This window comes from Hymenobacter edaphi (assembly GCF_003258365.1).
Lineage (GTDB): Bacteria > Bacteroidota > Bacteroidia > Cytophagales > Hymenobacteraceae > Solirubrum > Solirubrum edaphi.
Map to the genome: position 1 here is coordinate 912,735 of NZ_QHKM01000001.1, position 115,343 is coordinate 1,028,077.

A 115,343-nucleotide genomic window follows, 5' to 3' on the forward strand; every position below is an offset into this window, starting at 1 on the left:
AGCCCGCTGAGCACGGCCACGGCCACGTTGACGGCATTGCCGGCCAGAAACACCCAGCTCGGCACGTACCAGAAGCCCGATTGCGTAATCGTATCGGCCACCATGGCCCCGAAAAAAAGGTTGAGGCAGTGCAGCACCAGCCACACGAGGTACTGCTTCAGCAAGCCGCGCCGCAGCCGGGCCCGCTGCCAGAACCACAGCGCCGCCACAATGCCCAGCACCAGGCACACCGCCGGCCCCACGCTGTAAACGGCCACCACCGCCTGCCGCCACCAGCTCGTGTCGGCAATCAGGAACCGCACCCGGCTCAGGCCCCACACGCCCGGAATGTGCAGCTGCCGGGCCATGAGCACGGTGGCCAGCCGGTACACGGTATCGGCCGTGAGGTAGGCCAGCACAAAAAGCAGGGTGGCGTTGAAGCCGGCAATCAGCGTCTTCTGGCCGATATCGGTGGAAGAAGACTGCAGGGACGTATCGGTGACGGACATAGCGGGGGGGGAACTAGCGCTAATGTAAGCGGGTTGCCCTCGTACCACCAAGGCAGCGGCGGGGCCGCCGGTAGTTTTTGCGGCCCGAAAACGCTACCTTCGCGGTTGCAACACGCCTTTATTACCGCTGAGTGAAGAACATCCGCAACTTCTGCATCATCGCCCACATCGACCACGGCAAAAGCACGCTGGCCGACCGCCTGCTGGAATTTACCAGCACCGTAGCCAAGCGCGATATGCAGGCCCAATTGCTCGATAACATGGATCTGGAGCGCGAGCGGGGCATCACCATCAAGAGCCACGCCATCCAGATGCAGTTCCCCTACAAAGGGGAAATGTACACGCTCAACCTCATCGATACCCCCGGCCACGTCGACTTCAGCTACGAAGTGTCGCGCTCCATTGCCGCCTGCGAAGGCGCTTTGCTGATCGTCGACTCCTCGCAGGGCATCGAAGCCCAGACGATTTCCAACCTGTACCTGGCCATCGGGGCCGACCTGGAAATCATCCCGGTGCTCAACAAAATCGATCTGCCCCACGCCATGCCCGAGGAAGTCTCGGACGAAATCGTGGATTTGATCGGCTGCAAGCACGAGGACATCATCCACGCGTCGGGCAAGGCCGGCATCGGTATTGAGGAAATCCTGAACGCCATCGTGGAGCGCGTACCCGCGCCCTCGGGCGACCCGGAAGCCCCCCTGCAGGCCCTGATTTTCGACTCGGTCTTCAACTCCTACCGTGGCATCGAAGTGCTGTTCCGCATCAAGAACGGCACCATGCGCAAGGGCGACAAGCTGCGCTTCCTGGCCACTGGCAAGGAATACGGCGCCGACGAAATCGGCGTGCTCAAGCTCAACCAGGAGCCGCGCGGCGAAATGTCGGCCGGCAACGTGGGCTACCTGATTTCGGGCATCAAAGAGGCCCGCGAAGTGAAGGTGGGCGACACCATCACCCACGTGGCGCGTCCCACCACCGAGGCCATCGTGGGCTTCGAGGACGTGAAGCCGATGGTATTCGCGGGCATTTACCCCGTTGATACCACCGAGTACGAAGAGCTGCGCTCCTGCATGGAGAAACTGCAGCTCAACGACGCCTCGCTGGTGTGGGAGCCCGAAACCTCAGCCGCGCTCGGCTTCGGCTTCCGCTGCGGCTTCCTGGGCATGCTGCACATGGAAATCGTGCAGGAGCGCCTGGAGCGCGAGTTCAACATGACCGTGATTACCACCGTGCCCTCGGTGCAGTTCAAGGTCATCAGCAACCGCGACGAGCTGAAAATGGTATCGGCCCCGAGCGAAATGCCCGAGCCGAACCTGATCAAGCACATCGAGGAGCCCTTCATCAAGGCGCAGATCATCACGGCCGCCGAATTCGTAGGCCCGATCATCACGCTCTGCATGGAGAAGCGCGGCCTCATCAAGGGGCAGTCGTACCTGACCTCGGAGCGGGTGGAGCTGTCGTTTGAGCTGCCCTTGTCGGAAATCGTGTTTGACTTCTTCGACAAGCTCAAGACCATTTCGCGCGGCTATGCTTCGCTCGACTACGAGCTGATCGGCTTCCGGCAGTCCGACATGGTGAAGCTGGACGTGATGCTCAACGGCGAGAAGGTGGACGCGCTGTCGGCCATCGTGCACCGCTCCAAGAGCTACGACTGGGGCAAGCGCCTCTGCGAGAAGCTCAAGGAGCTGCTGCCGCGCCAGATGTTCGAAATTGCCATTCAGGCCGCCATCGGGCAGAAAATCGTGGCCCGCGAAACGGTGAAGGCCCTGCGCAAAAACGTAATTGCCAAGTGCTACGGCGGCGACATTTCGCGGAAGCGCAAGCTGCTCGAAAAGCAGAAAGAAGGCAAAAAGCGGATGCGCCAGGTCGGGTCCGTTGAGATTCCGCAAGAGGCCTTTCTGGCCGTCCTCAAGATTGACTGATTGCGAAAAACGCGGCTCCGGACGGGCCGCGTTTTTTGTTTGACCATTTCCCTTTTCACTTCATGCAATTCTTGCAAAAGCGCTGTGTGACTAATCCCAACCCCATGAACGACGCGCTGACCAAGAACTGCACGAGCGAAGCCCAACTCGAAAAAATCCGCCGCGGCCAGGAACTGCGCTTCCGCTGGCGCGACGACTGGCCCGTGATGGAACAGGCCATTCTGAAAGCCGGCCGCGAAGCCATTGCCCGCAACACCGAAACGGCTGCCAGCGAGAAGTAACCCCGGCTGCCGCCGCCCGCCACTCTGCTCGACTGATGTCCCAGGAATCCGTGACTACTGATGCTTTACAACGGCTCATTAGCCAGCTGATTGGAACGCAGCCTTGGCGGAGCCGTGCCGGTAGCGGGACCGGCTCCATCTTTACCCTGCAGTTCGGCGAGCCGCTGCCGGCCAATCCCCGGGAAGGAGCGTTTTCGCTGATGGTATTCTGTGCGTGGCACATCGTGCGGGAAGAGCAGATACGGCTCAGCTGGCACGACGACCCCGACCAAGTACTCGCGCCCGGCCTAGCTGCCCTGGAAGGCCACACGGTAACCGGTGCCGAACTGTCTAGCTGGTATGATTTGGTCATGCGGCTCAGCAACGGTCAGGAGCTACACATCCTGAACGACTTTTCGCCCCGCCGTGCCTTCGACGAATGTTGGTCTATCATTCACAACGGGCAGCAGTGCCACTGCGTGCAGCCCAATGGCTCCATTGCCCTGACGTCAGTTGGTTCCCGGACCAGCTAGTTACTACCTGCCTTCGAACACCAACCTTTCTCTCACATATGACCACTGCTCCCGACGCCACGACCTACCGCCTCATCGACGGCAAGCAGACCGCCGAGAACATCAAGCAGGAAATTGCCGCCGAAGTAGCCGCCCGCAAAGCGGCCGGCCAGAAGCAGCCCCACCTGGCCGCCATCCTCGTGGGCCACGACGGCGGTTCCGAAACCTACGTGCGCAACAAGGTGCTGGCCTGCGAGGCCGTGGGCTTCGGCTCCACGCTACTGCGCTTCGAGGACGACATCACCGAGGCCGAGTTGCTGCGCCAGGTCGATGCGCTGAACAACGACCCGGAAATCGACGGCTTCATCGTGCAGCTGCCGCTGCCCAAGCACATCGACCCGAACAAGGTCATCGAGGCCATCCGGCCGGAAAAGGACGTGGACGGCTTCCACCCCATGAACATCGGCCGCATGGTGGCCGGACTGCCCGCCCTGCTGCCCGCCACGCCCTCGGGCATCGTGGAGCTGCTGCGCCGCTACGAGCTGCCCACCGACGGCAAGCACTGCGTGGTAATCGGGCGTTCCAATATCGTAGGTACGCCGGTTAGCATCTTGCTGGCTAAGAACTTGGAGCCCGGTAACTGCACCGTTACTTTATGCCACTCCCGCACCCAGGATTTGGGCAGCATCACCCGCACCGCCGATATTCTGGTGGCCGCCCTGGGCCGCCCCGGCTTCGTGACGGCCGACATGGTGAAGCCCGGCGCGGTGGTTATCGACGTGGGCACCACGCGGGTGGAGGATGCCTCGAAGAAGTCCGGCTGGGCCTTGCGCGGCGACGTGGACTTTGCCGGCGTGGCTCCGCTGTGCTCCTACATCACCCCGGTACCGGGCGGCGTTGGGCCGATGACCATTGCCATGCTCTTGCTGAACACGCTGCGGGCCGCCAAAGGCGAGGTGTACCCGCGCTAGTACGGCGGGTAGCAACCAAGCATGAGGGCCTTTGTCCACACGGCCTGCGCGGCATAAGCGCGCTAGCGGCGGGCAAATATCCCCGCAGAATTGCCAAATTCACCGGGGAATTGTATTTTTAAGGTCGGGCCGCCGGGTGGCCGGAGGAACCCCAACCGGGGGGAGCTTCGTTTACCAAGCGGCCCGACCTTGTTTTCTGCCCTACCGTTTCGCTTTGCTTTACCCTCTGCCTACCCTTGCCCCGTCTGATGCGTTGACCACTCCCGCGGCTTTGCCCGTGATGGAGCAGTTTTATACCATTCAGGGCGAAGGAGCCAACGCCGGCCGGGCCGCCTACTTCATCCGCCTCGGCGGTTGCGACGTGGGCTGCCACTGGTGCGACGTAAAAGAATCCTGGGATGCCGATGTACACCCGCGCCTGAGCCTCGAAAGCCTGGTGGCCGAAGCTTCGGCCCATCCGGGCCGCAACGTGGTCGTTACCGGCGGCGAGCCGCTGATGCACGACCTGGGCCCGCTCACCCGCGCCCTGCACGCAGCCGGTATGCAGACCTGGATGGAAACCTCCGGCGCCCATCCGCTGACGGGCGAGTGGGACTGGATTTGCCTCTCGCCCAAGAAATTCAAGGCCCCGCTGCCCGAAGTGCTTCGCGCTGCCCACGAGCTGAAAGTCGTGGTGTTCAACAAAAGCGACTTTGCCTGGGCCGAAGAGCACGCCGCGCAGGTCGGGCCCGACTGCCGGCTGTTTTTGCAGCCCGAGTGGGGCAAGGCCGCCCAGGTCACGCCGCTCATCATCGATTACGTCAAGCAGCACCCGCAGTGGCAGGTGTCCTTGCAGACGCACAAATACCTCGACATTCCCTAGCGCCCCGTTTATGCGTCGCGTGTTGCTGCCCCTGCTGGTTGTGGCTGCCGGCGGTCTGCTGCCTTTGCAGCCGGCCCTTGCGCAAGTCAAAGTGCCCATCACCAATTCCAAAGCCAAAAGCCTGTGGGAAAAAGCGCAGCAGCAGGTCAAGGACCGCGAATTCAACAAGGCCATTGAGACGCTGGGCACGCTCAACCAGAAATTTCCCTCGATGGGGGAGCCGTTTCTGCTGAAAGGCCAGCTCTACAAGGCCATGGGCGACACCCGCTCGGCCTTCGAGTCGTACCGGGAAGGCGTTGAGAAGACGGCCTTTGACCCCGGCCGCATGAACGACTACTTCACCCTGGGCGAGCTGGCCATGGGCTTCGGCGAGTACCAGCCCGCGCTGGATGCCTACCAGAAATTCCTGAAGGTGGCGCCCAAGGGCCAGCGCTACATTCCGAAGGCCCAGCAGCAGGTGGCCAACTGCGAGTTTGCCCTGAAAGCCCTGCAGAGCCCGGTGGGCAAGGCCCCCGAGCGACTGGGCGCCCCGCTCAATACCTTCCGCTTCCAGTACTTCCCCGCCGTCACGGCCGACAACCGCTTCCTCGTCTACACCGCCCGCAAAACCGGCGAGTCGGACGAGGACATCCTGATCAGCCGCATCGAAAAGGACGGCTCGTTTGGCGACCCGCAGCTGATTTCCGCGGCCATTAACTCGCAGTTCAACGAAGGCGCGGGCTCGATTTCCGGTGACGGCAAAACCCTGGTGTTTGCCTCCTGCGACCGGCCCGGCGCCGTGGGCAACTGCGACTTGTACATTTCGCGGCGCACCGGCAACAGCTGGAGCAAGCCGCGCAACCTGGGCCGCAACGTCAACTCCGTGGCCTGGGACTCGCAGCCCACGCTCTCGGCCGACGGGCGCACGCTCTATTTCACCTCCGACCGCCGCGGCGGCGTGGGACTGGAAGACATCTACGTGACGACCCTGCAGGAAGACGGCACGTGGGCGGTGGCGCGCAACGTGGGCGCGCCGGTGAATACCGTGGGCAAGGACATGGCCCCGTTCATCCACGCCAGCGGCAGCACGCTCTACTACGTCTCCGACGGCATGGTGGGCATGGGCGGGCTGGACGTATACAAGGCTAACATCACTGCGGGCAAGTTCGGTAACCCCGAAAACCTGGGCTACCCGCTCAACACCTTCGAAAACGAAGCCTCGCTGTTCATCAGCTCCGACAACCGCCGCGGCTTCTGTGCCCGCACCCGGCCCGCCGAGGCCGCCGTGGCCGAGCGCGACCGGCCGGTGGAGCTGTTCGGCTTCGAGGTGCCCGCCGCGGTGCGCTCCAGCGAGCAAAGCACCTACACCCAGGGCCGCGTGTTCGACGCCGTGACCAAGAAGCCGCTGCAGGCCGATGTGCAGCTTTACGACCTGAAAACCGACGAAATGGTGCAGGCCGTGATGAGCGACCCGGAAAGCGGCGACTACACCGTGGTGCTCAACGAAGGCCACCAGTACGGCATGTACGCCGTGGCCGATAAGTACCTGATGCGCAGCCTGAACTTCGACTACTCCGACAAGCGCAGCTTCGACCCGCTCACCCTCGACATTTACCTGGAGCCCGTGCGCGCCGGCCGCGCCATCGTGCTCAACAACCTCTTCTTCGACTCCAAGGAGTACGCCCTCAAGCCCAACTCCCGCACCGAGCTGAACCGCCTCATCAAATTTATGAGCCAGTACCCCGAGGTGCAGGTGGAAATTTCGGGCCATACCGACGACGTGGGTACCGACGACGACAACATGGTTTTGTCGAAGAACCGCGCCAAATCGGTGTACAGCTACCTGGTGGAGCACAAAGTGAAAGCCGAGCGGCTGCGCTTCCGCGGCTACGGCGAATCGAAGCCGCTGGCCCCGAACGACTCGGACGAGCACCGCCAGCAGAACCGCCGCATCGAGCTGCGCATCCTGTAATGTAGCGCGGGCTTGGCTACGCCCTCCGGCGGTTTAGCCCGTATTCGGCAGAACGGCATCGTTCGAGCGGCCGCGGGCTAAAGTCCGCGCTACACTACCAGTCCAATAGTCAGCCTTTTTGGTCCGTCAAACGGCCGGTTTTGCCCCGCAAAACCGGCCGTTTGACTTTTTTTTGTGCTATATCGGGGCTTTTTCAATGGTAGATTAATGGGTTGATAATGAGCTTTTATTGACGTTTTGATAAAAGCTGGCGGATAGAATAGTTACAAAATTTCTTTTTGCTATTTCATTTTTATCCCCACACATTTGGTCGAACCCAATGCCGTTCCCGGGCTGCCGTTTTGGCCCGGATACCGGGTTTCGCTCTTAGTCACTTCACTTAAACCCGTTTTCACCATTGTCCAATCTCCACACTCCCGTCCCATGAAAAAGCTCCTCCTGCTGGCTGGCCTAGCCTTTGGGTTCCTGACCGCCGCTTCGGCTGCTACCAAGGATTCCGAAAGCGAAAACCCGCTCCACCAACGCGCCACCGTGCTGACGCGGGCCATGGCCAGCAAAATGCAGCTCGACGAAGGCCAGTACCTGAAGCTAAAGCAGCTGAACCTGCGCATGCTCAGCACCATGGAAGACCTGAAGGACCGTTTCGCCGCCGACCCCGAAATCCGGGACATCCGCATGGCCGAAGCCCAAACCAGCTACCACATGGAATTGGCCCTGATGCTGCGTCCGACCCAACTCACGGCCTACAAGCAAAGCCAGGCCAGCATGACCGCCCTGGGCCTTCCCAGCGGCCGCTAGTGCTCCTGACAACGTCCCTGCCGAGCTCACACGGCGGGGACGTAGCTTGGGCCGGGTTGTCTGCCGCATTCATTGCCACGCCACAACACAATCCACCGCTCATGAACAAACTGTTTTTTCTTCCCTCGCTGGGGCTCTGCCTGGTGCTGGCCCAAGGGGCCACGGCTGGCCAGGAACCCACGCTCAACGACCGGGCTACCACGCTTACCCAGCAGATAGCCCAGAAAGTACCCCTCAACGAAGCCCAGTTCGTGAAGGTACGCCGCCTCAACCTGCAGTTCCTCAGCACCACGCAGGACCTGAAAACGCGCCTGGCTGATAACCCCGGCGCCCTCGACCAGCAGCTGGCCGAGCTGCAGGACCGCTTCGACTGGGAAATGGCCGCTATTCTCTGGCCCCGCCAGATGACGGCCTACCGCCAGTCGCGCACCAACATGACGGCCCTGGGCTCCTCATCGGAGCGCTAAGCCCCTGGCCGGCAACCATTCACTCGCTTTCACTCACCACGTTTCACTCACACTCACTCCGTTTTTTGCTTAGCCGGGTAGGCTGTTGCAGCAGCCCGCCCACACGCAAAAACGCCAGCCTTTCTGGGGCTGGCGTTTTTTTATGCGGTTCGGAAAGCTGCTGACTAGCCGCGCTCGTTGATCGGCACGTAGTTGCGCTCTTTCTCGCCCACGTAGATCTGGCGCGGGCGGCCGATGGGCTCCTTGTTCTCGCGCATCTCTTTCCACTGGGCAATCCAGCCGGGGAGGCGGCCCAGGGCGAACATCACCGTGAACATCTCCGTGGGAATGCCCAGGGCTTTGTAGATGATGCCCGAGTAGAAGTCCACGTTCGGGTAGAGCTTGCGCTGGACGAAGTACTCGTCGGTGAGGGCGGCTTGCTCCAGCTCCTTCGCAATTTTCAGCAGCGGGCTGTCCTGCAGGCCCAGGGCCGACAGCACCTCGTCGGCGGCCTTCTTGATGATGGTGGCGCGCGGGTCGAAGTTCTTGTACACGCGGTGGCCGAAGCCCATCAGGCGGAAGGAGTCGTTTTTGTCCTTGGCCTTGGCGATGAACTTGCTGGTGTCGCCGCCGTCGCGCTCAATGGCTTCGAGCATTTCCACCACTTCCTGGTTGGCGCCGCCGTGCAGCGGGCCCCACAGGGCATTGATGCCGGCCGAAACCGAGCCGTAGAGCGAGGCGTTGGCCGAGCCCACCAGGCGCACCGTCGAGGTGGAGCAGTTCTGCTCGTGGTCGGCGTGCAGGATGAGCAGCTTGTTGAGGGCGCTGACGACCACCGGGTTCAGCTCGTACTTCTCGGTGGGGAAGCTGAACATCATGTGCAGGAAGTTGGACGCGTAGTCCATGTCGTTGCGCGGGTAGTTCAGCGGGTGGCCCATCTGGTTTTTGTAGGTCCAGGCCGCAATGGTGGGCAGCTTGGCCATCAGACGGATGACGTTCAGGTCGATTTCCTCCTTGCTCAGGTCCGGCGACACGCTTTCCGGGTAGAAAGCCGTCAGGGCGCAGATCAGCGAGGAGAGAATGGCCATCGGGTGGGCCGCCGACGGGAAGCCGTCGAAAATCTTGCGCACGTCCTCGTGCACGAGGGTGTGCTTGGTAATCTGGCCCGAGAAGTCCTTCAGCTCGGCTTCGGTCGGCAGCGTGCCGTAGATCAGCAGGTAAGCGACTTCCAGGAAGCTGGACTTTTCGGCCAGCTGCTCGATGGGGTAGCCGCGGTAGCGCAGGATGCCCTCTTCGCCGTCGAGGAAGGTGATGGCGCTTTTGGTGGCGCCGGTGTTTTTGTAGCCCGAATCCAGCGTCACGTAACCGGTCTGGTCACGGAGCTTGTTGATATCGATAGCCTTTTCGTTCTCAGTACCCTCGAACACCGGCATCGGGTACGATTTGCCGTCGAGGATAATTTCAGCGGTTTCTGCCATTACAAACTTATTAGTGGACAGGGAGAGTGGGTGGCGTGCGGGGGCGAAGTACGGCATTAGCACTTTGCCCTGCAACCCGGCGGCGAGTTTGCCACGGGCCAGGTGTAGTACAAATGAAGCTGAGCGGTTGTTTGGCCTTGACAGCCAATTAATACCACTAGCGGCCTCTGACTGAGGTTAAAGAAAATTAAGGTGATGGATTTGCTGGCCCGTGCACTTTTCGACGGGGCCGCCAGGCGGTTTCGCAACCGAGTTGGTCGCCTGCCGAAACGGGCCAACGGCAACTTTTCACGGCGTAGCGGCTTATTCAGCGGTACTCTCCCTGCTCCGCATGAAGCTCCATCCCCTCGGCACCTCCGATTTGCGCGTCAGCGCCGTCAGCTTCGGCTGCATGTCACTCGGCGACGACCACGCGGCCAACGCCCGCCTGCTGCACCAAGCCCTCGACGCGGGCATCAACCTGTTCGACACCGCCGATTTGTACCAAAAAGGCGAAAACGAAGTCAGCGTCGGCAAAGCTTTCCGGGGCCGGCGCGCCGAAGTGGTGCTGGCCACCAAAGTCGGCAACCAGTGGCGGCCCGACGGCAGCGGCTGGAACTGGAACCCCACCAAAGCCTACATCCTGCAAGCCGTGGAAGGCTCCCTTGAACGCCTGCAGACGGATTACATCGACCTCTACCAGCTGCACGGCGGCACCATCGACGACCCGATGGACGAGACTATCGAAGCTTTTGAGCTGCTGCGGCAGCAGGGCAAAATCCGCGCGTACGGCATTTCCTCCATCCGCCCGAACGTTATCCGCGAGTACGTGCGCCGTTCCCGCATTGCCAGCGTGATGCTGCAGTACAGCCTGTTGGACCGCCGCCCCGAGGAAGCCGTCCTGGAGTTGCTGCAGGAGCACCACATCGGCGTGCTAACGCGCGGCAGCTACGCCCAGGGACTATTGCTCGGCAAACCGGCCACGCCTTACCTGAACTACGCCGCCGAAGAAGTGACCCGCGCGGCCCAAGCCGGGCAGCAGGCCGCGCAGCCGCCGCGCCCTGCTGCAGAAACGGCCGTGCAGTTCGCCCTGGCGCACCCGGCCGTTGCGTCGGCGGTACTTGGTATTCGAACCGCGGAACAATTACGGGAGGCCGTGGCCGCCGGACAGGCGCCGCTGCTGACGGATGCGGAACTGGCGCACCTGCGCAGTGCGGTGCCGGCCAATCGGTACGAGCAGCACCGGTAACGACCGTGGTCGGCTGCAACTGGCGCGAGTCCGCAACTGGCTGCAACTGGCGCGAGTCGCAACTGGCGCAACTGGCGCGAGTCTTAAGCGCAGCGCGACTCGTGCCCACGGATGAACGCGAGTCTCCGACTCGCGGCCGCCACCGGCGGCCAGGCGGAACCGTGCCGCCTGGCTTTGCAGATGGTTGTTCTGCTACGGGAGTCTGGAGACTCCCACCCATTCGTGGGCACGAGTCACGCTGCGCTTAAGACTCGCGCCAGGGTAGGCCAGGGTAGCAGCACCGGTAGCCGCCGCTACTTGCCGATGCAGAAGCGGGTGAAGATGCTGCCCAACAGGTCATCGGAGCTGATGTCGCCGGTGATTTCACCGAGGGCGCGCAGGGCGCGGCGCAGGTCGGAGGCTACCAGCTCAGTGCCCAGGCCGTGCTGCAGGCCGTGCTGCACGGCCGTCAGGGCTTCGGCGGCTACTTCCAGGCTGCGGGCGTGGCGCAGATTGGTGACGATAGTGGCCGCGCCGGCGTCGAGGCCTTCCCGGCGCACGGTGGCCAGCAGGCGCTGACGCAGCTCCTCCAGGCCGGCGTGGCTGGCGGCGGAGAGTAGCTGCATTTCCGGGTAAGCGGCCTGCAGTTCGGCCACCGCGGCGGCGGACGCTTCGTCCAGCTTGTTGCCCACGAGCAGCAGCACGGTGCCGGCGGGTAGGGGCAGCGCAGCCACGTCGGCGGCCACCTCGGCGGGCGTGGCGGTGACCAGGTCCAGCAGGTAGAGCACCACGGCGGCCTGCTGCACGCGCTGCCGGGTGCGCTCCACCCCGATGGCCTCAACCACGTCGGTGGTGTCGCGCAGGCCAGCCGTGTCGACGAAGCGAAACTTGATGCCCTCCAGGCTGACTTCGTCCTCGATAAAGTCGCGGGTGGTGCCCGGAATGGCTGAGACGATGGCGCGCTCCTCGTTGAGCAGGGCGTTGAGCAGGGTGCTCTTGCCCGCGTTGGGCCGGCCAGCAATGACGGTGGTGACGCCGTTTTTGATGACGTTGCCCAGCTCGAAGGAGCGCAGCAGCCGCTGCACCAGGGTTTTGACCTCCGTCAGCAGCCGCAGCAGGCCGGTGCGGTCGGCAAACTCCACGTCTTCCTCGCCGAAGTCCAGCTCCAGCTCCAGCAGGGCGGCGAAGTCGATGAGGCGCTGGCGCAGATCGGCTAGCTCGCGCGAGAAGCCGCCGCGCATCTGGTTCAGGGCCACGCGGTGCTGCAGGGCCGAGTCGGCGGCAATCAAATCGGCCACGGCCTCGGCCTGGGCCAGGTCGAAGGCGCCGTGCAGGAAGGCCCGCTTGGTAAACTCGCCCGGCTCGGCCAGTCGCGCCCCGCGCCGCACCAGCAAGGCCAGCAGTTCCCGCACGATGTAGTCGGAGCCGTGGGTACTGATTTCGACCACGTCCTCGCGGGTGTAGGAATGCGGCCCGCGGAACAGGCTGACGACCACCTCATCCAGGATACTTTCCCCGTCGCGGAGGGTGCCGTAGTGCAGGCTGTGGCCGGGCTGCGTGGTCAGGTCCTTGCCGCGGAATACCTCGTTGGTCAGCCCAATGGCCGCCGGCCCCGACAGGCGCACGACGGCAATGGCCCCGGCGCCGGGCGGAGTGGAAAGGGCAACGATGGTATCGGAAAGGGCGAGGGGCAGCATGTGGTGAGGTGGTGAGATGGTGAACTGGTGAGTTGCTGTTCAGGAGGCGCGGTGCTGCGCAGAGGGCGCAGCCAGACCTACACTCACCCGTTCACCCATCAGGAGGTGACAAACAGATTGCGGCTGACTTCCGCGGATACCTGGGTTTTTGGCGCGTTATTGATGCTTATTTCTAGTGAGTTGTCGAATAAGATCTTGTCCAGGACTTTAATGTCGCAACCCAGCACGATGCCCACCTTGTTGAGATACTGCAGGAAGGGCTGGGAAGTGTTCTTGACGGCCACCAGCAGCCCCTGCTGCCCCGGCTTCAGCTCCGACAGCAGCCGGTGCTGGGGGCGCAGCATGGCCCCGTCCTCGCGCGGAATCGGGTCCCCGTGCGGGTCGACCTCGGGGAAGCCCAGAAACTCGTCGAGGCGGCGCACCAGCAGCGGGGAGCTGATGTGCTCCATTTCCTCGGCCACCTCGTGCACTTCGTCCCAGGCGAAGCCCAGCTTCTGCACCAGAAACACCTCCCACAGGCGGTGCTTACGAATGGTGAGCAGGGCCACTCGCCGGCCTTCCGCGGTGAGCAGCACGCCGCGGTAGCGCTGGTAGCTCAGCAAACCTTTTTCGCCGAGGCGGCGCAGCATATCCGTCACCGAGGCGGGCCGGGTCTGCAGTGCCTCGGCAATGCTGTTGGTGCTGACTTCGGCGCCGGGCTCCGCTTCGGAAAGCTTGTAGATGGCCTTCAGGTAGTTTTCCTCGGTGTGACTGGGCAAGGGAATTCTGAATTAGGAATTATGAATTCTGAACTGGCTCAGAAGTCACGGGGCAAAGGTCCCAAAAAAAAGTGAGGCCAACGCACCGCGCCGGCCTCACCTTCTGAAGTCGCTGAACAAGCAGAAGGACTAACTCATAATTCAGAATTGACCAAGTCTACCACTTGATCAGCGCCGAGGCCCAGGTGAAGCCCGAACCGAAGGCGGCCAGGCAGATCAGGTCGCCGGGCTTCACGCGGCCTTCCTGCACGGCCTCGCTCAGGGCCAGGGGCACCGAGGCGGCGGTGGTGTTGCCGTACTTCTGGATGTTGCTGAACACCTTGTCGGCGCCCAGGCCCATCTTCTGGCCCACGTACTGGGTGATGCGCAGGTTGGCCTGGTGCGGAATAAGCAGGTCGATGTCGCTGGCCTGGTAGCCGTTGGCCTGCAGGGCCTCGTTGATGACCTCCGGGAAGCGCGTGACGGCGTGCTTGAACACCTGCTGCCCGTTCATGTACGGGTACATGGCTTCTGGATCATCGAGCACCACTTGCACCCGGTTTTCGCGGTTGGAGCCCGGCTCTTTGGTAATCAGCTCCTCGGCATGCTCGCCCTGGGCGTGCAGGTGGGTGCTCAGGATGCCGTGGCCCTCGCGGGTGCTGCGGCGCAGCACGGCCGCCCCGGCGCCATCCCCAAAAATAACCGACACGGCCCGGCCGCGGGTGGTTTTGTCGAGGCCGGAGGAGTGGATTTCGGAGCCCACGACCAGCGCCGTTTCGTACATGCCGGTCTTGATGAACTGGTCGGCCAGCGAGAGGGCGTAGATGAAGCCCGAGCACTGGTTGCGCACGTCGAAGGCCGGGATGGGGGCCTTGATGCCCAGCTCGCGCTGCAGCAGCACGCCCGAGCCGGGGAAGAGGTAGTCGGGTGAGAGCGTGGCGAAGACGATGAGCTGCACGTCGTCGGGCTGCAGGCCGGCCTGCTCCAGGGCCATGCGGGCGGCGCGGGCGCCCATGTTGGCGGTGGTGTCTTCGCCTTCGTTGAACCAGCGGCGCTGCTGGATGCCGGTGCGCTCCTGAATCCACGCGTCGGTAGTTTCCATGATGCCTTCGAGGTCGGCGTTGGTGACCACGCGGGAAGGGACGTAGTGGCCCATGCCGGCTATTTCGGCGTTATACAACTGGGACATGATGATGGGGTGAGGGGGAAGAAGCGGAGCGGTGAAAAGCGGGGAAAAAGGCGCCAAAGATAACAATAGCACCGGGCTTAGAACGACGGCTAGGGCGGGGCAGTTGCCGCGCCGGTGGAGGCCGCTAGGGCTTGCCGCACCGCCGTCAGCAGCCGGGGCGCCTCGGAGTCCCAGCGGGCGGCGGCCACCGGGCCCTGGGGGTAGAAGTGGGCGCTCCGGAGCTGAGCCATCAGCGCAGCTGGTTGGGGCAGCGGCTGGCGAAAGTCAACTACCAGACCCGCCGCGTAGTGCTGCACCTCGGCAGCCCAGAGCGGGTTCGGCGGAATGAGCACCGGCAGGCCCGCGGCCAGGTACTCGTAGAGCTTGGTGGGCAGGCAGCGCCAGGAGCTGGGATGCTCCCGGTAGGGCAGCAGGCCGAGGTGGTGCCGCCCGATTTCGGCTACGATGGCGGCGTGCGGCACCGGCTCGGCCCCGCCGCGCAGGTGCAGCCAGTCGGCGTGCGCGGCGGCCAGCTGCTGCAGCCGCGCCAGCTCGGCCGGCTGCTGGCAGTAGCCGATGATGGTCAGCGTAAGCTGCGGCCAGGCCGTGCGCAGTTGCTCGGCAAACGCTATGGCGTCGAACACCCCGGTCAGGGCGGAAATGGTGCCGGAGAACAGCAGGCGCAGGGGCTGGCCCGCCTGGGGCATGGCCGGTGGAGCCGGCGAGGTAGCGGCGCCCGGCGGCGGAGCGTATTTGTTTTCGAGCACAACGGTACGGCGCGGGGGCAGCCAGGGCAGCTCGTCGGCGTAGCTGCGCTCGGCCAGCAGCACGGCCGCGGCGCGCCGGGCCGCCTGCCGCTCCATCCACGTCACGCCGGCCGCCAGCACCCGGCGCAGCAGGCCCCGGTATACCTGCTGGGTGCGAATATTCAGCGCGTAGTTCTCGCGCACGTCGTAGAGGAAGGGCTTGCCGGTGAAGCGGTGCCAGAGCAACGTCAGCGGCAGCAGCTCGGGGGCGTGAGCTACGACTAGTGCCGGTTTCTCTCGATAAAGCAGCTGCCAGAAGCGCCACTGGGCCCGCAACCGCGCTAGGCTCAGGCGGGTGCCGCCGAACAGCGGGAACTGTTCGATGCCGATGGAGGCTGGAGGCCGCTGACTGGCGCGCCCCGCTACGATGACGCCGTAGCCCCCCCCGGCCAGGGTGCGCCCAAACTTCTCGTACATGCGCGTATCGTCCGTGGGCTTCAGCACGGAAGCCAGCAGGATGAGCGGCGCAACGGGGCGGGAGGGTGGTAGCACAAGGCCAAACCTACTACTTTCGCGCCTCCGCCGGCCCCCGGCCCCCGTACAACCGTTTCCGACATCTGACTTTATGACCGACATTCAGCCCCTCATCGAAGCCGCCTGGGCCGACCGCAGCAAGCTGCAGGACGCCGCCACCCAGGACGCCATCCGCCACGTCATCGACCAGCTTGACCGCGGCCAGCTGCGCGTGGCCGAGCCCAGCGCCGGCGAAGACGGCAGCTGGCAGGTCAACGACTGGGTGAAAAAAGCCGTCATCCTTTACTTCCCGCTGCAGCAAATGAAAACCGAGGAAGTGGGCATTTTCGAGTTTCACGACAAGATGCAGCTCAAGACCGACTACGCGCGGCAGCAGGTGCGCGTGGTGCCGCCGGCCGTGGCCCGCTACGGTGCCTACCTGGCGCCCGGTGTCATCATGATGCCCTCGTACGTGAACATCGGCGCCTACGTGGGCGAGGGCACGATGGTGGACACCTGGGCCACGGTGGGCTCCTGCGCGCAAGTAGGCAAGCACGTGCACCTCTCGGGCGGCGTGGGCCTGGGCGGCGTGCTGGAGCCGGTGCAGGCCTCGCCGGTGATTGTGGAAGACGGCGCCTTCATCGGTTCGCGCTGCATCCTGGTCGAAGGCTGCCACATCGGCAAGGAGGCCGTAATCGGGGCGGGCGTTACCATCACCGGCAGCACTCGCATCATCGACGTGAGCACGCCCGAAGGCCAGGAGTACCGCGGCTACGTGCCGCCCCGCTCCGTGGTCATTCCCGGCTCCTTGCCCAAGCAGTTTCCGGCCGGCGAGTTCCAGGTGCCCTGCGCCCTCATCATTGGGCAGCGCAAGCCCAGCACGGATTTGAAAACCTCGCTCAACGACGCGCTGCGCGAGCATAACGTGGCCGTGTAGCCCTGGCGCTTGCCCCCACAAAAAAGCCCGGCTGCTGCAGCCGGGCTTTTTTCATGCTTACAGCTTGAGGTGCCGGTCCAGCTCGGCCTTCCACACCGTCACGAAAGGCGCGTCCTCGTCCACGCGGTAGGCGCAGCGCATCACGTTGGTGTTCGAGTCGATGGCCAGGTTGCCGGCCGGGTCCAGGGCGATGATGCCCCGGTCGCCCTGCAGCTTGTCGGCGTACATCTCGATGGCGGCGCGGGTGGCCTTGGTGATGGAGAGCTTGCGGTACTTGCGCAGGGCGTATACCTCGTGCGCCAGCGAGGCCAGCATGATGATTTCCCCGTCGCCGGTGCAGGAGGCGGCGCACACCTCGTTGTTGGCCAGTGCGCCGCCCCCGAAGATGCAGCTGTCGCCCACGCGGCCGCGCAGCTTGCCTTCGATGCCGCCGGTGCTGGTGGCCGCGGCTACGTTGCCGTGCTGGTCGAGGGCCACCGCGCCCACGGTGTCGTGCTTGTTGGCGTGTTCGGCCCGGGCTTCCTGAATGATATCCAGCCACTCCTGGCGCTGCTCCTCGGTTTTGAAGTAGCTCGGGTCCTGCAGGGTGAGGCCCTGAGCCAGGGCAAACTCCTGGGCGCCCTCGGCCGTGAGGAAGGTGTGTTTGCATTTCTCCATCACCAGCCGGGCCAGCCGAACGGGGTTTTTCACCAGCTTGAGCCCGCTCACGGCGCCGCCGCGCAGCGTAAGGCCATCGATGATGGAAGCTTCGGTTTCCACTTCGCCATTGAGGTTGAACATGGCCCCCCGGCCGGCGTTGAACAACTCGTTGTCTTCCAGGCTCATCACCGCAGCTTCCACCGCATCGAGGGCTGTGCCGCCGCGTTGCAGGATTTCCCAGCCGGCCGTCAGGGCATTGTGCAGACCCTTTTTGAGCTGTTCTTCCTTCTCGGGCGGAATGGTGCCCGGGTCGGTGTTGACGGCCCCGCCGTGGATGATGATGACGTACTTGCCCATAACTCGGTGCTGATTGGGAAGGAGGAAGGTGCGGCTAACGAGCAATGCGGCGTGCCGTTGGTACGGCCGGCCCGGCGGATGGTTGGCGCCCGGGCAGGGCGGATGACTGACCGCCGCCACCTGGGCAACAAAAAAGCCCGGCTTCGGCCGGGCTTTTTGCAGTTGCGGGCAGTGCAGTGGGCTACTGCACGGACGTTTTGAGCTTCTCCCCGAACAAGGCCTTCACCTTGTCCACCTTGGGCTTGGCCACAAACTGGCAGTAGGGCTGCGAGCTGTTCAGGTTGTAGTAGTTCTGGTGGTAGGCCTCAGCTTTGTAGAACGGGCCGGCGGGCAGAATTTCCGTCACCACCGGCTGCTCAAAGGCGTGGGCTTCGTTGAGCTTCTGCTTGTAGCCTTCGGCCAGGCGCTTCTGCTCGTCGTTGTGGTAGTAGATGCCCGAGCGGTACTGGGTGCCCACGTCGTTGCCCTGGCGGTTCAGGGTCGTCGGGTCGTGGGTTTTCCAGAAGATTTCGAGCAGCTCCTCGAAACTGATGATCTGCGGATCGAAGGTGAGCTGAATCACCTCGTTGTGGCCCGTGAGGCCCGAGCAGACTTCCTTGTAGGTGGGGTTGGCAATGCGGCCACCGGTGTAGCCCGATTCAACTTTCTCGACGCCATTCAGATTCTGAAATACGGCTTCGACGCACCAGAAGCAGCCGGCCCCGAAGGTTGCTAATTCCATGAAGGGAGGGAAATAAGGTGTGGAATGATGGTTAAGCGTAATTCCGCCGGGAAGGTTGCAGCAGCGGCTGCGAAGCCCCCCGCCGGCGTGCTCACCGCTGCCCCCGACCATACAAATACCAGGCCCCGACACCACAGGGGCGTCGGGGCCTGACAGACCCGCCAGAATGGCGGTAAGCAGCAGCGGATCAGCTTACTTGCGGAAGCGCGGGGCCACCACCAGCTCCTTGGAGCCGGGCGTCCAGCTGTAGAACCCCTCGCCCGACTTGGCGCCCAGGCGGCCGGCCGTCACCATGTTTACCAGCAGCGGGCAGGCGGCGTATTTCTGATTGCCCAGTCCGTCGTAGAGTACGTTCAGAATGGCCAGGCACACGTCGAGACCAATGAAGTCGGCCAGCTGCAGCGGGCCCATCGGGTGGGCCATGCCCAGCTTCATCACCGTGTCGATTTCCTCCACGCCGGCCACGCCCTCGTGCAGGGTGATGATGGCCTCGTTGATCATCGGCATCAGGATGCGGTTGGCCACGAAGCCGGGGTAGTCGTTGACCTCCGTAGGCACCTTCTCCAGCTGCCGCGACAGGTCCATGACCTGCTTCGTTACCTCATCCGAGGTGGCGTAGCCGCGGATAACTTCCACCAGCTTCATCACCGGCACCGGGTTCATGAAGTGCATGCCAATGATTTTGTCGGGGCGCTGGGTGGCGGCGGCAATGCGCGTGATGCTGATGGAACTGGTGTTGGTGGCCAGGATGCAGCTGGCCTTGGTCAGTTCGTCGAGCTGGCGGAAGAGGTCGAGCTTGATGCTCACGTTTTCGGTAGCGGCTTCCACCACCAGGTCGGCGTCGCGCACGCCGTCGGCCAGGGAGGTGCTGCGCTGCAGGCGGCCCAGGGTGGCGTTTTTGGCGTCTTCGCTCAGGCCGCCCTTGGCCACCTGCCGGTCCAGGTTCTTGCCGATGGTGGTCCAGGCCTTGTCGAGGGCCGTCTGGTTGAGGTCGATAAGGGTAACGGGGAAACCGTGCTGGGCAAACACGTGGGCAATGCCATTGCCCATGGTGCCCGAGCCAATGACGGCGACGTTCAGCATGTGTGGGAGGGGGAGGGGGATTGGGCAAATAAACAGCGCTCGGCGGCTCCGGGCGGCGGCAAAGCTAAGCCAAAGCCGCCGATGCCCAAGCCAGGGCGCCCCGCCCCGCATAAGCGCCGCGCCGCCTAACCGAAAAAAAATGGAATTGTTTGAGCGCAGATAACCAAGTCGCTGGCATAGCCGCACAACTATGTATCGAAATATTTTTTGCCCGCGGATATCCTTTTGTACAACCCCGCGTACAAACCCGCAGAACGCCCCGCCAATGGCCTTCCTAACTAGGATGCAACCGGGGCGCCGAACACCCGTTCACAACCAACTCTCTCAACCAACCTCTCACCTTAAAACCTTCCCCGAGTCATGGGCAACCTACTGTACATCATCGCCGTCATCCTGGTCATCATCTGGCTTCTCGGCTTCCTGGGCTTCAACAGCTTCGGCATGGGCAACCTGATTCACGTCCTGCTGGTCATTGCCATTATCGCCGTCGTGCTGCGCCTGATACGCGGCAGCGCGGTGTAGCTACCGCCACTGTAGTCTGAAAAACACGCAACGGGCGGCTTCCCACCAGGGAGGCCGCCCGTTGCGTGTGTTAGGCAGTGGCCCTGCTTACTTGCCGCCCAGGTTATACACCAGGCTCAGGCGCTGAATCAGGATGCCGTAGTAGTTGGAATTGACGTTCGTGTTGTAGAGCAGCGTGCCTTCCACGGCAAACCGGTCGCCGAGGCGCTGGCGGTAGCCCGCGCCCACCAGGAAGGCCTGGGTGTTGAATTTCACCTCGTAGGCTTCGTACTGCTGCCCGCGCACCAGCTCATTGACGCCGTAGTCCTGCGAGCGGGTCGACTCGTACTCGGCGTGCAGGAAGATGTTCTTGTACACCGTAAACTGCGCCAGGCCCCGCATGCCCAGGTCCTTGAACTTGTACCCCCCGGACGGCAGGCCCAGGCTGGTCGCGTCGGGCCCGAAATCGGCGCTGTGGTACACGAACACCGGGCCCGCCGCCACCGACAGCCGCTCGGTGAGGCGGTAGCCCAGCGCGGGCGCAAAGCCGGCCGAGAAGTCCACCCCGTTGAAGATGTTGCTGCTCAGCCCGAAGCGCAGCAGGCTGCCGTACAGGAACAGCTTGCCCGGCTGGTATTCCGACTGCAGCGTGGCGCCGGGCACGGTGCCGTTTTGCGGCAGCGTCTGGGCCGGGCGCCCGTCGTCGTCGATGCCCCCACCGGGGCGCTGGGGCGTGGCCGGGGCCGCGGGCGTCGCCGGGCGGCTGCCGGGCAGCGGCTGGGCCGAGCGCCCGTCGTCATCGATGCCCCCGCTGGGGCGCACCGGCTGGGTGGGCTGCGTCGGTTGCTGGGGCGGCGTGTACACCGGGCGCGTGGGCTGCGCGGGCGCCGGCGGCGGCACCGCCGGCGGGCCGGTGGGCAGCTGGGGCTTCACGTAGGTGGTGTCGGTGCGCTGGGCCAGCGCATCGGTGGCAGCGAACAGTCCGGCGACGCCAAGGGCAGTGGCCAGTAACAAACGCTTCATAGGAGTGAGCAGGAAAGGTCGTACGAATAGTAAGTAACGAAAAGGCCGCGGATGGTTGTATCCGCGGCCTTCCCGATTGCAAGCGTTAGGCGCCTACCGTCTGGTACATGCGCTGGCGCTGGGCCTTAATGGTCTCGTCGGCAAGGTATTCCTCATACGACATCCGCTTGTCAATAATTCCCTCCGGCGTCAGTTCGATGATGCGGTTGGCAATGGTGTCGATGAACTGCAAGTCGTGCGAGGCGAAGAGCATGGAGCCCGGAAAGTCGCGCAGCGAGTTGTTCAGGGCCGTGATGCTTTCCAGGTCGAGGTGGTTGGTCGGGTCGTCGAGCACGAGCACGTTGCCGGCCTCCATCATCATCTTGGAGAGCATGCAGCGCACTTTCTCGCCCCCGCTGAGCACGTTCGACTTCTTCTGCGACTCCTCGCCCGAGAAGAGCATGCGGCCCAGGAAGCCGCGGATAAACGACTCATCCTTCTCCGTCGAGTACTGACGCAGCCAGTCCACCAGATTCAGGTCGGTGTCGAAGAACTCGGTGTTTTCCTTCGGGAAGTAGCTGGGCGTGATGGTGGTGCCCCAGCTGAAGGTGCCCTTGTCGGCCTTGCGCTGCTCAAACAGGATGTCGAACAGCAGCGAGGCGGCGCGGTCGTCGCGGCTCACGATGGCCACTTTGTCCTTCTTGTCGAGGGTGAAGTGCACGTCGCGGAAAATCACCTCGCCGTCCACCGTCGCCGACAGATTGTCCACCGTCAGCAGCTGGTTGCCGGCCTCGCGCTCCGCTTTGAAGGCGATGTACGGGTACTTGCGCGACGACGGCTTAATCTCCTCCAGCGTGAGTTTCTGCAGCAGCTTCTGGCGCGAAGTCGCCTGCTTGGACTTGGAGGCGTTGGCCGAGAAGCGGCGCACAAACTCCTCCAGCTCCTTGCGCTTGTCCTCGGTCTTCTTGTTCACCTCCTGGCGCTGGCGCAGGGCCAGTTGGCTCGACTCGTACCAGAACGAGTAGTTGCCGGGGTACATGGTGATTTTGGAGAAGTCCAGGTCGGCCATGTAGTTACACACCGCGTCGAGGAAGTGACGGTCGTGGCTCACCACAATTACCGTGTTCTGGAACGAGTCGAGGAAGTTCTCCAGCCAGAGCACCGTTTCGGCGTCGAGGCCGTTGGTCGGTTCGTCGAGCAGCAGCACGTCGGGGTTGCCGAACAGGGCCTGGGCCAGCAGCACGCGCACCTTGTCGGAGGTGCCCAGGTCGCCCATCAGGGTGTAGTGCTTGTCTTCGCCGATGCCGAGGCCCGAGAGCAGCTCGGCCGCTTCGTAGTCGGCGTTCCAGCCTTCCAGGTCGGCAAACTCGCCTTCCAGCACGGCCGCCCGCTCGCCGTCGGCGTCGGAGAAATCCGGCTTGGCGTAGATGGCGTCCTTTTCTTCCATCACCTTCCAGAGGCGCTGGTGGCCCATAATCACGGTCTGGAGCACCGGGTACTGGTCGTGGGCAAACTGGTCCTGCTTCAGCACCGACAGGCGGGCGCCCTTGGGCATGTCCACCGAGCCGGTGTTGGCCTCGATTTCGCCCGAGAGAATCTTCAGGAACGTCGATTTGCCTGCGCCGTTGGCCCCGATAAGGCCGTACACGTTGCCGGGCATGAATTTGATGGTGACGTCTTCAAACAACACGCGCTTGCCGTAGCGCAGGCTGACATTGGTAGTGCTGATCATGCAGAAAGAAAAAGCGGAATAAGGGCGGACCGCCACGCAAAAAAACCGCGCAAAGGTAGGCAAAAAAGCCCGCTTCGGGTGCCCGGCCAGGAGCTTTAACAGCACCAGTGCCCGAAAAAATCCCGGCGGCTGAAAGTTCATTGTCAGCGGGTTGGCCCAAAGAAACCGGCGAAAAAGCGGCCAAGCCGGCAACCGGCGGCTGAGAATAGCAGTATTATGGGAGAAACCGCTGAGTACCAGGGCCGCCCCGGCGCCCGGAACCGGTGGTGCCCGGTCCCTCTCTCTAACAACTACCCAAAACTCCTCTCGCCTCATGGCTGATCAACACATTTCCCCCGAGCGCAACGGCGTGCGCTACGGCCTGTTTACGGCCGTCGGCATGGCCCTCTACTTTATCGTCGCCAGCCTGCTGGGCCTGGCCGATAATATCATGTACAGCTACGGCAACATCGTGATTCTGGGCATCGGTGCCTGCGCCGCCATCTCGCACTACAAGCGCGTGCGGCACGACCGGATGCCTTACCTGCAGGGCTTCGGCACCGGCATTATTACCACGGCCGTGGCCAGCGTCGCTTTCGCCCTGTTCTTCGTGCTCTACACGGTGATTAGCCCCAGCCTGATGGAGCAGCTGCGCGCCTCCGACCTGTTCGGCTTTGAACTGTCGGTAACCATTGCCTTCCTGGCCATCCTGCTGCAGGGCGTCATGTCCGGCGTGATTATCTCGCTCATTGCCATGCAATACTTCAAAAGCCCCGACCACAACCCGCTGCAGCAGCACGTGGAATAGGCTTCCTCTGAACAGCTAAAAAAGGCCCTGCAGCTTGCTGCAGGGCCTTTTTGCTTGTAACCCCGCGCCCTAATCCCATTATGAACAATGTTCCCGAAATGGGAACATTTTGTGGTCAAGCAAATGTTTATCTAATTGACTTGCATTGAAACTTTAATAATATATATTTGGATTAAAAGCAGCTAAAAGGAAATATAATGCTGCTTAAGTCCAATATAAACCACCAACCTTTTCCACCATGACGAAGGCCCTTACCCTCGCCCTGATTCTGAGCGGCATCACCGTAGCCGCTTCGGCTCAAATGAAAGACCGGATTGCGGCGGTGCCCGGCGGGCAGCCCCAGCCCGTTACGTCGGCGGCCGAGCTGACCCGGCAAATGAGCAACCGATTGAAGCTCAACGAAGCGCAGTACATCCGCCTGCGCGCCATCAACCAGGTCAAACTGGCCCGGATGGACGAAATCCAGTGGCAGCACCAGCAGGACCCAGCCGAACGACAACGGCTGTTGACGGAGCTGGAAGCCCAGTACGAGCAGGAGTGCCAGCGCATCCTCACGCCGTCGCAGATCAGCCTGATGCGCGACGAGCTGAAGCGCGACGCCGTGCCCACGCCGACCACGCCGGCCGGCAACGGCCTTGGCTAAACCGGGTTCGTTAGCTTCGACTGCCTGCGGGTGGCCTTCTTCGGAAGGCCACCCGTTTTTTATGGCCGGCCGGCCGGGGTGGTGTACAGTACTTCCGTCACGGTGCCGAGGGAGCCAAAGCGCACCGACAGGCGCCGGGTGGCTGCGGCCGGCCGGCCGGGGGCGCACTGCGGGCCGGGCGCCACGTAATAGTAGTACACGCGCTGGGTCTGTTCCTGCAGTTCCTCTTCGTCGGGGCGGCCGAGCAGCCTGGCCACGGCATCGACGTGGACGTTGTAAAGGGCTTCGCGGTGCTGGTCGAGAGCCGGAAGCTGGGCCTGCCGCAGGCCGGCGCAGCCGCGCACGTCGCGGCGCCAGGCGGCCCCGTCGAAGCCCGGCAAGGATGGCTGGGAGTGGCCGCAGCTGCCGAGCAGGAGCAGCGCACACGAAAAAACAAAGGCCGGGCGTTGAAACATCGGGGGAACCAGCAAAGCCAACGGGCGGTTAGGAGGCCTGCGGTTGGACAAAACTACTATTTTTGTCTTTGCGCCGGCTTGCGGTCCGCTAGTACCTTCTGCTCCACCACTCTATGAAGCTTTTTCGCTCTTGCCTGGCCTGGCTGCTCCTGCTCAGCGCGGGGCTACGGCCGGCCCTGGCCGCCGCCCCGCCCGCCCAGGTGCCGACCGCGTCGCAGACCGTCGCCGTGGCCGCGTTTGAGCAGTTTCTGGTGCGCACCTACGCCGGGGCCCGGCTGGCGCAGACGGGCATGAGCGTGCAGGTGCTGCGCAACGCGCTGATCGGCTACTTCAATCTGCGCGGCCGCGGGCTGGCCAAGCGGCCGGTGCTGACGGTTATCGACTTCAGCCGCCCGAGCCGGCAGAACCGCCTGTGGGTTATCGATTTGAGCCGCACCCGCCTGCTGTACCACACGCTGGTGGCCCACGGCAAAAACTCGGGCGGCGACCTGGCGCAGACGTTTTCCAACCGCGAAGGCTCGGAAATGAGCAGCCTGGGCTTTTACGTCACCGGCGACACGTACCAGGGCAAGCACGGCCTGTCGCTGAAGCTGCAGGGGCTGGATGCGCGCTACAACTCGCACGCGGCCGAGCGCGCGGTGGTGGTTCACGGGGCCGACTACGTGGGCGAGGAGTTCATCCGGCAAAACGGCCGCCTGGGCCGCAGCCAGGGCTGCCCGGCGCTGCCGCCCGCCCAGTCGGCCGGCATCATCAAAACGATTAAAAGCGGCTCGGTGCTCTACGTGCAGGGCCCCAGCACCGCGGCCTACGCCTCCGACTGGCTGAACCTGAACGCGGCGCTGCCGGCCTTTATGCGCACAATGGACGTAGCCAGCAGCACCGGCCAGTAGCCTCCGCTCGAAACGCCCGCTACCAAAACGAACGGCCCGCCTCCGATGCTTCGGAGGCGGGCCGCTTTGCTTAGGAGCTGATAGGAGGGCGCAAAGGGCCTCAGGCCCGGTCGCCGGTGGCGCGCACCAGGCTGATGCCGGCGAAAAAGAAAATCAGGCCGACGCCGAGCGGAACAAAGGAGTTGATTTTGCTCAGGGCCACCATGCCGAGCAGGCCCATGGCGCCGTAGATGATGCCCGCAATGCCGAGCAGGGTAAGCAGGGAGCCGAACGTGCGTTTCTGATTCATGAGTCGGGAAGAGTAGTGGAGAAACAGCCGGGCCGGCCCGCGGGCCGGCGGCTTTTGTGCCTGATACGCAAGCCTGGCGGATTTGGGTGTTTCGGGGGGTACAACCCTGCTGCGCAGGGCGCGTTAGACTCCTTGCCGCCGGCCTACGGCGGTTTTCCTTCTCCCACACCCCCGACCTTTTCCATCCCATGAGAGGCAGCCTGCGTTACATCATAGCCCTGCTGGTAGCAGGGTTTTCCTTCATCACCTACTACTGCAACCGGCAGACCAACCCCGTGACGGGCGAGGTGCAGCACGTGAGCATGACCGCCGAGCAGGAAATAGCGCTGGGGCTGCAGGCCGCGCCCCAAATGGCCCAGCAGTACGGCGGATTGCACCCGGATCAGCGGGCCCAGGTCGAGGTGGACCGCATCGGGCAGCAGCTGGTGCAGTCGTCGGGCGCCACCAAGTCGCCCTACAAGTTCGACTTTCACCTGCTGGCGGATGAAAACACCATCAACGCCTTTGCCCTGCCGGGCGGGCAGGTGTTCATCACTGCCGGGCTGCTGAAAAACCTGAAGACCGAAGGCCAGGTGGCCGGGGTGCTGGGCCACGAAATCGGCCACGTCATCGGGCGACACTCGGCCGAGCAGCTGGCCAAGTCGCGGCTGACGCAGGGCCTGGCCGGCGCGGCCGGCATTGCCGCCTACGACCCCGACCGCCCGGGCGGCTCGATAGCCAATGCGGCGGTGGCCGCGGCCATTGCCAAAGTCGTCAGCCTGCGCTTCGGCCGCGAAGACGAGCTGGAGGCCGACCGCGACGCGGTGCAGTACACCGCCGAGGCCGGCTACGACCCGCGCGCCATGATTCAGGTGATGCAGATTCTGCAGCAGGCCGGCGGCCGCAGCGGTGGCCCCGAGTTCCTGAGCACCCACCCCGACCCGGGCAACCGCATCGGGGTGCTGGAGCGCCAGATCCAGGAGGAATTCCCCAACGGCGTGCCCAGCAACCTCAAGCCGTAAGCCCCGGCCGGCGCTGGCCGCCGCCCGCTCCGTATTTCCGGCAACCGACAGCGGCCGAAGCTCCTGCTTCGGCCGTTTTGGCGTCCGGTGCGTTATTGTCCTTACTTTCCTCCCCGGGCGGGATTGCCGCCGCCCCCTGCTCTCCATGCCTACTGCCCCTTCCATATTGCGCCGGCTGCTGTTTGTGATGAACCCGATTTCGGGCGACATCGACAAAGCCAGCGTGCAAGAGCTGATCGAAACCATCTGCGCCGAGCGCGGCCGCACGGCGCATTTCTACGAAACCAGCGGCGAGGACGACCTCAACCGCCTGCGCGCCTACCTGCAGCAGCACCCGCAGGACGCCGTGTTTGCCGCCGGCGGCGACGGCACCGTGAACCTGGTGGCGCAGGCCCTCAGCGACACCGAGCTGCCGCTGGGCATCGTGCCGCTGGGCTCGGGCAACGGCCTGTCGAAGGATTTGGGCATTCCGCAGGACGTGGAAGAGGCGCTGCAGCTGATCTGGCAGCACGAGGTGCTGCGCGTCGATACCTTGATGGTGAGCGGCCACTTCACGGCTCACCTGGCCGATCTGGGCTTCAATGCGCTGATTGTGGAACGGTTTGCCGAAGGCGACACCCGCGGGCCCGGCGCCTACGTGCGCATTGCCCTGCAGGAATACATGCGCTACCAGCCCGCCCGCTACCGCGTGGTGACGGATAGCGAAACCTGGGAAGGCGAGGCGTTTATGCTCACCGTGGCCAACGCCCGCACTTTCGGCAGCAACGTGGTCATCAACCCCGCCAGCCGCATGGACGACGGCCGCTTCGAGGTGTGCGTCATCGAGCCGTTTCCGGCCACGGCGGCCCCCGGCATCCTCTACCAGCTCTACACCGACGGCTTCGACGAATCGGCGTACACGCGGCGGCTGCAGTGCCGCTGGGTGCGCATCGAGGTGGTGGGCGAAACGGCGGTGCGCGTGCAGGTCGACGGGGAGCCGCTGCACCTGCCCACGCCGGTGGAAGCCACGATTAACCCGCAGAACCTGCGGGTGCTGGTGCCGGCGGCGGGGTAGCGGCCGGGGCGGGCACCGGCACCAGGGGCCAGCGAAACGAGGTGGGAGCGGGCGTGCCCTGCTGATCGGCCGGCTCCCAGGTGTGCAGCCACAGCTGGCCGTCGGCGTAGTAATCGAGGCTGAAAAAGCCTTTCCGCTCGTGCACGAAGGTGGCTTTGCCGCCCGCCGCCACGTAGGCCGTCTTGCTGCCCGAGCCGCTGACGAGGTAATGCACGCCGCGGCGCAGGAAGTACTGCAGGTTGTGGTCGTGGCCGGCGGCGTACACGGTGCCCGGAAACTCGCGCAGCACCTGCAGCAGGCGGCGGCGCAGGCGGCGGTAGCGCGGGTGGGCCATGTCTTCGGCGGCCCCCAGCAGGCGGCGGTAGGCCGGAAACAGGGAGCCTAGCAGGGGCAGCGGGAGGTAAGCGCGCTTGTGGGCGGCCGTCAGCGGAAACACGTGCTGCTTGACGGTGAACTTGCCGCCGTGCATGGCATTGGAGTAGAGCGGGTGGTGGCCGGCCACCAGCAGCTGCTGCCCCGGGTACTGCCGCAGCAGCTGCCGCAGCTGCGCGAAGGGCTGGCGGGCATCGTCGGCGCTGCAGCCGTGGGCGCGGCCCAGGGGGCGCGGGCCGCGCTGCACCCACCACTGGGTGTTGAGCACCAGCAGCATCAGCCCTTCGGCCAAGGGCAGCGCTACCGGGCCGGGGCAGCCGTTTTCGGGCAGGTACAGGGCGCTAGGCAGGTGCTGGCGCACGTAGGCTTCCTGGGCCTGCAGGTAGGCGTAGCCGTCGGGGCGGCCCTTGTTCCAGTCGTGGTTGCCGCTCAGAAAGACGACCTGCCCCGCAAACTCGCGCAGCAGGTTCAGCTGCACGTCGAGGCGGCGCTCGGCGGCGGGGCGCAGCGGGTGCCCGACGGGCGGCAGGCCCACGGGATACACGTTGTCGCCGAGCATGACCACGGAGCCCTCGGCGCCGGCTTCCTGCATCCAGCGGCGCAGCAGGTTCAGCACCGGGTCGTGGCCGTCGGTGGCCACCGCGCCCAGGTCGCCGATAAAGCAGACGCGGTGCCGCGGCGCCGCGGCGGGCGGCGCGAGGGCGGGCCAGTGCCGCGCCGCCGCCGCCACGAACGGCCGGCGGCGGTGGCGGCGCTCCAGCGCAAAGCGGTACGCCAGCCAGCCAATGAGCAGGAGGGAAGCCGCAAGCAGCGGCCCGATGAGGTAGGACGTCACGCCCTACTGTACGGGCGCCGGGCCGCGGAGGTAGCCCCGCGCGGGCGGCCCGGCCGGCTTTTTTCCGGGTTGCCCTAGAAATTGGGGGGCGTCAGGTGCTTGAAATGGCCGTTTTGGCGCACGCGCTCCTTGAGCCGCTCGGTTTCGAGCACCACCGGCAGAATGTGCTCTAGGTGCGTCAGCACGTACTGCTGCCGCTCGGGCTCGGTGGGCAGCTGCAGCAACTCAAACTCCTGCTCGGTGGACAGGCCCAGGTGGTGCGCCACGTCGAAGGTGCGGTAGTCGGGGGGCAGCTCGATGAACAGTTTCTGCAGGCTCAGCGCCCCGTAGAGCTGCTCGACCTGCCGGCTGATGCGCAGCTTGAGCGCCGGGTCTTCGGGCGTATCGTCGGGCAGGTCCTCCACCTGCCCGGCCGCGTAGAGCTTGCCCGGCGCCTCGCGCAGCATGTCCACGATGCGGAAGCGGCCCACGGCCTGGGTACGGATGTCCGACTCGCCGCCGGGGTAGCTGCGCTCTACTTTCAGCAGGCGCATTTCGGTGCCGATGAGCTGCACCTGGTCGTTGAGAAACGGCGGAATGCCGAAGGTCTGGCCTGTCTCGAGGCAATCAGTGACCAGCTGGCGGTAGCGCGGCTCGAAGATGTGCAGGTTGAGCTTTTCGCCGGGGAATACGACCAGGTTGAGCGGAAACAGCGGAAGAAGGTGCATAGGGCGGCAAACATAGTGGGCAGCGGAACAGCCCGGGCCCAGCGGCGGCCCGGCGGCAAAGAAACCGCTGAAATTGCACTTTAAAATAGGACTTCCGCAGCCGCCTGCCCCAAAGCCCGGTCCCGGACTGCGCCCAGGGGGCCACTCACGGGCCTCTGCGGCCAGCCGGGGCCGCCGGCCGCCGCCGGGCATGACATAAATCATTGCCGCCGGTGCCTTTCGTCATGCCGCCTGCGCGGTCAAACTGCCATTTTCATAACGGTAGATCCGGCCGGTGCAGCCCGGTCGGGCTGGTTTACCCGCTGACGCATCAACCGTTATGGAAACGCTCGAAACCACGCTCCAACCGGCGCCAGCCCTAGCCGATGGCGACATCACCGCCGCCGTGGAGCGCCTGCTGGCCCGCAAAAAGGGAGTGGCCCCGCACCTGGTGGACGTGGCCACTCAGCAGGGCATCGTCACGCTCAGCGGCTACGTGGATAGCCTGCTGGCCCGGGAGCGGGCCGAGGAAATTGCCAAGGCCGTGCGCGGGGTGCGCGGGGTCATCAACGAAGTCGGGGTGCGGGCCGTCGACCTGCCCGACGCCACGCTGCGCCGCGACGTGGAAGAAGCCTTGCTGCAGGACGCCGTGGCGAGCGAGTACGACATCTGCTGCACCGCCCGCGCGGGCGTGGTGATGCTGCTGGGCGAAGTGCCTTCCTGGCCGGAAAAGGAGCTGGTGCTGCGCGTGGCCAAGGGCGTGCGGGGCGTATGCAGCCTCGAAGACCACCTGCACTACCGCTACGGCCACCCGCCCAAAGCCGCGGCGGCAATCGGGGCCGAAATGGACGAGCTGCTGGCCTGGGACGTGCGCATCAACCACGCCCTCATCGAGGTGCGCACGCAGGAGCCCGGGCGCGTGGTGCTACGCGGGGCGGTGGCCAGCGCGGCCGAGCGCAGCCTCGCCATTGCGGCGGCCTGGCGGGCGGGCGCCGCCGGCGTGGAGGCGGCCGAGCTGCGGGTGGCGCCCGAAACGCCCGGCCAGGAGCTGCGCGGCGACAAGTACCGCCCCCGCCCCGACGCGGCAATCCGTCAGGCCATCCAGGACAGCTTGCGGGCCGACCCGCGGGTGCGCACCCACGCGGCCGAAATCGACGTGCGGCGGGGCCTGGTCACGCTGCGCGGCACCGTGGGCAACCTGCGGGCCTGCCGCGCCGCCGAGCAGGACGCGCTGGGCATCGTGGGCGTGACGATGGTCAGCAACTACCTGCGCGTGCGGCCCGCCCGGCCCACGCCCGACGCCGAGATGCAGCGCCGCACGCGGGCCGCCCTGCAGCGCGACGCCTACCTGCACCGCGTGGCGGTGGAGGTGGTCGTCGACAACGGCAAGGTGAGCCTCTACGGCACGGTGGATTCGCAGTTTGACAAGCAGCACGCCGAACAGGTGGCCGCCGGCATCAGCGGCGTCATTGCCGTCGACAACCGGCTGGTGGTGCCGGCCTGGAACACCACGCCCGACGGCGAGTACTTTGCCTGCCACGTGGCCTTCAGCCAGCCACTGCCCGGCCGGCTGCCCACCGATGCGGCCATCCGACAGGCCATCCGGGACCACCTGGCCTGGACGCCGGGCCTGAGCGAGCAGGCCATCCGGGTGAGTGTGGCCAACGGCCGGGCCACCCTGACGGGCACCGTGGCCACGCGCCAGGAGCAGCAGCTGGCCACGCTCTGCGCCTACGACGGCGGCGCCCGGGCCGTCGGCAACCGGCTGCAGGTGCGCCCCGAGGCCTCGCCGTGAGCGGCGCCCGTCCCGCGGCTACTTCCCCGAACCTCTTCCGTTTTGTGCGATGAAACCGACGTTTGTGGTCCTGACTGATCTGTCGCCCGGCGCGGCGCGGGCGGCGCATGTGGCGGCGCTGCTGGCCGCCGCCGCCGGGGCGGAGCTGGTGCTGCTGCACCTGGAAGCCGAGCCCGTGGTGGAGCCCGAATTCGGCCTGCTGCCGCTGCCGGCCCACTACCTCGACCAGCAACAGCGCGACACGGTGGCGGCCCTGGCCGCGCTGGCCCGCAGCCTCGCGGCCCCGGTGCGCGTGCAGCCCAACCGCGGCGGCCTGCACGACACGCTGCAACTGGTAATTCGGCGCCAGATGCCGCTGCTGCTGGTGCTGGGCCTCGCGCCCGAGCACGCCCTTATCGACCAGCTGCTCTACAGCTACGCCCTGCCGGTGCTGCGCGCCACCCACCTGCCGCTGCTGCTGGTGCCCGCCGCCGGACTCCCGGAAGAGGCCCAACTGCCCCGTCAGGTTGCCCTGGCCATCGACGGGGAGCGGTTTCAGCTCAGCGCGGCTTCGTGCCGGGTGGCGGCGCTGGTGGAAAGCTGGCAGGCCGAGTACACCGTGGTGCACGTGGCCCCGCCCGACGGCCCCACCCTGAACATGCACGACGTGGTGACCACCGCCCACGACGGGGGCCTGCTCTCGGCGCGGGTCATTAGCAGCTCCACCTACCAGCTGCGCCACGCCGTGTGCGGAGCGGGGCTGGTGCAGGCCGTCGTCGACACGCAGGCCGACCTGCTGGTGCTGGTGGCCCGGCCGCGCAGCTTCCTCGACGAGCTGTTTCACCGCAGCGCCACGGCCGAGGTGCTGCCGCGCAGCCCGGTGCCGGTGCTGCTGCTGCCCGCGGCGGCCGTGGCGGCACCCACGGCCGCGCGCCAGGCCGCCGACGGGCTGCTGTACTGATCCGGCCCTTGCGCCTCCGGGCGCGGCCGCTCGTTTCCGCCGCCGCGGTCCGCGGCGCTTCACCCTTCATTCCCGCGTATCATGCTCGAACAGCCCTTATTGACCGAAGCCGGCGGCATGGCCCATTTCGCCGGGCGTTTCTTCCGCGAGGGGTTTCGCCCGCGCTACGAAGTGGGCGAGTGGCTGTACCAGTGCTACGTCATTGGCTACCAGTCCCTGCCGCTGGTGGGCGTGACGGGCTTTATCATGGGCATGGTGCTGACGCTGCAGAGCCGCCCCACCATGGCCCAGTTCGGGGCCGAGTCGTGGATTCCGGCCATGGTGGGGCTGACCATCATTCGCGAGATGGGGCCAATTATCACCGCGCTGATTTTCGCCGGCAAAATTGGCTCCAGCATCGGGGCCGAGCTGGGCTCGATGCGCGTCACGGAGCAGATTGACGCCATGGAAGTGTCGGGCACCAACCCGTTTAAGTACCTGGTGGTGACGCGGGTGCTGGCCACCACGCTCATGCTGCCGGTGCTCACCCTGCTGGCCGATGCCATTGCCCTGTTTGCCTCCTTCGTGGGCCTGAACATGCGCGGCGTGACCACCCTGGCGCTGTACGCCAACAACGTCCTCTCGCGCCTGGCTTTCGGCGACGTGCTGCCGGCCTTCATCAAGACCTTCTTCTTCGGCTTTGCCGTGGGCCTGATCGGCTGCTACAAGGGCTACCACGCCGACAAGGGCACCGAGGGCGTGGGGCAGGCCGCCAACTCGGCCGTGGTGGTGTCGTCGCTGGTCATTTTCGTGCTCGACCTGCTGGCCGTGCAAATTACCGGCCTGCTGGGCCTCAACTAGCACTGCCCCATGCTGCCCGAACCCGAAACGCTGCCTGCCGCGCCGCCCGCCCCGGCCGAAATGGCCACTCCGGAAACGGTGCTGGCGGTGGAGCACGTGGTAAAGTCCTTCGGCGACAACCACGTGCTGCAGGACTTTTCGCTGGCCCTGCACCGGGGCGAAAACGTGGTGGTGCTCGGCAAGTCGGGCTCGGGCAAGTCGGTGCTCATCAAGTGCGTCATCGGCCTGCTGGTGCCCGATGCGGGCCGCATTACGGTGCTGGGCCAGGACGTGACCCGGCTCGACCACGCGGCCATGGACCAGCTGCGCGCCCGCGTGGGCTTCCTGTTCCAGAGCAATGCGCTCTACGACTCGATGACCGTGCGCGACAACCTGCTGTTTCCGCTGCGCCGCCACTGGCTGGCCCACCGCCGCGCCGAGGAGGCTGCGCTGGTGCGCCAGGCCCTGGAAGACGTAGGCCTGGGCCACACCGCCGACATGATGCCCGCCGAGCTGTCGGGGGGCATGCGCAAGCGCGTGGCCCTGGCCCGCACGCTCATTCTGCGGCCCGACATCCTGCTCTACGACGAGCCCACCACCGGCCTCGACCCGGTCACCTCGCGCGAAATCAGCCACCTCATTCGCGAGGTGCAGCAGAAGTACGGCACCGCCGCCCTCATCATCTCGCACGACATGAGCTGCGTGCGCCTCACCGCCGACCGGGTGGCCCTGCTCGTCGACGGCCGCTGCTACGCCGAGGGCACCTACGCGCAGCTGCAGGCCCTGCCGGACCCGCGCATTCACGAATTCTTCGCCTAACCCCCGCCCACCATGGCCCAACGCTCTGCCAGCAACCATGCGCGCCTCGGCCTGTTCGTGCTGGCGGGCCTGAGTTGCCTGATTGTGACCTTGTTTATGCTCGGCCGCCAGCAGAACCTGTTCAGCCGCAGCCTGCTCGTCGAGGCCGACTTCCGCAACGTGTCGGGCCTGCTCACCGGCAACAACGTGCGCCTGGGCGGCATCCCGGTGGGCACCGTGCGCCGGATTCAGATCATCAACGACACCACCATCCGGGTGACGCTGAGCTTGAGCCGCGACGCGCAGCCCTTCGTGCGCCGCAACGCCGTGGCCACCATCGGCACCGACGGGCTGGTGGGCAATACCATCATCAACCTGACCGCCCAGCCCGCGCCCGCCCCGCCGGTGCGGGCCGGCGACCGGCTGCCCACCCGCACCCTGCCCGGCATCGACGACCTGCTCAGCACCCTGAGCGTGTCGAACCGCAACCTGGTCGGCATCACCCAGGACATGCACGAAATCACCCGCAAGCTCAACCGCAGCGACGCGTTCTGGCAGCTGCTCAACGACCAGCAGCTGGCCCAGCACGTGCGCGGCACGCTGCGCAACGCCGCCACCGCCACCGGGCAGCTGCAGGTGGCCGCCCACGACGTGCAGCTGATGACCCGCGGCATCCGGCGCGGCGAAGGCCTGGCCGGCTACCTGCTCACCGATACCGTTATGGCCGGCCGCCTGGGCCATGCCACCCGGCAGCTGGCCGGCACTTCCGATACCTTGGCCGCCACCCTGGCCGGGCTGAAGCGGCAGGTGCAGACGGGCGCCGGCCCACTCAATACCCTGCTCGCCGACACCGCCTTCAGCCGGCAGCTGCGCCAGAGCATGCAGCACGTGGAGCAGGGTACGGCTGGCTTCAGCCGCAGCATGGAGGCCCTGCAGCACAACTTCCTACTGCGCGGCTACCTCAAGCGCCAGCAGAAAAAGCAGGCCCGGGCCGCCTACCAGTCCGGCCAGAGCGCCCGGCCGTGACCGGGAGGGCGAAGCAGCGTACAGGCCTCAAGCCGCGGCGGGCAGTACCAGCACGGGCACGGGGCTGCGCGCCAGCAGGGCGCTGATGACGCTGTGGTGAAACAGCGCGCCCAGGAGGCCATGCTCACGCGCCAGGAGCAGCAACCAGTTGGCGCCGGTGGCGGGCAGGGCCTGCAGCAGCCCCGCGGCGGGGTGCTGGGCATAAAACCCCGCTACCTGGGGGCTAGGCCCGGTCGCCGGCAGCACCCCGCTCCGGCGCACGTGCTCCAGGGCTTCGGCGCAGCGCTCATCGGCCTGCGCGGGCGTCACCGTCACCACGGTAACGCGGGCCGGCGGCAGCTGCTGCAGCAACTGCCGGCCCGCGGCGCCGCCGGCCGCCACGGCAAACGGCTCGGCGTCGGCGGCAACGGCCAGGTGCTGGGGCGCCGCGGGGCCCGGGTAGGTTTCGGGCACCAGCAGCAGCGGCACCCGGGCGGCGCGCAGCACGTCCAGCAACACCGCGCCGGCATCGAAATCGGCGCGGTCATCGGCCGGGCGGCCGAGCACGAACAGCGCCGGGTGGTACTCGTTCACCAGGGCGTCCAGCGCATCCGGGAGCTGGTCGTTGATCAGGGCCAGGTCGGTGGGCACGGGTTGCTGATCGGCCAGGGCCTGCAGGGCCTCGTGCAGTTGCCCGGCGGCCTCGGGCGAGGCGGGCCCGGGCACTTCCACGTTGAGCACGGTCAGCTGATCGAGGTGGACCAGCACCAGGCGGGCGCCCAGCGGCCGGGCCAGCTCGGCGGCCAGCCGCAGGGCCCGCCGGCTTTCGGGAAAGAAGCTGGTGAAAACCAGCAGCGACAAACTCCGGGCCGGGGCGGCAGCCGGGGCCGCCGGCAGGGTGGGCGCGGTAGACATAGGGCATCGGGGGAGAGGCAGTAAGCGGATGCATCCGGAGCTAGCACGGCCCGCCCCGGCCCCAGGCGGCCAGCCGCAGGTGGTTGTTGACGTCGCGGGCGCCGCAGGCCCGGGCTTGCTGGGCGGCAATGCGCCGCTGCCAGTGCGTATCGACGGTGCCGATGAGCGTCACGCGGCCCTCGCGCACCCGGATGTCGAGGTCCTGGTCGTGGAGCAGGGCCGACCAGTAATAGTGGTTGCGCAGGCGCTGCTCCAGGGCGTGGTCGGGCTCGGGGTGGCCGGCAGCGCCGCTGCGGCGGGCGGCCGGGGTGGCCGCGGGGCCGTGCTGCACGTGGTTGTCGAGGGTGACCACGCCCGCGACGCTGGCGGCCACATCGGCGGCGCGCTCCTGCTCGAAGTGGGTGTTGACGGTGCCGTAGAGCTGGACCTTGCCGTTGCTCACGTTCACCGTGAAGGCATACGGGCTCACGTAGGCGTCGCAGGCCAGCGCGGCCTTGATGTGCTGCTGGGTGGCGGCATCGGGAGCGGGGTAGTGGGTTGCCACCTGCAGCAAGTTGTGCACCTCGCGCACGCCCACGATGTTTTCGGCGTCGCGCTCGGCTGCCTGCTGCGCCAGCAGGTTGCTCACGGCCCCGGCCAGCGTGGCCACGCCGTCGCGCACGCGCACGGTGGGCCCGAAGGCGCGCACCCGCGGGTCGAGGCGCAGGGCGTCGCGCACGGCCTGGGCAACATCCTCGTCGGCACGGCGCACGAATTTCTCCCGGCGCAGCGACTTGTCGAGGGCCCAGCGGGCCACGAACAGGTCGCGGGCGTTGACGTGGGTGGCGCCGGCCTGGTAGGCCGTGGCCACCGCGAAGTCGCGCTCGGCGGGCGTGCCCACGGTGCCCGCCAGGTGCACCACGCCGTGCGCCGTGCGGATGCTCACCAGCTCGCTCTGCACCCGAATGTCCCAGTTCAGCAACTCGCGGATCTGAACGGTAATTTCCGAGTCGGAATTGGTGATTTCGCCCCGGTGCACGTCGAGCTTGTTGTGAATGGCCGTCACGCCGCGCACGCCCCGCAGCGCCTGCAGCACCAGCTGCTGCTCGGCCCAGGACTGCACGGCGCCCTCCACCGTCACCTCGCCGCAGCTGGCGTGGCAGCGCACGTTGTAGCCGGTGGTGGCCGGGTCGCGGGCCAGGGCCGCGTCCACGGCGCTGCGCAGGGCCGGGTCGGGTACGTCGGGGGCTCGGATGATGACCTCGTTGATGACCCCGCGCACCCCGCGCACGGCCTGGGCCAGGGCCGTGGCTCGCTCGCGCTCCAGCAAGGTGCCGGCAAAGCCCGTCAGCTCCACGATGCCGTCGTGGGTGACGACTTCAATCAGCGGCGCCGCCATGCCTTTCTTGGTAAAAATGAATCGTTCGACGGCCGTCGTGATGTCGTCATCGGCCAGGCGCTCAACTGGCGCCGGGGGGGAAGCGGGGAGAGGCATGACAGGGGAGCAGGAAAAAGTGGGTGGAGGGCGAGCCGGGAAAAAAGCAGCAGCTCGGGCGGCCTGGCTGGCCGCGGGCAACGGGGCAAAGCGGGCCGCGGCAGACCGGGCACGCGGCGCCGGCCGGGGCAAAGCGGGCCGGCCGTCAGGCCCGGGGGCGGGCTCAGGACGGCCGGCGGTGGGGAAACGAACAAACGCGGGCCGGAGCGCCGGCCGGGTAGGCAAATATGTTGGTTGCCCACGGCCAATGCGTTGACCGTCGTCGTCGTATCGGGTGACAGACGTCATCTTTTTGCCGGGCCACGTCCGCCAACCCGGGGCAGGGCCGGCACGCCGTTTCCGAGTGCCGGCGCCGTCTGCTCTGGGCCGAGCATCAGCCGCTGCGCAGGTCAGGAGGCTGGGAAGATGGTCGGGTTAACAGAGCCTGGTGTAGGGCGCCTGCTTGCGTCTCGTCGTTAGCCGATTTCGCCCCATGAACAGACGCGAAAAGGCGTTTCAGCACCTTGCTGAACCATTTTGCCAACGACAGCCGCTGCTTACAGGTCCGCCATCGAGGTAATGACCAGCGCCGGGCTCAGCTCGTAGGCGCGGATGCCGCCGGTGGGAATTTCCAGCGCTTCCACCTGGGCCACCGTCAGGCCTTCCAGTTGCATGCGCAGGGCCCGCAGGGTATTGCCGTGCGACACCACCAGCAGGCGCTGGCCCGCCCGCAGCGCGGGCACCAGCACCTCGTTGTAGTAGGCCACCACGCGGTCGAGGGTGTGGTGCAGGGTTTCGCCTTCGGGCGGGGCGTCTTCGTAGCTGCGGCGCCAGCGCGTGACCTGCTCCAAGCCGTAGCGGGCAATGGTTTCGGCTTTGTTGAGGCCCTGCAGCGCGCCGTACATCCGCTCACGCAGGGCGTCGGCGGCGTGGATTGCCAGGCTGGCCTGGTTCAGCTCGGCCAGAATCAGCTCCAGGGTGCGGCGCGAGCGAACCAGCGTGGAGCAGTAAGCCGCGTCGAAGTGAAAATCGTGGAGGCGGCGGCCGGCCCCGCGGGCTTCGGCCTCGCCCCGGGGCGTCAGCGGCACGTCGAGCCAGCCGGTGAAGACGCCCGCCCGGTTGGCTTCCGATTGGCCGTGGCGGACCAGCACGAGTTGGGACATGGGAAGAAGCGTAGCGTCGGCGGTAAATCGAAAACGAAGCTCGGCCCGGCAGGTGGATTTTGGGTGAAGACGCGGCGGAAGCCCGCAGGTCAGCCGGGCGGCAAACGGGGGCCGTTGGAAGAACGTCTTCCCGGCCTGACCGCATTGGGAACAACCGGGTTGGCCGGCGGGCGGTATGCTGCACGAAAGCTGTACTCGTTTCCTGAACGGGGCATCAGGCGTGTAGAGACCCGTACTTGCGTCTCGTCGTCTGCGCGTGTCGATGATAAGACGCGAGGCGTAGGAAGGCCCGGTCAATACGCGGCTCAGCACCGTTCATAAACCGCTACGCCGGGGCAGCACGACAGCCGTTGGAACGCCCGCAAGTGGCGAAAAAATCAACCGGCAGCTGCATTCCACCGCGCGGGTGCACTATTGGGTGGTGGCCGTTTGTAATTTCGCCGCGGGTGGGCCGCCTTCGGACCACCTAATTTCTTGAACTGATCCTGCGCATGGCAGAATTTGCGACCCAGCTGCGGCTGGCGCGGCGCGTGGCGCTGCAAGTGCTGGCTTCTTTGTTTCTGGTGTCGCTGGCCTGGGTGCTGGTGTACCGCTGGGTGTCGCCGCCGGCCACCTGGCTGATGCTGGAGCGCCGCAGCCACCGCCCCGAGGCCAACTACGGCGGCCTGCTGCCCGAAGACGCCTCGCGCAAGATTCACTACCGCTTCGTCACGCTCCGCGAAGTATCGCCGCAGCTGCCGCTGGCCCTGGTGGCGGCCGAAGACCAGCGCTTCCTGATGCACCACGGCTTCGATACCGACGCCATCATCAAGGCCGCCAAGCACAACTTCGGGGAGAAGGGCGGGGGCATCCGCGGGGGCAGCACCATCTCGCAGCAGGTGGCTAAAAACGTATTTCTCTGGCAGGGCCGCAGCTACGTGCGTAAGGCCGCCGAAGCCTACTTCACGGTGCTCATCGAGCTGCTCTGGGGCAAGGAGCGCATTCTGGAAGTCTACCTGAATATCGCCGAAATGGGCGACTGTGTGTTCGGGGCCGAAGCCGCCGCCCAGAAGCACTTCGGCCGCTCGGCCAAGAGCCTCACGCCCAGCCAGGCTGCGCTGCTGGCCGCCGTGCTGCCCAACCCGCTGAAGTTTCAGGCCGGGCACCCGGGCCCGCAGGCCCGCACCAAGCAGCAGCGCGTGCTGCGCAACATGCGCCGCCTCGGCGGCACCAAATTCATCGGCGCCATCCTCGACTAAGCCATGCGCACTGCCTTCTACCTGCCCGGCCTGGCGCTGGCCGTCCTGCTGCTGCTGCTGCCGGCCTGCGGCCCCGGCTCACCCACCAAGCCCGAGGGCCCCGCCACGACGGCCGTAGCTGCCCCGGCCTTTACCGCCGCCGACGTGCAGCAAATCCGCACCGTGCTCGGCACCCAGGCCGCCGCCTGGAACCGCGGCGACCTGCCCGCCTACATGCAGGGCTACTGGCAGAGCGACTCGTTGCTGTTCATCGGCAAAAACGGCCCCCAGCACGGCTGGCAGCGCACCCTGGCCAACTACCAGCGCAGCTACCCCGATGCCGCCGCCATGGGGCAGCTGGACTTCTCGCAGCTGCGCATCAACCCCATCGGGGCCGAAGCCGCGCACGTAGTCGGCCGCTGGCACCTGGCCCGCCCGCAAAAGGGCAACCTGCAGGGCTGGTTCACGCTTATCTTCCGCAAGCTCGACGGAAAGTGGGTTATCGTGGCGGATCATTCGAGTTAAATGGCCAGATGGCGGGTCGTTCAATCAGCGGCCAATGCAAAAGGTCCTTCCCGCGCGGGAAGGACCTTTTTTATAACCCGTTGTGGCGCAGGTAATACGCTTTAGCCATTATTTCTTCCCTTCTTCCTCGGCCACGTCGCCGGGGTCTTCGGGGGTGGCTTCATCCTTCTGCTTTTCGGCTTCCACGGCGGGCACGGCCTCCACGTACACCAGACCGGTGGCGGCGGCGTGCTCGGCGGCGTGCACGGTGTCTTTCACCAGCAGCATTTCCACCTTGTCGTTGCGCAATTCCTCGGCCACGCGCTGCACCATCACGGTGCGCTCGGGCAGGTTCACGTCGCGGATGTAGATGGCCAGCACCCGGCCGGGGTGGCGGCGCACCACCTCGCGGTAGATGTTGGCGTCTTCCTGGCCCGAGTCGCCGATGAGCACGAAGGGCAGCTGCGGGTAGGTCAGTAGCAGGTTGTCGATTTCCTTGAGCTTGTGGCCGTGGTGCTCGGAGGTGTCAGTGGCGGATTTGCGCTTCAGGGCCATGTCGCGCAGCAGCAGCGGGCCGGGCGGAATCTCGTTCAGGGCCAGGAAGTCCTCGAGCAGGTCGTAGAGGTTCCAGGGCGACGACGAGACGTAGAAGAAGGGGTTGTTGCGCTTGCCGTTGCGGCCCAGCTGCAGCTGCCGGTAAAACTCGGCCACGCCCTTGAAGGGCATGCGCGAGCGGGCGTTGCGCAGCAGCACGGTGCGGGCCATGCGCAGCAGGTCGGTGGCCGAGGTCTGAATGACCGTGTCGTCGAGGTCGGAGATGATGCCGTACTCCGCGTCGGGCGGCGGCACCAGCACGGGCGCGTGCACGGCGCGCTGCTGGGGCAGCGGCCCGGGCGCGTGCAGCAGCTCCACTTCCACCGGGTGCCAGAGGAAATCCACCGCCGGGCTGAGCTGGCGCGGCTCGATGTTGAGGGTGAAGTAGCCTTCCTCGTCGGTCACCACGGGGTGCTCGGTACCGTCGCCGGGGCGGATGACGAGCTGGGCGCCGGGCATTTCCTGCGAATCGAAGCGGCGGTACATGTTCAGCAGGTTGTGCCAGCGCGAGTCCGAGGGGTCGGGCTCGCTGATGCCTTTGTCGGTGAGCACGCGGCCTTTCACGTAAAGGCGGTCGGGGGTGCCGTAGCTGCGGTAGGGCAGTACGTGCACCTGGTGCAGCAGGCCCAGGCGGGTGCGGGCGCGGCGCAGCAGGTCGTCGGCGTCTTCGGCCAGGTTGCTGAGGCGGTCGAGGAAGGACATAAGCGGAAGCGGAATAAGGAGGTGCGAAACTAGGTAACGGGCCGCATAGCGCCGTAGTTGGGTTCGGTGCGCTTTACGTAAGTTCGACTGATGATCAAACCGGTATTCTCCTGCGCTATTCTGGCAACGATTCTGACGGGCTGCGGCGGGACCAACCGGCTCACTGTTTCCGGGCCGCCAGCCGAAGTGCAGCTTAGGCCCGCCGCCGACTCTGCTTTCAACCTCGTCTGGCTGCGCATCACAATCCGCAACACCAGTCGCCGCCCGCTGTGGCTGCTCAACGCGGCCGATAGTATCACCGTGCCTTGCGGTGCCTACAGCAGCTTTCAACTAATCGGCCGCACGCCCGCCGGGCGGGAGCTGTTTCTGTGCCCTTGCGTGCAGCCTTCGCGTGCCCGCTTCAAGCCCGTCTTGCGTTCCTGCAGGCTTGCGCCGGGCCAGCAGCTACGTACCGCCGTGCGCCTCGACTTCAACCAAGTATTCCCGCGCACCGGCTCGCCCGCCGATACCACGTGCGCCCGCTTTGTGAACCGCACCACTGGCGCCTATACCTTTCGTCTCGTGACGCGGCTGCTGACTAAGCCCAACGGATACTACTTACAAGCTGACACCAGCCAAACGGTCACCGTGTACCGCAAAAATTAAGGCCAGCCGCCCGAAAGCAGCTGGCCTTATCAAATTTAGAAACGAAGCTGATTACAGCAGGCGCTGCAGCTCTCGCAGGTCGCTGCTGTTTACCGTGCGGTTGCGGCAGTTCAGCTCGGTAGCCTTGGTCTGGATGGCCTGGATGCGGTTGTCCGGGTTGGGGTGGGTGCTCAGAAACTCGGGCGGGCTGGCCTGGCCCTGGCTCTGGGCCTTGATGAAGAAGCCGGCCGCGCCGTCGCAGGCGTAGTAGCCGGGGCCGTTCAGGTAGATGACCGAGTACTGGTCGGCCTCGTTTTCGAAGTCGCGGCTGAACTTGAGGCTGCCCAGGCCGGCCAGGCCCGAGGCAATCTGCGCGGCGGTGCTCTCGCTGTTGCCCAGGGCCACGCTCAGCAGCAGCTGAATGCCGTACTGGTTTTGCAGCTGGCGCGAAGTGTGGCGGCGGTCGGCGTGGGCAATTTCGTGGCCCAGCACCCCGGCCAGCTGGCTTTCGTCGTCGAGGTACTTGATCAGGCCGGTAAACACATAAATGTGCCCGCCGGGGGTGGCAAACGCGTTCTGCGTCGAGTCCTCCTTGATGATCTTCACGTCCCAGGCGAAGTCGTTGCGGTGCTGGATGTCGGAGGAGTTGAGCACGCGGTTCACCACGGCGTCGAGCAGCTGGTAGGCGCGGGCGTTGCTGGCGCGCTCCACCAGCTTGCCCTGGGCGCGGTACGTGGAGTCGGTTTCGGCCGCTACCTGGTCGCCTAGGGCAATGTCGTCTTCGAGGCTGAAGAGGAGGGGGTTGCCGTCTTTATCGGTGCAGGAAGAGGCGGCGAAGCCCAGCGGCAGGGCCAGGGCGGCCAGCAGGCCAAAGCGGGAAAAAAAGCGTCGGAACATGCGAGGGGAGTGGAAAAAGTCGGTGGTGAAAAGCGCGGCTGCGCGGCCCAAAGAAAAAACGGTGCCAAACCCGCCTGGGCCCCGATACGCACGCCGGTAACGTCCGGTTGAGGCCTGCAGGCATATTTCAGGCGTAGCTCGGCCGTTTCGCGGGTCGTTTTCAGGCCGATAGTTTTTACCGGCCGCGGGCACCAGGGCGCGGTGCCGGTGCCGCAGGCAGCCGCCGCGCCCGCGCCTGCGTACAGGACACGCCAGGGCCCGGCTTCTTCGGGCACCTTCTCGCTTTTCCGCCCATGCCCACCACTGCCGCCACCCCGCGCCTCAAAGTCCGCAAAAAGAAACTCGTGCCCGTGGAGGCCGATGTGCACGAACTCTACAAAGACCCCGCCCGGCAGGCCGAGCTGGCGGGCCTGCGCTATTTCCCCGACACCAAGCCCGGCCTGACCCGCAAGCTGGGCCGCAACGCCCACTTTCAGTACCTCGACGCCCGGGGCGGGAAAATCACCGACGAGAAGGTACTGGCCCGCATCCAGGGCTTCGTCATTCCCCCGGCCTGGACCGACGTCTGGATTGCGCCCTCGCCCAACGCCCACCTGCAGGTGACCGGCCGCGACGCCAAGGGCCGCAAACAGTACATCTACCACCCGCTCTGGGACCAGGCCCGCTCGCTGACCAAGTTCAGCCGCCTGCGCGCCTTCGGCGAAAAGCTGGCCGAGCTGCGCCAGCAGCTGCAAAAGGACCTGAAACGCCCCGAACTGGACAAGCCGAAAGTGGTGGCCCTGGTGCTGACGCTGATGGACCAGTCGTTTATCCGGGTGGGCAACCGCGAGTACGCCAAAAAGAACAAGAGCTACGGCCTGACGACGCTGCGCGACCGGCACGTGCAGGTCGACGGCGCCGACGTGCGCTTCGTGTTCGTCGGCAAGAAGGGCGTGGCCCACGACGTGACCCTGCACGACCGGAAGCTGGCGCGGCTGGTGCAGAAGTGCAAGGAAATTCCCGGGCAGCACCTCTTTCAGTACTACAACGCCGCGGGCCAGCGCCAGGAGCTGGAGTCGGGCGACGTGAACGACTACCTGCGCGAGGCCACCGGCCTGCCGCTTTCGGCCAAGGACTTCCGCACCTGGGGCGGTACCGTGCGCATGGTGCAGTGCCTGGAGCAGGTACTGCAGGCCGAGCCCGAGCTGCCCAAGGAAAAAGCCCTGAAAACGGCCGTGAAGGACGTAGCCAAGGACCTCGGCAACACGCCCACCGTGTGCTCCAAGTACTACATTCACCCGCAGGTGGTGGAGCTGTTTCAGTCCGACAAGCTCATCGAGTACCTGCGCCGCCACGACGCCGACCCCGGCGACCAGGACCAGCTCAGCCCGACCGAGCACCTGGTGCTGGATATGTTGTCTGCGACGGTGAAATAGTGAGATGGTGAACTGGTGAGTTTGACGTTCTGGCGGCGCAAACTGCGCGGTTCTGGCCTCCCCAACATCAAACTCACCAGTTCACCATCTCACCACTTGCTACCGTCCCGACCCGTCTCGGTCGAAGGCGTGGGTGGTTACGCCGCTTTCAGTGTTGATTTTCAGTTCCGGCGCGGGCTCCACCTGGTTGTTGCGCTTGGTGTCGTAGAAGCGCGTCATCCGGCGCGGGCCGGCCACGCGTGAGCTGTCGGCCACGGTGTCCTCGCCGGGGCCGCCGTAGATGTCGATGCGGGGGGAGCGGCGCACCTGCCCGCGGAGCACGAATTCATCCTTGCCGCCGAGGCCGTGCAGCAGCACCAGCTTGGTTTCGGCGGGATGGAAGCCGCGGCGGTAAAGCAGGGTGGCGGCTTTGTCGCGGCTGAAGACGGACACCACCGTGAGCGAGTCGCTCAGCCGCTCCACCACGAACCGCTCGGCCTCGTCGGTACCCGGCACCACCACTTCTTCGGCGTGGCGGCGGTAAAACTCGGCCGTGGCCTGGGGCAGCGCGGCCCGGCGGGCCCGCAGCGCGGCCACCAGGCGCGCCCCTTCCAGGCGGTACACTTCCGGCGGCAGCCGCCGCGCCGCCCGCTCGATTACCTCGTCGGTGAGGGCCTGCTGCAGGGCCGCGGCGGTGGCCGCGTACTGCTGGCGCGTCAGTTCGTTCAGGGCCCGCGCGTCGATAAAGCGGGCGTTGCGGGTGTAGCCGCCGATGCTCTGGTACTCGGGCCCGAAGGTGCGGAACTTGCGCACGGCTTTGCTCACCAGCCAGGAAATCAGCCCGTCGTCGAAGCGGAAAAATACCTGGTCCCGGTCGATGGGAATGGGGCGGTAGAGCGTGCGCGCCTCTTGCTGCACGGCCACCCAGTCCCACTGACCCTCGTGCCGGTCCCAGTCGCCCAGCCAGAGGTCGAGCAGGCGGGCGCGCAGAAAGGCGGGCTGGTCGAAGCGGTGGCGGCCGTCGCGGTAAATCTGCTCCAGCGCGTCGTCGCTTTCCATCAAGTCCTGGGCGCCGGGGCCGAACGCGGGCACGAGGTTTTCCTTGCTCTCGTACTTCTCCTCCAGCAGCACCACCTTGCCCTGAAACCGCTCCGAGGCCTTGCCCAGGCCGGTTTCATCGGCCCGGATGTAGTAGGGGCGGGGCGTGGTGTGTAGCACGCCCGCGGCCTGGGCCAGCGGCGGCACCACGAAGGCCCCGTAGGGCGTGCCGGCCGAAGTGGCGTCGCGCACTACGTTCAGGGCGAAGGTGTGGCGCAGAAACTTCGACAGCGTTTTGTAGGGGTCTTTGTCGAGGCTGCGCAGGGCGTAGGTGCGGCCGTTGGCGCCGTTCAGCGTCATGCTGGTGGTCTGGAAGCCGCCGCCCATCTTGCCGGGCTGCAGGCCACCGGGCGCGGCCTGCGGCAGGCTGAGCACGGGCAGGGTGACGGGCTGGGCCCAGGCCGCGCGGTAGTGCTGGCCAAACAACAGCCGGCCCGACCAGCCGCGGCGGTAGTGGCGGCCGGCCGTTACGCGGGCGCTGTCGGGGCCCACGGCGGCCTGGGCGGCGGTATCAGGAATGCGGGCATCGGGCTGGAAGAAGTGCTGCCGGGCGCAGCCTGTCGTGAGCAGGCCGAGCAGCAGCACAGCGCCGGAAGAGCAGCGCGTCATGCGGTCGGAGTAGGGCAGAGGTAAGGCATACGGTTCAGGTGTCCTTACGCAAGCGTGCCGGAAACGGACGAACCGGGCCGCCGCGGGCAACCGCTCCGCCGCCGCCGCGGTATAAGAGGCAGCCTTTCGGGTCGGGGCCGCCGCTGGCCCCACTACCGTTGCCGCCTTGCTGACCTTGCTACCCACGTACCGTTTGCTGCTGTTGGCGCTGAGCCTGCCGGCCGCTTCTTCCCGCGCGCAGGCGCAGGCTCCGCCGCCGTCCGTTATTCCCGCCGATTCGCTGGTGCACGTGGCGGCCGGCCCGCAGTACCGCCGCGGCTGGCTGCACCAGCTGATGTGGGGCTTTCACTACCGCCAGGAGTGGGCCGAGCCCGTTACGGCGCCGGTGTTCAACCTGCGCACGGCCGTGCCCGGCGGGCTGAAGCCGGTGAAGGAAGGCGGCAGCTTCCAGACGCGCAACCTGCGCCTGGTGGCCGCCGACGGCCGCCAGTACGTGCTGCGCTCGGTCGACAAGGACGCCACGGCCGCGCTGCCCGAAGACCTGCGCAACGGCTGGATCGGGCGGCTGATGAAGGATCAGACCAGCGTCATTCACCCCTACGGCGCCTACATCGTGCCGCGACTGGCCCAGGCCGCCGGCGTGTACCACACCAACCCGCGCCTCTATTTCCTGCCCGACGACCCCGCCCTGGGCGAGTTCCGCTCGGCCTTCGCCAACGCGCTCTACCTCTTCGAGGAGCGGCCCGAGGGCGACCAGCGCATGGTCAGCAGCTTCGGCGCCTCCGACCGGGTTATCAGCTCCAAGCACGCGTTTACCCAGCTGGTGGCCACGCCCCGGGTCCACGTCGATGCCCGCCACTACCTGCGCAGCCGCCTCTTCGATATGTGGCTGGGCGACTGGAGCCGGCGCGAGGACCAGTGGCGCTGGGCCGCCTTTCCCGGCCCCGACAGCACCACCGTGCTCCGCGCCATTCCGCGCGACCGGGACCACGCCTTTTTCAAGTTCGACGACGGCGTGCTCACGCGCATCGTGAGCTTTGTGAAGACCAACTACCAGACCTTCACGCGCGACATCAAGCTGCACGACGTGGAGGGCCTCAACCGCGCCGCGCGGCCCATGGACAAGTCCCTGCTGGTGTACCTCAGCGAGCAGGACTTCCACCAGGTGGCCGACTCCATGCGCCTGGCCCTCACCGATAAAGTTATTGCCGAGGCCCTGCAGGTGTGGCCCAAGGAGGTGTACGCGCTGTCGGGCGAGGAATTTCAGCAGAAGCTGCAGAGCCGCCGCGAGCAGCTGCCCCGCGTGGCCGAGGAGTTTTACCGCCAGCTGGCCCGCGACGTGGAAATTCCGGGCACCGACCAGCCCGAGCGGTTTGTGGTGGAGGCCGCCGGCCCCTGGCAGGCCTGGGTGCGCGTGTACGCCCTGCGCCCCGACGGCACCAACGGCCGCCTGATCGGCCAGCGCCTCTTCGACGCCCGCCAGACCGGCAGCGTGAGCCTCTTCGGCCTCGGCGGCAACGACGAGTTTCAGCTCGTGGGCCAGCCCGACCGCCGCCTGCGCATCCACCTCTACGACGGCCAGGGCCAGGACCTGGTGCAGCAGCTGCAGGTGCTGCCCCGCGCCCTCAAAACGCGCGTAACCATCCACGATTCCGGCGACGGCAACCTGCTGAAAATCGACAAAAAGCAGGTCGACCTCGAAGCCTACCAGCCCAAAGCCAACGAATACGACGGCTACGGCTGGCTGCTGCGCCACCGGCTGTATTAAATCTCGAGCACGTAAATCAGAACGCCATTCGTCGCTGCGACGAATCCCGCGTGCTGACGTCTGGAATGACGTGCCACAGCTTCGTCGGACTCAGTTGCCGTGAATGTGGTCGATGCGGAACATGCCGGCGGCCAGGTTGTCGGCCAGCCGCTGCGACTCAGCCCCGCCGGCGGCCGTGCTCAGCTGGGCAAAGCGCACCGGCTGCGGGCCATCAAACAGCTTGAGCACGTTGGCTTTCAGGTGCATTTCCGGCGCGCCGCCTTCCCTGATGTGCAGGGCCGCAGTGCCCGCGGGCAGCGGCAGGGTCAGCGTGCGGATGTTGTTGTACGGGTCGCGGAAGCCGGCCACGTCGAAGAACAGGCCGCCGTTGCCGGGCGCCTTCGACGAGCTGCCGTTCAGCCGCAGGAAGATGTAGCCCGTCGTCCAGTCCCAGATCATCTGGTGGGCCGGGTCCAGCGCGCCGGTCTGCGCCCCGGCGGTGTTGCGCGCCACATCCACCCCGATGGTGATGCGCAGGGCCGTGTAGTCGCCCACCGGCACATCCTCGATGGCCAGGTGCTGCGAGGCAGTCTTGGCCTGATCGATGAGGTAGTAGCTTTCCGGCTCGGCCCACACCGAGCCGTCGGCGCGCACCAGCTGCACGTTGGAAACGTAATAGCGCAGCTCCGTGACCTTAAAATCGTCGCCGGCCGCCGTGGTGTAGGCAGTGTTGTAGGCCAGCGGGCTGCTGCCTACCACGTTTTCCACGTGCATTTCCAGCTCGCCCACCTCCTCCTTGGGCGACACGTGCTTGTTTTCGCAGGCCAGCAAGGCTAGCAGGCCGACCAGGGCCGGGTACAGAATGCGTTTCATAGGCAGCTGGGCGGCGGGCTGAGAGAAACCACCGCGCCAGCTCCTGACTCGGAGGAACAGCCCCGCAGGGTTGCCTGGGTGGTGCGGTGGTGAAATGGGGGAGTGTTGTGCTTATTGCGCAGGCGGCGCCGCTTTGGCCTTCCGAACCTCAAACTCACTACTTCACCACCGCACCAGTTCCCCACTCAGGCAAACACCTTCACCTTGTCCTTGTGCTTGGTGCGCATGTACTGGCGGATGATCTGCTGCACGTCCTTGTTGTCGACCTGCGCCTTGATGACGTCCTTGAACGCCTCCAGGCGCCGCGCCGTGAACGTCTCGTCGATGTAGCCGAAGCCCAGGTAGCGGCCGTGCTCCACCACCACTACCGACCGCTCACCCGCCCGGCGCCCCTCGCCCACGATGACAAAGCTCTGGTGCTCGTAGGTGATGCTCTCGATGGCCTCGTCCACGCGCTGGTTGTACGCCTCGGCCGGCTCCAGCCCGATGCAGGCGCCCTTGCAGCGGTGCACCTGGTAGTCGAAGCAGGAGCTGCTGCTCTTGTACAGGTCGCAGAGCTTCTGGCAGAGGTTGTACTTGGCTACTTTGTGGTACAGGAAGCCCTTGGCCTTGAACTGGTTGCCCAGCGCGATGATGGGAATTTCCTGGTTGTTGGCGTCGGCGCGGCCGTAGTAGAGGCGCTTGTAGCCGTTCTCGTCCACGCGCATGTAGATGCCGGCCGGAAACACCGAGCGGCGCTGCGCCCGGTTGTAGTGGGGCTTCAGCCGCTTGATTTCTGACGACTCGTGCAGCAGCGCCACCAGCTCCGAGCCGGTCAGCTCCCAGGTGATGTCGGCAATGGAGTTCTTGAAATCCATTGATTTACGCGACTTATAATCCACCGCGAAGTGCTGCTGAATGCGCTTGTAGATGTTGATGCTCTTGCCCACGTAGATAACCTCGCCGTGCTCGTCGTGGAAGTAGTACACCCCCGCCTCCTGGGGCAGCGCGGCCACTTTCTCGGGCGTAATCAGCGGCGGCAGCAGGGCCGTCTTGATGGCCTGCTGCACGGCCGCCACCTTGCGGGCCGAGGGCTTCTTCAGGGCCGGGCGCTGGCCCATGGGCGCGGCCGCGTCCACGGCCATCAGCTTGTCGGCCGCGGCGGCCTGCTCGTAGCCGGGCGCCTCGGCCTCCTGGCTGATTTTGAGCAGGCGGTCGAACAGAATGGCCGTGGCCTCGGCGTCGCCGGCGGCGCGGTGGCGGTTGTTGAGCGGAATGCCGATGTTCTGGCACAGCTTGCCCAGCGAGTAGCTCGGCTGGCCCGGAATCAAAGAGCGGCTCAGGCGCACGGTGCACAGGGTCTTGCGCGAGTAGGTGTAGCCCAGGTCGGCAAACTCCTTTTTCAGAAACGAGTAGTCGAAGCGCACGTTGTGGGCCACGAACACGCAGCCCTCGGTCATCTGCACCACCTTCTTGGCCACCTCGTGGAAGCGCGGCGCCTCTTTCACCATCTCATCGGTAATGCCGGTGAGCTGCTGAATGTAGAAGGGGATGGGCCGGCCGGGGTTGAGCAGCGTCGCGTAAGAATCGACCACCTGGTCGCCGTCGTGGATGTAGATGGCAATTTCGGTGATGCGGTCCTGCGTGGGCTGGCCCCCAGTGGTTTCAAGGTCGATGATGGCGTACAAACGGGCAGCAGCTAAAGGATATCCGACGTGGTGACGGTGGATAACAAAGTTAGCCGCCGAAAAGGTGCCGGCTGCTAAAAGGGCGTGCTGCTAAAACGGCTAGCATTGCCGGCTCATAAAATTGTTTCCTGCGGCTTGCCCTGACTTCCTGCGTTCTATTCGCACGGTAGTCACCCCGCCAACGCGTCGTCTGCAAAGACGAAGCCCCGGCTGGGCTACCAACCGGGGCTTCAAGAAGTGGGTGAGTCAAGCCCCCTTACTTCTGAGCAATGAAAAAGGGCGTGCGAAAAAGAAGTCGTTGCTACGCGGCTTCTTCCAAAAACCTGTGGCTTCAGTTCTTCGGAGCAGCAGTGCGAGTCGGGTTGGAATAGTCCTCAAGCCAGCAGCTTGACTGCTACAGATGATGCGCCAGTGTGTGCAGATGGAATTGAGCTGTAATACAAAAAAGAACGGCCCGCCTTTCGACGGACCGTCCCTTCTCTCAACAGCCAGGTTAACCCTAGCGGTTGGATGCTTTCCACTGCGTGACCTGGTTTTTAGCAGCCAGGATTTCGCTGTGTTGCTTTTGGATAACCGAAGACGCTTCCGCGGGTACGCTTTGCGACTTCAGGGCCGATTCATAGGCCTCCAGGGCTACTTTGTCCCCGGTTTCACACTCGCCCAAAATGGCCGAGTCGTCTTGGCCGGTAATGGCCGATTTTACGTTGATCCAGCCGCGGTGAACGGCGGCGGCGGCGTCGGTCAGGGCACCTTCGATGGTACCTTCATTGCTGGGAGCTTCTACACCCAGCCGACGGGCTTGTTGTTCAAGTTCGGCCGCAAACTGGGCGCGTTGCTGGCTTAGGCGGCTCAGCTCGGCTTTCAGTTGCGGGTCCGAAACGCCTTCGGCTGCTTCTTGGTAGCCTTTGGCACCGGTCTTGTTCACTTCTACCAGGTCATTGAAGACCCGGGCGGATTCAGGTGTTATGGCTGGCATGGTCGTGTCTTGGTTGGTGGTGGTACCGAAGCGCGGCAAGTGGAGGAAACGGTGCGCTTGCGGTTTCTGTAGGGCTTATACTTCGGGCCGCGCTGCGGGGTTACGCCGCGGCGCGGAATTTCTTGCGCGGGGCTACTTGCCGATCATGTGCCAGAAGCGCCGGTACCACGGTCGGATTTCTTCCTCCGCCTGCTTTTTGCTGGTCAGGTTGTCTTCGCCGTCGGCCACGTCGCCGAGCAGGAAGCCGAACGGCTCCAAGGGTTTGTAGGCGTCGAAGATGACTTTCAGAATGGCCGTGAGCGGAATGCTCAGAATCATGCCCGGCGTGCCCCACAGCGCCCCGCCCAGAATCAGCGCCAGAATGGCCGCCAGCGGATTAATGCTCACCTGCGAGCCGGTAATCATGGGCGTGATAAAATTGCCCTCCAGAAACTGCACCACCACGAACACCCCAATCACGGCCAGCGCCTGCAGCGGGGAGCCGGTTTCGACCAGCGTGATGATGGCCGGCACGGTGGCCCCGATCATGATGCCGATGTAGGGAATGACGGCCAGCACCGAGGCGAAAATGGCGAAGAACACCGCGAACTTCACGCCCAGCGCCAGCAGCCCGATGGCGTTCAGGATGCTGACGATGACAATGACCTTCAGCAGCCCCGAAATGTAGGCCTGCACCACCGTCTGAATACTATCGACGGTGTTGAGCATCATCGTGCGCTTGTCGGGGGCCACGAAGCGGAACATGAACTGGCGCAGATGGTCGCGGTAATACAGAAAGCAGAAGATGTAGATGAGCACCTGGGCCAGGTTGCTGAGCACGTCGGTGGTGGTGTTCAGGGTGGTGCCCAGGTAGGTGGTGCCCGATTTTTTGAGGGCTTTCACCGTCGACTCCTTCACCTCCTCGATGCTCATGGGCACGTAGCCGAACCGGTCGTGGGCCCAGGCCTGGGCCTGGTTGAAGATTTCCATCATCTTGACCTGCAGCTTGGGAATCTCGTCGCGAAACTGGGTGAGCTGCGAGCCAAACCCTAGGATGACGCCGGCAAACAAAAGCAGCACCAGCAGTAGGCAGATGATGATGGCCAGCACCCGGGGCACCCGGTGCGCTTCCAGCCAGCGGCTGACCGGGAGCAGCAGCAGCGTGAACACCGCCGAAAAGGCAATGGGCAGCAGAATGTCGTCGAGCTTGTGGAGCACAAACACCAGCAGCGTGAGCCCGATGAGCACAAACGTGTAGTGAATCACCGGGGCCTGCTTCACTTCGGGCATCTGGTTCGGGTGCTGCGGCCGGTTAAAATTGTTGGGAGGAGGAAGCATTTGCTAAAATTATTGGGAGAAAGGTGTGGTCGGTATGCGCGGGTCTGGTGGTTTTTTCGCAAATTTGGGTGAACCTACGCCGGCCAATGCCGGTTAGGGAATGGCTCGTTTTGCCAATGTCAATAGCAGGCGGGCCAAACGCGGCCGAGGTGGAAACCCTGCCTTTTCTGCGTTATTTTACCGCTTAAACGTACTGAAGGATATTACCCAATGGCTGAGCAGCAACTGCCTCTCGAAAGCGCGCAAACCGCCCCCGTCGACCACGGCTACAACGAGGATTCCATCCGTTCGTTGGACTGGCGGGAGCATATCCGCCTGCGCCCGGGCATGTACATCGGCAAGCTGGGCGACGGCAGCTCGCCCGACGACGGCATTTACATCCTGGTCAAGGAGGTCATCGACAACTCCATCGACGAGCACATGATGGGCTACGGCCGCACCATCGAGGTCAAAATCACCGAGCAGCGCGTGACCGTGCGCGACTACGGCCGCGGCATTCCGCTGGGCAAGGTGGTCGACGTGGTCAGCAAAATCAACACCGGCGGCAAGTACGACTCGAAGGTGTTTCAGAAGTCGGTGGGGCTGAACGGGGTGGGTACCAAGGCGGTGAATGCCCTGAGCACCAACTTCGTGGTGCAGAGCGTGCGCGAGGGCATGATGAAGTCGGCCGAGTTTCAGGGCGGCAAGCTCATCAGCGACCCGAAACCCGTCAAGACCTCCCAGCGCAACGGGACGATGATGGCCTTCGAGCCCGACCCGACCATCTTCCGCAACTACCGCTTCATCCCGGATTTCCTGGAAAGCCAGTTCTGGAACTACGCCTACCTGAACGCGGGCCTCACCATCAACTTCAACGGCCAGAAGTTTCACTCCGAAAACGGCCTGCGCGACCTGCTGGAGCGCAAAACCGACCCCGAGGCCATCCGCTACCCGGTCATTCACCTCAAGGGCACGGACATCGAAATGGCCCTGACCCACGGCAACGACTACGGCGAGGAGTACTACTCCTTCGTCAACGGGCAGTACACCACCCAGGGCGGCACCCACCTGGCGGCCTTCCGCGAGGGCATCGTGAAAACCCTGCGCGAGTTCTACAAGAAGGACTACGACGCCACCGACATCCGCGCCAGCATCGTGGGCGCCATTGCCATCCGGGTGCAGGAGCCCGTGTTCGAGTCGCAGACCAAGACCAAGCTGGGCTCGATTACGATGGAGCCCGAGGGCGCCGTGACGGTGCGCAACTTCGTGGTCGACTTCGTGAAGGAGCACCTCGACAACTACCTGCACAAAAACCCCGAGGCGGCCGAGGGCCTCAAGCGCCGCATCGAGCAGAGCGAGCGGGAGCGGAAGGACATGGCCGGCGTGAAAAAGCTGGCCAACCAGCGCGCCAAAAAAGCCAGCCTGCACAACCGCAAGCTGCGCGACTGCCGCTTCCACTTCGGCGAGGGCAAGACCCTGGACAAGGAAGGCCTGACCACCCTGTTCATCACCGAGGGCGACTCCGCCTCGGGCTCCATCACCAAGAGCCGCAACGTGGAGCTGGAGGCCGTGTTCAGCCTGCGCGGCAAGCCGCTGAACTGCTTCGGGATGAAAAAGAAAATCGTCTACGAAAACGAGGAGCTGAACCTGCTGCAGCACGCGCTGAACATCGAGGAAGGCCTGGAAGGGCTGCGCTACAACCGCGTGGTCATTGCCACCGACGCCGACGTGGACGGCATGCACATTCGCCTGCTTCTGCTCACCTTCTTCCTGCAGTTCTTCCCCGACCTGGTGCGCAACGGCCACGTCTACATCCTGGAAACCCCGCTGTTCCGGGTGCGCAACAAGAAGCAGACGATTTACTGCTACGACGAGCGCGAAAAGCAGGCCGCCATCCGCAAGCTGGGCCGCAACCCGGAAATCACCCGCTTCAAGGGCCTGGGCGAAATCAGCCCCGACGAGTTCGGCAAGTTCATCGGCGACAACATCCGCCTGGAGCCGGTGATTCTGCAGTCGGACCGCTCCATCCAGAAGCTGCTGACTTACTACATGGGCAAAAACACGCCCGCCCGCCAGGAATTCATCATCGACCACCTGCGCATCGAGAAGGACTTGGTGACTTCCGATACGCTGCCCGCCAGCGAAACCATCGTGCCCGCCGCCGAGGCGGAACTGGTGTAAGGCCCGTCATCCTCAGCGCAGTGCAGGACCTTCCTGGCACCCTGCCGGGGCCGCTGGCTAGACGTATCACCGCCCAAAGAGAAGCAGCAACAAGAAGAGCCGCTCCTGCCATTCAAGCGGTGGGGGGCGGCTCTTCTTAATGACCGCGTATTCCGGCAGCTCAACCCGCCCAATGAAGGGGAGCCGCTATACTGGCAGTGGCCCGCGGCAGGCTGGTACGTTGGCACCCGCATCACCTGGCATCAACCACTTTGGTCTGGCCCCTAACCAGCAGGCGCTGGATGCCGCCTTTGGAATGGTGCTGCAGGGCACCCGACGCGGGAATGCGGGCCAGCTACGCATGGCTCGATGAGGCCGAGCCCTGCCTGTACCGGTGGGTACGGGCGCAGCTCTAAACAGCCCCCGTGCCGATAAAACCGTACCTTGCCCGTCTGACTGCTTCCGAAACCGGTCCTTTAGCCGTTCGTAAAGCCGTCGAGCCGCCACCTTACCTTGCCGTTACCGCACACCGCCGTATGACCGCTGCCCCCGCGCTGCCCCAGTTACCCAAAGCCCCCACGGGCATCGATGGGCTCGATGAAATTACCAACGGCGGCCTGCCCCTGGGCCGGCCCACCCTGCTCTGCGGCTCGGCCGGCTGCGGCAAGACGCTGATGAGCGTGGAGTTCCTGGTGCGCGGCATCCAGGAGTTCGACGAGCCAGGCGTGCTGATGGCCTTCGAGGAAACCGCCGACGAGCTGGCCGCCAACGTCACCTCCCTGGGCTTCGACCTCAAGCAGCTGGTGGCCGACAAGAAGCTGCGCCTCGACCACGTCCACGTCGACCGCTCCGAAATCGAGGAAACCGGCGAGTACGACCTGGAAGGCCTGTTTATCCGCCTGGGCTACGCCATCGACTCCATCGGGGCCAAGCGCGTGGTGCTCGATACCATTGAGTCGTTGTTTTCGGGCTTCTCCAACCAGGCCGTGCTCCGCTCCGAAATCCGCCGGCTGTTTCGCTGGCTGAAGGACAAGGGCGTCACCACCATCATCACCGCCGAGCGGGGCGAGGGCAGCCTGACGCGGCAGGGGCTGGAAGAGTACGTGTCGGACTGCGTGATTCTGCTCGACAACCGGGTTATCAACCAGATTACCACCCGCCGCCTGCGCATCGTGAAGTACCGCGGCAGCATCCACGGCACCAACGAGTACCCCTACCTGATTACCGAGGACGGCATTTCGGTGCTGCCCGTGACGAGCCTGAAGCTGGAGCACGAGGTATCCAACGAGGTGGTGTCGACGGGCGTGCCGGGGCTGGACGAGATGTTCAAGAGCCGCGGGCTGTACCGCGGCAGCAGCACGCTCATCACCGGCACGGCGGGCACGGCCAAGACCACGCTGGCCGCGGCCTTCAGCGCCGAGTCCTGCCGCCGCGGCGAGCGGTGCCTCTATTTCGCCTTCGAGGAGTCGCCGCAGCAGCTGATTCGCAACATGCAGTCGGTGGGCATGGATCTGCAGCCCTTCGTGGAGCAGGGGCTGCTGCACATCGAAGCCTCGCGGCCCACGCTCAACGGGCTGGAGCAGCACCTGGTCACCATTCACAAGCTCATCGGCCAGTACCAGCCCCGCACCGTCGTCATCGACCCGATCAGCAACCTGGTGTCGGTGGGCAGCATCACGGAGGTGCGCGGCATGCTCACGCGCCTGATCGATTACCTGAAGGTGCAGGGCGTGACGGCCCTGTTTACGGCCCTGGTGAGCGGGCGCAACGCCAACCAGGAAATGACCGAAGAGGGCGTCTCGTCGCTGGTGGATACCTGGATTCACGTGCGCGACCTGGAGGGCATCGGCGAGCGGAACCGCGGCGTGAGCATCCTCAAGGCCCGCGGTATGGCCCACTCCAACCAAGTGCGCGAGTTTCTGGTCACCGAGGAGGGCATCCGCCTGCTCGACGTGGTCATCGGCCCGGGCGGCATCGTGACGGGCGCCAGCCGCCACACCCAGTACCTGCAGGAGCAGGCCGCCTCGCTGGCCGCCGAGCAGGAAATCGAGCGGCGCGAGCGGGAGCTGGAGCGCAAGCGCCGGGTGCTGGAGGCCACCATTGCCAACCTGCGCACCGAGTTCGAATCGGTGGAGGAGGAGCTGCGCCGCAGCAATCAGGAGGAAGAGCAGCGCCACCAGGAACTTGCCCAGGCCCGCCAGCAGATTGCGGCCGGGCACAACGCCCGCCCGGGTGCTCATTCGGCCGCCGCGCCCGCAAATTCGTAACAGGCCGGTATGCAGATGACACTGGCCCCAACTCAATCAAGCATGGACGAGGAAACCTGGGAACTGCGCCTGTACGTGGCTGGCCAGACCGTGAAATCCGTTACCGCGCTGGCCAACCTCAAAAAGTATTGCGAGGAGCACCTGTCCGGGCGTTACCGGCTGGAAGTCATCGACCTGCTGCAACACCCCCAGCTGGCCGAAGGGGACCAGATTCTGGCCATTCCCACGCTGGTGCGTAAGGTGCCGTCGCCCATCCGCAAAATCATCGGCGACCTGTCGAACCAGGAGCGGGTGCTGGTGGGCCTCGACATCCGCTCGGGGCTGCATAAGTAAGCCCAGGCCCTATGGAACCAGAGCAAGCCCCGGCTACCACGGGCCCGGAGTACGTGCTGCATCTCTTCATCACCGGCGCCACCCCCAACTCCACCCAGGCGGTGCGCAACCTGCAGGACATCTGCGAGCGGTACCTGCCGGGGCGCGTTGAGCTGCAGATTGTGGATATCTACCAACAACCCGAGCTGGCCCGGTCCGAGCGCATCGTGGCCGCCCCCACGCTCATCAAGAAGCAGCCCGGCCTGGTGCGCTTCCTGGTCGGCGACCTGTCGGACCGCCGCCGGGTGCTGTCCCTGCTCGGCCTCACGCCCGACCCCCTCGACCCCTACCTCCATGACTGACCGCGGGCCGCGTAGCGCCGCGGCGCTGGCGCAGGAAAACGAGGCGCTGCGCCACCGGCTGCAGGAAGCCGAAGACCTCATCACGGCCATTCGCACCGGCACCATCGATGCGCTGGCCGTGCAGGCGCCCGAAGGCCCGCGCATCTTCACCCTCGAAGGCGCCGACCAGAGCTACCGCAACCTCATCGAGCAGATGAGCGAGGGCGCGCTGCTGCTCAGCCAGAACGGCACCGTGCTCTACTGCAACGCCTGCCTGGCCGGCATGGTGAAGGCCCCGCTGCAGAGCATGATGGGCGTTTCGTTCCACGACTTTGTGCCCCTCGATTACCAGGAATACTGGCTGGAGCTGCTGAGCACGGCCTGGACGGGCAAAAGCAAGGGCGAAATGCCGTTGCAAGCCACCGACGGGCACCAGCACCCCGTGGCCCTGGCCCTGAACGTGCTGGTGTTCAACCAGACGCAGGTGCTGGCCGTCATCGTGACGGATGTATCGGAGCAGCGCGAAATCAGCGCCATTCGGGCGCGGGTATCCGAGCAGAACACCCTGCTGGAACGCCAGCAGGAGACGCTGCGCACCCAGGCCCAGGCCCAGCGCGCCGCCGAGCAGACCGCCGCCGAAACCAGCCGCATCCTGGAGGGCATGCCGCACATTGCCTGGACGGCCAGCCCCGCCGGCCTCAACACCTACCTCAACCGCCGCTGGTTTGAGTACACCGGCCACCACGCGCAGGCCGACCCCGCGCACAGCTTCAGCGCCCTCATCCACCCCGACGACCTGCCGGGTGCGGCGCAGCGCTGGCGCGAAGCCATTGCAAGCGGCGAAGCGCTGGAAATCGAGTGCCGCATCCGCAGCGCCACCGGCGAGTTTCGCTGGATGCTGGGCCGGGCCCTGCCCTCGCGCAACGAGCAGGGCGAGATTATCCAGTGGATCGGGGCCTATACCGACATCCACGAGCACAAAGTCACCCAGGCCCGCGTGGCCGAAGCCCAGGAGCAGCTCCGCGCCAGCAACCAGCAGCTGCTGCGCATCAACCGCGACCTGGACAACTTCATCTACACCGCCTCCCACGACCTCAAAGCCCCCATCAACAACATCGAGGGCCTGCTCTCGGCGCTGCTCTCCGAACTGCCCGCCGAGCTGGTGAAGGGGGCCGCCATTCAGCCGCTGGTGGGCATGATGCAGGGGTCGGTGGACCGCTTCAAGCGCACCATCGAGCACCTGACCGAGGTGACGCGCCTGCAGAAGGAGCACGAGCAGCCCCAGGGCCTGATCGAGCTGGAGCCGGTGGTGCGCGCCGTGATGCTGGACCTGGCGCCGTTGCTGGAGTCTTCGGGGGCGCAGCTGGACGTGGAGGTGCAGCACTGCGCGCCGGTGTCGTTTTCGGAGAAAAACCTGCGCTCCGTCGTGTACAACCTGCTCAGCAACGCCCTCAAGTACCGCCACCCCGCCCGCCCGCTCCGGGTGCGCGTGCGCTGCCACGCCACCGCCGAGTACCAGGTGCTGACCGTGCAGGACAACGGCCTGGGCTTGCAGGTGGCCGGCAACGCCAAGCTGTTTGCCATGTTTCAGCGCTTTCACGACCACGTCGAGGGCTCGGGCATCGGCCTCTACATGGTCAAGCGCATCATGGAAAACGCCGGCGGCCGGGTCGAGGTCGAAAGCACGGTCGGTACTGGGGCAACGTTTTCCGTGTACTTCCGCCGCTGAATTCCGTAAGCGTCCCTGCGCGGGTGCCCGACACCCGCGGCCCACGCCCATTTTGCCGCTGCAATGCCTCTTCCCCCCTGTATTCTGCTTGTCGACGACGACCAAACCACAAATTACCTTAACCGGCTGCTGCTGAAGCGCCTGGCCGTGGCCGATGAGTTGTTGACGGCCCAAAACGGGTTGGAGGCTCTGCAGATGCTGCAGGCGCACCACCAGCGCCCGGAGCTGAACGAGCCGGTGTTGGTGTTTCTGGACGTGAAAATGCCCGTGATGGACGGGTTTGAGTTTTTGCAGGCCTACGAGCAGCTGCCCGCGGCGCACAAAGCCGAAACCGTCATTGTGATGCTGACTACCTCCCTGCACCCGCAGGACGTGGAGCGCATGCAGCAGCTCAAGATTGCCGGGTTCCTGAACAAGCCCCTGACCAAGGAAAAAGTCGACGGCGTGCTGCTGCAGCATTTTCAGCACGAGATGCCGGTCGAATAGCCCCGCCTGCTTTGCTGGCCGCCCGCCGGCGCACTACCCCGAGGAGTGCGCCGGCGGGCGGCCGCGTTTAAGAGCAGTCGGTAGGGCCGGGCCGCTGGCCGGGCGAGGCAGCGCGTCGCGTCGTCCACCGGGCTGCGGGCGGCAAATAAAGCTTGCTAATAGTATTAGTTTTTCCGGGAAGCTGTTTTTGCGCTTTTGCAGCGTGATTTGGTTGTGAGGTTCGGTAATGACTAATTTTTTTAGGAACTTTATGTGCGCCACCGGGCTTTCGGGGTGTTGTGCTCTGCCCGGCAAACGGTACTTTTGAAGGCCATTGGCGCGGCCTGATCAGTACCGAGGCTGAGCGGGCGTTGCTGCATTTTCCTGGCTTTTACGTTTCTCTGATGAGTTAACCCCTACGTTTGCGGCCTGCGCACTAATCCCGCGGCAGGCGTGTTTAAAGGAGCCTTTGGCGGTTCGGCGCCGCCAAGGAGAGGTACAAGAACAATAACCGTGGCCCAAGCCACCCCGCGCGTGTCAAACGACAACCACACCCCCTACGAGCAGAACCTGAACGGCCAAGACCCCGAGTTGTTCGGCGTCGGGGATACCATCGATTTTGGGGCCGCACCCGCCGCGGCCGATAATGACGAAGCCGCCGCCCCGGAAGCTGCCCTCGGCCCCGATGGCGAGTTGCTGGCCGAAGCCGACGAGCTGAGCCCCGACGAGGCCGACGCCTCCGACGAGTCGGCCGATGAGCTGGCCCTGGTCGTGCCGGCCGAGGAAGGCGACTTCCGGCCCGGCGAAACCATCCACGACATCAGCAGCATCGGCGGCATGTACCAGAACTGGTTTCTGGAATACGCCTCCTACGTGATTCTGGAGCGCGCCGTGCCTGCTATCGAGGATGGCCTCAAGCCCGTGCAGCGCCGCATCCTGCACGCGATGAAGGAAATGGACGACGGCCGCTTCAACAAGGTGGCCAACGTCATCGGGCAGACCATGCAGTACCACCCGCACGGTGACGCCAGCATCGGCGACGCCATCGTGAACCTGGGTCAGAAGGACCTGCTGATCGAAACCCAGGGCAACTGGGGCGACGTGCGCACCGGCGACGGCGCTGCCGCGCCCCGCTACATCGAAGCCCGCCTCTCAAAGTTTGCCCTCGACGTGGTGTTCAACCCCGACACCACCGAGTGGCAGGCCAGCTACGACGGCCGCAAGCGGGAGCCGGTGACCTTGCCGGTGAAGTTTCCGCTGCTGCTCGCGCAGGGCATCGAAGGCATTGCCGTAGGCCTCTCGACCAAGATCATGCCCCACAACTTCCGCGAGTTGTGCAAGGCCTCGATTGACGTGCTCAAGGGCCGCGACATCATCCTGTACCCGGACTTCCCGACCGGCGGCCTCTGCGACATTTCCAACTACAACGGGGGGCTGCGGGGCGGCAAGCTGCGCCTGCGCGCCACCATCGAGAAGGTCGACAAAACCATGCTCATCATCCGCGACGTGCCCTACGGGACCACGACCACCGGCGTGATGGAAAGCATCGTGAAGGCCTCGGAAGCCAACAAAATCAAGATCAAGAAGGTGGTGGACAACACCGCCGCCGTGGTCGAAATCCAGGTGCACCTGCCCGCGGGCGTGTCGCCGGACTTGACCATGGACGCGCTGTACGCCTTCACCGACTGCGAAATCAGCATCTCGCCCAACACCTGCGTCATCATCGACGAGAAGCCGCGCTTCGTGGCGGTGGAGGACATGCTGCGGCTGAGCACCAGCAAGACGCTGCGCCTGCTGGAGCGCGAGCTGGAAATCCGGCAGGACGAGCTGCAGGAGCGGTGGCATTCGGCCTCGCTGGAGAAAATCTTCATCGAAAACCGCATCTACCGCAAGATCGAAGAGTGCGAAACCTGGGAGCAGATTCTGGAAACCATCGACGCCGGGCTGAAAAAGTACGTGCGCATCGACGGGGAGCGGGAAAAGGCCAATGACACGCGCATCGTGCTGCGCCGCGCCATTACGGAGGAGGATCTGACCCGCCTGACCGAAATCCGCATCAAGCGCATTTCCAAGTACGACGGCTTCAAAGCCGACGAGTACATTCAGAAGCTGGAAGCCGAGCTGGCCGAAGTGGCCGACAACCTCGCCAACCTCACGCGCTACGCCATCCGCTACTTCGAGGGCCTGCTCAAGAAATACGGCGACGCGAAGGAGCGCAAAACCGAGCTGCGCACCTTCGACGTGGTGACGGCCCAGAAAGTGGCCGTGGCCAACCAGAAGCTGTACGTGAACCGGCAGGACGGCTTCGTGGGCCACGGGCTGAAGAAGGACGAGTTCGTGTGCGACTGCTCCGATTTGGACGACATCATTGCCATCCGCCGCGACGGCTCGTTCGTGGTGACCCGCATTGCGGAGAAGACCTTCGTGGGCAAGGACCTGCTGCACGTGGGCGTCTACAACAAGAACGACGACCGGCTGGTGTACAACATGATCTACGTGGACGGCCCCTCGCAGGTCAGCTACGCCAAGCGTTTCCTGGTGACGGGCATCACCCGCGACAAATCCTACGATCTGACGAAGGGCGGGAAGAACTCCAAGGTGCTCTACATGACGGCCAATCCCAATTCGGAGTCGGAAATTGTGTCGGTGCAGCTCTCCGACAAGGCGCCGGCCCGGGTGAAGCAGTTCGACTTCGACTTTGCCGAGCTGGCCATCAAGGGCAAGGGCTCGATGGGCAACATCGTGACCAAGCAGCCGGTGAAGAAGATTACCCAGAAGTCGAAGGGCGACTCCACGCTCGGCGGTCGGGAGGTGTTCTTCGACGAAGTGGTGGGCCGCCTCAACACCGGCGGGCACGGCCGCTTCCTGGGCACCTTCGATACCGACGACGCGGTGCTGGCCATCTACAAGGACGGCAGCTACGAGCTGACCGCGCCCGACCCGGCCATTCACTTCGTGATGCGCGACCTGGTGCTGCTGCGCAAGTTCGAGCCCGACACGGTTATCAACGCGGTGTACCTGGAAGGCGAAACCAAGACGCATTTCGTCAAGCGGTTCCGCATCGAGACGAGCACCTTGGCCAAGAAATTCCTCTTTATTCCCGAAACCAAGGGCACGCATCTGCTGGTGGCTACCTGCGGCGTGGCGCCCGAAATCGAGGTGAAGGTGCAGAAGGAAAAGAAAGGGGAGAAGCTCGCGGAGCGCCTGCACCTGCACGAGTTCATCGACGTGAAGGGCTGGAAGGCCATGGGCAACAAGCTCAACTACTTCAAGGTGCTTGGGGTGGAGCTGCTCACCGACGAAGGTCCCGAGCCGGAGCGCAAGGCCCAGGCCAAGCGCAAGGGCCCGGCCATCATTCCGCGCCCCGCGTCGGCCGCCGCGCCCGAAGACGGCCCGCTGCCCGAGCACGACGGCCCGGTGGAAATTTCGGCCGAGGAAGTGGCGCAGGCCCAGGCCCTGCTGCAGCGCAAGCCCAAGTCGCAGATGACCCTGTTTTAGAGTAGCTAGTAATAGGTAATCAGGAGGAGTAGGACGGAATGGTCCTTGTCCGACTACCCGCTACTGAATTAAACTGCGGCCCGGTTTTGTTGTCTAGCCAAACGGCGGACAGCAAGGCCGGGCCGCCCTGCGTTTGCAGCCTTTTGGCCGCGAAACCGTATCTTACCCTTGCCGAATCACCCGCCGGCGCTCCTGTTTGACCGTTATGCTTTCCGCCCGCCTGCGTTTGTTAGTGCCGCGCCGCCTCCTGCTGGGCCTGGCGTGCTGCTGCCTGCCGAGCCTGGCCGCGCGCGCCGACGACCCCAAGGATGCGCCCAACTCGGTGGACGTGGCGGCGCTGCTGCGCGAGGCCCGCGCCCTGCAGCTGCAGTACCGCGAATCGGCTGCGTTGGCCCGTTACGAGCAGGTGCTGGGCGCCTTCCCGCGCAACTACGAAGCGCTGTGGCAGGCCGCCGTGCTCAGCGTCAACATCGGCACGCGCTACACCGACGAAAGCCGCCGCGGGGCCTATTACACCTCTGCCCGGCAGTTTGCCGACCGCGCTTACGCCGTCAATCCCAAGGGCGGGGAGGCCAACTACGCCGTGGCCCTGACGCTGGCCCAGCAGGCCACCATTCGCAGTGCCCGCGACCGGCTTAGCCTCTACAAGAGCATGAAACCATACGTGCAGCGGGCCGTGGAATACAGCCCCGCTATGCCCGAAGCCTGGCAGGTGCTGGGCCGCTGGCACTACCGCGTAGCGCACCTGAACCTGGTGGAACGCGCCTACTGCCGGCTGTTTCTGGGCGGCCCGCCCACCGGCGCCTCCAACACCAAAGCCATGGAAGCCCTGCGCAAGGCCCACGCCCTGGACCCCTGCCGCATTCAGTACTGCTACGATCTGGCCCGGGTCTACCAGAACCAGCGTCTGCAGCAGTCGGCCCGCGAGGTGCTGCAGGAGGCCGCTGAAGTGCAGCCTATGACCGGTGAAGAGCTGGAAATCAGCCGCCGCTGCCGCAAGATGCTGGAGCAGCTCGGTGGCGGCTGAGGCGCCGGTCTGCTTACCTGCTTTTCCCGCCGGAGGGCCCGCCAGCCGTCCGGTTTTTATTTGCCGGGCTCCAATCGATTCCCGCAAATTAGGGTTAACTTATTAGCCAGTACGGCCGGCTACTTTCCGGCTGGGCTGCGGCCTCATGCGCCAATCAATAGGAGCAAAGCTGCGCGTCTGTGTCGGAATGCTGGCCTGTCTGGGACTGAGTGGGCCCGCCGCGGCCCAGTCGGATGCCGAGGTAGCCGCGCAGCTGCGTCAGCAGCTGCGCGCGCTGCCGGGCGGGCAGGCCGAGGTAGCAGAACAGGTGCAGCGCTTCTACCGCCAGGCAAACTATCAACCAGTCTGGACAACCGGCACCGGCCCGCGGCCCGCGGCCCGGGCCGGCGCCCGGCTGCTGCGGCAGGCCCCCGACTACGGCTTGCGGCCCGATACGCTGGCCAATCAGGCCGTGGCGCGGGCCATCGACTCGCTGGCGCTGCCCGGTGCCGCGCCGGCACAGCTGCTGGGCCGCCGGGTGCGCGCCGAATTGCTGCTGACGGCCGGGCTGCTGCAGCTTATCAGCCAACTGCGACGGGGCCAACTGCGCCCCGAGAGCCTGCAGCCCACGTCCTGCGCCGCCGATTCGGTTTTCGACCCCGTGTTCTGGCTGCTTTCGGCCCGGCAGTGCCCCGATTTCAGCCGGCAGGTGCTGGCCGCCCAGCCCCGCAGCCGCAGCTACGTGCGCCTGCTCGGGGCCTGGCAGCGCCTGCTGCGCACCGACTCGGTGGCGGCGCGGCGGCAGCGGTGGCTGGTAGCCGCCAATCTGCAGCGCCTGCGCTGGGAGCCGGTAGCCGACTCGATTTACTGCGTGGTCAACATTCCGGCCTACACCCTGCAGGTGGTGCGCCACGCGAAGGTGCTGCGCACGTTTCGGGTGGTAGTAGGGGCGCCCACCACGCCCACGCCCGAGCTGCGCAGCCGCATCCGCTTCTTTGAAACCTCGCCGCGCTGGAACGTGCCCCGTAGCATTGCCACCCGCGAAATGCTGCCCCAGCTGCGCCGCAACCCCGGCTTCCTCGACGCCAACAACTACATCCTCTACGACCAGCGGGGTCGCGTACCTAATCCGCGGCGCATCGACTGGAAAAGTGTATCCGCCGAGGCGTTTCCCTACGTTATCCGGCAGGCCGCTACCAGCGACAATGCCCTGGGCAACGTGGTGTTCCGCTTTCCCAATCCGCACGACATTTTCCTGCACGACACGCCCGCCCGCCGCGTGTTCAACCTCCCGAAGCGCGCCCTCAGCCACGGCTGCATCCGGCTGCAGAACCCGCTGCAGCTGGCCGTCTTCCTGCTGCGCCACGATCAGGCCGCCCAGCCCGAGCGCGCCCAGCGCAACGTCGAGCGGATGTGGGACAGCGTCTACGGCGGCTACAGCAAGTATTTGCCGCTGCGCTACCCCATGCCCATCTACGTGCGCTACCTCACCTGCCACGCCGACGAGGGCCCCACGCTGCGCCTGCTGCCCGACATCTACGGCCGCGATAGGGCGCTGATGGCGGCCCTGCGCGGCGACGCGGCCCCGGCCGACGTGGCTGGGGAGTAGCGGGCTTGGGGCGAGGTGCGTACCTTTGCCGCCTCTGCCTTACCCCCAAACCCCGTGCTTCGACCCGTTTGCCGTTTGCTGCCGCTGGTGCTGGCGCCGTGGGTGCTGGCCTGCAGCAACGCCACGCCCGGCGAAGAACAGCCCGATACCATGGTTGATCTGCCGACGGTGCGCAGCGGGCCCGAAATCCAGGCCAACGAGCTGAACGGCGCCATTGCCCGCCAGCCGCGCAACCCCGTGCTGTACGCCCGCCGGGCCGATTTTCGCGTGAAGGACGGCCAGCTCGATGCCGCCCTGCGCGACATCAACCAAGCCATTGAGCTGGACGACGACGCGCCCGGGGAGTTTTTCCTGACCAAAGCCCGCGTGCTCCGGGCCCAGGGCCAGCTGCAGGCCGCCATCGACGCCACGGCCCAGGCCCAGCAGCGCGGCTACAACCCGCCCGAGCTGCACCTGCTGCTCGGCGAAACCAACCTGGCCGCCCGCCGCTACACCACCGCCCTCGACTACCTCGACCGCGTGCTGCGCGAAGATGCCGACAACGCCGCCGCGCTGTTCTACAAGGGCCTCGTGTACTCCGCGCTGCGCGACACCGTGCAGGCCCTCGACTACCTGCGCGCCAGCGCCGCCCGCGCCCCGCGCCTGCCCGAAGTGCTGCACCAGACGGCCTACCTGCTCAACGCCAACCGCCAGCCGCTGGCCGCCGCGCCCTACATCGAGAGCGGCCTGCGCGCCGACCGCAGCTACGCCGCCCTCTGGTACGACCGGGGCCGGGTGTTCGACTTCGCTGGCCAGCCCGACAGCGCCGCCCGCCAGTACGCCCGCGCCACCCGCCTCGACACCACGCTCTACCGCGCCGACTACCGCCTCGGCCTCTACCACTACAAGGGCAAGCGCTACGCCCAGGCCATCCGCCCGCTCAGCCGCGCCCGCCGCCGCAGCCAGTACCTGCCCGACGTGGGCCTGATGCTGGCCGAGAGCTACGAGTGGGTGGGGCAGACGCAGGCGGCCTGGATTGCCTACCGGGCTTTGGTCAAGCAGTTTCCCGGCAACCGGCACTATACCTACAAAGTCTGGAAAGTGGGCCAGCGCCTGCCCGGCCGGCAGCTGGATTCGCTGAAGCTGGTGTACGGGGCGCCGCCCCTGCCGCAGCCGCGCCGCGTGCCCACCACCGTCCCGACCACCATCGAGCCGCTGGAAGTCAAGCCGCCAACCTTGATTACGCCGACCAACTAGCGGGGCAACTTAACGCGCCCGCAGCGGCGTTATCAGTCCGGTAAAGCCCAATTCTCCGCTTCCGGCGCGGTTTCTGCGTTTGAAGCTGCTAACTTGCGGGCTACCGCAATTTTTTGCACGTTTCATCTAATGATTAACATCACGCTCCCCGACGGCTCCGTGCGTCAGTTCGAAGCGGGTGTGAGCGGCTACGACGTAGCCGCCAGCATCAGCGAAGGCCTGGCCCGTAATGCCTTGGCCGTGCGCGTCAACGGCGAAGTCCGCGACCTGCACCGCCCCATCCAAGACTCCGCCAACCTGGAGATTCTCACATGGAACGACGAGGCGGGGAAGAATACCTTCTGGCACTCCTCGGCCCACTTGCTGGCCGAGGCGCTGGAAGCCTTGTACCCGGGCATTAAGTTCGGCATCGGCCCGCCCATCGAAAACGGTTTCTACTACGACGTGGACCTGGGCGAAGGCCGCAGCATCGGCCCCGACGACTTTGCCAAGATCGAGCAGAAAATGCTGGAGCTGGCCAAGAACAAGAGCCGCTACGAGCGCCGCGAGGTGTCGAAAGCCGACGCCGTGGCCTACTTCACCGAGAAAGGCGACCCGTACAAGCTGGACCTCTTGGAAGGCCTTGAAGACGGCAGCATCACCTTCTACGAGCAGGGCAACTTCACCGACCTCTGCCGCGGCCCGCACATTCCGGATACCTCCGGCATCAAGGCGGCCAAACTGCTGAATGTGGCTGGCGCGTACTGGCGCGGCAACGAGAAAAACAAGCAGCTCACCCGCATCTACGCCATTACCTTCCCCAAGGACAAGGAGCTGAAGGAATACCTGCACAAGCTGGAGGAAGCGCGCAAGCGCGACCACCGCAAGCTGGGCAAGGAGCTGGAGCTGTTTGCGTTTTCGGAGCGGGTAGGAGCGGGGCTGCCCCTGTGGCTGCCCAAGGGCACCGCCCTGCGCGAGCGGCTGGAGCAGTTCATGCGCCGCGCGCAGGTAAAGGCCGGCTACCAGCCCGTCGTCACGCCGCACATCGGGGCCAAGGAGCTGTACGTCACCTCGGGCCACTACGAGAAGTACGGCGCCGACTCGTTCCAGCCCATCAAGACGCCGAACCCGGGCGAGGAGTTCTTCCTCAAGCCCATGAACTGCCCGCACCACTGCGAGATTTACAAAACCAAGCCGCGCTCTTACCGCGACCTGCCCTTGCGCCTGGCCGAGTTCGGCACGGTGTACCGCTACGAGCAGTCGGGCGAGCTGCACGGCCTGACCCGCGTGCGCGGCTTCACGCAGGACGACGCCCACATCTTCTGCCGCCAGGACCAGGTGAAGGAGGAGTTCCTGAAGGTGATTGACCTGGTGCTGTACACCTTCAAAGCCCTGGGCTTTGAGGACTACACCGCCCAGATTTCGCTGCGCGACCCGGAAAACAAGCAGAAGTACATCGGCACCGACGAGAACTGGGCCGCCGCCGAATCGGCTATCCAGGAGGCGGCGCTGGAGCGCGGCCTGCGCACCGTCACGGAGCTGGGCGAAGCGGCCTTCTACGGCCCCAAGCTCGACTTCATGGTGCGCGACGCCCTCGGCCGCAAGTGGCAGCTCGGCACCATCCAGGTCGACTACAACCTGCCCGAGCGGTTCGAGCTGGAGTACGTGGCCCCGGACAACTCGCGCCAGCGCCCGGTGATGCTGCACCGCGCCCCGTTCGGCTCTTTGGAGCGGTTCGTGGCCGTGCTCATCGAGCACTGCGCCGGCAACTTCCCCTTGTGGCTGGCCCCGGAGCAGTTCATCATCCTGCCGATTTCGGAGAAGTACCACGACTACGCCCAGCAGGTGCTGGCCCAGCTGCAGCAGGCCGACCTGCGCGGCAGCACGGATGAGCGCGACGAGCGAATCGGCCGCAAAATCCGCGACGCCGAGATGCAGAAGATTCCCTACCTGCTGGTGGTGGGCGAGAAGGAAGCCGAAAACGGCATCGTCTCGGTCCGCCGCCACGGCGAAGGCGACCTGGGCTCCATGCCCATCGAGCTGTTCATCCGCAACTTCCAGGAGCAGGTCGAAGAAATGATGAGCGGCCGCGCCGTAACGGCGCATTCGTAAGAGCGAGGCCTCCCGAACGTCATTCCGAGCGAAGCCGAGGAATCTCGCGTGTTTAGTCTGCTAGTGACCTCAACGTGAAGGATGCTATCAGGAGTCAGCACGCGAGATTCCTCGACAAGCTCGGAATGACGTTCTATTTTAATCGTTCTTCTTTTCCCGACGGTTGTGGAATAGAACTAATCCCGCGCCTCAGTCGTTAAAACCCTTGCAGCCCGCCGGAAACACGGTTTTCGGCGCGCTGAATTTTGTCATTCGGGAAAATTGCCGGATATTCGCCCGCTCAAATAGTTGGCGGCGCTGATTTACAGCTGCTTCCCAGCCGTTGACCCGACCACGTTTCACCTAAACTCTGAAGTCTTATCAGAACCCCTAACCGCCGCCTCCCTCCGCGCCAAGTGGAGGAGCCGTTCAAAATCAATGGCAAGATTACGGCCCGCGAAGTCCGCCTGGTAGGCGACAACGTGGAGCAGGGCATTTACCCCACCGAGCAAGCCCGCCGCATGGCGGAAGCGCAAAGCCTGGACCTCGTGGAGATTTCTCCCACGGCCGTTCCGCCGGTATGCCGCGTTATCGACTACTCGAAATTCAAGTACGAGCAGAAGAAGCGCACGCGCGAAATGAAGGCCAAGCAGACCAAGGTGGTGGTCAAAGAAATTCGTTTCGGCCCCAACACCGACGACCACGACTTCGCTTTCAAGCTCAAGCACGCCCAGGAATTCCTGCGCGAAGGTGCTAAGATCAAGGCTTATGTGCATTTCGTAGGCCGTAGCATCGTCTTCAAGGAGCGCGGCGAAATCCTGCTGCTCAAGTTTGCCCAGGCCCTCGAGGATCTGGCCAAAGTAGAGCAGCTACCCAAGCTCGAAGGCAAGCGCATGTTCCTCTACCTCGCGCCCAAGGCCGTGGTGGTGAAGCCTGCCGGCTCGCCGGCTCCCAAGCCCGCCGCGGAAGGCAAGGCTCCCAAAGCTGCGGCTTCCAACGAAGCGGCCGAATAAGTTACTCCAGCGCGGCGTGAGCCGCTCCGTTGTTCAGGCGAGCCGGCCCTAGGCAGCCGGCCGCCGATGTTTTACCCTTCAACCTTTCTCACAATGCCGAAAATGAAAACCAAGTCCGGCGCCAAAAAGCGTTTCTCGCTGACCGGCACGGGCAAAGTAAAGCGTAAGCACGCGTACAAGTCGCACATTCTGACCAAGAAGAGCACGAAGCGTAAGCGCGCCCTGACCCATGTCACCCTGGTTAGCTCTGCTGACATGAACCGGGTGAAGGACATGCTGGTCCTCTAAGCGGCGGCCTTCGAGCTCCCGCAGTAATTTTTTTCAACCCGGCGTCCGGTTATTCGCCAAGCCCCTTCAGAATGAGGGAGGCACCGGCCGCCAAAAACAAGTAGGTTATGCCAAGAAGCGTCAATAACGTGGCCTCGCGCCACCGTCGCAAAAAGGTAATGCGTCTGGCCAAAGGTTACTTCGGCCGCCGCAAGAATGTCTGGACCGTTGCCAAAAACGCGGTTGAGAAAGGTCTGCTCTATGCTTACCGCGACCGGAAAGCCAAGAAGCGCGACTTCCGTGCCCTGTGGATCCAGCGTATCAACGCCGGGGCCCGCATCCACGGCCTGTCGTACTCGCAGTTCATGGGCGGCCTGAAAAAGGCTGGTATCGACCTGAACCGTAAGGTGCTGGCCGACCTCGCCCTGAACCACCCCGAAGCCTTCAAAGGCATCGTGGAGAAAGTGAAAGCCTAAGCTTTCCGCCTCGCGCGACATAAAGAAGCCCGGCCATTTGGCCGGGCTTTTTTGTTGTGCCCTGACGTTGCCGGGCACTACGGGGCCAGGTAGCGTCAGCGCGCTTTTTTCATTAGTTCGATGATGGTCTGCCGGTCGTCGGCCAACTGCTTGTAGGTTTCGGCCTTTTCCTTCCAGATGGCTAGTTCGCGCTGGCATTCCGCCAGGGCTGCTTGAAGGCCTGGGTCTTCGCGCTGAGGTTTGCCGAGCGGTTTGATGTCCGGCTCGCTGACCCCTGCCACGGACGACTCGCTGACCGGGTAGAGGGCGCCTCTGAGTGGCTGACCCGTGCCCATCACCAACCATTCCAGATTCACCTGCGGGTATTGGGCTTTGATTTTTTCCAGGGTATCAAAGCTGGGTTTGGACATGCGCCCCCCCAGCATATTAGCCAATACGGTGCTCCGAACCCCTATAGAGGCGGCAAACGCACTTACTGACTTCGCACCGACAATCTTGATTAGCTCTTGTAAGCGCTCAGCCGCAGAAGGTCCCATACTTGAGAAAAAAATATTTTCAAGTGATGAGTATTTTTATACACATATGATGTATAATTGCCTCAGCACCGAGAGTCCACACAAAAAGTACGAAAACTAATCAACAGTAGAAGCTGACTATACATCCCTGACAAGCCCCTTTTACCACCTTTTAGCAAGTTCAGCAATGGCTGCGTGGTAATTACTCACGTGGGCGGTAAAGCAATATTTTAACAGCATTTGAATTTAGTGCAACCTCAATCCAGCTGCGAATCGGCTGGAGCAGCCATCTGTGCCTGATGATTATTTCATTTGATGCGATTATTTATCATTTGCATAAAGCCAACCACTAATAGTTCTCTTATGCTAACATGGATCTACCAAACTTTTGCCAGATGCAATAAATGGCTCGGGCAACACCCTGCTGCAAGACCCCATTATCTCCCGAGCCGGCTCGGACAATGGGTTATCATGCTGACGTTAGGCATTGTGGCACGCGCCCAGACGCCCCCGGCCACCTCCGCTGGCCTTTTGCCAGCTTCCTTTCTGCCAAAGTCGCCTACGGTTAGCACGTTGACTCGATTCGATGCCCAGCAACTGGTCAATCTGCCTACCGGGGCCGCGCAACTCGCTGTGCCGCTACTGGATGTGCGGTGTGGTAGTCTGCAGTTGCCGGTTTCGCTGAATTATTCCTACACGGGGCTGCAGGTGTATCAGCCATGGGAGCTGGTGGGGCTGGGCTGGTCGCTGCAAGCTGGTAGCTGCATTTCATTACAGGTCAGCGGCCTGCTGGATGCAGCGGCCACCAGCCCCGTCGACCGGTACAATCCGGACTCCATCGTTGCTTCGAGCCAGCGCTATTTGCGCCGCGCCACCGCCCGCGACGTGGACACCGGTCCGGATCTGTATTCCTATGCCGTGCCGGGCGGGCTTTCCGGGCGCTTTCGCCTGCTCGACACAACGGTAGTGCTGGTTCCCCGCCAGCCGGTGCATATCCGGATGCTGCGCTCGGTGGGCGGCGGGTTTCAGGTAACCACCGAAGACGGGGTTCGGTACCAGTTTCAGGCCCCGGAAACCACGCACAGCGGCAGCGAATTTGGGCTGGGCAATTTCACCTCGTCCTGGCAGCTGACGCGCGTCATCTCCGCCGGCAATGCCGATACCATCCGGCTCTACTATTCGCAGGGCAACCACCTGCCCACCCCCCGGCGTTGCGCCACCACCACGGGGCGGTATTCGGAAAGTTACTTCGGCACCAACGAGCCGGGTATGAACGCCTGCAATAATCTGCTCACGTACCAGTTTACCAACCAAACGGCCCGCACCACGCTGCTGTCACCGCAGTTCCTGGACTCCATTGTTGTGCGCGGGGCCCGGGTGCTGTTGCAGCGCGACGCGGCGAAGGTGGTGCAGCACGTGCGGTTGGTGGCCACGGGCGGCCGGCGGCGCGAGGTGAAGCGCTTTGCCTTGTTTCAATCATATTTCGAGGGCCGCAGCTCCTTTGACCGACGCCTGCGGCTGGACTCTCTGCGGGAAAGTGCCGGTTCGGTCAAGTTGCCCTGCTACCGGTTTCGCTACCTCAACGCGCGCATGCCTTCGCGCTGGAGCGCGGCGCAGGATTACTGGGGGTATTACAACGGCGCGGAAACCAACGGCGGTGATGCTGAAAATCCGGTCAACGGCCCGGCGTTGCTGGCCGACCCCAAGCTGGGCAGCCTGATGCCCGACCGCGAGGCGCATTTCGAGTTGGCCGTAAGCGGCGCGCTGGAAGAAGTGACATACCCCACCGGCGGGCGCACGCGGTGGGACTACGAGAGCGGCCGCATCGGCCCAACTGGCGCAACAGCGCCTACCACGCGCCGCGACACGCTTGGCCTGCAGGTGAGGGTGCAGTACGACCCAGACAATCGACACGCTGCGCCCACCGGGCCCAAGCTGGTGACCTACTCGGCGCTGCTGCCTTTTCAACTCCTGGAAGAGGGCACGGTGGTGCTGAACGCAAGCTGCGCCCCGCTGGACGGCAACCCCACGCACAAAAGCTTCTACCGCGAATTCAACCTCTGGCGCCTCGGGCCGGGCGGGGCCCGCACGTACGTAACGACTGCCCCGGATCCGGCCTACACCGTGGGCTATGGCCAGACGTTCCAGCGGTTCCGCTTTGACCTAGAGCCCGGGCAATACGAAGTGCAGTTGTACGCGGAAGCCAACGAGGATATTGAGGTGGGACTGCGTATTCCGCACACCGTGTCGTTGGCGGGCACGGCGGTGGAGGGCGAGCCGGGCGCCGGGGTGCGCGTGCGCCGCACCCGGACGTGGACCTCGGGCGCTGCACCGTTGGTAAAGTACTACGACTACCTGGTGCCCGACTCGGTCCGGCCGTATAGCTCGGGCGTGCAGATCAGCCGGACCCGGGGATTCACCTCCAATACCTTTCAAGAGTGGTGGGGCGACGCCATCAACACGGGCTGCGGCCATTGCAACCAAATACATACGTCCTCCGACGTGTCGCAACTGGGCGATGAATTCAGCCGCTACCCCTTTTACTACAGCTGCGTGACGGTGCGCGACAGCGTACGCAACGGCGCCACGGTGAGCTACTTTGGGCATTTCAGTTCCCAGTTCAACGACGTGCTGCAAGTCAAGCAGCAGGTGTTTCGGGAGCACCCGCAACATGCCGGGCAGTTGCAACTTGCCCAGCAGGAGGAAACCACGTACGGCACCGACAGCCTATCCTCCTTTCCCTTGTTGCGGGCCCGGCAGTCCCTGGTTTACCACGGCGGCGTGTGGTGCGTGGTGGCTAATACGTACGAAGGCGAACAAGGACTGCTGAACGTGGCGCTGACGCGGCCGCGCTACACGCGCCTGGTGCGCTACGATGAGCTTGGCAGCCGTTTCATCACCGAAACCCACCAGTCCTATCAGCAGCAGCAGGTGGTACGCACCAGCACCCGTACCAGTGCCGGCTGGACTGTGCAACGCTACAAGCGCCTGCACGAGTACGCCGCCACGCCGGCCGTCAACGCCCTGCGCGCCAGCTACTTTGATCCGGTAGTGGAAACCCAGACCTGGCGGCGCACCAGCGTCGGCGACTCAATGCTGATCGGAGGGCAACTGATGTTCTTCGACCCGGTACGACGTGCGCCGGCGGGGGCATGGTCGTTGCGGCTGGATCGGCCTGCCGCCCGGCCCAACGCTGAAGCAACGCGAAACGGCTATTTCACCAGCTTCAAAAGCGACTCGCGCTACCGCCCCGACGATAGTGTGCGCTACGACCCGGCCACCGGGCTGCTCCAGCAACGCCAGCAGCCCAAGGCCGCGCCCATGGCCTACGTGTGGGGGTATGACCGCACCCAGGTAGTAGCGCAAGTGGAAAATGCTACATCGGCTGCGGTGCGCGCGGTGCTTTCGCCTGCCACCATGGCCCGGCTGCTTAGCGCCAACCCGGGCACCGATGCCGAAGTGCGCCAACTGCTGGCGCCGCTGCGCAGTCAACTGCCGCAGGCCCGGGTCACGACTTACACCTATGCTCCACTGGTGGGCCTGACCTCGCAAACCGATCCAAGCGGGCGCACCAGCTACTACGAATACGACGAATTGGGTCGCTTGCTGCGCATACGCGATGAGCAGGGACGCATTTTGAGCGAGCAGCAGTATCACTACGTCCGTCAACACTAATCCCTTTTCATAATGCTATTGCTACGTTCGTGGCAGCGATTGGTCGCTGCCCTTGGCCTGCTAGTGGCCTTGTTTGCCGAGCACTCGGCCTGGTCCCAGGGAATGGTACCTGATTCTACGGAGTTACGCGTGTTGCGCCAATTCTACCACCACACCGGTGGAGCGCAGTGGACCGGACAGAGCGGTTGGCTGGGCCCGGCCAACACTATCGCCGATGTGGCGACCTGGCAGGGGCTGCGCGTGAACAACGGGGATGTAAGTGAAATTTATCTGCCGAATAATAACCTGCGCGGGGATATTCCGGCTTGCGTAGGGCTGTTGACGGGGCTGCAGGTGCTGCACTTGGGGGGCAATTCCGGGCTGGCCGGCTCCCAAGACTCCGGCACTTCTTGGCCAAGTGGCGCGTTGACAGGCTTGCCAAACCTGGCAGGGTTATATCTGTACGGATGCGGACTGCATGGCGAACTTGGAAATGAGTTTGATAACAAGCCAAATTTGGCTATTGTAGCGCTGGCCTATAACGAACTTACAGGGGAGTTGCCCTCTGCATTAGTTGCAGCTCCCGCTTTGCAAATAGTTGACCTAGCCTATAATAAGTTGAGGGGCCGCGTGCCTGCTACGTGGGCAAGTCGACGCGAGTTGACGGATCTTATTCTGGCTGGTAATCACTTCAGCGGCCCACTTCCTGCTGAATTGGGGCGGCTGGCTGCATTACGCTACCTCTGGCTATTCAACAACGAACTCTCTGGTCAACTGCCTGATTCGTTAGTACGCTGCACTCAACTCAAGGATGTGCAATTGGCTAATAATCGTTTCACCGGAGCACTCCCTACTGAATGGGGAAACTGGCAGCATGTCGTTCGTATCGATTTGGCTAATAATCTGCTCGAAGGCTCATTGCCTGCCGCCTGGAGGCAATTATCCACACTCTGTTATTTGCATTTGCCTTTTAACCGACTAACAGGGCCGCTGCCTCACAGCTGGAGTCAACTCGTAGCATTGAGACAGATTGATATAAGCCATAACCAACTAAGCGGGGCTCTACCAGCTGGATGGTCTACTTTATCACCTCTGCAACTACTGGATATGTCAGCAAATCAGCTCAGCGGGCCCATTCCTGCCACTTGGAAGCAATGGTCATGTACGCTACGGCTGAATTTGGCTAAAAACCAGCTTTCGGGGGAGGTACCCGAAGGCATGAGTAGCCCGGTACTAGATCTTAGCTACAACCAGTTCTCTAAACGTCTACCGGTCAGTTACGCTACGGCTTGGCAGCAAGGCACGTACCGACTATGCCTGGAGGGCAATAGCCTAACCGGTATTCCTAGCTTTGTCCGCCCACCTGGTAGTGAATTATTTATAGGTCTGACAAATAACTACCTGCAATTTGATTCCTACGAAGCTAATCTGACTAACCCGGGCTCTGGTCAGTACCAGTTTTTTGATTACGGCCAACGCGTGCCCAGCCCAGCCGATACCCAGTATGTGGTGGCAGGTACCCGGCCGTGGCTGCGCCAACGCTTCGGTGGCGCACACAACCATTACCACTGGCAGCGGCAGGTAGGACAGGCATGGATCGATGTGGCGCCCACGCAGGACGCCGACTCGCTCTTACTCCCCAACGTCACGGAATCGGTAGAAGGTACGTACCGCGTGCGGGTAACAAATGACTGGCTGCCATGGATGACCTTGTACACCAAAAGCGTGTATGTGTCGATGCTACCGTACACTGTGCCGGCGCGCAACGAGCCGGTCAACCAACCAAGTTCCTCCTTGGTTAATGCTGCGCCCGCCAACCGCACCGGCAGTGACGACCTCATCAATTACGTGCGGACCTACACGGCGCGGACGGCATTCACCGACCCGGAAGCGTTGCGGCAGGCGCCGGTTGAAGAAGCACAAATCAAAACGGATTATCTCGATGGATTAGGCCGGCCCGTGCAAACCGTGCTGCACCAGGATTCGCCTGGCCGCCGCGATGTGGTGCATCCGCAAGCGCACGATGAGCTAAACCGCCAGCCGAAGCAATATTTACCCTACACGGCCGCTGCCGGTAGCGGAGCTGCTGGCGCCTACCGGCCTAATGCTTTGCGCGAACAATACGATTTTTATCGCACCCCGGTCATTCCCGGAATACCGGCCTCGGGTGTGGCGTTTGCCGAAACCCAGTTTGAAACTTCCCCGCTCAACCGGCCAATGGTCCAGGCTTCCCCCGGCGAAACGTGGCAGCTGCACGCCTTGGAAAACCACACGATACACCTGGAAGAGCGGTCCAATAATGCCGAACAGGACACCGTACGCCGTTGGCAGCCTGATTACGGCAGCGAACGTGAAAACCTGGATACGGCCGGTGTGTACGCCTCCGGTACCCTCTGGGTGAAGCAGACAACGGACGAGCAAGGCCAGGTGGCCCGCGAGTACTCGGACATGGAAGGCCGGGTCGTTCTCAAGCAGGTCAGCACGGGGCGGGTAGGGTACTATTCCGTTGTGCGCGGCACCGATTCGCTGCGCTACGAGCGTCGTGCCTGGCTCAGCACTTATTACGTCTACGACGACTTTGGCCGGCTCCGAGCCGTAATTCCCCCCTTGGCCGTACAGCGTTTACGTCAGCACCGTTGGGTCGTCGACGGCGCTGGATTGGAACGCTTGCTGTTTCGTTACCACTACGACGATCAGGGCCGCTTGATTGAAAAGAAAATCCCCGATCAGGACGGCTATACCTGCACGGTATACGACGGGCTGAACCGCCCCATCCTCGTGCAGGACCCCGGGCAGCGGGCGCAGCGCCAGTGGCTGGCTACCAAGTACGACACGCTGGGACGAGTCATATACACCGCGCTGCTCAGCGACCGGGGCCAAACCCGGGCGCAATGGCAAACGGCCGCTTCCGCTGCCACGGTATTGTGCGAACAACCGGCAACGGTGCCCGGACCCGGCGGGGCTTACTACACCAATCAGGCCTTCCCCGTCCTGCGTTCCACTGATCCGGTGCTGAGCACGACGGATTACGATTCTTACGATTTCAACCACGACGGCGCTCCTGATGCGCAGTACCTCACGCGGCACGACGCATTGTTGGGCGATGCTTCTTACCAGGCCGCGCCGGATTTGCGCACCGTTGGGCTGCCTACCCGCTCCCGCGTCCGCGTGCTGGAAACGGCCGCCAACGCTCCGGGCGCGTGGCTGACCACCTCCAGCTTTGTCGATGAGAAGCTGCGTGCCCTGCAGGTCCAAAGCACCAATGCCCGCGGGTATCAAGACCTGGTTACCAACCGCTACGACTTTACGGGCAAGGTGCTGGGTAGCTACGCGGTACACCACGGCCCCCAGGGCGCCGGCGAAGATTCCGTGGCTGTAGCCGAAACTTCTTCCTATGACCACGCCGGCCGCTTGCTGGCCACGCTGCAGCGCCTGGGCAGCGGCCCCGCAGTAACGCTGGCCGCACACCGCTACAACGAGCTTGGCCAACTGCTGCAAAAGCACTTAGGCGATAGTACCGCCGCCAAAGCCCTGCAAACCGTGGACTTTAGCTACAACATCCGGGGCTGGCTGACGCAAGTGAACGACGCCCAACTTGCGCCGCAAGCCGGGCAGCGGCCCGACCTCTTCGGGCTCGAGCTTAGCTACGACCAGGGGTTCAGCACAAACCAATTCAACGGCAACATTGCCGGTCAGAAATGGCGCGCTGCCTCCGACAACGTAGAGCGAGCCTACGGCTACCGCTACGACCAACTCAGCCGCATTCTACAGGGCGACTTCGTTGCCCGCAACGCCGCCGGTACGTGGAGTGCCGAGCGCGACAATTACCGCTTCTGGGCCGCCAGCTACGATGCCAACGGTAATTTCCTGACTGCCCGCCGCCGCGGGTTGGTACAGGACGCCAGCCGCACCACCCCGCGTCGGTACGGCGAAATTGACAACCTGCGCTACCGCTATCAGGCCGACCTGAATAGTGCTTCAGCTGCCAGCAACCGGTTGCTGCGCGTTGATGATCTAGCTCCTGCAGTTGCCGAGTTTGGCCTCCGGCAGCCTACACGCCCCGATTTCCAGGATGGAGCCACGAGCGGCAGCTCCCAGCCCGACTACACCTACGACGATGCCGGCTCGCTCATCAGCGACCGTAACAAGGGCATCGATACCATCCGCTACAATCACCTGCACCTTCCCACCCGCATCGTGTGGGCCAATGGCAACCGGCTGGAATTCCGCTACAGCGCCGCCGGGCAGAAAGTAGCCAAACTAGCCACGCCCGCAGGCAAGCTCACCGTCCGCACCGACTACCTGGGCGCTTGGCAATACGAAGGCGACTCGCTTCGGTGGCTGAATACCAGCGAAGGCCGCGCCCTGCGCTTTGTGCAACTGGATGCCGCGCGCCAGCCGCACGTACGCTACAGCTACGAATATACCATCAAGGACCACCTCGGCAACCTGCGCGTGGCCTTCCGCCGCGGCGACCGAGCCACTCACCGCGCAACGATGGAACTTGGCCTGGCGGAGCAGGAAGAAGCACAGTTCGATTACGTGCGCGAAACCCGGCTCCAGACCACCGATGCCGCGGCGGGCCAGTACGTTGCCCGCCTGAACGCCGCCGCTGGCAAACCGATTGGTCCGTTGAAAACGTTGACCGTGCGCAAAGGCGATACGCTGCGAATTGAGGCGTTCGGCCGGTACAATCAGCCGGTTCACAATATCAACTACGGCTTCTCACTGCTAAGTTTTGTCACGTCGCTGCTGCAGCAACCTCCGGTAGCGGCGCCCGGTGATACTCGTTCGGCCCGTACACGCGCGCTACCCTTCCTTGGAGTGAGCCTGGCCCTGGTACCACAGCTCACCCAGCTTAGCAACGGCGTGCCCAAAAGCTACCTACGCGTGTTGGTTTTTGATCAAGATTCTGCCTTACTTACCAGCTATACTCAGCAGCTCACCATGGCTGGCAAAAACAACTACCAACGGCTCAACATCGACCTGACAGCCCCGCAGGATGGCTTCGTGCAAGCCTATGTAGGTAATGAAAGTGACACCGACGTGTACTTTGATGACATCAGCGTTGACTATCAGCCGACGTTGCTGGTACAGGAGAATCAGTATGATCCGTTTGGTTTGGATTTGATAGGTTTAAATCATATAGTCTGCTCAGGAAATGAATTTACTTTTAATGGTAAAGAGAAGTTGGATGATTTTGGAGTGAATTATAGTGCTTATGAAGCGAGACTATATGACCCGGTAATAGGAAGATGGATGACTGCAGACCCTTTGTCTGAGGAAGAGCCGAGCTGGAGCCTATATAGAGCTTTTTTTGATAACCCTATTAAAAATATCGATCCTGATGGTAGATTGGAAGGCGAATTCAGGGATAGACAAGGTAATAACCTTGGCAATGATGGTATAAATGATGATAAGATATACCTGCTGAACGAAGGTGTAAGAGCTAGGACCGAAGATTGTTCGATAAATTGGGGAGGTGAACTGACTAAGAAGCAATCGGATCAATTGAAAAAATATTCTACGGAAGTTTGTGGGTTAATTATCATGGATCGAGTAGAAGAAGGTTCTGATTACACAATCAGCGACCTGAACACTACGGGTGAATCTTCTGTTACAGGGTACACTTTAGAGCCTGGCGGACCGTCAACCACTGAAAAGGAAAAAGACAAACGTATTCCTGAAGGAGTATATAATATCGATAATTATTCAAGCCAAAAGCATCCTGATAATTTTATTATCTATAATGATCAAGTTTCTAAAGACAGGAAAATACTGCTTCATAGTGGTAATAGAGGTTCTCAAACAGAAGGATGTGTAATGCCAGGAAAGAAAAAATCTAATGGTTCTGTTGGTAATAGCAAAGCTGCGATGGACGAACTGCGTACTTACATAAAATCGCAAGGTGTTCCTAATACAAAGATGATAATTAATAACAAAATACAGCCATGAAGAAATTTTTGATTTTTTCAGTGTTCATGATGTCTTTTCTGCAATGCTTTTCATATAAAACGTGTAATAATAATGACCTGAATAATAAAATGGTTATATTATATAAATCATACAACGAGAAAAAATATTATATTTTTTTCAATAATTTCCCCAGTAATTTTAACAATCTCATATATTCTTATGATTACAATGCCAGGAATAAAAACAATCTGTATAATCTATATGATAAACACATACCCTACTTCTTTGATAGTTATAAGACCGGAAGAGTGGGTGTTGATGAGATTATAAAAAAAATTTATCCTATAGCATGTGAGGGTAGATGGAGTGCAGATGCAGTTGATTTATTTCAAAATTGTTTGCGAAAAATGATAGTTAACGAGACTCCGTGGATTATACAAGAGTTGAAAAAGCACTCTAATGATAGAAATACTAAATTCTGGCATTTTGTGCTTGATGGGTCGCCTTCACTGGATAAACAAATTAAAGTTATATACAATGATTTATATAAAGCTGTGAGTAAACAAGATCCGAAACAGGCATATGTTATGAAATTGGAATTTAATCGTATGTATAATTTAAACAAAAAAATCAATATGTGTAAATAATAATTATAAAAATATTTTTTTGGGAAAACACGAAATAAAAAAAGCCAGTCGCATCATGATGCGACTGGCTTTTTTTATTTGTAGCGGGGACGAGAGTTGAACTCGTGACCTCAGGGTTATGAATCCTGTGCTCTAACCAACTGAGCTACCCCGCCCTGTTTGGTGGTGCAAAGGTAAAGCGAAGATTTAACCCCACGCAAGCTTTGACGGAAAAAAAAGCCGTGTATCTTGCCGCTACTCCCCAATCTGGCTGATTGCCAGCTAGACAAATTTTTCGCTTCTCTCGCTGCCCTATGCCCATTTCCGCTACTCGCTCCAAGCACCGGTTCGTGCAGGAATACCCCGTCAATGCCTCGGCTAAGATTCTTTATCCCTACCTCGCTTCAGCCTCCGGACTGCGCCAATGGTTCTGCCAGGACGTGCAGATGGTGAACCCGCACATCTACAACTTCGTGTGGGACAACCAGCCCCACCTCGCCGAAATTACTTCGCAACGGACCAACCGCTCGGTGCGCTTTGTATTCCTGGGGCCGGAGCGCCGGCACCTGCCCGATGCCAACTACCTCGACTTCACCATCGAGTCGTCGGAGCTGACGCAGGAGGTATTTCTGAAGGTGGTGGACTACTCCGAGGAAACCGACGACATCGAACTGACCGAAATGTGGGACAACTTGGTCCAGAACCTGCGCGAACAGGTGGGCGGCTAAGCCACTTTTTCCGACGACCGGATGTTCCGAAAGGAGCGGAGCCAGCCCATTGCCCGGGCGGCACCGCTCCTTTTTTGTTCGCCGACCGTTTCCCGGCGCCGAGGCAACGTACCTTTGCGGCCGTTTTCGGCGTTAAGGAGCCAACTGCTGCGGCTTACTGCTGGTATGAAGAAAATCGATAAACTAATCCTGCAGGCCTTTTTTGGGCCGTTCCTGCTCACGTTTGCGGTAGTGGAGTTCGTCTTCCTCACCCAGACGATGATGAAATACCTCGACGACCTCGTCGGGAAGGACCTGGGCACGGGCGTGATCCTGCAGCTGCTGATGTACTTCAGCGTGCTGATCGTGCCCATTTCGCTGCCGCTGGCGGTGCTGCTCTCCTCACTGATGACCTACGGCAACCTGGGGGAGCACCACGAACTAACGGCCATCAAGACCTCGGGCGTGTCGCTGACGCGGATTCTGCGGCCGGTGATGCTGTTCAGCGCTCTGCTGGCCGGCTTTGCCTTCTGGTTCAACAACACCATTGTGCCCAAGGCCAACCTGAAGGCCTACAGTCTGCTCTGGGACGTGCGCCAGCAGAAGCTCGCGCTGGACATCCGGCCGGGCGTGTTCTACAGCGGCATCCCGGGCTACACCATCAAGGTCAACAGCAAAGCCGGCGAAAACGGCGAGAAGCTGTACGGGGTGATGATTTACGACCACAGCGGCAACAGCGGCAACGTGGCCATGGTCCTGGCCGACTCCGGCCGCATGGCTACCCGCTACGACGGGCAGTACCTCGCGCTGGAGCTGTTCAATGGCCGCAAATACGTGGAGCAGCCCACCGCCCGCGACCGGTCCGGCGCCGGCTTTGTGCAGCAGAAGTTCGACCGCACCGATATTATTTTCTCGCTGGCTTCCTTCAGCCTCGACCGCACCAAGGAGGATCTGTTTAAGGAAAACAAAATCATGCTCACGCTGCCCCAGCTCCGCGGCTTCGTCGATTCTATGCAGTTGGTATTAAATAAGGAGCGGCGGCAGGCGGGCATGCAGCTGAACCCGTATTTTCTCTACCAGCGCTTCGATACCACGGGGCAGGTTTTCGACCAGCGCACCGCCGCCTGGCAGGTGCCAGCCACGAAGATGCCGGCCTCGTCGGCGATGGTGCTGGAGGCGGCGGCCAACCGGGCCCGCAACATGCGCTCTTTTATGACCACCTACTCGGAGCGGCTGAGCAGCACGGCCCGCGAAATGGGCAACTACCGCATCGAGGTTTTCCGCAAATACACCCAGTCGGTAGCCATTCTGGTGATGTTCCTCATTGGCGCGCCGCTCGGGGCCATTATCAAGAAGGGTGGCCTGGGCGTGCCGGTGCTGGTGTCGATTCTGTTCTTCATCATCTTCTACGTCGTGTCCATCATCGGCGAGAAATACGGCCGCGAGGCGGTGATGCCGGTGGGCGTAGGCATGTGGATGTCCAACTTCGTGCTGCTGCCCGCTGGCCTGTTTTTCCTCTACCAGGCCCGTCGCGACTCCAGCCTGTTCGAAGTCGACTTTTGGCTGCGCCTCTCGCGCAAGCTGCCCAAGTGGTTTGTGCGCAAGCCCGCACCGGTGACGACGGCAGGGTAGAGGCGGGGCTCGTCCTGCCTGAAATGAAAGCGTTTGCCCGGGTCGCAAGCCCGGGCAAACGCTTTTTTAATGCTCAGTAACTGACGGATTCAGACCTTATTCAATCCGCATTCCGTCCAACGGGCCGAATATTTTCTTACCTTTGCGCCACGCCTAGCTATGTTGCCGGCGTATACCCTTTTTCACACTTTTAATCCAAGACGGGGCTTTCTCCCTATCTGCCGATGAAACTCACTACCGAAGCCAAGCAGGCTATCTTCGAACAGCACGGCGTTGCCAAGACCAAAACCGACACCGGTTCGGCCGAATCGCAAATCGCGCTGTTTACCACGCGTATCTCGCACCTGACGGAGCACCTGAAAGTCAACAAGAAAGACTTCTCGACCCGTCTGGGCCTGCTCAAGCTGGTAGGTAAGCGCCGTCGTCTGCTGAACTACCTGCAGCAGCGCGACATCACCCGCTACCGCGCCATCATTAAGGAGCTGGGCATCCGCAAGTAACCCACTCCAGAAAGCAGGGAGCCCGCCGGCCGGGTTCCCTGCTTTTTTTGCGTTGCCCGGCACACGTTCGTTGGCCGGGCACGTTGCTTTAAAAGAGTCGGATATTCCGCGCCGCTTCCCTGAGCCGGCCCGGCTTCGCTGCCAAAACGCTGTTCCAACCCCAAGCTACCCCTGAAGGAATGCCTCCTTACAACGCGGTTACCAAACACATTACCCTGCCCGACGGTCGGCAGATTTCCCTCGAAACCGGCAAGCTAGCCAAGTTCGCCGATGGCGCCGTCGTGGTGCGCCTCGGCGACGCGATGCTGCTGGCCACGGTCGTGTCGCAGCCCTCGCAGCGCGAAGGCGTGGACTTCCTGCCGCTGTCGGTAGACTACCAGGAGAAATTCGGCGGTGCCGGCAAGATTCCCGGCTCGTTCCAGCGCCGCGAAGGCCGCCTGTCGGACTACGAAATCCTGGTATGCCGCATCGTCGACCGCATCCTGCGTCCGATGTTCCCCAAGGACTATCACTACGAGGTGCAGGTGATGATTTCGCTGATTTCGGCCGATAAGGACGTACAGCCCGATGCCCTGGCCGCCCTGGCCGCGTCGGCTGCCCTGGCTATTTCCGATATTCCCTTCGCCGGCCCCATCTCGGAGGTTCGCGTGGCCCGCATCGACGGCAAGCTGCAGATCAACCCCAAAACCGCCGACATTGCCCGCGCCGACATCGACCTGATCGTGGGCGCCACGGCCGACTCGGTGGCTATGGTGGAAGGCGAGATGAACGAAGTGAGCGAGGAGGAAATGGTGGAAGCCATTGCCTACGCCCACGAGGCCATCAAGGAGCAGGTGCGCGTGCAGCAGGAGCTGGCCCAGGCCATCGAAAAGTCGCACGTGAAGCGCGAGTACCCCAAGTACGACGAGAACGAAGAGCTGAAGCAGCGCATTAACGAAGCCGTGTATCAGGCTGCGTATGAGGTGGCTAAATCGGGCAACCCGAGCAAGGCCGGCCGCAAGGAAGGCTTCTCGGCCATCAAGAAGCCGCTGCTGGAAAAGCTGCTGGCTGAGCAGCCGGAGCTGGACCAGAAGATGTTCGCGCGCTACTACGGCTCGGCCGAGAAGAAGGCCATCCGCGACATGATGATCAAGGAGCGCACCCGCCTCGACGGTCGTCAGCTGACGGAAATCCGCCCCATCTGGTCGGAGGTGAACTACCTGCCCGGTGCCCACGGCTCGGCCCTGTTTACCCGCGGTGAAACCCAGTCCTTGACCACGGTGGCCCTGGGTACCAAGCTCGACGAGCAGATTGTGGACTCGGCCATGGTGTCGGGCTACAACAAGTTCCTGTTGCACTACAACTTCCCGGCTTTCTCGACCGGCGAGGTGAAGCCCAACCGCGGCCCCGGCCGCCGCGAAATCGGTCACGGCAACCTGGCCATGCGCTCCATCAAGAAAGTGCTGCCCGCCGAGGACGAAAACCCCTACACCATCCGCGTGGTGTCGGACATCCTGGAGTCGAACGGCTCGTCGTCGATGGCTACCGTGTGTGCCTCCTCGATGGCGCTGATGGACGCCGGCATCAAGCTCAAGGCCGCCGTTTCGGGCATTGCCATGGGCCTCGTGCAGGACAAGGAAACCGGTGAGTACGCCGTGCTGTCGGATATCCTGGGCGACGAGGACCACCTCGGCGACATGGACTTCAAAGTGACCGGCACGGAGAAAGGCATCGTGGCTTGCCAGATGGACATCAAAATCCAGGGCCTGTCCAGCGAAATCATGACCGCCGCGCTGCACCAGGCCCGCGAAGGCCGCCTGCACATCCTGGGCGAAATGGCCAAGACCATCAGCGAAACCGCGGCCGACCTGAAGCCCCACACCCCGCGCTCCACCAAGATTCTGGTGGACAAGGAGTACATCGGCGCCATCATCGGCCCGGGCGGCAAAGTGGTGCAGCAGATCCAGAAGGACACCAACGCCACCATCACCATCGAGGAGAAGGACGAGAAGGGCCACGTGTACATCTACACCTCCAACGCCGACGACATGGCGGCGGCAGTGGGCCGCATCCGCGGCATCGCCGCGACGCCGGAAGTGGGCGAGACGTACAGCGGTACGGTTCGCTCGATCCAGGCCTACGGTGCGTTCGTGGAGTTCATGCCCGGCAAAGACGGCCTGCTGCACATCTCCGAAGTAAGCTACGACCGTCTGCCTTCGCTGGAAGGCGTGCTGACGGTGGGCCAGGAAGTGAAAGTGCAACTGGTTGAGGTTGACAAGAAGACCGGCAAATTCCGTTTGTCGATGAAGAGCCTCACGCCGAAGCCGGAAGGCTACGTCGAGCCGTCGGAGCGCCCCGAGCGGGGTGACCGTCCGGAGCGCGGCGACCGGCCCGACCGCGGCCCGCGCCCCGACCGGGGCCCGCGTCCGGAGCGGTTTACCCGCTAGTACCAGTTTCGCCGTAGGAAGGCCCTAACCCTTGACGCGAACTTTCGGTTGGAAGGTGCTGTTAGCCCCTTCTGACCGAGGTTCACGTTAGGAATCCTCTCAACAAGACCAACCTGCACCTTTTTACCCTTCGCGCCCGTCTACAATGAGACAACTTAAAATCAGCAAGCAGATTACCAACCGCGAAAGTCAGTCGCTGGATAAGTACCTCCAGGAGATTGGCAAGGTCGATCTGCTCACTCCCGACGAGGAGGTAACGCTGGCGCAACGCATCAAGGAAGGCGACCAGCAGGCGCTGGAAAAGCTCACCAAGGCCAACCTGCGCTTCGTGGTGTCGGTGGCCAAACAATACCAGAACCAAGGTCTGTCGCTGGGTGATTTGATCAACGAGGGCAACCTCGGCCTGATCAAAGCCGCCAAGCGCTTCGACGAAACCCGCGGCTTTAAGTTCATCTCCTACGCCGTGTGGTGGATTCGCCAGTCGATTCTGCAGGCCCTGGCCGAGCAGTCGCGCATCGTACGTTTGCCCCTGAACCGCGTCGGCTCGCTGAACAAGATCAGCAAGTCGTTTTCGGAGCTGGAGCAGAAGTTCGAGCGGGAACCCTCGCCGGAGGAAATTGCCGAAGTGCTGGAGCTGACCACCTCGGAAGTGGTGGACACGCTCAAGATTTCGGGCCGCCACGTATCGGTGGACGCGCCGTTTGTGCAGGGCGAGGAAAACCGCCTGCTCGACGTGCTCGAAAACGAGGACGAGGAGTCGCCCGACATGGGCCTGATGAACGACTCGCTGCGCAAGGAAGTGCAGCGCGCCCTCTCCACGCTGACCAAGCGCGAGGCGGACGTGATTACGCTGTATTTCGGCCTCAACGGCGAGCATTCGCTCACGCTGGAGGAAATCGGCGAGAAGTTCAACCTGACCCGCGAGCGGGTGCGCCAGATCAAGGAAAAGGCTATCCGCCGCCTGCGCCACACCTCGCGCAGCAAGGCGCTGAAGCCGTACCTGGGCTAATAACCTTCCTGGTTTTTGCCAGTGACGAAAACCCCGGCCCCACGGTCGGGGTTTTTGTTTGACCAAGTGGCAGGTGCCCGCTCCGGCTGGCTGCCACAATGGTACTTTTCGGCCATTAAGCCGCATTCTGAAGCGAGTAGTACGAGTTTTGACTAGCACTACCCGCGGAGGACCTTACCTTTGCCGCTCCTTACGGAATTCGCATTTTAACTCATGGAGAATACTGCCGCTGAACACGTCAAGTGTTTGATTATTGGCTCGGGGCCGGCCGGCTACACGGCCGCCATCTATGCCGCCCGCGCCAACATGGCGCCCGTCATGTACCAGGGCCTGCAGCCCGGCGGGCAGCTGACCATCACCAACGACGTGGAGAACTTCCCCGGCTACCCCGACGGCATCATGGGTCCGGAAATGATGGAAGACCTGAAAAAGCAGGCCGCCCGCTTCGGTACCGATATCCGCTACGGCATTGCCACGGCGGTGGACTTCTCGGGCCACCCGCACCGCGTGACCATCGACGAGAAGCACACGCTGACGGCTGACGCGGTCATTATTGCCACCGGGGCGTCGGCCAAGTGGCTGGGCCTGGAGTCGGAGGCGCGGCTGAACGGCTCGGGCGTATCGGCCTGCGCCGTGTGCGACGGGTTCTTCTACCGGGGCAAGGACGTGGCCATCGTGGGCGCCGGCGATACGGCGGCCGAGGAAGCTACTTACCTGGCCAACCTGTGCAACAAGGTGTACATGCTGGTGCGGAAAGGGGAGATGCGCGCCTCCAAGATCATGCAGAAGCGCGTGCTCGACAATCCCAAGATTGAGGTGCTATTCGATTCGGCTACCGACGAAATCCTCGGGGAGCATGCCGTGGAAGCGGTGCGGGTGAAAAACCTGCTGACCCACGAGACGCGCGAAATTCCGATTCACGGCTTTTTCGTGGCCATCGGGCACGAGCCGAACTCGGGCATCTTCCGTGAGTATCTGCACCACGACGAGCAGGGCTACCTCAAAACCATTCCCGGCACCAGCAAGACCAACGTCGACGGCGTGTTTGCCTGCGGCGACGTGCAGGACTTCGTGTACCGGCAGGCCGTAACGGCCGCCGGCACCGGCTGCATGGCCGCGCTGGACGCCGAACGGTACCTGGCGGCGCTGGGCGTGCATTAAGGGTCGTAGCGCGAAGCTCTGCTGCGCGATTCGTTGGACCAGGCAACCGGCGAGTAACGTTCGGGCGTCAGCAACGAAACGCGCAGCAGAGCTTCGCGCTGCATCTCAGTCCCGGCAGAATACTAAAAATTGGATTTGGCCGTTGCAACGGGCCGGCTTGCCTTACGGGCGGGCCGGCCCGTTTTGCCTGGCTTCCGTACCTTTGCGGGCTCCCGAGGGCTGCGCCGGTGAGCGTGGCCCGCGGGGACGTCCACCCAGTCCTATTGCACTTGTCAACCACATTCAAATTCTGGCTGCTCGGTTTGCTGGCTCTACTGCTGAGCTTCGCCCCCGAGGCGGCCCAGGCGCAACGGCGCCGCACGCCCCGGCCCAAGGCCAAAGCGGGCACTCCCAAGGATTTCTTCAAGATCCGGGCTCCCAAAATCCGCTACGTGCGGCCCGATACGTCGGTGGTCGTTGAGACGGAAGAGCTGCCCGACGATAACTCGGAAGCCGCCAAATCGGTGTTCAAGCCGGCCAAGCCGCTGAGCATCGTCAGCGAGGATACCAGCACGCTCAACCTGGGCGAGCAGAGCATCGTGGAAATGTCGGAGGAAGTGCTCATCGACTCGTCCTGGATCAAGGTGGCGGGCTACTACTCCATCTGGGACACGCGCTACGTGAACCCCTACCGCCGCGACCCAAGCCGCTACCGCGACACGCTCACCCTGCACCTGACCGACCCCGCCCGGCAGCGCCTGGCCAAGATGCCGCTGACCACCACGCCCGTCACCTCGGGCTTCCGCTTCCGCGGCTACCGCTGGCACTACGGCGTGGACCTGGACCTGGAAACCGGCGACTCGGTGAAGGCCGCTTTCGACGGCGTGGTGCGCGTGGTGAACTGGGACGGCGGCGGCTACGGCAACTACATCGTGGTGCGCCACTACAACGGCCTGGAGACGGTGTACGGCCACCTGAGCAAGCAGCTGGTGCGCCCCGGCACCTTCGTGAAAGCCGGCGACCTGATCGGCAAGGGCGGCAGCACCGGGCGCAGCACCGGCTCGCACCTGCACTACGAAGTGCGCTACGAGGGCAACCCCATCAACCCCGAGGAGATTTACAATTTCCCGGAGTATCAACTCAAGAAGGAAAACCTGGCCATTACGGCCGCCTTGTTCAACTACGCCGGGCAGGCGGCCCGCATGCGCGCCGCCGTGCAGGCCCGCAGCGGCAGCAGCAGCCACCGGCCCACGGCCGCCCGGCGCACCGTGTCGTACCGCGTCCGCTCGGGCGATACGCTGTCGGAAATTGCCGACAAGCACGGCGTCTCCCAGGCTCAGATTCGCCGTCTGAACGACATCACCGGCAAAACCACCCTGCGCGTCGGCCGTACGCTGCGGATCAAGTAAAGAGTTGTCCGTTGTCAGTTGCGCGTTGCCAGTTCGTTCTGCAAGCCTCACGCCCTGACAACGGACAACGCGCAACCGACAACTACTGCATGAAACTCGATATTCTGGTTTTGGCTTCGCACCCCGACGACGCGGAGCTGTGCGCCGGCGGCACCATTGCCGCGGCCATTGCGCAAGGCAAAAAAGTAGGCGTGGTGGACCTCACGCGCGGGGAGCTGGGCAGCCGTGGCACGCCCGAAACCCGCGCCCGCGAAGCCCAGGCTGCTTCTGAATTGCTGGGCCTGAGTGCGCGCGAAAACCTGGGCCTGCCCGACGGCTTCTTCCGCAACGACCGGGAGCATCAGCTGCCCATCATCCAGGCCGTGCGCCGCTACCAGCCCGACATCGTGCTCTGCAACGCCGTCCACGACCGGCACCCCGACCACGGCCGCGGCTCCCAGCTGGCCTCCGAAGCCTGCTTCCTCTCGGGCCTGAAGATGATTGAGACGCTGGGCGAGGATGGGCAGCCCCAGGCCGCCTGGCGCCCCGGCCGGGTGTATCACTTCATCCAGGACCGCTACCTCAAGCCCGACTTCGTGGTGGACATTTCGGCCCACTGGGAAACCAAGCGCGCCGCGGTGGCCGCCTACGGCTCGCAGTTCAACGTAGCCGCCGACGGGCAGCCGCACACCCACATTTCCTCGCCGGAATTCTGGCACTTCATGGAAGGCCGGGCCCGGGAGTTCGGCCACGCTATCGGGGTGGAGTTCGGGGAAGGCTTCACCGTGGAGCGCCCGATTGGGGTACGGGATTTAGCGGGGTGGTTTTAGTATAAATAGGTTAGTTAACTATTTTTTACAGTTAATGGACTTAATTAAGTTCGGGTTATGAAAACAAAATATTTTCTTTTTTCACTGCTTTTGCTTTCATCTTGTGTTGATCATTTTGAAGAGGCAGAAGTGTACGGTCATTACACCCCAAAATACATAGGGAATTTTGATACACTTGAATTACGGCCGCAAGGTGTATATCAGCGTAGAGTATATGACTCCAATAAAAAATTATTACTAAAGATGAGAGGCGAATGGTCTTTTGAAAGTGAAAATAGGATATTGCTGGATAGGTTTTACCTTAATCTGGACGATGATTTAGTGAAGTTTCCGGAACTGGTACAGGATACAGCAGGGGGAGTGAATACTTATTTTGAAACCCAAAATGAAACTATTAAATTTTGTATTGGGTATGAGTCAGATGAAAATTGCTTTTATAAAGTAGCGCAAAAGTAAGTTACTTTGTAAGTAAGCATAATTAAGCAGAACCGCCCGGCTGATTCCAGCCGGGCGGTTCTGCTTGCAGCCTATCAGTGGAAACTTTACCGCGCCAACCGATTCTTCTTCCAGTTCGACACCGGCACGGCCGCGCCGCCCGCCGTTGCGCCGTTCGAGGCCGTAGCGGCACTGGCGCCTTTTTGCTCGGTGAGTAGCTTGGCGGCGAGCTGGGCTAGGCGTTTGTTGCAACACGCGGAGCTGAAAATGGACGCGCACGGAATTCGTATCGAAGTCGCCGGAGGTGAAGGCAAAATACAAAGCGGTGGTAGGAAGCCAGCTGCATGTGTACACCCACGAAGCCTTGACTCAGTCTGCTGTTCAGTGGGTGGCGCTACCTTGGCCCCATGATTGACCTGCGCTACAACTACCCGGTGCTGCCGGCCCACCATGAGCTGTTTCGCCAAGCCCTGGCGACGCTGCCATCCGACGAGGCCTACCTGCTGATGGAGCCGCCCGGCCACTACGCCGCCGACCGGGCCGTAGCCGCCGCCTGGCTCACGCGCCCCGGCTACCCCATCGACCCCGAAACGGTGCACCTGGGCTGCGGCGGGCACCACGCGCTGGTGGCCATTTTGCTGGCCGCGCAGCTGGCCGGCCGCACCGTGGTGGTGGATGCTGTGGCCTACAACGGCTTTCTGCTGCTGGCCCGGCGCTTCGGGGTGCAGCTGGTGGCATGTCCGCTGGATGCCGACGGGATGGAGCCGGCGGCGCTGGAGCACCTGTGCCGGCAGCACCGCGCCGCGGCCGTGTACCTGACGCCCACCGTGCACAACCCGCTGGGCCTGGTGATGCCCCTGGCGCGGCGCCGGGAGTTGGTAGAAGTGGCCCGCCGCGCCGACGTGCTGCTCATCGACGACGACGCCTACGGCTTTCTGCAGCCCGGGGCGCCGCCGAGCTTTGCCCACCTGGCGCCCGAGCGCAGCTTCTACATCTTCAGCCTGGCCAAGGCCGTGGCCCCGGGCGCCAAGCTGTCCTACATCGTCGCGCCGCCGCCGTGGCGGGAGGAGCTGATCAACGCCATCCGCACGCTCACCGGCGGTTCGGTGATGCTGCTCACGCGCCTGCTGGGCGCCTGGGCGCAAAACGGGCTGCTCGCCCAGCTTATTGCCGAAAAGCAGCAGGAAGCCCGCCGCCGCCAGGCCCTGGCCGCCGCCGCGCTTCGGGGGCTGCCCTACCAGGCCCAGCCCACCAGCTTCCACCTCTGGCTCCCCCTGCCCGCCACCGCCGACGTGCCCACCCTGGAGCGGCAGCTGCTGGCCCGCGGCGTGGAAGTGGTAACCAGCGCCGCCTACCAGCTCCGGCCCGACCCGGCGCACAACGGCCTGCGCCTGGCCCTGGGCAACCTCGCCGACGACGCGCTCCTGACCCGGGGGCTGGCCCTCGTGGCCGATACGGTAGGTGGGTGAGCCGTTGGGTGCGGGGCGACCAGCGCGGCGGCTTTGCCGGTGCGGGGGCGGGCAGTACCTTCGGGCAATTTCCCCTTCTTTTTATGACTAACTCTTTCCCGTCGTGGTCGACGGTTCGGCTGGGCGCCCTGCTGTTGGGAGTTGCCGCCTGTGGTAAAAAGGAATCGGACCCGCAGAAGCCGCGGGTGTATACCACGGTCAGCACCCTGGCCGGGAGCGGGGTCGAGGGTTTTGCCGACGGCGCGGGCAGCGCGGCCCGGTTTGCGGCGCCCGAAGGCGCCGCCGTGGACGGGCAGGGCAACGTGTACGTGGCCGACCCCGGCAACGCCCGCATCCGCAAGATTACGCCGGCCGGCATGGTGTCGACGCTGGCCGGTACGGGCACCGCCGGGACGCTCAACGGGGCGCTGACGACGGCCCGGTTTGTGGGCCCGGTGGACGTGGCCATCGACAGCCAGAACAACCTGTACGTGGCCGATGGCAACTGCATCCGCCGCATTGCCGGCAATACCGTCAGCACCTACGCCGGCGCCGAAGCCAGCGGCTACGCCGAAGGCAGTGCCACGGCCGCCCGGTTCAGCAGCGTCAACGGCGTGACGGTGGATGCCCGGGGCGTGCTCTACGTGTCGGATTACTCCAATTACCGCATCCGCAAGATCATGCCCGATGGCACCGTGAGCACCCTGGCCGGCACCGGCCAGCGCGGCTACGCCGACGGCGCCGGCAGCACAGCCCAGTTTGCCGGGCCCGAAGGACTGGCCGTCGATGCGCAGGGCACCGTGTACGTGGCGGATTTTGCCGGCTACCGCATCCGCAAGATTACCCCCGAGGGCACCGTGAGTACGTTGGCCGGCACGGGCCAGCGCGGCAGCAACGACGGCGCCGGCAGCACGGCCCAGTTTGCCGGGCCCACCGGCATCACCCTCGACGCGCAGGGCAACCTGTACGTGGCCGATATCGGCAACCACTGCATCCGCAAGGTGACGCCCGCCGGCGACGTGAGCACCCTGGCCGGCACGCGGGTGAGCGGCGCCACCGACGGGCCGGTGGGCACCGCGCAGTTCGACCTGCCGGCCGGCATGACCAGCGCCGGCGACGGCACGCTCTACGTGACGGAGTTCGGGCAGCGCATTCGCGCCATCAAGGCGGAGTAAGGGCCGAGGCGCCCCGCCCTCAGCCGTGAACAACGGGGCTGGCGGCCCGAGTGCTACGAGGACGCAGCCCCCTAAAACAGCGCTGCCCGACCGGGACCGGTCGGGCAGCGCTGTTTTAGGGGGCTGGCGGACGGACTAGCGCCCGGCCAGCCGGTTTTTCTTCCAGTTCGATGCCGGCCCGGCCGCAACTGCGCCATTCGGGGCCGTAGCGGCGCCGGCACCTTTCTGCTCGGTGAGCAGCTTGGCGGCCAGCACGGCGGCCAGCTGAGCCAACTCGGGGCTGGGCTGCTGTTGCAGCACGCTGGGCTGGAAATGGTCGCGCACGAAGTTCGTGTCGAAGTCGCCGGAGGTGAAGGCGGGGTGCCGGAGCACGTAGCGGCCGAAGCCCAGGGTGGTTTCGATGCCGGTAATCTGGTACTCCTCGATGGCGCGCAGCATGCGGGCAATGGCTTCCTCCCGGTTGGCGCCGTAGGTGACCAGCTTGGCAATCATCGGGTCGTAGTAGATGGGAATGTCCATGCCCTGCTCGAAGCCGTCGTCGACGCGCACGCCCGGGCCCTGGGGGCGCACGTAGGTTTGCAGGCGGCCGATGTCGGGCAGGAAGTTGTTCTGCGGGTCTTCGGCGTACACGCGCAGCTCCAGGGCGTGGCCGGTGATGCTCAAATCTTCCTGGCGGAAGGAGAGCGGCTCGCCCTGCGCCACCTTGATCTGCTCCTTCACCAGGTCGAGGCCCGTAATCATTTCCGTGACGGGGTGCTCCACCTGCAGGCGGGTGTTCATTTCCAGGAAGTAGAAGTTGCGCTGGTCGTCGAGCAAAAACTCCACGGTGCCGGCCCCGGTGTAGTTGCAGGCCCGGGCCACGTCGACGGCGCAGCGGCCCATTTCGGCGCGCAGCTCGGGCGTGAGCACCGCCGAGGGCGCCTCCTCAATCACCTTCTGGTGGCGGCGCTGAATGGAGCATTCCCGCTCGAACAGGTGCACGATGTTGCCGTGCTCGTCGCCCAGCACCTGGATTTCGATGTGGCGCGGGCCCGTCACGAACTTCTCGATGAACACCGACCCGTCGCCAAAAGCGGAGGTGGCCTCGTTGACGGCCAGCTGCATTTGCTCCTCGAACTCCGCGGCGGCGTGCACCAGGCGCATGCCCTTGCCGCCGCCGCCGGCCGAGGCCTTGATGAGCACCGGGAAGCCCACCTGCTCGGCCACGCGCTTGGCCTCCTGCACGTCGTTGATGGCCTCGTCGAGGCCCGGCACCAGCGGGATGTTGTAGGCCTTCACGGCCTGCTTGGCCGAGAGCTTGTCGCCCATAATGTTCATGGCCTCGGGCGAGGGGCCCACGAACGTAATGCCGGCGGCCTTCACCATGCGGGCAAATTCGGCGTTTTCGGAGAGGAAGCCGTAGCCGGGGTGAATGGCGTCGACGCCCAGCTGCTTGCAGACTTCGATGATTTTGTCGCCGCGCAGGTAGCTGTCCTTGGAAGCGGGCGGGCCCACGCACACGGCTTCGTCGGCGTAGCGCACGTGCAGGGCGTTGCGGTCGGCTTCGGAGTAGATGGCCACGGTCTGGAGGCCCATTTCGCGGGCCGAGCGCAGCACGCGCAGGGCAATTTCGCCACGATTGGCGACGAGGAGCTTGGTGATTTTTGTCATGCCGGAGAGGGGCAGGGGGAGGGAAGGGAGTGGCGAAAGTAATAGGGTGACACGTAACACGTGACAGGTAACAGGGCTAAATTCGGTAACAAGCAACCGGTGACAGGTAATGTGTCGAGACCAAATAGTAGCAATAGGGCTGGGCGTTGAGGAAGATATAGACACTTGGCAGGACTTAGCAAAATGGCCGGGCTGTTCATTGGGCGCTCCATTTATTTAACCTGTCACGTGGCACCTGTTACCTGTCACTCTATTCGCCATGCCGAATATCGCGGCGCCTAACGCTCGTTGCCTGAGCGCGGTTTCGTAACTTGCGCCACATTTGGCCTGCGCCCTGAATGGCGTGGGCCAAACGGTTTTTCCCGCTTACTCACCCAAAAAGCATCCCCGCGTGGACATTTTTGAGAGAATTGCCGCCAACCGCGGCCCGCTCGGCAGCCACTCGCACTACGCCCACGGCTACTTCACCTTTCCCAAGCTTGAAGGCGAAATCAAGCCGCGCATGATTTTCCGGGGCAAGGAAGTGCTGACCTGGAGCCTGAACAACTACCTGGGCCTCGCGAACCACCCCGAAGTACGCAAGGCCGACGCCGATGCCGCCGCCGAGTTCGGCATGGCCCTGCCGATGGGCGCCCGCATCATGAGCGGCAACTCCAACTACCACGAGCAGCTGGAAAAGGAGCTGGCCGAGTTCATTCAGAAGGACGACGTGCTGCTGCTCAACTTCGGTTACCAGGGCGTGGTGAGCATCATCGACTCGCTCGTCTCGCGCCACGACGTGATTGTGTACGACGCCGAGTCGCACGCCTGCATCATCGACGGGGTGCGCCTGCACCAGGGCAAGCGCTTCGTGTTTCCGCACAACGACATGGCCGGGCTGGAAAAGCAGCTGGAGCGCGCCAAGCGCATCGTCGACGAGACGGGCGGCGGCATCCTGGTCATTACCGAGGGCGCCTTCGGCATGTCGGGCAACCAGGGCGACCTGAAGTCCATCGTGGCCCTGAAGCAGAAGTGGAACTTCCGCCTGTTCGTCGACGACGCCCACGGCTTCGGCACGATGGGCGCTACCGGCGCCGGGACGGGCGAAGAACAGGGCGTGCAGGACGGCATCGACCTTTATTTTTCGACGTTTGCCAAGTCCATGGCCAGCATCGGCGCCTTCGTCGGCGGACCCGAGCCGGTAATTGAATATTTGCGCTACAACATGCGTAGCCAGATCTTCGCCAAATCGTTGCCCATGCCCCTTGTAGTGGGTGCTTTGAAGCGTTTGGAGCTGCTGCGCAGCCAGCCGGAATTGAAAGAAAACCTGTGGACCATCGTGCGCGCCCTGCAAGCCGGCCTGCGCGAAAAGGGCTTCAACATTGGCACCACCAGCACCCCGGTGACGCCGGTGCTTCTAAACGGGGAAATTCCCGATGCCACGGCCCTAACCTTCGATCTGCGTGAGAATTACGGCATTTTCTGCTCCATCGTGGTGTACCCGGTGGTGCCCAAAGGCGTGATTATGCTGCGCCTCATCCCGACGGCGGTGCACACGCTGGCCGACGTGGACCAGACCATTGCCGCCTTCGAAGCCATTGCCGCCAAGCTCGATAAGGGCCTGTACTCAAAACAGCCCGCAACGGCCTAAAACGCACTTTTGGCCCGAATAACAAAGCCGCCCGTTGCTAATGCAGCGGGCGGCTTTGTTATTGTACTTATTCAAGAGAATCGAGGGAGGGGCAAAAATCTAAAATGGGGATTTTGGGTGGCGAAATTGCCCCGTACGGGCTGCAATCGGCCTTGAAAAATTTTTTCGAAAATTAGCTTTGATTTGAAATGCCCGTATATTAGCCACGGTCAAACCCTTGTTTCACACCACTAACCCCCCTCTCTTTCTCATGGCTAACAATTTTGGCAAACTCCGGGACCTCGTTCACTCGCTGGAAGCTGACTTCGAGAAGTTCTACGACAAGAGCAATTCGGCGGCCGGCACCCGCGTGCGCAAAGGCATGCAGGAGCTGAAGAACATGGCTCAGGAAATCCGCGCTGAGGTGCAGAACACCAAGAACAGCGCCACCGACAAGGCCGCCGCTCCGGCTGCCAAAGCCGCTCCGGCTAAGAAAGCTGCCGCTCCGGCCGCTAAAAAAGCTGCTCCGGCCAAGAAGAAGTAATGCCTCGGGGCGGCCCGGTCACGCCGCTCCACGCTACTGCTCAAACGCAAACGGGCGCCTGGTGCAAACCAGGCGCCCGTTTCGCGTTTCCCGCGGAGCCGACTACGTTAGCTTGATCAGGTAGTAGTTCTTCTTGCCCTTCTGGGCCACAATGTACTTATCCAGCAGCAGCGGCACTTCGGCGGCCTGCTGCTCGATGGTGGCTTTTTCGCGGTTCAAACTCACGCCGCCGCCCTGAATCATCTTGCGCGCCTCGCCCTTGCTCGGGAAGATGGTGCTGCCAGTGGTTTCGCTCAGCAGCCCGACGACGTTCTGCTCGGCCAGCGCGGCGCGGGGCACTGCCACCTGCGGCGAGCCGGCAAACACGTCGAGCAGGGTGGCTTCGTCGAGCGAGGCCAGGTCGCCGCCGCCAAACAGGACCTGGGAGGCCGACACGGCGGCTTCGTAGGCCTGCTGGCCGTGCACGCGGATGGTCACGTCCTGGGCCAGGGCTTTCTGCAGGGTGCGCAGGTGCGGGGCCTGGGCGTGCTCGGCTTCCAGCGCTTCGATGGCGGCCTGCGGGAGCAGGGTGAACACGCGGATCAGGCGCGGCACGTCGGCGTCGGCGGCGTTGAGGAAGAACTGGTAGAACTGGTAGGGCGAGGTCATCGAGGCGTCGAGCCAGACGGTGCCCGTTTCCGACTTGCCGTACTTGGTGCCGTCGGCCTTGGTGATGAGCTGGCCGGTGAGGGCGTAGGCCTTGCCCTCGCCGCCGGTGAGGCGGCGGATCAGCTCGGTGCCGGTGGTGATGTTGCCCCACTGGTCCGAAGCGCCCATCTGCAAGGTGCAGCCCAGGGTTTTGTAGAGGTGGTAGAAGTCGTAGCCCTGCAGCAGCTGGTAGCTGAACTCGGTGTAGCTGATGCCGTCGGCGCCGGTGTCCTCGTTGCCGCCGATGCGGCGCTTCACCGAGTCTTTGGCCATCATGTAGTTCACCGTCAGGTGCTTGCCCACCTCGCGCAGAAACTGCAGAAAGCCAAACTCCTTGAACCAGTCGTAGTTGTTGACGACCACCGCGCCGGTGGGCGAGTCGTCGAAGGTGAGGAACTTCTCCAGCTGGGCTTTGATGCCGGCCTGGTTGGCGCGCAGGGTGGTTTCGTCGAGCAGGTTGCGCTCGGCCGATTTGCCCGAAGGGTCCCCGATCATGCCGGTGGCGCCGCCCACCAGGGCCACGGGGCGGTGGCCGGCGCGCTGCAGGTGCACCAGCAGCATGATGGTGGCCAGGTTGCCGATGTGCAGGGAGGCGGCCGTGGGGTCGAAGCCGATGTAGCCGGAGACGGGCGCGTGGTTGTTCAGCTGCTCGTCGGTGCCGGGCATCATGTCGTGAAACATGCCGCGCCAGCGCAGTTCGTCGATAAGGGACATTGCGTTTTTCGTTGTTGGTTTTTCGTTTTTCGGCGCCGACTGATCGTGTGGTTCGAACAACGAAAAATCAACAACGAAAAACGGAAGCCGCAAAGGTAAGCGGCGGGGGCGCTGCCGCGCGCATGGGTTTTACTCAAAGCCTTCCCGGGCCTCCTTGATGCGCTTGAGGACGAAGGGCCGCAGGTCGGCGCGGGGGTGGCGAAACAGCAGCACCTCGCTGCCCCGCACGCGGGCGTACGGGCTCTGCACCCGCCCCACGACTTCCACCGTCCCGAAGGCCTGCCGCAGGTCTTCGGGTCCGTCGCCCTCGTTGGCGTAGATAAAGGCCGTAACCGAATCGGGGGCGGGCATCCAGTAGGCGTTGGAGCCGTTGAGGGTGTAGGCGCGGGGCAACCCCAGGGCGGGCCCAAACCAGTTCAGCGCCCCGGCCTGCCCGTAATTGTCGCCGTAGACGATGCAGTGGGCGCGCTCGGCGGGCGGCAGTTGGGCCAGGGCCCGTTGCACCAGCGGGGCGTACTCGTCCCAGCCGTGCATGTCGGCCGCGTCCTGGGGCAGCTGGTGCTGCCGGCCGTCTTCCCAGCGCGTGAGGGCGGCGACGGGCAGCTGCCGCACGTAGCGCGCCAGCTGCTCGACGGACAGCACCGGCAGCAGAGCGGGCACCAGGGGCAAGGTCAGCCCGATGCCCAGGACCAAGGCGCCGGGCAGCACCGGCCGACTTTTGCGCGCCAGAAACACCGCGCCCAGGGCCATCAGGGGCGGGTACACGGCGGCGGCGTAGTAGTTTTTGCCCCGGCTGAGCAGCAGCAGGCCGATGACGAAAAAGTAGGCCAGCGCCAGTGGGCGGTAGGGCCGACCGGCGCGGGTGAAGCCGAACCAGAGCCCGGCCAGCCACAGCGGGGCGCCGGCCAGCGTCATGGGCAGCTGCTCGACGAGGAAGCTGATGGGGGAGACGTTGGTGAGCTGGGTTTCCTGCAGCTTGTGCATGTGCCCGAGCACCGGCCAGTGGTGCGTGGCCTGCCAGACGAGGTTGGGTAGAACAATGAGCGCGGCCAGACCCACCGCGCCCCAAAACCAGCGCGTCAGCAGCCAGGGCCGCTCCTGCGGGGTGAGCAGCAGGGCCAGCACCAGGGCCAGCACGTAAAAGGCGGTGGTGTACTTGGCCAGCAGCCCCAGCCCGATGGCCACGCCCAGCCAGAGCAGCCGCCGCGGCTCGTGGGTGTGCACGAAGCGGATAACCAGCCAGCCGTAGAGCGTCCAGAAGAACACGTCCAGGAAATTGGGCTGGAACAAGCCGTGCATGGCCAGGTACACCGGCGCCAGGGCCACCGCCAGGCCCGCCGCCAGCTGGGCCCCGCGGCCGCCACCGGCTTCGCGCGCAATCAGCCCGGTGAGCAGCACCGTCAGCCCTCCGAACAAGGCCGGGAAAAACTTCACCCCGAGGACGCTGTGCCCGAACGCGGCCTGCGCCAGCCACGAGAGCGGCGCCAGCAGCGGCGGAATTTCCTTGTAGCCCCAGGCCAGGTGGTGGGCCATGTCGAGGTAGAGGTACTCGTCGCGGTGCAGGCCGTAGCGGCCCGACAGCAGCAGCTGCACCAGAAACTTGGCGGCGGCCACGGCCAGCAGCCCGGCGCCGAGGCGTACCGGGCGGGCATTCAGGGGAGGAGCGGAAACGGGCATATCTTTGCCAGTGGTGAAATGGCGAGATGGTGAAATAGTGAGTTGACGCTCAACTTACCTAATGCCAGCGCATCAAACTCACCACCTCTCCACCTCATCACCTCGCCAATGCCCGCCCTTTCCGCCGACCAGATCATGCCGCAGCTCCAGAAGGGGCAGTTTCAGCCGGTGTACTTTCTGCAGGGGGAGGAGCCGTACTACATCGACCTGGTGTCGGACTTCATCGAGAAGAACGCCCTGAGCGAGCAGGACAAGGGTTTCAACCAGGTGGTGCTCTACGGCAAGGATACCGACATTGCGACGGTGCTCGGGCAGGCGCGGCGCTTCCCGATGATGGCCGAGCGCACCGTCGTCATCGTGAAGGAGGCCCAGAACCTGCCGGGGCTGGAAGGGGAGGCCGGGCAGACCATGCTGGAAGCGTACCTGAAAAATCCGCTGCCGAGCACGGTGCTGGTCTTCGCCCACAAGCACAAAACCCTCGACGGCCGCAAGAAGCTCGGCAAGCTCATGGCGGAGCACGCCGTGCTGCTGACCTCCGATAAGCTGCGCGACTACCAGGTGCCCCAATGGCTACAGGCCACCATGCGCCAGCGCCAGCGCCCCATCCACGACGAGGCGGTGCAGCTGCTGAGCGAGTATATCGGGGCCGATTTGGGCCGGCTGCTGGGCGAAATCCAGAAAATCGAGCTGAACCTGCAGCCCGGCCAGCCCATCGACGCGGCCACGGTGCAGCGCATGGTGGGCATCAGCAAGGACTACAACATCTTCGAGCTGCAGAAGGCGCTGATTATGCGCGACATCCTGAAGGCCAACCGCATCATTCAGCACTTCGCCCTGAACCCCAAGGACAACCCGCTCATTCCGAACCTGACCCTGCTCTTCAACTTCTTCCTGCGCCTGCTGCAGCTGCACACGCTGCCCAACCCCTCGCCGGCCGACTGGAAACGCATCGGCGTGGCCAACCCGTACGCCCAGAAGGAGTACCAGCAGGCGCTGAAAGTCTTCCCGTACCCGCGCACCCGCGACATTATCCGCCTGATTCGCCGGGCCGATCTGCAGAGCAAGGGCGTGGAAGCCGGCTCGATGTCGGAGGCCGACATCCTGCAGGAGCTGGTGTTCATGGTGCTGCACCCGCAGGTGCCGGTGGCGGCGGTGCTGGGCTAACGGCCAGCGTGATGACCTACGATCTCGACGCCCTGCAGCGTCACCTGGAGGCGCAGTGGCCGGCCGCCGCCTCAAGTGGGAGCTGGGGCCGACGGAAAAGCTGCACCCCGATTTTTGGGTGGTGGAGTTTGCGCCCGGGAACAAGCATGGATTCTGGATCTATGCCGCGTTGGGGATGTCGCTTGGGCTGGCCGGCGAGGCCATCGAGTTGCATAGGTTCGCCCCTCGGGCGGATATGAACGTGGCGGAGCTGCTGGTAGCCGCCGCTGCGTACCACCGCATTGTTCCTATACTAAAAACAGGCGGTACTTTTGCACGGCCGCCACGCGTGTCCGCTCCGGCTTCATGACGTGCTTACCCACACCCCCGTATGCCCTTACCCGTTGCCCATCCGCTGCCGCTCGACGAAGCGGCCCGCCTGCAGGCGTTGCGCCCCTACCAGCTGCTCAACACCATGCAGGACGAAACCTTCGCCGAGCTGGCCCGCCTCACGGCCCAGCTGTTTCGGGTGCCCATCTGCATCATTGCCCTGGTGGAGGAAGAAGTGGTGCGCTTCGGGCTGAACCACGGCCTGCCGCCCGATATGGACCGCGTGAACCGCTGGGAAACGCTGTGCTCGGTGGCCTTGCTGGGCGAGGGCGTGACGGTGTATGAAAACCTGCACGCCGAGCCCTGCGCGCTGATCAACCCCGGGCTGGTGCAAAACCTGCACCTGGGCTTCTACGCCGGCCACACCCTGCGCACCCCCGACGGGCAGCCCATCGGCGTGCTGTGCGTGATTGACAACCAGCCCCGCCCGTTCAGCCCCGCCGAAGCCGCCCTGCTCGAACGGCTGTCGGGCGTGGTGATGAGCCTGCTGGATTTGCGCGTGGCCCTGGTGCAGCAGCCGCGCTGGAACCAGGAGCTGTGGGCCGCCATCTACGCCCGCATCGAGGACTCCGTGACCCGGCTGGAAACCCTGGCCGCGCTGACGGGCTGGGAAGACCGCGCCGACAGCTCCAACGCCCTGGCCTACCAGGATTCCACCCAACAGGAAATGCTGCGCGTTATCGAGGTGCTGAACCAGCAGATTCAGGCCGCCCAGCCCCGGTAACACTACTTTCGGGCTCCGCCCGCGCTCCGGCTGGTTTCCCGCCGTCGGAGCGCGGGCGGTGTCGTTTCAAGCGAATCATCATGCGCGCTTTTATTCATCAGGACGCCGACGGCCACTGGTCGAACCCCAACAGTTTCGTGGCCCTCGACGGCTTCCGCCACATGGGCTGGGAAATCGTGCCCTTCCGCCAAACCGCGGAGCTGGAAGCCGTAACGCTGCCCGACCGGGAACCCGCCGACGTGGTGGTGGGCCCCATCGGCTCGGTGCAGGCGGCGCTGCGGCAGCTGGGCGTAGCGGTGCCGGCCGAGGCCAGCTACCCCGAGGCGCTGCGGCCCTTCCTGGGCCGCCGCCTCTGGCAGTCCACCCTCGATACCGTGGCCGCCACGCCCGACCTGTGGCCGGTGTTCGTCAAGCCCGTGCACGCGCTCAAGCAGTTTACCGGCGTGCTGGTGCGCAGCCCCCGCGACCTGGTGGGCTGCGGCACCCAGGGGCAGGATACCGCCGTGTGGTGCGCCGAGCCGGTCCGCTTCGTGGCCGAGTGGCGCTGCTTCGTGCGCTACGGCCGCATCCTGGACCTGCGCCGCTACCGCGGCGACTGGGCCGCCGCCCCCAGCCGGCAAGTGGTGGAGCAGGCCGTGGGCGCCTACGCCGACGCGCCCCACGGCTACGCGCTGGATTTTGGCCTGACCGACGCCGGTACCACGCTCATCGTCGAGGCCAACGAGGGCTACGCCATCGGCGCCTACGGGCTGGCCCCGGTGCCCTACGCCAGGCTGCTCGCCGCCCGCTGGGCTCAGCTGACCGGCACCGAGGACTACTGCAATTTTTGAGCAGATGATCCGCCCGTCTGTTATTCTCATCTGGCGTCCGCGCAGCAAAGGGCCTTACCACGTTGAATAGCTTGATTACCAGCTGACGTGGCAAGATCCTGTGCTGCGCCGGATGCCAGATAAGGGTGGTAGTTCTTAAATGAATGGAACCCAAAAGAAAAATTTCCACGTTATAAGGAAAAATTTCCCTAGGTTTCGGCCTCCAAACCAACCCACACCTATGGCCACTGCCAGCCTCAAACCCAAAGACGCGACGGCGCTGCCCGTAGCCCTGCGCAAGAAGTGGGCGGCCTGGGGCCGCACCGGTAAGGACTCCTTCGCCCTGGTGCTGGAGGCCCGCAAGGGCGTGCCCGCCGCCACGGCCTTCGAAGTAGCCCAGGCCTACCAGCTGCAGCCCAACGAGCTGGAGGCCATCTACGAGCTGTCGACCAAGACCTTGCGCAGCTACTCCCAGGAAAACCGGCCCCTGAGCGCCGCCAGCAGCGAGAAGACGCTCAAGATTATTGCCCTCTACAACCTGGGCGTGGAAGTGTTCGGGCAAGCCGATGCCTTTCTGCGCTGGCTCGACAAGCCCGCCCACGGCCTCGACCAGGAAGTGCCCCTACGCCTGCTCGAAACCTCGGGTGGCATCGACCTGGTGGCCGAGGAGCTGCAGCGCATTGCCCACGGCGACCTGTCCTAGCCCGTGCTGCTCTACCGCATCTGCCTGGCCAAGTACGCCGACGGCCTCTTTGCCTCGGGCTACCGGGCGCGCTGGAATTTCAAGGACCAGTTCGTCATCTACTGCGCCAGTAGCCGGGCCCTGGCCTGCCTGGAAAACGTAGTCCACCGCAGCGGGGAGGGCCTCAACGAGCAGTTTCGGGTGCTCGTCATCGAGGTGCCCGACGACCTGCTGGTGCAAGAAGTGCTGCTGACCGACTTGCCGCCCGACTGGGCCAAGGCCAGCCGCTACGCCCTGTGCCAGCCCCTGGGCAGCCAGTGGTACGAAGCCCGCCGCTCGGCCGTGCTGCGCGTGCCCTCGTCCATCGTGCCGCAGGAAAGCAACTACCTGCTGCACAGCCGCCACCCCGACTTTCCGCGCATCCGCATCGTGGCCCGGGAGCCGTTCAGCTTCGACGCCCGCATCAAGGCCTCCGACGCCGGCGCGGCGTAGGCAGCTTGAAGCAGCCCATCGGGCCGCCATTGCGGCCCGAAGCATCTGGCTTCCTGACGCAGAAACGCCCACAACAGACCGTCATTCCGAGCGAAGCATCCCGCGTGTTTGGCCTGGTGGTATTGTCCTGCGGAGCCCGGCGAAGCCTCTCTACCGAACGATTCAACGAAAAGGCAGAGAGGTTTCGCCGGGCTCCGCAGGACGTGCTTTTCCCAATTGGTCAACGTCAGCCTACGAGATGCTTCGTTGCGCTCAGCATGACCTTCTTTTCTGCCGCTGGTTCGCGGTGCGTTTAGCTGCGCAAGAGCTTGTCCGGCGTAAGCGGCAGGGAGCGGAGGCGCTGGCCGGTGGCGTGGTACACGGCGTTGGTAATGGCGGCGGGCGTGCCCACGCAGCCGATTTCGCCGATGCCGCGGGCGCCCAGCTCGCTGATGTGCGGGTCGGGGATGCCGAGCCACTCCACGGTGATGTCGGGCGTGTCGGCCAGGCTGGGCACGTGGTAGTCGGCCAGGTTGCGCACCACGGCGCGGCCGGTGCGCTGGTCGTACTGGGTTTCCTCCATCAGCGTGGCTCCCAGGCCCATCATCACCCCGCCGATAATCTGGGAGTGCGCGGTTTTGGGGTTCATCAGCCGGCCCACGTCGTACACGGCGCAGAGCCGGGCCAGGCGAATGGAGCCGCTGGCCTCGTCGACGCGCACCTTCACGAACACCGCCCCGAAGGAGTAGAACGAGTACTGCTCCCGCTCCTCGCCGGGCTTGACCGAGGCCGTGGCCGCCACCGACGGCAGCTTCGCCCGGCGCAGGATGGCGGCGTAGTCCTCGCCCCGCGTCGCGTCGGCCTTGAGCACCAGCCGCCCGTCGCGGGCCTCGATGGCGTCTTCGGCTTGGCCGTGCAGCGGGGATTGGGGGCTCTGAGTAGCCAGGCGTTTGAGGGCCGTGAGCACGTTGCGGCAGGCTTCCAGCGCCGCCGGGCCGATGGTGGCCGTAGTGGCCGAGCCCCCGCTGGTGGGCGCGGTGGGCAGCGCGGAGTCGCCCAGCTCGAAGCGCACGCGCTCCAAGGGCAGGGCCAGACCGTCGGCGCTGATCTGGCGGAAGATGGTGTAGGCACCGTTGCCCAGCTCGTGGGTGGCGCTCTGCACCAGGGCGCGGCCGTCGGCAAAGAGGGTAGCCCGAGCTTCGGCGGGGCGGCGCGCGGCCGGGTACATGGTGGTGGCCATGCCGTAGCCGACGAGCTGGGTGCCCTCGCGCATGCTGCGCGGTTTGGGGTTGCGCTGGTCCCAGCCGATGAGCTTCTGGCCGCGCTCGTAGCACTCGCGCAGGTGCTTGCTCGACCAGGGCTTGCCGGTTTCGGGGTTCTTCTCGGCGTAGTTGCGCAGGCGCAGCTCCACCGGGTCGAGGCTAAGCTCGGCGGCCAGCTCGTCCATGGCGCATTCGAGGGCCCAGCCGCCCACGGTTTCGCCGGGGCCGCGCATGGGGCAGGGCGAGGGCAGGTGCAGGTGGGCCAGCTGGTGCGAGAAGCCCAGGTGGGGCACCGCGTACAGCATGCGCGAGACGCGGGCGCAGGGCTCGGTGTAGCCGCTGGTGATGGAAGCGTGGGTCTGGGTGTCGTGCTGCAGGGCGAGGAGCTTCCCGTCGCGGGTGGCGCCCAGGCGCAGCGTCTGGTGGGTAGCGGCGCGCTGCCCGGCCACGCTGAACATGTCCTGCCGCCGCCACTCGATCTTGACCGGCCGCCCGACCAGCTGCGCCGCCATGGCCGTGAGCAGGGGCGGGGCAAACAGCCAGCCCTTGGCCCCGAACGCGCCGCCGATAAACGGGCAGACCACCTGCACGCTCTCCTTGGGCAGCCCCAGCGACGTCGACACGACTTCCTGCAGATTCTCCACCCCGCGGCTGGTGTCGTACAGGGTCAGAAACGGGCCGCCGGGGCGCTGCTCCCAGCGGGCAATGGTGGCCAGCGGCTCGATGGGGTTGTGGTGGGTAATGGCCGACTGGTAGACGCGCTCCAGGCGCACCGGGGCCGCAGCCAGGGCCGCTTGCGGGTCGCCCACGGTTACCTGCAGCTTTTCGTCCTTGGCGCCCACGAAGGTTTCGGGCAGGGTGCGGTGGCTGGCCGCTTGCATGGTCAGCTCCGGGGCTTGCTCCTCGTAGCGCACGCGCACCAGCGAGGCGGCGTGGCGGGCCCGCTCCAGGGTATCGGCCACCACCACGGCCACGGGCTGCCCGGCGTAATGCACGGCGGCGTCCTGCAGGGGCTGGCGGGTTTCGGTCATGCCGCCCTCGCCCCGAAACAGCGTGCCGCCTACCTTCTCGGGCAGGGGCTGCAGGCGCGGGGCGTTTTCGGGGGTGAGCACGGCCAGCACGCCGGGCGCCGCCCGGGCCGCCGCGGTATCGATGGCACGGACCGTGCCGCGGGCCACCGTGCTGCCGACGATGGCACCGTAGGCCAGATTGGGCACGTCCCACTCGGCGCTGAAGCGCGCCGCGCCGGTGACTTTCAGCCGACCATCCACGCGGTCGAGCGGTTTTCCGGTGTGTTCTAGCATTGGAAGGGAAGTCGGGGTAAAAGCTTGTCCTGGCGGGAAAAAGCCCGGAATACAATCGTCCGTCCTGCTCGATCTGGCGTCCACTGCGCTCAGCAGGACGGGCCGCTGTGCTATTCGATCATTGCGCGGCTACCTCGCCGCTGACCCCGCCCACGCTGGCGGCGAAGGCCGTGCCGGCCGGGCCCTGCAGGGGCTGCAGGCCGCTGGTTTCCAGCAAGGCGCGCACCAGCAGGTTGCGGCCCATAGGGATTTTGTAGGCGTTGTGCTCCAGGGGCCGGGCCTCGGCAAAAGCCTGCGCGGCGGCGGCGCGGAACAGCTTTTCGCTGGGCTTTTGGCCAGCTAGCATAGTCTCCACCGCGGCCGGCAGGCGCCAGGGCTTGTGGGCCACGCCGCCCAGCGCCACCCGGGCCCGCCGGATTTTCTTGCCCTCCATTTCCAGCGCCACCGCGCACGACACCAGCGCAAAGGCGTAGGAGGCCCGCTCGCGCACTTTCAGGTAGTGCGAGCGGCCATTGAAGGCGGGTAGGTCGAGGCTGGTAATCAACTCGCCGTGGGCCAGGGTGGTGTCCTGCTGCGGGGTGTCGCCGGGCAGGCGGTGCAGCTCGGTGAAAGGGATGACGCGCGGGCCGCCGGGGCCGAGGGTCTGCACCTGGGCGTCGAGGGCGGCCAGGGCCACGGCCAGGTCGCTGGGGTGGGTGGCGACGCACTTATCCGAAGCCCCGAAGAGGGCGTGCACGCGGTTGTAGCCGCCCAGGGCCGCGCAGCCCGAGCCGGGCTCCCGCTTGTTGCAGGGCTGGGCCGGGTCGCGGAAGTAGGGGCAGCGGGTGCGCTGCAGGGGGTTGCCGCCGAGGCTGGCCATGTTGCGAATCTGGGTGGAAGCTCCGGCCAGCAGGGCCTCGCTCACGGCCGGGTAGCGCTGCCGCACCAGCGGGTGCAGGGCCGCGGCCGTGTTCGATACGCCCGCGCCCAGGCGCAGGCCGCCGCCCTCGAGCGGGGTGATGCTGGTCAGGCCGAGCGGCGTCACGTCGACCAGCAGCTCGGGGTGGAGCACGCCTTCCTTCATCAGGTCGAGCTGGGAAGTGCCGCCGGCCACGAAGGCGGCCGTGGGCTGGGCGGCCACGGCGGCGCTGGCCTGGGCGGGGGAGCTGGCGCGTTGGTACTGAAACGGGTGCATGGCGGGGGCGGCGCTTAGGCGCCTTGGACTTCCTGGATGGCGGCAATGATGTTGGCGTAGGCGGCGCAGCGGCACAGGTTGCCGCTCATGGCCTCTCGTATTTCGGCGGCCGAGCGTTTTTGCTGGTCCTGCACCAGCGCCGAGGCGGTCATGATCTGGCCCGGCGTGCAGTAGCCGCACTGAAACGCGTCGTGCTTCACGAAGGCGGCCTGCACCGGGTGCAGCTCCTCGCCCCGGGCCAGGCCCTCGATGGTGGTGATGGTGCGACCCTCGTTCATCACGGCCAGCGTGAGGCAGGCGAGGGCGCTGTGCCCGTCGAGGTGCACGGTGCAGGCCCCGCACTGGCCGTGGTCACAGCCCTTCTTGGTGCCGGTGAGGTGCAGCTGTTCGCGCAGCGCGTCGAGCAGCATCACGCGGGGCTCCACCTGCAGGCGGTGGCTCTGCCCGTTGATGCGCAGGGTCAGGGGCACGGTGCCATCGGCGGCGGGCCGCGGGGCGACGTTGGGTGCCAGCTCTGGCGGAGCGGCTTCGGCCGCGGTGCCGGCCCCGAGCAGCAGGAGCAGGGCCGAAGCGGCCAGCGTGGCCGTCAGAAACGTGCGGCGCGAGAGGCCGCTGCCCGGCGCGGGGGCCTCGGCGGGCGCCGAAACGGCCGGGCGCGGCGCGGCGCCCGGGGCGGGGCGCAGGGCTTCCAGCGCGGCCAGCACCTGCCCGGCCTGAATGGGCTGCCCGGGTGCCACCGTCACCTGCCAGCGCAGGCGGCCCTGCTCGTCGAGCAGCACCAGGGCCCGCTGCCCGGTCAGGCCGAACCGGGCGGCTACCGCGCCGTGGGCGTCGAGGGCATGCCAGGTCTCGGCCGGTGGGGGCACGTCGACAAAGGCCGCCCCGCCGTCGAACTCCTGCACCAGGCGGGCAAACAGGGCGCTCTGGTAGGCCGCGGCGGGGTCCCAGGCATGGGCGGCGAAGGCGAGGATGAGGGGCTGGCCGCGGCGGTCGGCGAGGCGCGAGCCGTCGGGCAACGCGCAATCCGGGACGAGTGCGCCGAGGGCAGTAAGGGGCCGGGGGGGTGTGGGCATGGCAGGCGGCATAAGGCAGAACGTTGTCATACGGCAAACCCGACAGCCAGGCCGCTCCGCCGGGGTAACCTAGGGGAAAGGCGCAGAGGCCAAGCCGCCCCGCCGCCGGAACCAGCGCCGCCCGCCTGCCACGAAAAAGCCCTTCCGGCCGGGCGGCCGGAAGGGCTAGGAAGTAGTGGCTGCAAACGGTCAGTAAGCGGCTGTCGGCAGGTTGGCTTATGCAGTAAGGGTGGCGCGGCGGGCGGCGATGCCGGCGCGCGCGGCCGTCAGGATATCGACCTGGCCTTGCACCTGCACGGCGTCGAGGCGGGCCTGAAACCGGGCGTTGCCGGTGCTGGCGCGGTTGTCGCGCACGATTTTCTTGCGCTCGGCCTGCAGCAGCTCCTGGGCGCTGAGGCCGGCTGGGCTGTGTGGACAGCAAGCCAAAAGAACGTCATGCTTCTACAAGCGGACGCCAGATCAAGCATGCCGGCCAAAAAGCACCAGAATTCATTTTTTTGGTTGCTGTCCACACACCCTAGGGCCGCCTCGCTCTGGGCCCGTAGGATTTTCGGCGTCTTTGCGGGCCAGGGCCGCCGCGCCGGCTGCCGAATAGTTTACAGGATGCTGTTCGGCTCAAAAGCAAGCAGCCGCCCCGCGTGACCACGGCGGCTTCAGGAGCGGTGGTAGCGGCCGTGTGGTGGTGGAAGGCATTGTCCAGGAATAGAGAAGCCGGGCCCTGAAACGAAGTCATGCCTTGTTGGCCACCCGGGTGCCGAGTAAGAGCCCCACTGTATATTGCTCCCTGAAATTTACGCTTCGTCACCCCTATGCTCCATCGATTTACCCGCTCCTGGGCTTACGTTAGCCTGTTGGTTGTTGCGACTTGCCTGCACCCAGCCGCACCCGCACAAGGCCAGGCACCAGTCAAGCAATGGGACAAAGTCATTGGGGGCAGTAGCCAAGACCAGCTATGGGCCGTGCAGCCCACCCGCGACGGGGGCTACATCCTCGGCGGCATGTCCTATTCGCCCATCAGCGGAGATAAAACCCAAGGCAGCCAGGGCGACTCCGATTACTGGGTGGTAAAATACAGTGCCAGTGGCACCAAGCAATGGGACCGGACCTTCGGTGGCAGCGCGGGGGACGACCTGAGAGCCCTGCAGCAAACCCCTGATGGCGGCTACCTGCTCGGCGGTAACTCTCTCTCGCCGATCAGCGGCGACAAAACCCAGGGCAGCCAGGGCAACGCTGATTTTTGGGTCGTGAAGATCGACGCCAGCGGCGCCAAGCAATGGGACAAACGCTTTGGGGGCCTTGGGAATGAACAGTTGTATGCTGTGCAGAACACCAGTGACGGCGGCTACATGCTGGGCGGCTATTCCAGCTCGAATGCCAACGGTGACCGGACGCAGCCCACCCAGGGAGCCGCTGATTACTGGGTCGTGAAGCTTGATGCCACTGGCGCCAAGCAGTGGGACAAACGGTTTGGCGGCAGCGACAACGACGTCCTGACCACGCTCAAGCCGGCCGCTGGCGGGGGCTATGTGCTCGGTGGGTATTCGTATTCGCCCATCAGCGGCGACCAGACCCAGCCACGCCGCGGCGGCTCGGACTACTGGTTGATCAAGATTGACGCCGGTGGGAACAAGCAATGGGACAAACGCTTTGGGGGCGCTCAATACAATGATATGTGGGCGCTGCAGCTCACCAGCGACGGCGGCTACCTGCTGGCGGGGAACTCCGATTCCCCCGTCGGTGGCGACAAGACGCAGGCCGGGCAGGGCTACGAGGATTACTGGGTCGTAAAACTCGACGCCAGCGGCACCAAGCAGTGGGACAAAACCTACGGCGGCCGCGACAAAGACATGCTGACGGCCGTCCAGCAAACTCCTGATGGCGGCTACCTCCTCGGGGGCACATCCAGGTCGTGGGTGAGCGGAACAAAAACGCAGGCCAACCAAGGCGCAGAAGACTACTGGGTGGTGAAGATTGACGCCAACGGCGGCCAGCAGTGGGACCTGACGCTGGGCGGCAACAACGCGGATAACCTTACCGATCTGCAGCAAACCAGCGACGGCGGCTACCTGCTCGGCGGCTACTCCCACTCGGGGGTTAATGCCGACAAAACCCAGCCCAGCCTGGGCGGGCAGGACTTTTGGCTGGTCAAGCTAAGCGGCAGCGCCACCACTGCCACCACTGCGCCCCTGGCTCCGCGGCACTTGCAGCTTCATCCTAACCCGGCGCAGGAGCGCATCACCCTGCGCCTCGCTGACGCGCCACGGGGCCGGCTGCGGCTGCGCCTGCACGACGCGACGGGCCGCGTCGTGCTGACCCGTTCCTTCGTGCACGGCGGTGCGCAGGAATCGGTAGAGCTGGGCCCGCAACCCGCCGGGCTGTACCTGGTGCGGGTAGAGGGGCCAACTGGGTACCTGGCCACGCAACGACTGGTCGTGGAATAGCGTGGTGGTAGTCTTCGGCCAGCACCCGCAGAAAGCCTGATGATGTCGGGCTTTTTTAGTGAGGGCCATATCGACTGCGCGACCCGCGCAGCAAGCCCGTATACCCCATTTCCCCCAATCCGCGTTGAAAGCAGGCAAAAGCCGCAACCCGCGGGCATTTTTCCCTACTTTTGACCAGATAGGCCCCGCCCGGGGCTGCCTTCCCGCAACGCACCGCCAATGAAGTTACTGCCCCGCCTGGCGCTGGCGGCCTCGCTCAGCGCCGCGACGCCCCTGGCCCTGCAAGCCCAGCACACCCAGAAATTCACCAACGAGGAACGCTACTACTTCGAAGGCCTCGACCTGTTCGACCGCGGCCAGTACGGCGCCGCCCAGCAGTCCTTCCAGCAGTACCTCGACGCGACCATCCGCCGCACCGGCGAGCTGCGCGACCGAACCGCCGACGCGGAATACTACGTGGCCGTCAGCGGCCTCTACCTGTTTCACCCCGACGCGGAAGGGCGCATCCTCGCCTTCGCCGAAAACAACCCGGCCCACCCCAAAGCGGCCGCGGCCTACTTCGAGCTCGGCAAGTTTTACTTCGACAAGAAGGACTACAAGTCGGCGGTGAGCTACCTGAGCCGGGTGGCGCCCGATAACCTGACGGCCGCGCAGCGCGGCGAGGCCGAGTTCAAGCAGGGCTACGCGCACTTCCAGCTCAAGGAATACGACAAGGCCCGCCTGCTCTTCGACCGCAACAAGCAGGGCAACCACGAATTCCGCTACGCCAGCAGCTACTACGCGGGCTACCTGGCCTACCGCGCCGGCGACTTCAAGGCCGCCCGCACCGACCTGGCCACCGCCGAGCAGAACGACGCCTACCGCCCCGTGGTGCCGGCTATCATGAGCCAGATCTACTACAAGGAGGGCAACTACGACGGGCTGATCAGCTACGGCACCAAGGCCCTGGCCCAGACCCCGCCGCCGCAGTCGGCCGACGAGATTCAGCTGCTGGTGGGCGACGCCTTTTACCAGAAGCAGGACTGGGCCAAAGCCGCCGAGTACTTCGACAAATACGCCGCCGGCCGCAAGAAAATCGAGCCGATGGTGCAGTACAAAATCGGCTACGCCAACTTCAAGCAGGGCGACTTCAAGGGCGCCGCGGCTTCCCTGAAGGGCATTGCCGCCGGGCGCGACTCCCTGGGCCAGAACGCGGCCTACCACCTGGGCCTGAGCTACCTGCAGACGGGCTCCAAGCAGCTTGCGCTAAACTCGTTCGACGCGGCCCGCAAGGCCACCTTCGACAAGCAGGTGGCCGAAAACGCGGCGCTCAAGTACGCGCAGGTCAGCTACGAGCTGGGCAACACCCCCGACGCCATTACGGCCCTGGAGGAGTTCGGCAAGAAGTACCCGCGCTCCAAAAACCGCGCAACCGCCAACGAGCTGCTGGCCGACGCCTACCTCACGACCACTGACTACGCCCGCGCCCTGGCGTACCTGGACAACGTGGACGAGCGCACCAGCAAGCTCAACGCCTCCTACCAGCGCATTGCCTACTACCAGGCCGCCACGCTCTACAACAACGGGCAGTACCAGCAGGCCCTGCCGGTGCTCGAGAAAAGCCTGAAGTACTCCCAGGACGACGCCATCCGGGCCGGGGCCGAGGTGCTGCGCGGCGACGTGTACAGCATCGGCCAGGAGTTTCCCAAGGCCATCAGCTCCTACACCGCCGCCCTGCGCACCGCCCGCGACGGGGCCGCCGCCGACACCGACTACGACCAGAAGGCCCGCTACGGCCTCGGCTACGCCTACTACAACACCAAGAAGTACGACCAGGCCCGGCCCTTCTTCCAGCAGTACCTCGGCGACCCGGTGGCCAAGCCCGCCTCGGACCCGAACTACTACGATGTGACCCTGCGCCTGGCCGACACCTACTACATCAGCAAAAACTACGCGCAGGCGCTGGAGCTGTACAACAAGGTCATTCAGGCCAACGCGGCCGACAAGGACTTTGCCTACTACCAGAAAAGCCTCACGCTGGGCCTCATGGGCCGCCGCGACGAGGCCGCCCAGACCCTGCAGACGCTGCTGCGGGTGTCGCCCAACTCGCGCTACGCCGAGGACGCGGTGTACCAGCAGGCCAACCTGGACTACGAAAGCGGCAACTTCCAGCCGGCCATCGAGGGCTTCTCGAAGCTCATCGACAACCGGCCCAACTCCACGCTGATTCCCTCGGCGCTGGTCAAGCGCGGCACCTCGTACCAGAACCTGCAGCAGTACGACAAAGCCGCCGCCGACTTCAAGCAGGTGCTCCAGCAGTTTCCGCGCACCAAGGCC

At 64.2% G+C, this 115,343-nt stretch carries 96 protein-coding genes, 1 tRNA gene and 1 pseudogene (2 of these 98 cut by a window edge); 63 read left to right on the top strand and 35 right to left on the bottom strand.

The window, feature by feature from the left end:
* On the bottom strand, positions 1-488 hold the 5' portion of the coding sequence (locus DLM85_RS03685) for a hypothetical protein (RefSeq protein WP_111476702.1). 364 nt of this gene lie to the left of the window's left edge; only the first 488 of its 852 coding nucleotides appear in the window; the start codon lies at positions 486-488; its stop codon lies beyond the left edge, outside the window.
* 131 nt (positions 489-619) lie between these two features.
* On the opposite strand from DLM85_RS03685, the gene lepA reads away from it, so the two are divergent.
* From lepA to DLM85_RS03720, 8 genes are all read left to right on the top strand, one after another.
* Entirely contained in the window at positions 620-2,407 is a 1,788-nt protein-coding gene (gene lepA / locus DLM85_RS03690) for a translation elongation factor 4 (RefSeq protein WP_111476703.1), read from the top strand.
* 62 nt (positions 2,408-2,469) lie between these two features.
* The gene (locus DLM85_RS24915; RefSeq protein WP_133256886.1) at positions 2,470-2,688 is read left to right on the top strand and encodes a hypothetical protein; all 219 of its coding nucleotides are present in this window, start codon (positions 2,470-2,472) and stop codon (positions 2,686-2,688) included.
* 35 nt (positions 2,689-2,723) lie between these two features.
* Complete coding sequence (locus DLM85_RS03695) at positions 2,724-3,200, top strand: hypothetical protein (protein ID WP_111476704.1); 477 nt, start codon at positions 2,724-2,726, stop codon at positions 3,198-3,200.
* Positions 3,201-3,238: 38 nt separating this feature from the next.
* The gene (locus DLM85_RS03700) at positions 3,239-4,150 is read left to right on the top strand and encodes a bifunctional 5,10-methylenetetrahydrofolate dehydrogenase/5,10-methenyltetrahydrofolate cyclohydrolase (RefSeq protein ID WP_111476705.1); all 912 of its coding nucleotides are present in this window, start codon (positions 3,239-3,241) and stop codon (positions 4,148-4,150) included.
* A 280-nt stretch (positions 4,151-4,430) separates the two neighbouring features.
* Positions 4,431-5,012 carry a 7-carboxy-7-deazaguanine synthase QueE gene (locus DLM85_RS03705; protein WP_111476706.1) on the top strand — a complete coding sequence of 194 codons (582 nt, stop codon included), beginning with the start codon at positions 4,431-4,433 and terminating at the stop codon, positions 5,010-5,012.
* A gap of 10 nt (positions 5,013-5,022) precedes the next feature.
* Complete coding sequence (locus DLM85_RS03710) at positions 5,023-6,963, top strand: OmpA family protein (RefSeq protein WP_243635857.1); 1,941 nt, start codon at positions 5,023-5,025, stop codon at positions 6,961-6,963.
* Positions 6,964-7,386: 423 nt separating this feature from the next.
* Entirely contained in the window at positions 7,387-7,761 is a 375-nt protein-coding gene (locus tag DLM85_RS03715; protein WP_111476707.1) for a hypothetical protein, read from the top strand.
* 101 nt (positions 7,762-7,862) lie between these two features.
* On the top strand, positions 7,863-8,228 hold the full coding sequence (locus tag DLM85_RS03720) for a hypothetical protein (protein ID WP_111476708.1): 366 nt from the start codon (positions 7,863-7,865) through the stop codon (positions 8,226-8,228).
* A gap of 164 nt (positions 8,229-8,392) precedes the next feature.
* On the opposite strand, the gene DLM85_RS03725 is transcribed toward DLM85_RS03720, so the two are convergent.
* Complete coding sequence (locus DLM85_RS03725) at positions 8,393-9,685, bottom strand: citrate synthase (RefSeq protein WP_111476709.1); 1,293 nt, start codon at positions 9,683-9,685, stop codon at positions 8,393-8,395.
* Positions 9,686-10,016: 331 nt separating this feature from the next.
* On the opposite strand from DLM85_RS03725, the gene DLM85_RS03730 reads away from it, so the two are divergent.
* Positions 10,017-10,913: an aldo/keto reductase gene (locus DLM85_RS03730; RefSeq protein ID WP_111476710.1), complete on the top strand. Its 897-nt coding sequence runs from the start codon at positions 10,017-10,019 to the stop codon at positions 10,911-10,913.
* A gap of 293 nt (positions 10,914-11,206) precedes the next feature.
* Here the strand turns inward: DLM85_RS03730 and mnmE are convergent, their stop codons facing one another.
* The 4 genes from mnmE to DLM85_RS03750 all read right to left on the bottom strand — a co-directional run bounded on the left by mnmE (position 11,207) and on the right by DLM85_RS03750 (position 15,792).
* Positions 11,207-12,589 (bottom strand): tRNA uridine-5-carboxymethylaminomethyl(34) synthesis GTPase MnmE, encoded by a 1,383-nt coding sequence (gene mnmE, locus DLM85_RS03735; RefSeq protein ID WP_111476711.1) that lies wholly within the window; start codon positions 12,587-12,589, stop codon positions 11,207-11,209.
* Between the two features lie 98 nt (positions 12,590-12,687).
* Positions 12,688-13,347, bottom strand: coding sequence for a metal-dependent transcriptional regulator (locus DLM85_RS03740; RefSeq protein ID WP_111476712.1), 660 nt, complete (start codon positions 13,345-13,347; stop codon positions 12,688-12,690).
* A gap of 157 nt (positions 13,348-13,504) precedes the next feature.
* Complete coding sequence (locus DLM85_RS03745; protein WP_279387739.1) at positions 13,505-14,515, bottom strand: 3-oxoacyl-ACP synthase III family protein; 1,011 nt, start codon at positions 14,513-14,515, stop codon at positions 13,505-13,507.
* Positions 14,516-14,604: 89 nt separating this feature from the next.
* Positions 14,605-15,792, bottom strand: a complete 1,188-nt coding sequence (locus DLM85_RS03750) for a glycosyltransferase (protein ID WP_133256887.1) — start codon at positions 15,790-15,792, stop codon at positions 14,605-14,607.
* Between the two features lie 73 nt (positions 15,793-15,865).
* Between DLM85_RS03750 and DLM85_RS03755 the strand changes: the two genes are divergently transcribed.
* Positions 15,866-16,690 carry a 2,3,4,5-tetrahydropyridine-2,6-dicarboxylate N-succinyltransferase gene (locus tag DLM85_RS03755; RefSeq protein ID WP_111476714.1) on the top strand — a complete coding sequence of 275 codons (825 nt, stop codon included), beginning with the start codon at positions 15,866-15,868 and terminating at the stop codon, positions 16,688-16,690.
* 57 nt (positions 16,691-16,747) lie between these two features.
* Here the strand turns inward: DLM85_RS03755 and DLM85_RS03760 are convergent, their stop codons facing one another.
* From DLM85_RS03760 to DLM85_RS03770, 3 genes are all read right to left on the bottom strand, one after another.
* Entirely contained in the window at positions 16,748-17,686 is a 939-nt protein-coding gene (locus DLM85_RS03760) for an isoaspartyl peptidase/L-asparaginase family protein (RefSeq protein WP_111476715.1), read from the bottom strand.
* A gap of 181 nt (positions 17,687-17,867) precedes the next feature.
* Positions 17,868-18,407: a peptide-methionine (S)-S-oxide reductase MsrA gene (gene msrA / locus DLM85_RS03765; protein ID WP_111476716.1), complete on the bottom strand. Its 540-nt coding sequence runs from the start codon at positions 18,405-18,407 to the stop codon at positions 17,868-17,870.
* 192 nt (positions 18,408-18,599) lie between these two features.
* Complete coding sequence (locus tag DLM85_RS03770; RefSeq protein ID WP_111476717.1) at positions 18,600-19,490, bottom strand: 3-hydroxyacyl-CoA dehydrogenase family protein; 891 nt, start codon at positions 19,488-19,490, stop codon at positions 18,600-18,602.
* Positions 19,491-19,850: 360 nt separating this feature from the next.
* Here DLM85_RS03770 and DLM85_RS03775 point away from each other — a divergent pair, with 360 nt between their 5' ends.
* Positions 19,851-20,012 carry a lmo0937 family membrane protein gene (locus tag DLM85_RS03775; protein ID WP_111476718.1) on the top strand — a complete coding sequence of 54 codons (162 nt, stop codon included), beginning with the start codon at positions 19,851-19,853 and terminating at the stop codon, positions 20,010-20,012.
* Between the two features lie 87 nt (positions 20,013-20,099).
* On the opposite strand, the gene DLM85_RS03780 is transcribed toward DLM85_RS03775, so the two are convergent.
* Positions 20,100-21,014, bottom strand: a complete 915-nt coding sequence (locus DLM85_RS03780; protein WP_111476719.1) for a hypothetical protein — start codon at positions 21,012-21,014, stop codon at positions 20,100-20,102.
* A gap of 85 nt (positions 21,015-21,099) precedes the next feature.
* A complete protein-coding gene (locus tag DLM85_RS03785; RefSeq protein WP_111477493.1) occupies positions 21,100-22,725 on the bottom strand; it encodes an ABC-F family ATP-binding cassette domain-containing protein in 1,626 nt (541 codons plus the stop codon).
* Between the two features lie 313 nt (positions 22,726-23,038).
* Between DLM85_RS03785 and DLM85_RS03790 the strand changes: the two genes are divergently transcribed.
* Together DLM85_RS03790 and DLM85_RS03795 are read left to right on the top strand one after the other, a co-directional pair.
* Positions 23,039-23,512, top strand: a complete 474-nt coding sequence (locus tag DLM85_RS03790) for a DUF4199 domain-containing protein (protein ID WP_111476720.1) — start codon at positions 23,039-23,041, stop codon at positions 23,510-23,512.
* Positions 23,513-23,750: 238 nt separating this feature from the next.
* Positions 23,751-24,155: a hypothetical protein gene (locus DLM85_RS03795; protein WP_111476721.1), complete on the top strand. Its 405-nt coding sequence runs from the start codon at positions 23,751-23,753 to the stop codon at positions 24,153-24,155.
* 59 nt (positions 24,156-24,214) lie between these two features.
* Here the strand turns inward: DLM85_RS03795 and DLM85_RS03800 are convergent, their stop codons facing one another.
* Positions 24,215-24,610: a hypothetical protein gene (locus DLM85_RS03800; RefSeq protein WP_111476722.1), complete on the bottom strand. Its 396-nt coding sequence runs from the start codon at positions 24,608-24,610 to the stop codon at positions 24,215-24,217.
* Between the two features lie 113 nt (positions 24,611-24,723).
* On the opposite strand from DLM85_RS03800, the gene DLM85_RS03805 reads away from it, so the two are divergent.
* On the top strand, positions 24,724-25,500 hold the full coding sequence (locus tag DLM85_RS03805) for a murein L,D-transpeptidase catalytic domain family protein (RefSeq protein WP_111476723.1): 777 nt from the start codon (positions 24,724-24,726) through the stop codon (positions 25,498-25,500).
* A 100-nt stretch (positions 25,501-25,600) separates the two neighbouring features.
* On the opposite strand, the gene DLM85_RS03810 is transcribed toward DLM85_RS03805, so the two are convergent.
* Positions 25,601-25,789 (bottom strand): hypothetical protein, encoded by a 189-nt coding sequence (locus tag DLM85_RS03810; protein WP_111476724.1) that lies wholly within the window; start codon positions 25,787-25,789, stop codon positions 25,601-25,603.
* Positions 25,790-25,977: 188 nt separating this feature from the next.
* On the opposite strand from DLM85_RS03810, the gene DLM85_RS03815 reads away from it, so the two are divergent.
* Positions 25,978-26,790 (top strand): M48 family metallopeptidase, encoded by an 813-nt coding sequence (locus tag DLM85_RS03815; RefSeq protein ID WP_111476725.1) that lies wholly within the window; start codon positions 25,978-25,980, stop codon positions 26,788-26,790.
* 145 nt (positions 26,791-26,935) lie between these two features.
* A complete protein-coding gene (locus DLM85_RS03820) occupies positions 26,936-27,844 on the top strand; it encodes a diacylglycerol/lipid kinase family protein (RefSeq protein WP_165821997.1) in 909 nt (302 codons plus the stop codon).
* Here DLM85_RS03820 and DLM85_RS03825 read toward each other — a convergent pair.
* The gene (locus DLM85_RS03825; RefSeq protein ID WP_111476727.1) at positions 27,801-29,051 is read right to left on the bottom strand and encodes a metallophosphoesterase; all 1,251 of its coding nucleotides are present in this window, start codon (positions 29,049-29,051) and stop codon (positions 27,801-27,803) included. The two genes, DLM85_RS03820 and DLM85_RS03825, sit on opposite strands and share 44 nt — an antisense overlap.
* A 74-nt stretch (positions 29,052-29,125) precedes the next feature.
* Entirely contained in the window at positions 29,126-29,758 is a 633-nt protein-coding gene (locus DLM85_RS03830) for an LON peptidase substrate-binding domain-containing protein (RefSeq protein ID WP_111476728.1), read from the bottom strand.
* A 319-nt stretch (positions 29,759-30,077) separates the two neighbouring features.
* Here DLM85_RS03830 and DLM85_RS03835 point away from each other — a divergent pair, with 319 nt between their 5' ends.
* From DLM85_RS03835 to DLM85_RS03855, 5 genes are all read left to right on the top strand, one after another.
* The gene (locus DLM85_RS03835) at positions 30,078-31,532 is read left to right on the top strand and encodes a BON domain-containing protein (protein ID WP_111476729.1); all 1,455 of its coding nucleotides are present in this window, start codon (positions 30,078-30,080) and stop codon (positions 31,530-31,532) included.
* Between the two features lie 49 nt (positions 31,533-31,581).
* Complete coding sequence (locus DLM85_RS03840) at positions 31,582-32,472, top strand: universal stress protein (RefSeq protein WP_111476730.1); 891 nt, start codon at positions 31,582-31,584, stop codon at positions 32,470-32,472.
* Between the two features lie 81 nt (positions 32,473-32,553).
* Positions 32,554-33,312, top strand: coding sequence for an MlaE family ABC transporter permease (locus DLM85_RS03845; RefSeq protein WP_111476731.1), 759 nt, complete (start codon positions 32,554-32,556; stop codon positions 33,310-33,312).
* 9 nt (positions 33,313-33,321) lie between these two features.
* Positions 33,322-34,110 carry an ABC transporter ATP-binding protein gene (locus tag DLM85_RS03850; protein ID WP_424321687.1) on the top strand — a complete coding sequence of 263 codons (789 nt, stop codon included), beginning with the start codon at positions 33,322-33,324 and terminating at the stop codon, positions 34,108-34,110.
* 12 nt (positions 34,111-34,122) lie between these two features.
* Positions 34,123-35,115 carry an MlaD family protein gene (locus DLM85_RS03855; protein WP_111476732.1) on the top strand — a complete coding sequence of 331 codons (993 nt, stop codon included), beginning with the start codon at positions 34,123-34,125 and terminating at the stop codon, positions 35,113-35,115.
* A gap of 27 nt (positions 35,116-35,142) precedes the next feature.
* Here DLM85_RS03855 and DLM85_RS03860 read toward each other — a convergent pair whose 3' ends face one another.
* From DLM85_RS03860 to DLM85_RS03870, 3 genes are all read right to left on the bottom strand, one after another.
* Positions 35,143-36,009: a universal stress protein gene (locus DLM85_RS03860; RefSeq protein WP_111476733.1), complete on the bottom strand. Its 867-nt coding sequence runs from the start codon at positions 36,007-36,009 to the stop codon at positions 35,143-35,145.
* Positions 36,010-36,049: 40 nt separating this feature from the next.
* Complete coding sequence (locus tag DLM85_RS03865) at positions 36,050-37,483, bottom strand: BON domain-containing protein (protein ID WP_111476734.1); 1,434 nt, start codon at positions 37,481-37,483, stop codon at positions 36,050-36,052.
* A gap of 536 nt (positions 37,484-38,019) precedes the next feature.
* A complete protein-coding gene (locus DLM85_RS03870) occupies positions 38,020-38,625 on the bottom strand; it encodes a 2,3-bisphosphoglycerate-dependent phosphoglycerate mutase (RefSeq protein ID WP_111476735.1) in 606 nt (201 codons plus the stop codon).
* A 491-nt stretch (positions 38,626-39,116) separates the two neighbouring features.
* Here DLM85_RS03870 and mtgA point away from each other — a divergent pair, with 491 nt between their 5' ends.
* A complete protein-coding gene (gene mtgA / locus DLM85_RS03875) occupies positions 39,117-39,863 on the top strand; it encodes a monofunctional biosynthetic peptidoglycan transglycosylase (RefSeq protein WP_111476736.1) in 747 nt (248 codons plus the stop codon).
* Positions 39,864-39,866: 3 nt separating this feature from the next.
* Positions 39,867-40,367 (top strand): YybH family protein, encoded by a 501-nt coding sequence (locus DLM85_RS03880; protein WP_111476737.1) that lies wholly within the window; start codon positions 39,867-39,869, stop codon positions 40,365-40,367.
* Between the two features lie 108 nt (positions 40,368-40,475).
* Here DLM85_RS03880 and DLM85_RS03885 read toward each other — a convergent pair whose 3' ends face one another.
* On the bottom strand, positions 40,476-41,642 hold the full coding sequence (locus DLM85_RS03885; RefSeq protein WP_111476738.1) for an App1 family protein: 1,167 nt from the start codon (positions 41,640-41,642) through the stop codon (positions 40,476-40,478).
* Positions 41,643-41,732: 90 nt separating this feature from the next.
* On the opposite strand from DLM85_RS03885, the gene DLM85_RS03890 reads away from it, so the two are divergent.
* Entirely contained in the window at positions 41,733-42,287 is a 555-nt protein-coding gene (locus DLM85_RS03890; protein ID WP_111476739.1) for a hypothetical protein, read from the top strand.
* Between the two features lie 51 nt (positions 42,288-42,338).
* On the opposite strand, the gene DLM85_RS03895 is transcribed toward DLM85_RS03890, so the two are convergent.
* Complete coding sequence (locus tag DLM85_RS03895; RefSeq protein WP_111476740.1) at positions 42,339-43,163, bottom strand: M48 family metalloprotease; 825 nt, start codon at positions 43,161-43,163, stop codon at positions 42,339-42,341.
* 293 nt (positions 43,164-43,456) lie between these two features.
* On the opposite strand from DLM85_RS03895, the gene DLM85_RS03900 reads away from it, so the two are divergent.
* Positions 43,457-44,578: a DNA topoisomerase IB gene (locus DLM85_RS03900; RefSeq protein WP_111476741.1), complete on the top strand. Its 1,122-nt coding sequence runs from the start codon at positions 43,457-43,459 to the stop codon at positions 44,576-44,578.
* A gap of 99 nt (positions 44,579-44,677) precedes the next feature.
* On the opposite strand, the gene DLM85_RS03905 is transcribed toward DLM85_RS03900, so the two are convergent.
* Positions 44,678-46,264, bottom strand: coding sequence for a hypothetical protein (locus DLM85_RS03905; protein WP_133256888.1), 1,587 nt, complete (start codon positions 46,262-46,264; stop codon positions 44,678-44,680).
* Between the two features lie 166 nt (positions 46,265-46,430).
* Between DLM85_RS03905 and DLM85_RS03910 the strand changes: the two genes are divergently transcribed.
* Positions 46,431-48,032 (top strand): hypothetical protein, encoded by a 1,602-nt coding sequence (locus DLM85_RS03910; RefSeq protein WP_133256889.1) that lies wholly within the window; start codon positions 46,431-46,433, stop codon positions 48,030-48,032.
* Positions 48,033-48,122: 90 nt separating this feature from the next.
* Here the strand turns inward: DLM85_RS03910 and DLM85_RS03915 are convergent, their stop codons facing one another.
* The 4 genes from DLM85_RS03915 to DLM85_RS03930 all read right to left on the bottom strand — a co-directional run bounded on the left by DLM85_RS03915 (position 48,123) and on the right by DLM85_RS03930 (position 52,844).
* Positions 48,123-48,884, bottom strand: a complete 762-nt coding sequence (locus DLM85_RS03915; protein WP_111476744.1) for an MbnP family protein — start codon at positions 48,882-48,884, stop codon at positions 48,123-48,125.
* A 185-nt stretch (positions 48,885-49,069) separates the two neighbouring features.
* On the bottom strand, positions 49,070-50,551 hold the full coding sequence (locus DLM85_RS03920; protein WP_111476745.1) for an exonuclease domain-containing protein: 1,482 nt from the start codon (positions 50,549-50,551) through the stop codon (positions 49,070-49,072).
* 499 nt (positions 50,552-51,050) lie between these two features.
* Positions 51,051-51,527: a ferritin-like domain-containing protein gene (locus tag DLM85_RS03925; RefSeq protein WP_133256890.1), complete on the bottom strand. Its 477-nt coding sequence runs from the start codon at positions 51,525-51,527 to the stop codon at positions 51,051-51,053.
* 132 nt (positions 51,528-51,659) lie between these two features.
* Positions 51,660-52,844, bottom strand: a complete 1,185-nt coding sequence (locus DLM85_RS03930; RefSeq protein WP_243635858.1) for an AI-2E family transporter — start codon at positions 52,842-52,844, stop codon at positions 51,660-51,662.
* 210 nt (positions 52,845-53,054) lie between these two features.
* On the opposite strand from DLM85_RS03930, the gene DLM85_RS03935 reads away from it, so the two are divergent.
* The 14 genes from DLM85_RS03935 (at position 53,055) to rplT (ending at position 71,272) form a co-directional block, all read left to right on the top strand.
* A complete protein-coding gene (locus DLM85_RS03935) occupies positions 53,055-55,004 on the top strand; it encodes a DNA topoisomerase IV subunit B (RefSeq protein ID WP_111476748.1) in 1,950 nt (649 codons plus the stop codon).
* Between the two features lie 515 nt (positions 55,005-55,519).
* Positions 55,520-57,250 (top strand): circadian clock protein KaiC, encoded by a 1,731-nt coding sequence (gene kaiC / locus DLM85_RS03940; protein WP_111476749.1) that lies wholly within the window; start codon positions 55,520-55,522, stop codon positions 57,248-57,250.
* Positions 57,251-57,292: 42 nt separating this feature from the next.
* Positions 57,293-57,583 (top strand): circadian clock KaiB family protein, encoded by a 291-nt coding sequence (locus DLM85_RS03945; protein WP_207890950.1) that lies wholly within the window; start codon positions 57,293-57,295, stop codon positions 57,581-57,583.
* A gap of 11 nt (positions 57,584-57,594) precedes the next feature.
* Positions 57,595-57,924, top strand: a complete 330-nt coding sequence (locus DLM85_RS03950; RefSeq protein WP_111476751.1) for a circadian clock KaiB family protein — start codon at positions 57,595-57,597, stop codon at positions 57,922-57,924.
* Positions 57,917-59,632, top strand: a complete 1,716-nt coding sequence (locus DLM85_RS03955; protein WP_111476752.1) for an ATP-binding protein — start codon at positions 57,917-57,919, stop codon at positions 59,630-59,632. Before DLM85_RS03950 ends, DLM85_RS03955 begins: the two co-directional genes overlap by 8 nt.
* Before the next feature lie 63 nt (positions 59,633-59,695).
* On the top strand, positions 59,696-60,118 hold the full coding sequence (locus DLM85_RS03960) for a response regulator (protein ID WP_111476753.1): 423 nt from the start codon (positions 59,696-59,698) through the stop codon (positions 60,116-60,118).
* 738 nt (positions 60,119-60,856) lie between these two features.
* A complete protein-coding gene (locus tag DLM85_RS03965) occupies positions 60,857-63,595 on the top strand; it encodes a DNA gyrase/topoisomerase IV subunit A (RefSeq protein ID WP_424321689.1) in 2,739 nt (912 codons plus the stop codon).
* A 205-nt stretch (positions 63,596-63,800) separates the two neighbouring features.
* Entirely contained in the window at positions 63,801-64,622 is an 822-nt protein-coding gene (locus DLM85_RS03970; RefSeq protein ID WP_111476754.1) for a tetratricopeptide repeat protein, read from the top strand.
* Between the two features lie 187 nt (positions 64,623-64,809).
* Positions 64,810-66,210 carry a L,D-transpeptidase family protein gene (locus DLM85_RS03975; RefSeq protein ID WP_111476755.1) on the top strand — a complete coding sequence of 467 codons (1,401 nt, stop codon included), beginning with the start codon at positions 64,810-64,812 and terminating at the stop codon, positions 66,208-66,210.
* Between the two features lie 54 nt (positions 66,211-66,264).
* Positions 66,265-67,446, top strand: coding sequence for a tetratricopeptide repeat protein (locus tag DLM85_RS03980; protein WP_133256891.1), 1,182 nt, complete (start codon positions 66,265-66,267; stop codon positions 67,444-67,446).
* Between the two features lie 129 nt (positions 67,447-67,575).
* Positions 67,576-69,537 carry a threonine--tRNA ligase gene (gene thrS / locus DLM85_RS03985; RefSeq protein WP_111476757.1) on the top strand — a complete coding sequence of 654 codons (1,962 nt, stop codon included), beginning with the start codon at positions 67,576-67,578 and terminating at the stop codon, positions 69,535-69,537.
* A 395-nt stretch (positions 69,538-69,932) separates the two neighbouring features.
* Positions 69,933-70,529, top strand: coding sequence for a translation initiation factor IF-3 (gene infC, locus DLM85_RS03990; RefSeq protein ID WP_111476758.1), 597 nt, complete (start codon positions 69,933-69,935; stop codon positions 70,527-70,529).
* Between the two features lie 93 nt (positions 70,530-70,622).
* Entirely contained in the window at positions 70,623-70,817 is a 195-nt protein-coding gene (gene rpmI / locus DLM85_RS03995; protein ID WP_078013514.1) for a 50S ribosomal protein L35, read from the top strand.
* Between the two features lie 107 nt (positions 70,818-70,924).
* Positions 70,925-71,272 carry a 50S ribosomal protein L20 gene (rplT, locus tag DLM85_RS04000; protein ID WP_111476759.1) on the top strand — a complete coding sequence of 116 codons (348 nt, stop codon included), beginning with the start codon at positions 70,925-70,927 and terminating at the stop codon, positions 71,270-71,272.
* A gap of 95 nt (positions 71,273-71,367) precedes the next feature.
* Here rplT and DLM85_RS04005 read toward each other — a convergent pair whose 3' ends face one another.
* Positions 71,368-71,682 carry a hypothetical protein gene (locus tag DLM85_RS04005; protein WP_133256892.1) on the bottom strand — a complete coding sequence of 105 codons (315 nt, stop codon included), beginning with the start codon at positions 71,680-71,682 and terminating at the stop codon, positions 71,368-71,370.
* Between the two features lie 636 nt (positions 71,683-72,318).
* Here DLM85_RS04005 and DLM85_RS04010 point away from each other — a divergent pair.
* The 3 genes from DLM85_RS04010 to DLM85_RS24920 are packed head-to-tail and all read left to right on the top strand — an operon-like array spanning position 72,319 to position 82,004.
* Positions 72,319-75,462, top strand: coding sequence for an RHS repeat domain-containing protein (locus DLM85_RS04010; RefSeq protein ID WP_165821998.1), 3,144 nt, complete (start codon positions 72,319-72,321; stop codon positions 75,460-75,462).
* Positions 75,463-75,474: 12 nt separating this feature from the next.
* Positions 75,475-81,396, top strand: a complete 5,922-nt coding sequence (locus DLM85_RS04015; protein ID WP_111476762.1) for a DUF5675 family protein — start codon at positions 75,475-75,477, stop codon at positions 81,394-81,396.
* A gap of 26 nt (positions 81,397-81,422) precedes the next feature.
* Positions 81,423-82,004 carry a hypothetical protein gene (locus DLM85_RS24920; protein ID WP_133256894.1) on the top strand — a complete coding sequence of 194 codons (582 nt, stop codon included), beginning with the start codon at positions 81,423-81,425 and terminating at the stop codon, positions 82,002-82,004.
* Between the two features lie 81 nt (positions 82,005-82,085).
* Here the strand turns inward: DLM85_RS24920 and DLM85_RS04020 are convergent.
* A tRNA-Met gene (locus DLM85_RS04020) sits at positions 82,086-82,159 on the bottom strand.
* Positions 82,160-82,297: 138 nt separating this feature from the next.
* Here DLM85_RS04020 and DLM85_RS04025 point away from each other — a divergent pair.
* From DLM85_RS04025 to DLM85_RS24925, 9 genes are all read left to right on the top strand, one after another.
* Positions 82,298-82,711 (top strand): START-like domain-containing protein, encoded by a 414-nt coding sequence (locus tag DLM85_RS04025; protein ID WP_111476763.1) that lies wholly within the window; start codon positions 82,298-82,300, stop codon positions 82,709-82,711.
* A gap of 165 nt (positions 82,712-82,876) precedes the next feature.
* Positions 82,877-84,322 carry an LptF/LptG family permease gene (locus DLM85_RS04030; protein WP_111476764.1) on the top strand — a complete coding sequence of 482 codons (1,446 nt, stop codon included), beginning with the start codon at positions 82,877-82,879 and terminating at the stop codon, positions 84,320-84,322.
* Between the two features lie 224 nt (positions 84,323-84,546).
* Entirely contained in the window at positions 84,547-84,822 is a 276-nt protein-coding gene (rpsO, locus tag DLM85_RS04035) for a 30S ribosomal protein S15 (protein WP_111476765.1), read from the top strand.
* Positions 84,823-85,001: 179 nt separating this feature from the next.
* Positions 85,002-87,248, top strand: a complete 2,247-nt coding sequence (pnp, locus tag DLM85_RS04040) for a polyribonucleotide nucleotidyltransferase (protein WP_111476766.1) — start codon at positions 85,002-85,004, stop codon at positions 87,246-87,248.
* A gap of 145 nt (positions 87,249-87,393) precedes the next feature.
* Positions 87,394-88,257, top strand: coding sequence for a sigma-70 family RNA polymerase sigma factor (locus DLM85_RS04045; protein WP_044513580.1), 864 nt, complete (start codon positions 87,394-87,396; stop codon positions 88,255-88,257).
* 213 nt (positions 88,258-88,470) lie between these two features.
* Complete coding sequence (gene trxB / locus DLM85_RS04050) at positions 88,471-89,418, top strand: thioredoxin-disulfide reductase (protein ID WP_111476767.1); 948 nt, start codon at positions 88,471-88,473, stop codon at positions 89,416-89,418.
* 269 nt (positions 89,419-89,687) lie between these two features.
* Positions 89,688-90,806, top strand: a complete 1,119-nt coding sequence (locus tag DLM85_RS04055) for a M23 family metallopeptidase (protein ID WP_243635859.1) — start codon at positions 89,688-89,690, stop codon at positions 90,804-90,806.
* Between the two features lie 89 nt (positions 90,807-90,895).
* Positions 90,896-91,615 carry a bacillithiol biosynthesis deacetylase BshB1 gene (bshB1, locus tag DLM85_RS04060; protein ID WP_111476768.1) on the top strand — a complete coding sequence of 240 codons (720 nt, stop codon included), beginning with the start codon at positions 90,896-90,898 and terminating at the stop codon, positions 91,613-91,615.
* Positions 91,616-91,672: 57 nt separating this feature from the next.
* Complete coding sequence (locus DLM85_RS24925) at positions 91,673-92,071, top strand: hypothetical protein (protein WP_133256895.1); 399 nt, start codon at positions 91,673-91,675, stop codon at positions 92,069-92,071.
* Here DLM85_RS24925 and DLM85_RS24930 read toward each other — a convergent pair.
* On the bottom strand, positions 92,033-92,371 hold the full coding sequence (locus DLM85_RS24930; RefSeq protein ID WP_133256896.1) for a hypothetical protein: 339 nt from the start codon (positions 92,369-92,371) through the stop codon (positions 92,033-92,035). The genes DLM85_RS24925 and DLM85_RS24930 overlap by 39 nt on opposite strands.
* A gap of 86 nt (positions 92,372-92,457) precedes the next feature.
* On the opposite strand from DLM85_RS24930, the gene DLM85_RS04065 reads away from it, so the two are divergent.
* Both DLM85_RS04065 and DLM85_RS04070 read left to right on the top strand, forming a co-directional pair.
* Positions 92,458-93,519 (top strand): aminotransferase-like domain-containing protein, encoded by a 1,062-nt coding sequence (locus tag DLM85_RS04065; RefSeq protein WP_111476769.1) that lies wholly within the window; start codon positions 92,458-92,460, stop codon positions 93,517-93,519.
* Positions 93,520-93,602: 83 nt separating this feature from the next.
* Positions 93,603-94,673 (top strand): NHL repeat-containing protein, encoded by a 1,071-nt coding sequence (locus DLM85_RS04070; protein ID WP_111476770.1) that lies wholly within the window; start codon positions 93,603-93,605, stop codon positions 94,671-94,673.
* Positions 94,674-94,808: 135 nt separating this feature from the next.
* Here the strand turns inward: DLM85_RS04070 and accC are convergent, their stop codons facing one another.
* Positions 94,809-96,323 carry an acetyl-CoA carboxylase biotin carboxylase subunit gene (gene accC, locus DLM85_RS04075; RefSeq protein ID WP_111476771.1) on the bottom strand — a complete coding sequence of 505 codons (1,515 nt, stop codon included), beginning with the start codon at positions 96,321-96,323 and terminating at the stop codon, positions 94,809-94,811.
* Positions 96,324-96,714: 391 nt separating this feature from the next.
* On the opposite strand from accC, the gene DLM85_RS04080 reads away from it, so the two are divergent.
* On the top strand, positions 96,715-97,953 hold the full coding sequence (locus DLM85_RS04080; protein WP_111477497.1) for an aminotransferase class I/II-fold pyridoxal phosphate-dependent enzyme: 1,239 nt from the start codon (positions 96,715-96,717) through the stop codon (positions 97,951-97,953).
* Positions 97,954-98,203: 250 nt separating this feature from the next.
* A pseudogene (locus DLM85_RS26275) lies at positions 98,204-98,377 on the top strand (histone H1); the annotation flags it as partial.
* A 201-nt stretch (positions 98,378-98,578) separates the two neighbouring features.
* Here DLM85_RS26275 and tyrS read toward each other — a convergent pair.
* Positions 98,579-99,877 (bottom strand): tyrosine--tRNA ligase, encoded by a 1,299-nt coding sequence (tyrS, locus tag DLM85_RS04090; protein ID WP_111476773.1) that lies wholly within the window; start codon positions 99,875-99,877, stop codon positions 98,579-98,581.
* A gap of 129 nt (positions 99,878-100,006) precedes the next feature.
* Entirely contained in the window at positions 100,007-101,554 is a 1,548-nt protein-coding gene (locus tag DLM85_RS04095; RefSeq protein WP_111476774.1) for a glycosyltransferase family 39 protein, read from the bottom strand.
* Positions 101,555-101,662: 108 nt separating this feature from the next.
* Between DLM85_RS04095 and holA the strand changes: the two genes are divergently transcribed.
* From holA to DLM85_RS04125, 5 genes are all read left to right on the top strand, one after another.
* Positions 101,663-102,718, top strand: coding sequence for a DNA polymerase III subunit delta (gene holA / locus DLM85_RS04100; protein ID WP_111476775.1), 1,056 nt, complete (start codon positions 101,663-101,665; stop codon positions 102,716-102,718).
* 370 nt (positions 102,719-103,088) lie between these two features.
* Positions 103,089-103,811: a GAF domain-containing protein gene (locus tag DLM85_RS04110; RefSeq protein ID WP_111476777.1), complete on the top strand. Its 723-nt coding sequence runs from the start codon at positions 103,089-103,091 to the stop codon at positions 103,809-103,811.
* 80 nt (positions 103,812-103,891) lie between these two features.
* Complete coding sequence (locus DLM85_RS04115; protein WP_111476778.1) at positions 103,892-104,641, top strand: ATP-grasp domain-containing protein; 750 nt, start codon at positions 103,892-103,894, stop codon at positions 104,639-104,641.
* A 220-nt stretch (positions 104,642-104,861) separates the two neighbouring features.
* On the top strand, positions 104,862-105,323 hold the full coding sequence (gene parS / locus DLM85_RS04120; RefSeq protein ID WP_111476779.1) for a type II RES/Xre toxin-antitoxin system antitoxin: 462 nt from the start codon (positions 104,862-104,864) through the stop codon (positions 105,321-105,323).
* A 3-nt stretch (positions 105,324-105,326) separates the two neighbouring features.
* On the top strand, positions 105,327-105,794 hold the full coding sequence (locus DLM85_RS04125) for an RES family NAD+ phosphorylase (protein WP_111476780.1): 468 nt from the start codon (positions 105,327-105,329) through the stop codon (positions 105,792-105,794).
* Positions 105,795-106,086: 292 nt separating this feature from the next.
* Here DLM85_RS04125 and DLM85_RS04130 read toward each other — a convergent pair whose 3' ends face one another.
* From DLM85_RS04130 to DLM85_RS04145, 4 genes are all read right to left on the bottom strand, one after another.
* On the bottom strand, positions 106,087-108,339 hold the full coding sequence (locus tag DLM85_RS04130) for a xanthine dehydrogenase family protein molybdopterin-binding subunit (RefSeq protein ID WP_111476781.1): 2,253 nt from the start codon (positions 108,337-108,339) through the stop codon (positions 106,087-106,089).
* A 118-nt stretch (positions 108,340-108,457) separates the two neighbouring features.
* Positions 108,458-109,513, bottom strand: coding sequence for an FAD binding domain-containing protein (locus DLM85_RS04135; RefSeq protein WP_111476782.1), 1,056 nt, complete (start codon positions 109,511-109,513; stop codon positions 108,458-108,460).
* A 14-nt stretch (positions 109,514-109,527) separates the two neighbouring features.
* Positions 109,528-110,586, bottom strand: coding sequence for a 2Fe-2S iron-sulfur cluster-binding protein (locus DLM85_RS26280; protein WP_111476783.1), 1,059 nt, complete (start codon positions 110,584-110,586; stop codon positions 109,528-109,530).
* Positions 110,587-110,802: 216 nt separating this feature from the next.
* On the bottom strand, positions 110,803-111,012 hold the full coding sequence (locus tag DLM85_RS04145) for a hypothetical protein (RefSeq protein WP_111476784.1): 210 nt from the start codon (positions 111,010-111,012) through the stop codon (positions 110,803-110,805).
* A gap of 533 nt (positions 111,013-111,545) precedes the next feature.
* Here DLM85_RS04145 and DLM85_RS04150 point away from each other — a divergent pair.
* Both DLM85_RS04150 and DLM85_RS04155 read left to right on the top strand, forming a co-directional pair.
* Complete coding sequence (locus DLM85_RS04150; RefSeq protein WP_165821999.1) at positions 111,546-113,027, top strand: T9SS type A sorting domain-containing protein; 1,482 nt, start codon at positions 111,546-111,548, stop codon at positions 113,025-113,027.
* A 219-nt stretch (positions 113,028-113,246) separates the two neighbouring features.
* Positions 113,247-115,343, top strand: partial view of a tetratricopeptide repeat protein gene (locus tag DLM85_RS04155; protein WP_111476786.1) — the 5' portion only. 1,122 nt of this gene lie beyond the right edge of the window; only the first 2,097 of its 3,219 coding nucleotides appear in the window; the start codon lies at positions 113,247-113,249; its stop codon lies off the right edge, out of view.

Coding starts and splice junctions, on each gene's coding strand:
- DLM85_RS03930 (WP_243635858.1), bottom strand. CDS start 52,844: ATGCTTCCTCCTCCCAACAATTTTAACCGGCCGCAGCACCCGAACCAG.
- DLM85_RS24920 (WP_133256894.1), top strand. CDS start 81,423: ATGATGTCTTTTCTGCAATGCTTTTCATATAAAACGTGTAATAATAAT.
- tyrS (WP_111476773.1), bottom strand. CDS start 99,877: ATGTCCCTTATCGACGAACTGCGCTGGCGCGGCATGTTTCACGACATG.
- DLM85_RS03890 (WP_111476739.1), top strand. CDS start 41,733: ATGATCAAACCGGTATTCTCCTGCGCTATTCTGGCAACGATTCTGACG.
- DLM85_RS03720 (WP_111476708.1), top strand. CDS start 7,863: ATGAACAAACTGTTTTTTCTTCCCTCGCTGGGGCTCTGCCTGGTGCTG.
- DLM85_RS03810 (WP_111476724.1), bottom strand. CDS start 25,789: ATGAATCAGAAACGCACGTTCGGCTCCCTGCTTACCCTGCTCGGCATT.
- accC (WP_111476771.1), bottom strand. CDS start 96,323: ATGACAAAAATCACCAAGCTCCTCGTCGCCAATCGTGGCGAAATTGCC.
- DLM85_RS04110 (WP_111476777.1), top strand. CDS start 103,089: ATGCCCTTACCCGTTGCCCATCCGCTGCCGCTCGACGAAGCGGCCCGC.
- DLM85_RS03775 (WP_111476718.1), top strand. CDS start 19,851: ATGGGCAACCTACTGTACATCATCGCCGTCATCCTGGTCATCATCTGG.
- kaiC (WP_111476749.1), top strand. CDS start 55,520: ATGACCGCTGCCCCCGCGCTGCCCCAGTTACCCAAAGCCCCCACGGGC.
- pnp (WP_111476766.1), top strand. CDS start 85,002: ATGCCTCCTTACAACGCGGTTACCAAACACATTACCCTGCCCGACGGT.
- DLM85_RS03770 (WP_111476717.1), bottom strand. CDS start 19,490: ATGCTGAACGTCGCCGTCATTGGCTCGGGCACCATGGGCAATGGCATT.
- thrS (WP_111476757.1), top strand. CDS start 67,576: ATGATTAACATCACGCTCCCCGACGGCTCCGTGCGTCAGTTCGAAGCG.
- DLM85_RS04015 (WP_111476762.1), top strand. CDS start 75,475: ATGCTATTGCTACGTTCGTGGCAGCGATTGGTCGCTGCCCTTGGCCTG.
- DLM85_RS03900 (WP_111476741.1), top strand. CDS start 43,457: ATGCCCACCACTGCCGCCACCCCGCGCCTCAAAGTCCGCAAAAAGAAA.
- DLM85_RS03760 (WP_111476715.1), bottom strand. CDS start 17,686: ATGGGCAAGTACGTCATCATCATCCACGGCGGGGCCGTCAACACCGAC.
- DLM85_RS24915 (WP_133256886.1), top strand. CDS start 2,470: ATGCAATTCTTGCAAAAGCGCTGTGTGACTAATCCCAACCCCATGAAC.
- DLM85_RS03780 (WP_111476719.1), bottom strand. CDS start 21,014: ATGAAGCGTTTGTTACTGGCCACTGCCCTTGGCGTCGCCGGACTGTTC.
- DLM85_RS04135 (WP_111476782.1), bottom strand. CDS start 109,513: ATGCACCCGTTTCAGTACCAACGCGCCAGCTCCCCCGCCCAGGCCAGC.
- DLM85_RS03860 (WP_111476733.1), bottom strand. CDS start 36,009: ATGTCTACCGCGCCCACCCTGCCGGCGGCCCCGGCTGCCGCCCCGGCC.
- DLM85_RS03800 (WP_111476722.1), bottom strand. CDS start 24,610: ATGTTTCAACGCCCGGCCTTTGTTTTTTCGTGTGCGCTGCTCCTGCTC.
- DLM85_RS03830 (WP_111476728.1), bottom strand. CDS start 29,758: ATGCACCTTCTTCCGCTGTTTCCGCTCAACCTGGTCGTATTCCCCGGC.
- DLM85_RS04070 (WP_111476770.1), top strand. CDS start 93,603: ATGACTAACTCTTTCCCGTCGTGGTCGACGGTTCGGCTGGGCGCCCTG.
- DLM85_RS03945 (WP_207890950.1), top strand. CDS start 57,293: ATGGACGAGGAAACCTGGGAACTGCGCCTGTACGTGGCTGGCCAGACC.
- DLM85_RS26280 (WP_111476783.1), bottom strand. CDS start 110,586: ATGCCCACACCCCCCCGGCCCCTTACTGCCCTCGGCGCACTCGTCCCG.
- DLM85_RS03865 (WP_111476734.1), bottom strand. CDS start 37,483: ATGCCTCTCCCCGCTTCCCCCCCGGCGCCAGTTGAGCGCCTGGCCGAT.
- msrA (WP_111476716.1), bottom strand. CDS start 18,407: ATGGAATTAGCAACCTTCGGGGCCGGCTGCTTCTGGTGCGTCGAAGCC.
- DLM85_RS03705 (WP_111476706.1), top strand. CDS start 4,431: ATGGAGCAGTTTTATACCATTCAGGGCGAAGGAGCCAACGCCGGCCGG.
- DLM85_RS03835 (WP_111476729.1), top strand. CDS start 30,078: ATGGAAACGCTCGAAACCACGCTCCAACCGGCGCCAGCCCTAGCCGAT.
- DLM85_RS04025 (WP_111476763.1), top strand. CDS start 82,298: ATGCCCATTTCCGCTACTCGCTCCAAGCACCGGTTCGTGCAGGAATAC.
- DLM85_RS03905 (WP_133256888.1), bottom strand. CDS start 46,264: ATGACGCGCTGCTCTTCCGGCGCTGTGCTGCTGCTCGGCCTGCTCACG.
- DLM85_RS03970 (WP_111476754.1), top strand. CDS start 63,801: ATGCTTTCCGCCCGCCTGCGTTTGTTAGTGCCGCGCCGCCTCCTGCTG.
- DLM85_RS03725 (WP_111476709.1), bottom strand. CDS start 9,685: ATGGCAGAAACCGCTGAAATTATCCTCGACGGCAAATCGTACCCGATG.
- rplT (WP_111476759.1), top strand. CDS start 70,925: ATGCCAAGAAGCGTCAATAACGTGGCCTCGCGCCACCGTCGCAAAAAG.
- bshB1 (WP_111476768.1), top strand. CDS start 90,896: ATGAAACTCGATATTCTGGTTTTGGCTTCGCACCCCGACGACGCGGAG.
- DLM85_RS03820 (WP_165821997.1), top strand. CDS start 26,936: ATGCCTACTGCCCCTTCCATATTGCGCCGGCTGCTGTTTGTGATGAAC.
- DLM85_RS03755 (WP_111476714.1), top strand. CDS start 15,866: ATGACCGACATTCAGCCCCTCATCGAAGCCGCCTGGGCCGACCGCAGC.
- DLM85_RS04095 (WP_111476774.1), bottom strand. CDS start 101,554: ATGCCCGTTTCCGCTCCTCCCCTGAATGCCCGCCCGGTACGCCTCGGC.
- DLM85_RS24925 (WP_133256895.1), top strand. CDS start 91,673: ATGAAAACAAAATATTTTCTTTTTTCACTGCTTTTGCTTTCATCTTGT.
- DLM85_RS03935 (WP_111476748.1), top strand. CDS start 53,055: ATGGCTGAGCAGCAACTGCCTCTCGAAAGCGCGCAAACCGCCCCCGTC.
- parS (WP_111476779.1), top strand. CDS start 104,862: ATGGCCACTGCCAGCCTCAAACCCAAAGACGCGACGGCGCTGCCCGTA.
- DLM85_RS03795 (WP_111476721.1), top strand. CDS start 23,751: ATGACGAAGGCCCTTACCCTCGCCCTGATTCTGAGCGGCATCACCGTA.
- DLM85_RS04005 (WP_133256892.1), bottom strand. CDS start 71,682: ATGTCCAAACCCAGCTTTGATACCCTGGAAAAAATCAAAGCCCAATAC.
- DLM85_RS03955 (WP_111476752.1), top strand. CDS start 57,917: ATGACTGACCGCGGGCCGCGTAGCGCCGCGGCGCTGGCGCAGGAAAAC.
- DLM85_RS04115 (WP_111476778.1), top strand. CDS start 103,892: ATGCGCGCTTTTATTCATCAGGACGCCGACGGCCACTGGTCGAACCCC.
- DLM85_RS03960 (WP_111476753.1), top strand. CDS start 59,696: ATGCCTCTTCCCCCCTGTATTCTGCTTGTCGACGACGACCAAACCACA.
- DLM85_RS03790 (WP_111476720.1), top strand. CDS start 23,039: ATGGCTGATCAACACATTTCCCCCGAGCGCAACGGCGTGCGCTACGGC.
- DLM85_RS03915 (WP_111476744.1), bottom strand. CDS start 48,884: ATGAAACGCATTCTGTACCCGGCCCTGGTCGGCCTGCTAGCCTTGCTG.
- DLM85_RS03845 (WP_111476731.1), top strand. CDS start 32,554: ATGCTCGAACAGCCCTTATTGACCGAAGCCGGCGGCATGGCCCATTTC.
- DLM85_RS03850 (WP_424321687.1), top strand. CDS start 33,322: ATGCTGCCCGAACCCGAAACGCTGCCTGCCGCGCCGCCCGCCCCGGCC.
- DLM85_RS03730 (WP_111476710.1), top strand. CDS start 10,017: ATGAAGCTCCATCCCCTCGGCACCTCCGATTTGCGCGTCAGCGCCGTC.
- rpmI (WP_078013514.1), top strand. CDS start 70,623: ATGCCGAAAATGAAAACCAAGTCCGGCGCCAAAAAGCGTTTCTCGCTG.
- trxB (WP_111476767.1), top strand. CDS start 88,471: ATGGAGAATACTGCCGCTGAACACGTCAAGTGTTTGATTATTGGCTCG.
- DLM85_RS03950 (WP_111476751.1), top strand. CDS start 57,595: ATGGAACCAGAGCAAGCCCCGGCTACCACGGGCCCGGAGTACGTGCTG.
- DLM85_RS03700 (WP_111476705.1), top strand. CDS start 3,239: ATGACCACTGCTCCCGACGCCACGACCTACCGCCTCATCGACGGCAAG.
- DLM85_RS03925 (WP_133256890.1), bottom strand. CDS start 51,527: ATGCCAGCCATAACACCTGAATCCGCCCGGGTCTTCAATGACCTGGTA.
- DLM85_RS03870 (WP_111476735.1), bottom strand. CDS start 38,625: ATGTCCCAACTCGTGCTGGTCCGCCACGGCCAATCGGAAGCCAACCGG.
- DLM85_RS03885 (WP_111476738.1), bottom strand. CDS start 41,642: ATGTCCTTCCTCGACCGCCTCAGCAACCTGGCCGAAGACGCCGACGAC.
- DLM85_RS03855 (WP_111476732.1), top strand. CDS start 34,123: ATGGCCCAACGCTCTGCCAGCAACCATGCGCGCCTCGGCCTGTTCGTG.
- mtgA (WP_111476736.1), top strand. CDS start 39,117: ATGGCAGAATTTGCGACCCAGCTGCGGCTGGCGCGGCGCGTGGCGCTG.
- DLM85_RS04030 (WP_111476764.1), top strand. CDS start 82,877: ATGAAGAAAATCGATAAACTAATCCTGCAGGCCTTTTTTGGGCCGTTC.
- DLM85_RS04130 (WP_111476781.1), bottom strand. CDS start 108,339: ATGCTAGAACACACCGGAAAACCGCTCGACCGCGTGGATGGTCGGCTG.
- DLM85_RS03710 (WP_243635857.1), top strand. CDS start 5,023: ATGCGTCGCGTGTTGCTGCCCCTGCTGGTTGTGGCTGCCGGCGGTCTG.
- DLM85_RS03895 (WP_111476740.1), bottom strand. CDS start 43,163: ATGTTCCGACGCTTTTTTTCCCGCTTTGGCCTGCTGGCCGCCCTGGCC.
- holA (WP_111476775.1), top strand. CDS start 101,663: ATGCCCGCCCTTTCCGCCGACCAGATCATGCCGCAGCTCCAGAAGGGG.
- DLM85_RS03840 (WP_111476730.1), top strand. CDS start 31,582: ATGAAACCGACGTTTGTGGTCCTGACTGATCTGTCGCCCGGCGCGGCG.
- DLM85_RS03745 (WP_279387739.1), bottom strand. CDS start 14,515: ATGTCCCAGTTGTATAACGCCGAAATAGCCGGCATGGGCCACTACGTC.
- DLM85_RS03695 (WP_111476704.1), top strand. CDS start 2,724: ATGTCCCAGGAATCCGTGACTACTGATGCTTTACAACGGCTCATTAGC.
- DLM85_RS03975 (WP_111476755.1), top strand. CDS start 64,810: ATGCTGGCCTGTCTGGGACTGAGTGGGCCCGCCGCGGCCCAGTCGGAT.
- rpsO (WP_111476765.1), top strand. CDS start 84,547: ATGAAACTCACTACCGAAGCCAAGCAGGCTATCTTCGAACAGCACGGC.
- DLM85_RS03785 (WP_111477493.1), bottom strand. CDS start 22,725: ATGATCAGCACTACCAATGTCAGCCTGCGCTACGGCAAGCGCGTGTTG.
- DLM85_RS04065 (WP_111476769.1), top strand. CDS start 92,458: ATGATTGACCTGCGCTACAACTACCCGGTGCTGCCGGCCCACCATGAG.
- mnmE (WP_111476711.1), bottom strand. CDS start 12,589: ATGCTGCCCCTCGCCCTTTCCGATACCATCGTTGCCCTTTCCACTCCG.
- DLM85_RS03715 (WP_111476707.1), top strand. CDS start 7,387: ATGAAAAAGCTCCTCCTGCTGGCTGGCCTAGCCTTTGGGTTCCTGACC.
- DLM85_RS03815 (WP_111476725.1), top strand. CDS start 25,978: ATGAGAGGCAGCCTGCGTTACATCATAGCCCTGCTGGTAGCAGGGTTT.
- DLM85_RS04045 (WP_044513580.1), top strand. CDS start 87,394: ATGAGACAACTTAAAATCAGCAAGCAGATTACCAACCGCGAAAGTCAG.
- DLM85_RS03805 (WP_111476723.1), top strand. CDS start 24,724: ATGAAGCTTTTTCGCTCTTGCCTGGCCTGGCTGCTCCTGCTCAGCGCG.
- DLM85_RS03880 (WP_111476737.1), top strand. CDS start 39,867: ATGCGCACTGCCTTCTACCTGCCCGGCCTGGCGCTGGCCGTCCTGCTG.